The sequence below is a fragment of the Siminovitchia fortis genome (assembly GCF_003605365.2).
GTDB classification, from domain to species: domain Bacteria; phylum Bacillota; class Bacilli; order Bacillales; family Bacillaceae_C; genus Siminovitchia; species Siminovitchia fortis.
This window is the reverse complement of the sequence record NZ_QYTU02000001.1, coordinates 228,124-319,379: the sequence shown is the minus strand read 5'-3', so window position 1 is coordinate 319,379 and position 91,256 is coordinate 228,124. Positions and strand designations below refer to the sequence as shown.

Sequence of the window (91,256 nt, the reverse complement as noted above, 5' to 3'; positions counted from 1 at the left end):
GTCTTTTTTTCTTCAAATAGAATCAGCCATAATCTGGAAATTCAGTCACTTACCCTAAGTATAGAAAATCAATGCTTGACTATGCTTTTTATTCTTTATGCAACGCTAGTGCAAAAATTTCAAATCAAGAAGTTGTTGATATTCTGGAGGAAAGTTATACGAAACGGCTTTATTAAATAAGTTGGCAAAGTGCTGTATGATGCATTAAAATGGATTTTTTCCGTGAAAGATAGAAGGAGGAATGAACAATGGGAAAAAAGGACCTAAGGTATCTTTGCTATCCTTACATGCGTGAATCTGCTTCAACCGTCGATTTTGAAATCAGGACTGATTCTTTAACGACACGCATTGGGCTGGCAGCCTCGCTCACTAAAGATATTCCGGTCGTTCATGAAGATTTAATGTACTTGCTTCCAATGGTCTATCATTTAAATGGGTCCGTCCGCGGCAACATGGCGATTACTCAGGAAGATTTAAGCCGTTTAAGCGAGATGTACGATGTTTATGTCGAAGAGGTGAAAGATCAGATTGACAGATTCCTGCTTCCGCAAGGGACAACAGCAGCCTGTGTCCTTCATACGTGTCGCAGCGAGGCGAAAAAGTCTGTTCGCGCTTTACATAAAGTGAGTTTGGAACAGGAGGTACCGAAACTTTTATTTGACTACACTCACCTGCTTGCAAATGTCCTGTTCGTCATGTCTGTCTATGTAAACAAATTGAATGGCATTGAGGAAATTCCGTTTGTCAGCAAATCCTATCCTGTTAGGAAAAGAAGCAAAGCGGGGAAATAGTTTAGTGCGTTTCCCCATCATCCTCATCCATCTCTGAATATTATTGAGGGTTAAAACTGATGATAATACACGAATAGGATAATAAAAGGAGAGATTTTTAATGAACCTTGGTCAGCAGAAATTCAAGTCATTCATAATGGAAAGAATAAGGGAAGGTGAGCAGGGGAATGCGGAAGCATTGCTTGCTGAAAGCTTCCAGAAGCTGGATGAAAGAAGTTTTGATGAAGAATATTTAAGGAGCTTTATGCCACGGATGCAAAGCCTGTTAAAACCGGAACATGCCGAAGAAGTTGAAGCGATAATGAAAGAGTTTGGAGCGAAATTTTCCAGATAAACTGAACTAAACATTGTTACCATTCTTATTAGGAATAAATCGGCCGACAACCTGTTTCGATGAAAAAGCGCCTGCGCGGTCATCGGCGGGCCGATCCGATTAAATGATTATGTAATAAATTTCAAATTCATTTTATACTTATAAACTTACATTAAACGCACGGCCACGGGCACTATGAGCAGTCAAGCCCTAATTTATGTGTAAAAGTACATTAGTGTTTTCGACTTTTGTTAAGGTTTAATAGATATTCAGTCATTTCGGAGAGCCTTGTCCAGTGACCGTAATCAACGATAAGCCTCTTGCGCAGTCACTGGAAACACTGCCCAGTGACCGTAATCAGCGATAAGCCTCTTGCGCGGTCACTGGAGATGCTGCCTGTGAGTCTTTCATGGTGATCGTGTTTGGGAATTCCTCGCTAACTCTGGCACTATGAGCTTGTTCCTTCCTCTCCTAACTTTATATTCGCCGAATAAATATATGAAAACTTAATTCAACTTATATAGATAACAAACATGGACAGGGAACCCCCTCTGTCTTTTTTTTGCTGTTAAAGTACAAAATTTGAAAAGTCTTCAATATAGACAATGATGTTATATGTCCAGCTCCGACGTACAGGAAGTCCTAGTGCCGACGACGTACAGGAAGTACTAGTGCAAGCGAAGCGACAGGATGTCGCGTACTGAGCCTGCCGACGCCACAGGACGTGGCGGTTCAAGTCGGCCAGGCGCCATTGGCGCAAGGATCAAGCCGCAAGGAAGCTTATTCATGAAGAATGTGCTCCTGCGCCATAACCTTTTCGAGGAAGCCTTGTTTAGCTCGTCGCAAAGCTGCACGAAGCCTCTCAGTAATGCTTTAACACGGTGTGATTTAAATTAGCTGCTTTGCTGTGGGGCTGAAGAACTGCCTCATCAAAATTCGCCTTGTGCTTGTCTCCTAAGGCTGCACGCCTTGCGCTTTTCTTAATTTGCCCTGGCGCCTTGGGATCGGATTAAATATACAGGCTCATTACATGTAATGGGTGAATAGGTTAACAAGGGAAAGAGCCCATAAGGGATAAATTTAGAAGCTTGGAGTGGAATGAATGAGTATCCCGCTGATCAGTTACAAAGAGTTTGAGGAAGATCCCTTTAAAGATTGGATACCTTCGGATGAAACAAAAGGCGCTGTAAAAGTTTTACAGTGGGCGTATGATTCCTACAAAGACTCTATTATTTATGCGTGCAGTTTTGGTGCAGAAGGCATTGTATTAATTGACCTCATTTCCAAAATCAAACCAAATGCACAAGTTGTCTTTTTGGATACCGGAGTACATTTTAAAGAAACGTATGAGCTGATTGATACAGTAAAGGAAAAATATCCTGATCTCCAGATTCAGTTGAAACAGCCTGCACTAACTTTAGAAGAGCAGAGCAAGCAATATGGTCCTGAACTATGGAAAAGCCAGCCGGATCTTTGTTGTTACATTCGAAAGGTGAAACCTTTGGAAGAAGTATTACACGGCGTTCCGGCCTGGATCTCCGGTCTGCGGAGGGAACAGTCCTTGAGTCGGAAGGATATAGATTTTGTAAACAAGGATGACCGGTTTCAGTCAATTAAGGTATGCCCTTTAATTTATTGGACTTGGGAAGATGTTTGGGCGTATATACGGCAAAATCATTTGCCTTATAATCCTTTACACGAAAAGGGATACCCGAGTATTGGCTGCGAACCGTGCACTTCACTTGTAACAGATGACCGGGATTTTAGAGCAGGAAGGTGGGCCGGATTTCATAAAACAGAGTGCGGTCTCCATACTTCCGATAATAGGCAAAATTAACTTTTTCATGGTATAGGAAATTATAAAGCACTTAGGTTGTTGATAATTCATTATCTTTTTGTGCTACGTCCGGCTCCAGCGCCTATCGACTAGCAGACTTCACGCTTAATGTGCTCCTGCGGCGCAGGTTATTCGGAGAAGTATAGGCTCACCTCGTCGCAAAGCTGCACGACGCTAACTCGAGGAAGCATCACACGGGGCAATCTCAAGTAGTAGCTTTCCTACGATAAGTCAACATCGCTCCGCTCCGCTGCGCGTGTTTCCTTTATCTCATCAGAAGCGCTCCAGTCTGTACGTCGATAAGCAGGCGCTTGCGCCTTTGTTTTCAGGGAACCAAATATAAAACTCTGTTTATGCCCTCAAGTGTTGGAATAAGTGAAAAAGATGGAGGTTGAGCCAATGTCTGTAACGATACAAAAAGAAGAAAGCTCCATTTTGCCCCATGGAGGCGATTTAATTCAGAGAGAATTAGTTGGTTTGCAAAGAGAAGCTTATTTAAAAAAAGCTGATTCGTTAAAATCATTAAAGCTTGATGCTTGGGGGTTATCGGATTTAGAGCTTATTGGCATTGGAGGATTCAGCCCTTTAAATGGATTCATGGGACAAAAGGATTACATCCGTGTCATAGAAGAAATGCGTCTTGCCGATGGGACGCTTTGGAGTATTCCGATTACTCTCCACGTTTCCGGGGAAGAAGCAGATGAATATGAAATTGGCACCGACATTGCCCTTACCGGAGAGGACGATATTGTTTATGGTGTACTTCATTTACAGGAAAAATACAGCTATGACAAAGAAAAGGAAGCGAGACTTGTATTCGGGACTGTGGACACCGCACATCCGGGTGTCAACAAGATATATGAAAAAGGTGAAGTGTATCTGGCAGGGCCAATCTATCTATTAAACCGTCCGAACCATACCCCTTTTGAAGAATTTTATTTAACACCGAGGGAAACACGGAACATGTTTGCCCATTTAGGATGGAAGACCATTGTTGGATTTCAAACAAGGAATCCTGTTCATCGTTCCCATGAATATATTCAAAAATGTGCCTTGGAATCTGTCGATGGGCTATTGTTAAATCCACTGGTTGGTGAAACGAAGGCAGATGATATTCCAGCAGAGATCCGCATGGAAAGTTATCAAGTGGTTCTTCAACATTATTTTCCAACCGACCGTGCCAAACTGGTTATTTATCCGGCTGCAATGCGTTACGGCGGCCCCAGGGAAGCTATTTTACACGCCATAGTCCGTAAAAATTATGGATGCACGCATTTTATCGTTGGGCGTGATCACGCAGGTGTCGGTGATTATTATGGCACCTATGAAGCCCAAGAGTTAATTTCACAGTTTGAAGAAGAACTGGGAATCCAAATATTTAAATTTGAAAATGCCTTTTATTGCACGAAGTGTGAAAACATGGCCACCGCAAAAACGTGTCCGCATGATGAAGAGTTTCGCGTCCTTTTAAGTGGAACAAAGGTAAGAGAAAAACTTCGGAATGGAGAAGATCTCCCAAAAGAGTTTTCCCGTCCCGAGGTTGCAGCCGTGCTTGTCAAAGGCTTAAAGCAAAAAGAATTAATATGATCCGGGTGCAATTGATGAAAAAGTTTTAGGAGGAAGCAAATGAGTACATCCCCCAATATCGTGGTGTGGCATGAATCGGCAGTGTCAAAGGAAGAAAGGCAAAAGCGAAATGGCCACCAAAGCGCTGTACTGTGGTTCACAGGCCTGTCGGGATCAGGAAAATCCACATTATCCGCCTTGCTGGAGAAAGAGCTTTTCCAGTCGGGTGCACACACTTATCGATTAGATGGAGATAATATTCGCCACGGTTTAAATAAAAACCTGGGCTTCAGTCCCGAGGACCGCACGGAAAACATCCGTCGCATAGGGGAAGTTTCAAAACTTATGGTTGACGCAGGAATCATCACACTATCGGCATTTATTTCGCCATACCGTAAGGACCGCGACCAAGTGCGGTCCATATTGGAAGAGAACGAATTTATTGAAGTCTATGTAAAATGCAGCTTGGAAGAATGTGAAAAGCGCGATCCGAAAGGTCTTTATAAAAAAGCGCGTGCAGGCAAAATCAAAGGATTTACAGGGATTGATGCTCCTTATGAAGAGCCTGAGGATCCGGAAATAACGATAAATACTGAACTGCTGTCATTAGAAGAGTCGGTTCAGCTCATTATTAAATATTTGAAGGATAAGAACTATATAGTTTAGCAGCAAAGATTTCAAACCCAATTTTTTATGAGGGAAGAGAAATATGAAAAAACTGATTGTTTTAGCTATTGTCGGTTTCCTTGCACAGCTTATAGACGGTGCGTTGGGAATGGCATATGGAATATCCTCAACGACTCTTTTATTAGCGTTTGGCATTGCCCCTGCGGTTGCCTCTGCCACCATACATCTGTCTGAAGTAGCTACGACTGCCGCTTCAGGAATAGCCCACTTTAAATTTGGAAATGTGGATAAAAGAATGTTGTATCGTCTTATTATCCCCGGTTCTATAGGGGCGTTTGCGGGCGCTTGCTGTTTAAGCCATTTGCCGGGCGAAATTGTGAGACCGTATATTTCAGCTTTTCTATTACTGTTAGGCTTCTACGTGGTTTTTCGATTCTTGTTTAAATTTAAGAACAGCGAGACAAAGGAAGCCAGAACAATATCTGTCAAACAGTCGATTCCATTGGGGTTAGTTGCAGGTTTTGCCGATGCAACCGGCGGCGGGGGCTGGGGTCCGATTGCCACACCCGTTCTTCTTTCAAAAAAAGGGATGACGGCCCGGAAAGTAGTTGGAACGGTTGACACAAGTGAATTTGCAATCGCTGTTTCGGCCACTCTCGGATTTCTGATTTCATTGGGATGGGGAAAGATCAACTTTCTTTGGGTTGGCGCTCTTGTTATGGGAGGCATTATTGCAGCACCTATCGCGGCATGGTTAGTTCGAAAAGTGCCTGCTCAATTAATGGGTATTTTGGTTGGGGGATTTATTATCCTCATCAATGCACGAACGATGTTAAATTTCTGGGTAATAAATGAATCGTATACGGCTCCCATTTATGGAACCATTTTGCTCGGTTGGGCAATCGCTGTTTTTGCCGGTGTACGCAAAATGAAGGCAGACAAAATAAATAAGAAGGAAAGAAGAGCATTGATCAGTAATATAGGGAGAAATTGATAAGAATTCTTTCCGATGACAAATCTCAAAAGTATTCACCTATACTTTGGCCTCCAGATTCAGATAGGGGGCATTTTTTATGTCCGTATTATGGAGAAAAGGGGATGGTCTTACTGCTTTATTAGATTTGATATTTTCAAATTGAATGGTGTATACCGCAGCTGATAAGGTGTACGGGAATGATAGCGAAAAATCTCAAATAAAAAATCACCTAACTGTTGACAATTATTTGAAAAGGATGATAATATTCAAGAACACTAAATACTTTTTCAGTAAAATATTGGTTACCCCAAGATTTTCCAGGGAGGCACAGATAATGTTTTTTCGTACATTGAACGCCCAATCCAATTTTATATATAATCCAAGCCTGGTTCATTGCATCAATTGATTGTCAACCTGATAAAAAGGGATGGATGAAACTTCTATACCCAATTTAAGCTGCATACTCTTTTAGGGTATGCGTTTTTTGTTACTAAATATATTGAAAAAGTTCCAAAAAGGAGTAGATGGTCATGTCCAAAATTCAAAAAAGAATGTTATGCGAAGAAAAGTTGCTTGATAGCGGGTAGCCACTTTTACAACCTATGAAAGAAGGTTTGATCCATGTTTGATGTTTTGGGGAAGTTGGGATGGTTTTTTGGCCGGTATTGGCAGCAATATACGGTAGCCGTTGGCTTATTGATCATTGCCAATGCGCTTGAAGTTGTTCCGCCGTATTTGCTAGGCAATATCATAGATATTATAACCGCCGGTGAAATGACAAAGGCCGTATTAGGCCAATATATGCTCATTTTTGCCGTCATCATTGTCGGAGGATATATTTTAAATTTTATTTGGGAATATCGCTTATTTGAAGGGGCCATCAATCTCGAAAAGTTGATGCGGCGTAAGTTAATGCTTCATTTTTTAAAAATGACGCCGACCTTTTACGAAAAAAATCGTACGGGCGATTTAATGGCACGTGCGACGAATGATTTGAATGCTGTTTCATTGACGGCAGGCTTTGGCATTATGATACTCATCGACTCCACTTTATACATGGGCGCCATCATTTTTGCCATGGGCTTTATGATCTCATGGAAACTGACATTATTCGCTATGCTGCCTGTGCCGATTATGGCAGTGCTGATCCAATATTTTGGCAGGCTTGTGCATGAACGTTATATGAAAGCGCAGGATGCGTTTGGCGAGATGAACGACAGTGTTTTGGAATCAGTGGCAGGAGTGCGCGTCATTCGGGCATATGTACAAGAGAAGGAAGATGAAGCAAGGTTTGCCGACATGAGTGAAACCGTCTACGAAAAAAACATGGAAACAGCCAAAATAAACGCTTTATTCGGGCCGATAACGAAATTCGGAACAGGAATCAGCTATGTCATCTCGCTTGGATACGGCGCATTTTTAGTATCAAATGGGGAAATGACAGTGGGACAGCTTATCACATTCAACGTATATTTAGGGCTTGCTGTCTGGCCTATTTTCGCTATTGGCGAATTGATTAATGTCATGCAGCAGGGAAATGCATCACTGGACCGGGTACTGCAAACCCTTGGCTATAATGCGGATGTTCAAAATAGTAAAAAAACGGTAGAGCTTAAAAAGCCGAATGCGCTCGATTTTAAAAATCTGGAGTTTCAATATCCAACGAGCCAGGTGAAAAATTTACAGGAAATTTCTTTGTCTTTGAGAAAAGGAGAAACACTGGGGATTGTCGGAAAAACAGGGGCAGGAAAAACGACATTTCTAAGGCAATTATTGCGCGAATATCCGCTTGAAAAAGGGCAATTAACGATTGATGGGGTTGAAATAACTTCGCAACCAAAGGAACAGATCCTTGATTGGATCGGATATGTACCACAGGATCATGTGTTATTTTCCCGTACCATTCGGGAAAATATTTTATTCGGTAAGGAAGATGCAACGGAGGCTGAATTGAGGAAAGCCATCCGCCTTGCCTCCTTTGAAAAGGATTTGAAAAATCTCCCAATGGGACTCGAAACACTTGTGGGTGAAAAAGGGGTTTCCTTATCAGGGGGACAAAAGCAGCGAGTGTCCATTGCACGTGCGCTCATTAAAGATCCTGAAATACTCATTCTCGATGATTCCCTGTCAGCCGTTGATGCCAATACAGAAGCCAGTATTATCAAAAACATTCAAAATGAAAGAAGGGGCAAGACAACCATCATTACGACACATCGTTTATCGAGTGTACAGCACGCAAACCAAATTATCGTTCTCGACGAAGGACGGATCATCGAGCAGGGAACACATGAGGAGCTCATTCAACAAAACGGCTGGTATAAAGAACAATTTGACCGCCAGCAGCTGGAGGTGGACGGCGGCTCATGAGCACGGGTAAACGATTGACGGAATATGCCATGTATTTTAAACGGCCCATTTTTCTCGGATTATTTTTCTTAACCGGGGCAGTTTTTACAGAACTTTCGGGCCCGTTTATTGCCAAACATATCATAGATGAGCATATGGAATTGGGAAAAATTGAAGCAGGGCCGATTGCCTGGCTGCTTTGTTTGTTTTTAATGTTAGCGATAGCCACAGCCATCTTGCGTTATTTCATGTTTATCTATTTGCAAATAGGAGCGAACCGGGTTGTACAAAAGCTGCGCCAAGACATATTTGGCCATATTCAAACTTTGCCTATCCAGCATTTTGATCATCTTCCGGCTGGAAAAATTGTCGCGCGCGTGACAAATGATACGGAGGCGGTGAGAAATTTATATGTCCAGGTACTTTCCAATATTGCGACAGGTCTTATAACGGTAGCCGGTGTGTACGTGGCGCTGTTCATTTTAAACTGGAAAATGGCGATGATTGCACTCGGCTTGCTTCCACTCGTCTATATTTGGATGATTTTGTATAGAAAATATGCTGCGGAATACAACGCTGTGATTCGCACCAAAATCGCTGATCTCAATGCCCTGATTAATGAATCTATTCAGGGCATGCCCATCATTCAAGCCTTTCGGCGCGAAAAGCAAATGACGAAAGAATTCGATGAGATGAATGAAGAGCATTATACGTATCAGCGAAAATTGTTGTTCCTGGATTCGGCTACTTCCTTTAATTTGGTGAGTACGATTCGCTTGATGATGTTTGCCATTTTCATCCTTTACTTTGGAACCAAATCGATTTCGGGATCGGCAATCGTAACTGCGGGTACTTTATACGCGTTTGTCGATTATTTGACGAAATTATTCAACCCGATAACGACGATCGTCAATCAGTTTTCCCAGCTTGAGCGCTCGCTTGCCGCCGGGAGCCGGGTGTTTGAAGTGTTGGATATAAGTGGGGAAAAGGTGTCGGAGGATACAATGCCAAGATACGAAGGGCATGTTTTTTTCGACGATGTCTCTTTTGCATACAAGGACAACGAATATGTTTTGAAAAATATTACCTTCGAAGCGAAACAAAGCGAAACCGTGGCGTTGGTAGGGCATACGGGTTCCGGAAAAAGCTCGATTATGAATTTATTATTCCGCTTCTATGATCCAACGAAAGGAAAGATATTTATAGACGGGGTAGACATAACATCCGTGCCGAGACAGGCGATACGCCAGCATATGGGCATTGTTTTACAAGATCCATATTTATTTACCGGAACTGTTTTCTCCAATATCAGTTTAAACAACCCAAGAATTACACGGGAAAAAGCAGAAGAAGCATTGAAAGCGGTTGGGGGAGAACGCGTACTCAATCTCAAAAAAGGCATGGATGAGCCGGTTGTTGAAAAAGGCAGCACCCTTTCTTCCGGCCAGCGTCAGTTGATCTCATTTGCGCGGGCGCTTGCTTTTGATCCCGCGATATTAATATTGGATGAGGCAACATCCAATATTGATACAGAAACAGAGGAAATCATCCAGCATGCGATGGATGTCCTGAAGAAGGGGCGTACAACCTTCATCATTGCCCACCGCCTGTCTACCATAAAAAATGCCGACCGTATCCTCGTATTGGAACGGGGTGTGATCAAAGAGCAGGGAACCCATGATGAATTATTGGCGCAGAGCGGCATATACAGGCAAATGTATCAAATGCAGGCCGGGTCACTTAACAGAAAAATAATCGTATGAACAGACAAATTATTATGCTGTCCTTGCAATAAGTTGATGAAGGAGAACAGCCATTTTGAGCGAATATATACTAATACCATAATGCAAAGGGATGAGGAAAAACATACCGTACGTTTATAATTTTAGAAGTCAATTTTTTCTGAGGAGACAGCCCCATGAAAACTTCTGTGCCGTGCCCTCAATGTGAGGTTCCTATTACGCTTGATGACTTTGAAGCCTTTTCTACGCCGTTTACAATGAAATGCCCGCACTGCAGGGTAAAACTAAAAGAAACAAGGGTCACCCCTTTCTTGCTGCTGATCTGTGCACTGATGATACCTCTGTTCATTTATTTAACAGAGCTAGTACAAAATTTTTTGTCAGGCTTCATTCCAGTTGTTGAAAAGATACCTCTGATCATTATTTTCTTTTGTGTCCTGTATCCTGTTGTTGCTCTATATGAACGTTTTAACGGACTGGTTATGTTTAATAAAGGAAATCTTCATTTGAAGCATTCGTACAACGAATTTTGGAAATGGTTTATCAAACATTCGGACGATTATTTTCACTTGAATGAAGAAAATCTGGATGCCGTGTTTCCGACCATCGAAAAACAGCTTTTAAAAATAAATCCTGCCCTGACTTTCGAGTTCAGCGCCGATCTAATTGATGGAAAACGGGAATTCATTATTAGTGCCGATGGAAATCTCGATGCATTTCCAGCTGTAGAAAAACTTGTACTGGCTGCACCAGTAATGGAAAATTTCAAAGTTGTTGCATTCCGTCAAAGAGAGGAAACTTCTGATATTCAGATTGGCGACGTCCATTTAAAACCTGAAAATATGTTTTTTACCTATACAAGGCTCGATGGATTATTGGATTTAGAGATATTTTTAAAAGACGCCGACCCTAACGATGATGACTGCCTGACTGCCGCTTTTATTTTGCTGGATTCAATAGTCGGTGAATATGACCTTGCTGTCAAAGTCGGCGACATAGAATTTCGACCATATGAAGAAAGCATATTTCTTAAGCCAATTTCCGAGCTCCCTGGTTTAATTGGTCAAATTAATGAAAAAAGTTCTCCTGTGTAGGGTAGTGACCCCTAAAAGTTAGAGTTTTATATTAAGCAGTCTGTTGGCTGGTATGGAGACGGCACTAAACCGGACTCATGCTAGCCAATTTCTGTTTGATGCGTTTAGTTAGTTGTAGTAAAAGACAAATTCGGTGTATATCTCCTTGCCATTGGTTTCATAGGTGTACCGACTTCACTTTGATCATTATTTGTTTTTGGCAATGTGGTGGGGTTAATGCGGGAGTTATGTATTTGATGAAACTAATTTTTTCTATTCATTACTTATTACAATACTAATTTTTCTTATCCAAGTAACTGGCGCACTTATGGAATAGGTAGTGTGCCTTTTCTTTAATCAGACCAGATTGTTGAATAGCGCAGGAGGTTTTTAAGAAAACCATGGAGGGATAAAAAGATGAAGCAAACAATAAGAGCAAGGATGTTGGGCATTTATGATTTGTTTTTGGCGACAGGCGCAATTTGGATAGGAGTTCAAATGGTGAAGTCAAATAGTGGGATCTTTGCCGAGGAATATCCTGATAGTTGGGCATCCAGGATGCTTACAGGCTCATAGGAAGCACCTAAGTTTGTTCCATAATAGGCATAATTCAACGTTATAAGCTCTTGAATGGCGCAGCAAACATTTTAAGATGTACCCACACATCCGCTTTGGCGGGCAAGGTAGCTAGGGGGCTTTTGGCAGTCCCGGTAAGAATTAAGCTGGTTTAAGGGCCGGCTTAAACTTACAGAATCTCGTTACTCTAGTGACGAGTAGTTCAAACATATACATCCTGAATTTATTTAAAGGAGAATAAAAATGGTCAATATAAGAGAAACAAAAACAGAAATTCAATATATTGTAAATGAAAATACAAGAAAAACAGATTCAGAGAAAGCATCCGCATCGTTTATGAATAGGGAAGTAGTTGAAAAGGTAAGAAACTTTCATAAAAGCTTTCCAGAATATAAAGTAACTCCTCTTCACAGCTTGGATAAGTTATCTAAACAATTTGGAGTTAGTAATATTTGGGTTAAAGATGAATCTTATCGATTTGGACTTAATGCGTTTAAAGTATTAGGTGGTTCCTACGCTATAGGTAAATATCTAGCAGCACGGTTAGAAGTTGATATATCTGAGCTTTCTTTTAAAAAATTAAGAAGTAAAGAAGTTAAAGAGAAATTAGGCGATATTACTTTTGTAACAGCAACGGATGGAAACCATGGAAGGGGCATCGCTTGGGCTGCAAACCAGTTAGGTCAAAAATCTGTCGTATATATGCCAAAAGGTTCATCGGAAATAAGATTAAACAATATCCGTAAAGAAGGAGCAGAAGCTTCCATAACAGATTTAAAATATGATGATACCGTTCGGTTGGCAAGCCAAAAGGCTAAAGAAAATGGCTGGGTCTTGGTGCAGGATACGGCCTGGGATGGATATGAAGAGATTCCAGCTTGGATTATGCAGGGTTATCTAACGATCTTAGATGAAGTAATGGAGCAGATTGCTGAGGCTGGTAATGATCGACCAACACATGTATTTTTACAAGCCGGAGTTGGTTCTTTTGCAGGTAGTATGCTCGGATATCAAGTAGAGAAATTTGGAGAGGAACGTCCTATTACAGTAATAGTTGAACCAGATAAAGCTGATTGTCTATACAAATCTATAAAGATTGGCGATGGAAAACCCCATGCAGTAACGGGCTCTTTGAATACGATTATGGCAGGTTTAGCATGTGGGAAACCAAGTAAAACTTCTTGGGATATTTTAAAAGATTATGCCGAGGTCTTTGTTTCTTGCCCAGACTACGTGGCCTCACGAGGTATGCGAATTCTAGCAAATCCACTAGGCAGTGACCCGCATATTGTCTCAGGCGAATCTGGTGCAGCAATAGGTATAGGAATAGTTAGTCTATTGGCTGAAAATAGAATGCTTAATGATTTGAAAAAATCATTGAAACTGAATCAAGATTCAAGAATTCTTATTGTCAGCACTGAAGGTGACACTGATCCGGATCATTATAGAAAAGTTGTATGGGATGGAGCTTACCCATCTGTATAATAAACTTTTTAAATAGGAGTATTACTATGAATAATGAAGATTTTGAAAAACAGCTTATTGAGTGGAGGCAGTATCTTCATTCGCATCCCGAAAGTGCCTTTGAAGAAAGAAATACTTCTGAATTTCTTGCTAAAGTCTTAACAGATATGGGGTTAGAGGTTCACAGAAATATTGGTGGTACTGGAATCGTTGCCAATCTTACAGTGGGCGATGGTAAAGGGATAATAGGTATTAGATCAGATATAGATGCCATTAATCTAACAGAGGAGGGACAACATCCGTACACCTCCCGGAATCCAGGTAAAATGCATGCGTGTGGTCATGATGGACATATGGCTACAGTATTGGGTGCAGCCAAGTTATTAACGGAGCGCAAAAATTTTAATGGGACAGTTAGATTTATTTTTCAACCTGCAGAGGAAACGGGTAAAGGCGCTTTTGCCATGATGAAGGATGGACTTTTCGAACGTTTCCCCGTAGATGAGATTTATGGAATGCATAATATGCCAGGAATGCCTGCGGGATCAATTTCAACCCGTGCGGGAGGAATTATGGCAAGTGAGGATAACTTTGTGATCCGTATTAAGGGTCAAGGCTCGCATGCATCAAGTCCCCATATGGGAAAAGACCCAATCGTTATTGCGTCTGAAATTGTTCTTGCATTGCAAACTATTATATCCCGCAATATGAACCCAAATGTTCCTGCTGTTATTTCATGTACTGAATTTATCACGGATGGGATTCGCAATGCGATACCAACAAATGTAGTAATCAAAGGGGATACTAGAAGTTATACTCCAGAGGTGCAAAAGCTGCTAGAAGAACGGATGAGAACAATTAGTGAGGGAATTTGCAAAATAAATGGAGCGGAATGTCAATTTGAATACACTCATGAATTCGCACCAACAGTTAACTGGGCAGAATGTGTTGATAATGCGGTAAGAGCAGCCCACAATGTGGTTGGTGAAAATAAGGTGGATGGAAATTGTCAACCGTGGATGGCTTCTGAAGACTTTGGTGCGTTTTTACAAAAGGTTCCTGGTTGTTTTGTATTTATAGGAAATGGTGACGACTCTGATGGAGTCGGCAATGTTCCGCTTCATAACTCGCGCTATGACTTTAATGATAAGATCCTAAAAATTGGAGCAGAGTACTTCGCAGAGTTAATTAAGGTCAGACTTCCAAAGTAATCCACTGATATTTTAGATGCTATTATAGCTTAGATATTATTATCTGCTGGTTAGATTTCTCCCACGATCGGGCACTATTTTTGAAGTGTCCCATTGGCACCATCAGGCTCACTTTTCAGAAGGAATACGGGAAATTCAGGGATGTATGATGCAGCGGTGCAGCCGTTTGGAAAGAGCTTCAAGCATCAGCTTTTATCCATAATGTTCTCCAAAGTACCGAATCTGTCAAAGAGGCATCGGGAACTATCGAAAAATGCATGAGATTGGCAAGGAATGTGGAAGATTCCTTGCGCTTATGAATATTTTTCACATGAGGCGGAAAAATACCATCCATAAACATTGTTGGAGGTTTTTACCGATGGGGCAAATTGTTTCATGGATTATATTTTTGGCTCCCTGGCTTTTATTGCTTCCCTTGGATTCACAGCGTGTAAAGCGGTTTATGCCAGTATGTCTATTTATGGCTGTTTTATATACAGTTATTTTCCAAATGGCTGAAGTGTGGAATTGGTGGGAGGTTCACGAAGCAAACAACATATTTTTTCTTACCAACATTTCGTCTTTTGTATATGGCTTTCTGATCGTTACAACCCTCTATATGTTTTATTTTACCTATCCAAATCTATGGCTGTTCCTACTCTGCAACTGGATTATCGATTTGATTCAGGCGTTGATTATAAGTCCTTTTATCTTTCAAAAGGTTGGCCTGTATTCAATGAAGAATATGTCTAATTTTGGACTCTTTGTTATGATTGCCGTTACTGTACCGATTGTTTATTTATATCAAAGATGGCAAGAAGGCGCTTTTGAAGAAAAAAATGAGGTGTCCTTGGCGGAACTTCTGTTTAAACGGGTTTTTCAACCGAAGAATCCGGTTCCAAGTCGCCAAAGGTAACCTATAATCTAGTTGAAGGCGGTTGTTCAAATGAACAATTCAAAGAAATTCCCTGTAACATTTGACAATTTATAAAATACGATATAAAGTGGCAATAAATACATGAACGAAAAGGGTGAACCAACTAAATGAAGTACTAATCCTATTTACGAAAACCATTAATTGAAGGCATTTTTGAACAGAAGATTTCTGTCTTTTTTTGTTGCCTTCATTGGGAGTTTTCAGAATAGGATTGGTTTCTGAGTTGAGCGTAAAAGGGAGGGGTCTCTCTTTTTACTGTTCACCTTTATTTATGCCTCCTATTCTGAATGAAAGATAGGGGGCATTTTCTGTCCCCGGATTAAAGAGAATGGGGATGATAGGATGGCTTTATTGGAAGCAGCTAACATCAAGCATTATATCAAGGATCGTTTATTATTTGATATTGACCAACTGGAAATTCATAAAAATGACCGGATTGGTTTAGTTGGCCGTAACGGAAGCGGGAAGACAACGCTTTTGAATATTTTGTCGGGAAAATTGAAACCGGAACAAGGAATAGTCATCCAGCATGTGACAAATGAGCTTTTGCCGCAGTTGAAAAGGACGGATACAACCAAAAGTGGCGGTGAAGTGACGCAGGAATATATTAATGAGGCGCTTATCAAGAACCCTGAAATCCTGTTTGCAGACGAACCCACGACCAATCTGGATACAGAGCATATTGAATGGGTGGAAAAGAAACTGGCTGAGTGGCAAGGCGCATTTGTGATTGTGTCCCATGATCGCGCATTTTTGGACGCCCTTTGTACGACAATTTGGGAAATCAATGAAGGGAAAATAAAGGAGTATAAAGGCAATTACAGCGATTATGCAGAACAAAAAGAGCTGGAGCATCGTCAAAAGCAGCTGGCATATGAAAAATATGAGCAAAAGAAAAGACAGTTGGAAGACGCGTTGAAAACAAAAGAAAGAAAAGCTGAAAAAGCAACAAAAGCACCAAAGAAAGTGAGTAAATCAGAGGCGAAAATAACTGGTGCAAAGCCGTACTTTGCCAAAAAACAAAAGAAGCTGCAAAAGACGGCGAAGGCGATTGAAACAAGATTAGAGAAGCTGGAAAAAGTAGAGAAAGTGAAAGAGACCCCTCCACTGAAAATGAATTTGCCTAATGAAGATACATTTAAAGACCGAATAATCCTTCGTGCAGAGAATGTAACAGGTATTATAGGTAACCGTGTTCTTTGGAACAAAACAAGCTTTCATATCCGCGGCGGGGAAAAACTGGCAATCATCGGTCCAAATGGCAGCGGAAAAACCACCCTTGTGAAAAAGATGATCAACCAAGAGGAAGGGATCACGATTTCCCCATCCATGAAAATGGGCTATTTTAGTCAGAATTTAAATATACTGGATGTTGAAAAATCAATATTGGAAAATGTCAGTTCCACCTCAAAACAGGATGAAACATTTATCCGGACTGTACTGGCAAGATTGCAATTCTTTAGAGACGATGTTTATAAAGCGGTAGGGGTGCTGAGCGGCGGGGAACGTGTAAAAGCAGCCCTTGCTAAAATATTCTTGAGTGATGTTAATACTTTGATATTAGATGAACCGACGAATTTTCTTGATATAGAAGCTGTCGGTGCATTGGAGTCACTTTTAAAAGAGTATGAAGGGACAGTCATCTTCGTTTCCCATGACCGCCGGCTGATTGAAAATGTCGCAACTCGGATTCTCGCTATTCAAAATGGAAAGATTGACCTGTTTGAAGGAACCTTTAAACAATATAATGAGGATAAACGTAAAAAAACCAAGGATATCCACGAAGATCAGCTGCTCGTACTTGAAACGAAAATAACGGAAGTACTAAGCCGTCTAAGCATCGAGCCAAGTGATGAACTAGAAAGGGAATTCCAAAGACTTTTAATGGAAAAAAAGAAATTGGAGCGCTAAATCATCATTTTGGTCACATAAATGTTATCACATAAAATTTTTAACCCCCTCCAAGAGGGGGGTTCTTATTAACTGAAGTGTTTTTTTTATGTTTTATCTCTAGAAAAAATAATTTAGTAAATATAGAATGGAATTAACGATTTTAGCTATTTTAGCTAAAGGACAGGGGTGTTATAATGAAAGTTAACTCAACAGAATTGCAAAATAATTTTGGAAAGTACTTAATGCTGGCAGGACAAGAGGAGATTATCATTACCCGGAATGGTACAGAAATCGCTAAATTAACAGCGATGAAAGAAGCAACGGTAACTAATATAGATGGAACGAATACGGTTCATGAAAATGCATCGGATTACGGATATGGAGGAAAAAAAGCAACTTACGAAGAGTTTTTGCAATTACAGCAAAAATCTGAAGAGAGGTACGAATATATCGATGGGGAAATCTATTGGCTTGCTTCTCCACGAACTGCTCACCAAATTGCGATAACTGAATTACTAGTCATTTTTTATAACACTTTCCAAGGGAAAGATTGTACACCCATGGTTGCACCTTATGATATTGAACTAAGGAGAACTCCGGAAAACATTAATATTGTTCAGCCGGATCTCATGATTATTTGTGACCTTGAGGATCATTTAAATGAAAATGATTATTATAAAGGTGTCCCAAAACTTGTTGTAGAAGTACTTTCGAAAAGCACACAAAGAAAAGATTTAATTAAAAAACTTGATTTATATATGTCTTGCGGCGTGAACGAGTATTGGACCGTCAACCCTGACAATCAGGAAGTAACCATTTATCATTTTGAAGACAAAAACATTAGCCATTACACCACATTTAAAAAGAGCGAAACGGCACAATCTTTTATTTTTGAGGAACTTCGTGCTGAAATCGATAGGGTTTTTCGTTTATAAAAGACTTTGTTTTACTTTCATCTTTATGAAAGCTGTTTCTTGGAAAGCTGCCGTATGAAACATCGTTCTTCCATTTAGGAAGTAAAAGTGTCCAAAAATAATGCATAAAGTGTTCATTTTTACTTTGACGGTTACAGCAACCCATGTCATTCAACAAACGGGCCAGTTCGTGGAACAAGGATATTCTTTTAATTATCAGAATAGCCATATTTAAAAAGGGGGTAGATTACTTATGATGTTATCAGGACCATTGCTAATATCTCTAATACCAGGGTTTGTTATATTATTGGTTACGTGGTGGTTTCGGAAAATGAATTTTCCTTTGTCTGCACAGGTAATCCCCGGAATTTTAACGGTAATAGCCGCAATTGTTCTTTTCTATATTAGTTTCGTAAATATTAGGGGGTTTGAAGGGGCGGCTTACGGATTTCTTGCTTTTTTTTTGGTTATTTTCGCCATAATTTCTTTTGTAATAGCTAAAAAACCAATAAAATAAAGATTAATGAACTTTAAATCTGTAAAACAATTGGGCTAGATTGTGGAGTGTTTCCGCGTAAGGGAGGGTCTAACAATTGCTTTTTATGGTACTTTCTTATATACCAATTATCATTGGTTTAGTTTTGGTTGGTTTTGCTATAAATTTTTTGATTAAGGTTATGAATTTTTTAGAAATGAATTGCTAAATGAATTCATCAAGGTCATTAAAGACATAAAGAAAGAATAGAGAAGGGTTATCTATATGTAGTTGTTCAGCTAAAGGGCCCGATTGTTGAGTAACAAAGGTAGAAAATGATCAAACTTTATTATGAAAATTGTGATAGTGTTTCACAAATAAGGAATCCATTTTGAGCAATCTTTTTTTCAAAATGGATTCTTCTGTTTGCGGTAATATACGGGATTTGCGGAGTGTTTTTATCGAACTCTATATCAAAGCTACCACCCCCTTTCGGGGATGGTGCCGTTACGCTTTAGTTGATCGTTATGCTATTGACCCCTCAATTTCGGCGAGAGCCGAAGTGGGTCTGTTTTTATTTCCCGCTAATTGTTTGGAAGCTCGCCAGCTTCTTTTTCAGGTACTGCCCGGTAAACAACAAACGCCATGATGACTGCCGCCAGGGACATGGCAAAAGCAATAAAGTAGACGAGTTCAACACCGGCCACCATCGCTAATTTGATTGTAGCGGGGTTCTGCGGGCTACTTGCATTTTGTAAAAAATGAAGCTGTCTTGCGTTCATGATGCTGATAAAAACAGAAACGCCAATTGCACCGGCAACTGGTTGCAATGTTGTCATCACTGCCGTTCCATGAGGGTATAATCGTTTTGGAAGCTGATTTAATCCATTCGTCTCTGCAGGCATCATGATGGCCGAAACAGTCAACATTAACAGGATATACCCGACAATCACGACCCATGGGGACGTGTCAACGTTTAATCGGCTCATCATAAACATCGTTCCGCTTAAAATAATTGTGGCGGGAATCATTAAAATGCGTGGGCCGAATTTATCGAAAAGATGCCCCATGAATGGTGACATGATGCCGTTTAAAATACTTCCGGGCAATAGAATTAACCCTGCTGTTGCGGCAGTTAAAGCCAATGGTCCCTGCATATAAATCGGCAAAATGATCTCCGAAGCAAACATCGCCATCATGATGATTAAAAACATCAAAACCGCATGCGTATACATCGGGTATTTAAATACCCTTAAATCCATCACTGGTTCTTCAAGTTTTAGCTGCCTGATGGAAAATAAAACGACACCTATGACTCCAACAGCAATCGCGATATAAACATTTGGGCTAAGAAAGCCCGCTTCACTCTCCCCGACAGCACTAAAGCCGTATACAACAGAACCAAACCCGATCGTTGAAAAGAAAATGGATAAGATATCAATCTTTGGTTTTGTCACTTCTGAGACATTGATCAGGTATTTATATGCAAACGCAATTGAGAAGACAGCGAACGGAATGACGGTAATAAATAAATAGCGCCATCCCAAATATTCAACGATAATACCGGAAAGAGTTGGGCCGATGGCTGGAGCGAACATAATGACCAGGCCTATGATTCCCATGATTTTTCCCCGTCTTTCCGGCGGGTAGATTAATAAAAATACATTAAAGATAATGGGCATAAGCAGCCCGGTTCCAATCGCCTGGATCAACCTTCCGATTAATAATACGGGAAAGTTTGGAGCAACGGCACTTATTGTTGTTCCGATGGTAAAAATGATCATCGTACTTAAAAACAATTGTCTTGTAGTGAACCATTGCAATAACAAGGCAGAAACCGGTATGACAACACCCATGACCAGCATGAAACCCGTCGCCATCCATTGTACGGTCGTTAACGAAATATTAAATTCATCCATTAATGTAGTAAGCGCGATATTCAATAAAGTCTCATTTAATATGGCAAAAAAAGCGCCAATGATTAAAGAAAGCATAATCGGCATTACTTTTACATTGGGGTCGTCAGCCAGGTACTCGTATTTCTTTGTTTGATTGTTGTTATCTTTCATGAATAAACTCCTTATATATCAAGATTAACATTGAATGTCGACCAGTTAGCAGCAGGCTTTGTTAAAATAACCATTCAATCATCCCCTTTGTCCCTATGTAATGGAGACAAAAAATGCCTCCTATCCAGACTCAGAATAGGAGGCATAAGGGTACAATGAAAGGGACGCATCCCTTTAAATCCCAGACCATCAAAGCCAATCCTATTCTGAAAACACCGCTTGAAGGCACAACAATTCAGTGCGGAATGTCTGCAATTCTGCACATCGCCTTCAATTGGTTTGCTTTCGAAAAATAGGATTAGTTCTTCATGGAATTGGGTCACCCTTTTCGCGTTATTATACAATGCTATCATAAGGTATGCATTCCGTTTTGTCAAAACATCGTGTTTTAATCTTTATGATTTTTCGGGTTGAGGCAAGTTTGAAAAAGTAAAATAAGTATTGACTTCCAATTTGCACCATGTTAGATTATTTATAGACCGACGGTCGGTCTATAATAATGGAGGTATATTGATGAGAGTTTCAAAAAATCCAGAAGATCGAAAAACTGAAATATTAAACGCGGCTGAGATGCTTTTTACTGCGAAAGGATATTCAGAAACAACCGTGAATGATATTCTGCGTGAAGTCGGCATCGCAAAAGGTACGTTTTATTATTATTTTCAATCAAAAGAGGAAGTGATGGACGCTATCGTCCAGCGCTTCATTGACAAAGGTGTCGAAGCTGCCAAAGCTATCGCAGCCGATCCGAGCCTGAAAGCAACTGAGAAATTATTTCAAATCATCATGGGCCAAAGGCCGGACGCCGATGGCCAAAAGGAGCAGATGATTGAAGAGCTCCATCAGGTGAACAACCCGGAGATGCATCAGAAAAGCCTTGTGGAAACGATTCTTCAACTGACTCCCGTCTTGACGGAAGTAATTGAACAGGGGATTCGGGAGGGGGTTTTTCAAACACCTTATCCAAAAGAAACAGTTGAATTTTTATTGGTATCTTCCCAATTTCTGCTTGATGAAGGGATCTTTCAATGGGAACCCCAGGAACAAATCCAAAAGGTCTTGGCGTTAACTCACATAATTGAAACAACCTTGGGCGCTGAAAGGGGCAGCTTTGCCTACATCCTTGGCATGTACAACAACGAAAAGGAGGGAAAATCGGATGAATAATTCAGAAGTGATTGCAAAAGTTTCAGAGAAATCGGGTGTAAATGCTGATGACTGCCAAAAGGTTTTGGAGGCTTTCGAAGATGTTTTAAGCGAAGAATTATCGAATTCAAAAGATATAAGCGGTGCATTCGATAAGTTTTTTAACGTATTAAGCTTTTTAAAAAACAAAAAAAGGTGATCATCATGGAAAATATGATCGTTGTCAAAGATTTTGTGAAAAAGTATGGCGATTATACGGCGGTTGACCATGTTTCCTTTGAAGTCGAAAGGGGCAGCATCTTTGCTTTTCTAGGTCCTAACGGAGCCGGAAAGAGCACAACAATCAATACGCTATGCACGATTTTTGAAAAAACCTCAGGAACGCTCCTTGTTGATGGAAAAGATGTAAGCACTCAAAAAGATGATGTAAGGCATCTTATTGGAGTGGTCTTTCAGGAATCCACCCTCGATCAAAAAATGACAGTTGAAGAAAATCTGAGGATGCACTGCCATTTTTATGGATTGCCAAGGTCAGTGATAGCCGAGCGCATTCATTTTGTACTGGAAATCGTTGATCTGATGGATTGGAAAAAAGCGATGGCCAGCAGCTTATCGGGAGGAATGAAAAGACGGGTGGAAATAGCGAGAAGTCTTTTGCATTTTCCGAAAGTGTTGTTTTTAGATGAGCCGACTACCGGCCTTGATCCCAAGACTAGAGCAAAAATCTGGGAATATATCACCAAGCTTCAAAAAGAAAAAAAGATAACGGTTTTTTTAACAACCCATTATATGGATGAGGCTGAAATTTGCAATAAGGTCGCCGTAATGGACCACGGCAAAATCATTGCGATTGACAGTCCATACGCATTGAAGCGGCGGTACACGAAGGACAAAGCCCATATAAAAAGCGCTGATGCGCCAAGCTTGGAGACTTTATTGAAACGGCATCGCCTGACATTTAAAAGAGAAGAAGACCACTTTTTCATTGAATTTGATGAACTTGAGAATTTTTTAAAGACACTGACAGAACATCAGCCGTACATCACAGATTTGGAGATTAAAAAAGGGACATTGAATGACGTATTTCTTGAAATAACAGGAAGGGATATAAGGGGGGATTGACGGTGCGCATCGTTTTGGCATTATGGTTGAGGAATATAAAATTGTTTGTCAGAAACCGCGTACAGTTGGTATTGATTCTGGTCATGCCGTTTTTCTATTTGTACTTGCTGAGCACCATATTTAAAAGCGCCTATATCAGCAATTCCGTCAATTATGTATTGGCTGGAATCGTCATCATCGTCGTTTTTCAAACATCTTTGAATATCGCGACTTCCACGATTGAAGATATTGTTTCCGGATATATGAAAGAAGTCCTTGTCAGTCCGGTGAAAAGAATTCAGATCGCAGCCGGCCAAATATTGTCTTCCACAACAGTAGCCACCATTCAAGGGATGCTGATTCTGATTGTCGGTTATTTTATCGGCTTGAAATACACCTCTATTCTAACTCCCATCGCAGTAATGGCTTCCATGATATTTGTAGGGCTTGTATTTTCTTCTTTCGGTTTATTTTTGGCAGCATCCGTCAAAAGTTCCCAGACATTTCAAATCATTTCCATGGCTGTGACGACGCCCATCACTTTTTTATGCGGGGTCTATGTGCCGCTCAGCCTGCTTCCCAATGGCCTTCAATATATCGCTCTCATCAATCCGATGACTTATGCCGCAGCATTTTTTAGAACATTGACATTGGAAAAAATGTCACTGCCGGCGGATGAATTGATTGCAGAACAGCTTGCATTTAAGGTCAGCGGCTTTGTGATCACCCCCCAAATCAGTTTCGTCATCATTTTGATTTTCGGAACACTGTTTTTGATTCTTTCAAGCGCAGCTTTTACGAAAGTTGATTTTTCAATGATGAACCGTTCGAGAGGCCATAAAGATATATTTCAGCAGTAGGTTCATGTTTAACGGAAGGAGGGGGAAAAGTGCTGATTAAAATGGTGAGGGCCGATTTTCGGAAAAACAAGGCCATCACAGCGGTGCTGTTCGTTTTTATCATGATGTCCGCACTGCTTACTGCCAGCGGGACTAATATGATGGCCGAAATGGCCAATTCTTTGAATGCCCTGTTTACAAAATCGGATGCCCCGCATTTTGTCCAAATGCATACAGGGGAAATCAATCACGGAGAGATTGACAAATTTGCTGAAAACAACAACCTTGTAAAAAGGAATCAGACCGTGGAAATGATTCTTATTGACGGCTTTAACATTGATATGGGCGGCGCTTCCGCCGGAGAAAAAAACAATGTGATGGATCATTATTTCATGAAACAAAACGAGTCATTTGATTTTTTGCTGAACTTGAAAAGCGAGATCATCAACGTTTCGCCAGGAGAAATTGCTGTCCCGATCTATTACATGCAGCGTGAAAACATAAAGATCGGCGACAAAGTAAAAATTTCATCTCAGAGCTTTCAGATGGAATTCACAGTTGTTGACTTCGTACGTGACGTTCAAATGAATCCGTCCATCATTCATTCCAAGCGTTTCGTCGTAAATGAATCCGACCTGGAAACGCTGAATGGGGATTTTGGTACAGTTGAATATTTGATAGAATTTCAGCTCCATGATTTAGGCTCATTAAGTGCATTCAGAAATGCGTATGAATCATCAAGCATGCCGAAGGAAGGGCCAACTATTGACATTCATTTGTTTAAGACATTGAATGCTGTCACAGATGGGATTGTGGCAGCCGTCATCATATTGATCAGCCTTCTTCTGGGTATCATAGCGATACTCTGTATCAGATTTATCCTGCTCGCTGCTGTTGAAGAAGACTATAGGGAAATCGGAGTCATGAAAGCGATCGGCATTGGACAGCTTGAGATAAAGAAACTGTATGTACTCAAATATGCTGCCTTGGGAGCTGCAGCTTCCATTATGGGATACGCCGGATCCTTGTTCCTTAATCATTTGTTTACATCCAATATTACATTGTACATGGGCACTGCAGAAAAGGGCGCCTTACTCAATTTGATTCCTGTGATTGCAGTCATCTTGGTTCTTTTGTTTGTTCTGTTCTTTTGCTTTTTTACTCTCCGAAGGTTTAATACAATTACACCAATAGAGGCATTGAGAGAAGGAAGTATTGGAGAAACGGGAAAGAGCAGGCTGAATATGTCCATCAATAAAAGGAAAAGGCTGAATATTCACGTAACTATCGGTTTAAAGGATGTATTGGGCAGGTTTAAAGTGTACCGGTTATTGTTTTTCGTATTTTTGATCAGTTCCTTTATGATCCTTGTTCCGGTCAACTTTCTTCATACGATCCAGTCTCCGGATTTTATTAACTACATGGGGGTGGAACGGAGCGATATCCGGATTGATTTGCCACAGTCGGAGCAGGCTGCAGAGGAGTTCAGGCAGATCGTTGCCCGGATTGGGAAGGACAGCGATGTCGAGAGGTTTTCTGCAACGGCGACCAGCCGTTTTAAGGTAATGAACAGTGAAGGTATCCAAGAAAATATGATGGTGGAAACGGGTGATTTTTCAACTTTTCCATTGGAGTATTTAAAAGGCAGGGCTCCTTTGCGTGAAAATGAGATTGCATTATCTTATTTGAACAGCAGGGAGTTCGAAAAGAATGTCGGTGATACGATGTCATTTGTGATGGACGGGAAGACGAAAAAAATGGTGGTCAGCGGCATTTACCAGGATGTTACCAATGGCGGGAGAACAGCAAAAGCCATATATCCGTACAATCCTGATACGGTTTTGTCTTATAAAATAAGTGCTGATATAAAGCCGCATGCGAGCATCGATGAGAAAATAGAAGCTTATGCCGGAGCCTTTCAGAAGGCGAAAGTGACAGGCCTGAAGGATTACTTGTTGCGGACCTTTGAAAATACGATCAATCAGCTTAAAGCTTTCACAGTCCTTGCCATAGTGGTTTCCATCTGTATTTCCATGCTGATTACGTCATTATTTTTAAAAATGCTGATGGCAAAAGACCGTTCCCAAATAGCCATTATGAGGAGTATCGGTTTTTGCTTGCGCGATATTCAAATCCAGTATGCAACGAGGTCTATGACAGTCCTTTTCGCCGGCATCATTGCGGGGACGGCTGTATCCAATACAATTGGGCAAAGCCTTGTCAGTTTTTTCATATCTTTTATGGGAGCTCCTGAAATCAAATTTGTGATAGATCCCATCAAGGCTTTTCTTTTATGCCCCCTTATGTTGATCATCGCTGTTGCCGCGGCTGCAATGATAAATCTGACATCAATCAAAAGAACGAATATCGCTGATATGAATGTGTAGGAAGGGAGGGTTTGAAATCAATGATAGAAGCGAGGAATTTATGCAGGACATATGCACTCGGGAAGGAAAATCAATTGAATATCTTGAAAAATGTGAGCTTGCACATCCGCAAAGGAGAATTTGTATCCGTGATGGGGCCTTCCGGTTCCGGCAAGTCGACATTGCTCTATCATTTAAGCGGAATGGATAGGGTGGACTCCGGAGACATCATGTTTAATGGGCAAAACTTGGCTGTACTTTCCGAAAAAGAATTGGCAAGATTGCGGCTAACCGTGATGGGGTTTATCTTTCAACAGTTCCATCTGCTGAAAAACCTTTCAATTCTTGATAATATCATTCTGCCGGGATATGCCGCTAAAAAATATGATCGAAAGACGGTTAATAATAGAGCGGTGAACTTAATGGAAAGGGCAGGAATAGCCGGACTTGCCAATCATGATATTACACAGGTTTCAGGCGGACAGCTTCAAAGAGCGGCTATTTGCCGGGCGCTGATCAACCGGCCCGCCATTATTTTTGGAGATGAACCGACAGGTGCATTAAACTCCAAGGCTGCCGGCGAGATAATGGAAATGCTGAGAGGCCTCAACGAATCCGGAACGACTATTTTATTGGTGACACATGACACAAAGGTCGCGGCAAAAACAGAGCGTATTCTGTATATGAAGGATGGGAAGATCATTGGTGAAAAGGGACTCGGGAAATATAAAATCGGCAGCAATATAGGTGACAGGGAAAAAGAGCTCTCCGCGTGGTTAATGCAGATGGAATTTTAACTTGTAGATAAGACGGCCGGCGATGTCATGTCACATTGCCGGCCATATTATTTTAAGGGGAAGCTCACCCTGATTTTTCTTTACTGAGTAAGAAAGTATAAGATGTTTAGCTTTAAAATTTTGAACAAAGGCTTTTGTTGTCTAGCTCCAGCGCCTATCGACTAGCAGACTTCGCACCTCCTCCTACGATAAGTCAACATCGGCTCGTTCCTCGCCGTGTTGTCCGGCTGCGAGTGCCATCGGCTCGAGGTCATAAGCCAATCGCTGCTGAAGGCAAACTACGCCTTCTTCAGCGCTTGTCTTATGCTTGTCGCCGATAAGCAGGCACTCTCGCACTTCCTTATCCTTTATCTCGTCGGAGGTACTCCAGTCTGTACGTCGATGGGCAAGGCGCTTGCGCTTTTCTTAAGCTATTTCAGATTGAGGATCTGTTGCAATATCGCGGCCGTTTCCTTTGCTGACACCGTTCAATATTAGGTTTAAGGCAACAGCAGCGAATCCGCCTGTGACAATCCCGTTTTCAAAAAGGATCCGTATACTTTGCGGGACATTGGCAAATACTTCGGGAGCAATTGATACTCCCAATCCGAGTCCGACTGATAATGCGACAACGAGTTGATTTTCTGTCCGGCGAAAGTCAACAACCGACAGTTGGCGGATACCTGATGCCATAACCATTCCAAACATGGCAATCATCGCTCCCCCAAGCACAGGATCCGGAATAATCAGAGTCATGGCTGCTACTTTCGGCAATAGGCCGAGTATCACCAGAATACAACCTGAAGCAACAATAACCCTTCTTTGCTTGACTCCCGTCAAAGCAATCAGCCCGACATTTTGTGAAAATGTCGTATAAGGGAAAGCTTGGAAAATTCCGCCGATAATTTGTGCAAGGCCTTCTGCACGCAATCCTTTCTTTATATCATTTCCGGTCAATTTTTTATCAATGACCTCTGCCAGGGCAAAATAAACACCTGTGGCTTCTATCATGCTGACAATGCCGACAAGGGTCATGCTGAGGATCGCACTTAAATGGAACTCCGGCATGCCGAATCGAAACGGTGTAACCATGTGGAACCAGGATGCTTCCCCTACGGTTGAAAAGTCTACAAGTCCCATAAAGGCAGCGATAATTGTACCAATCACCAAAGACGCCAAAACTGAAATCGCTCTCATAAAACCTTGAAAGAAACGATTTAACAGGACGATGATGATAAGGGTAAGCCCGGCGAGCAGCAAATTCGTCAGGCTTCCATAATCAGCTGAATCGGGTTGCCCGGTAATATTGCCCATTGCCGCACCTATGAGGGAGGTACCGATAATAATAACGACTGTGCCCGTAACGACCGGAGGAAAGAAAGGAATAATCCTGTTCATAAATTGAGCCAAAAATATGACTATGGCACCCGAAGCAATTATCGCTCCGAATATAGCCGGCACACCTTGCATCGTACCGATTGCAATCATGGGTCCGACAGCTTGAAAGGCAACTCCCATGATAATTGGCATTCGGATGCCGAAATACTTATTTCCGAGCACTTGTAAAAAGGTTGCAAGACCGCAAGTAAATAAATCAATAGAAATTAAATAGGCGACTTCTGCTTCGTTTAGACCAATGGCAGGACCGACAATCAATGGGACAACGACTGCCCCGCCGTACATGGCGAGCACATGCTGCAGGCCAAATGTTCCCAGTTTCCAAAACCCCAATTGTTTATCCATATGATCCCCTCCTAAATATTGTTGCCTGGGTCCGTTCAGGATGGAGGAGAACCGCGTATGTAGTGTATGGGCAGATAATTCTTGCAATGGCCCGGCAATAGATTTCTTTTGTATATAACCATGTCCACTCACCTCCTCAAATTCATCCATAGTTGTTTAAAGAACATAGGCGCTGGAGCCGGACGCAGCACTAAGTGACAAATAAGTTACTCACAACCTGAGCATTTTATAATTTCCTAAACAACAAAGAAAAAAGCCGCAATTAAAAGAGGCAATAATGCAACTTTTAATTTGCGGCTTCTTTAACCCCGGTCAACAGGGATAATGAAGGGCAATAACTGGTTCGGAACTTTCCTGGTTGAAAGCAAAAAGCTTCCGATTTTCAGTATTTCATTCTATTGTTTGTCTCCCATCCCAAGGAACGGGCTCTCCCTGCCAGGAAAGGTTGTGATCAAGGAAAAAAATGCATGTAAGCGCTTTTACCTAATGTTTATCGTACATGAAGAATTTTAAAAAATCAACACTTTTTGGTATTTTTGGCATTTTCCGATTTTCGTAGGCGCAGGGAAGGGGAAATCAGGACTCTATAATCATTCCCGGCATCATCCCATAGATGGATGCTGCCGGGTTGTTCCTTCTTGTCCACGGTGGGGACTATGTCATGATCTTCTTCATAAACACTTGTTTTAATGGAACTTTTTGATCCGTAAACTCTTCTTTAAATCCGGCTTTTTCCAAAACGTTTATGAGAAGCTTATTTTTTTCGGGAAGATTATAAGTTGAAACAGTGCGGGACTCCGTTTGAAGCAAATGGTTGATCATATACTGAAAGAGCTCCGGTTTGTTTGGCAGTCTTTCGTCTGCCGCACATTGCAAAAGAATGATCTTTCCATTCCTTTTTTGAAATAAGGCATATGCTGCAGCTATTCCGTTACGATCCTTTACAACGATTGATTCACCATTGCGGATAAAATTCCACTGTGTCTTCCACGGAGCATCATGCTGATAGAATGATAGATCGCGAATTTCGTGCGCGAGTCCATGGTGCAATGAATAGCCCGGGATTTCTGGTATATTGCCTAAACTCTTTTCTTCGCTTTCTGTTTTCTTCAGAAATAACAAGTTGTCGACCGTCCTGTATCCGAAGCTTTCATAGAGACGGATTGCACGGTCATTGACAGTAAAAGCTTCAAGGCTTGCAACATCGACTTTCTCTTGCTTGTATAGTTCCATTGTTGACTCCATCAGCTTTCTTGCAATCCCTTTGTCCCGGAAAGAAACGGCCACAGCCGTACCTCCGTTCCAGGCCAGTCTTTTTCCGTTCGTTGTGATGATGCCGTTTAAAATAATGCCGGCGGGAAGGCCGTCATAATAAGCGATAAAAGAATAATCGGGTGATAGCTCGTCCCAGCCGAATCTGAAAGTGAATTGGCCGGCGGTCATCTGCATGTTTACATAATAATCAGCAAATCCTTTATTCCAGGCTTCGCAGGCATCCCTGATGGGAACGTCAATCAATTTTTTGATTTTGAGCATCATTCATACCTCTGATTGAGTATTTTTCTTATTTCTATGTCCGGTCTTCCGTCAGATACGTTTTTACATTTGGAGGCTCGTACGAATCAAATTGGTCCAATAAACCGCCGATCTCCCCGTCGACCAGCGCCATATCCCGAAACTTTTCATCCAAAAACTTTTCTTTCAGCATGTGCTTGTACAGGGTAATGAGAGGGTCATAATATTGGTTGATATTTAAAAGACCGCATGGTTTTTGATGGAGCCCCAGCTGTGCCCATGTATAGATTTCAAAAAATTCCTCGAGTGTTCCGGGCCCTCCAGGAAGAGCGATGAATCCATCCGCGAGGTCGGCCATCTTCGCTTTTCTTTCATGCATGGTATCCACAATAATAAGTTCAGACAAACGGGGGTGGACAATTTCTTTCTTCTTTAAAAATTCAGGCATGACGCCGATGGCATGTCCTCCATTTTCGAGCACGGAGTCCGCTACAGCTCCCATGACACCGACACTTGCTGCCCCATATACAAGTGTTATTTTTCGCTTGGCCAGCTCTTTGCCGACGGCTTTGGCGCCTTCTATATAAACATCGGAACTGCCGGGTCTTGATCCGCAAAAGACAGCAACTGATTTTATCAATATATAAAGCCTCCTTTTAATTATTATATTAAATAACCCATATTTTGTTAAACTTAAGTTATTCTTATATATGATCATTTATTCGAAAGCCTGGCCTTATCGCCGAGTTTTTATAGGAGATTTTTGCCGATCAAACATAGGGAGTGGAATCATGCAGCAGGAGAGCAAGAAAACCTTCGGTATTTATTTGTTATTATTATTGGTCCCTTTATTTTGGGGCGGAGCTTTTGGTGCGGCCAAGCATATCATTACAGAAGTTCCGCCAATTACAACTGCCGCATTGCGCTTCGGGTTGGCAGGCCTGATTTTATTTGCGGCAGCCCGGTTCAGCTCCGAATGGGACAGCAAAAAAATAAAAGAACAATGGGCGGGCCTGCTGTTGATGGCTTTAACTGGCATATTTGGATATAATGTGTTTTTCTTTATGGGGCTTGAATACACATCGGCTGTCAACGGCTCATTGATCGTTGCAACGACCCCTGTTTTTGTTACGCTTGGTGCTGTCCTATTCCTGGGAGAAACCTGGAATGCCCGTTTGGCGCTGGGGCTTATTTTGTCTTTGACAGGGGTCTTGCTTGTTATTATTAATGGGTCTTTTCAAATGTTAATGGCCTTACAGTTCAATGCGGGAGACCTGCTTTTTATTGCTGCCCTTATTTGCTGGGTAGCCCACGGTTTGATTGGCAAAGTTGTCTTGGCGAAAGTTTCACCTTTTTTGACGACAACCGTTACAACGATTGCCGGCTCTATTTTCTTGATATTGCTTTCGTTGTCAGAAAGAGGGTGGGGCAGGGTTTTGAGTATGTCGAACCAGGCATGGATGGAGATGGCATTCATGGTTTTTTGTGCGTCCATCATTGGTTTTTTCCTGTGGAATAAAGGAATTCAGAAAATCGGTGCCAGTAAAGCAAGCATGTATATGAACCTTGTTCCCATCAATGCTGCGTGGATTGCTTTTTTCCTCTACGATGCATCGATCAGCTGGCAGCAAATCGCAGGAATGCTTATGGTCATATTCGGTGTCTATGTGTCTACAACGGACCATAAAAGGTTCGGTTCAAAGCTTGAAAAAGCAGTTGAAAAAGCCAATTAATAAGAGAAACTCTTGTGCATTGGATCCGGCCGGGAGAAGTTTTATTAAGCCATTGAAAGGATTTTGTTACGCAGATGAAGATTCCAATTTTGTATGAAGACAATCACCTCCTCGTGGTGGAAAAGCCCGTGAATGTGCCTGTACAGGGGGATAACAGCGGTGACAAGGATTTGCTTACAGTTTTAAAAGAAGACATTAAGGTTCGCTATCAAAAGCCGGGCAACGTATATCTGGGGCTTGTCCACCGCCTGGACCGCCCGGTTGGAGGCGTGATGGTTTTTGCGAAAACGTCCAAAGCCGCGTCCAGATTGTCTGATGCTATCAGAAGGCAACAGTTCGAAAGGACATATCTTGCCGTTGTCAGGGGTGTTCCGCAGGAAGAAGCGCGGCTCGAGCATTACTTATTTAAAGATCAGCGAAACAATATGGTGAAGACGGTCCCCTCCAATCATAAGCAGGGAAAAAAGTCGATTTTGGAATATAAAGTGGCCGCCAGGGCAGAGAACCTCAGTCTGTTAACTGTCAGGCTTCTTACAGGCCGTTCCCATCAAATCCGGGTCCAGCTTTCGTCCATCGGCCACCCTTTGTATGGAGATCAAAAATACGGACGCAAAGTTAACCGGCCGGGGCAGCAGATTGCATTATGGGCCCATACTCTCGAATTTGAGCATCCAACGAAAAGGGAAATGATCAGATTCGAATCAAGGCCGCCAAAAGAGTATCCATGGAATCTGTGGCGATTTTTTTGATCATGTAATAATATTATGGATGTTGGAAAAGGTATATGTTAGAAAAAGAGGAGATTATATGGAAGAGACAGTTTCATCAAATGTTTCAAGAACGATTCAGACAAAGCTTGTATTGCCGCCGGATACGAATCATTTAGGCACTATTTTTGGAGGCACCGTTTTATCCTACATAGATGAAATTGCTGCTATTGCTGCGATGAAGCATTCGAAGAGAACCGTTGTTACTGCGGCAATAGATACGGTTAATTTTGTATCCTCGGCGAAAAGCGGCGATATTTTAACTTTGGAGGCGTTTGTTCTGTCTACGGGCAATACCTCCATGAAAGTGTATGTCAAAGTGGAAAGCCACGACCTGGCAATCGATGAGAAAAAACTTACAACCACCTCAACGGTTACATTGGTTGCGCTTGATGAAAATGAGAAGCCAACTCCCGTACCGAAGGTGAAATTGGAATCAGACTGGGAAAAAGCATTATTAATGAACAATTGAAGCTCTGCCGCTTAGGCAGAGCTTTTATCTTAGACAAATAAATGAAAAAATGTATAGTCATTGCCCACGAATCCGAAAAACCATCTGGCGCGGTCACTGGATCGAGAGTCGAACGCCCGCAGATCCGAAAAATCCCCTAACGTGGTCACTGGAGGCGGAGTCGAACGCCCGCGGATCCAAAAAATCCCCTGACGCGGTCACTGGAAGTAGAGTCCAACGCCCGCAAATCTGGAAAACCGTATGCTTTTGCGAGAACTTGTCGCGTATTCCGAATTAAGCTTAGTCTGCACGTCGGTGAACAGGCGGTTCCACTTTAGTTCTTATAGAACTTCGTTGAGCATCATACGGTCATTTTCCAAATCAATCACTTTTAGGCGGTTGTCATGTTTAATGAAGATGCTTTTAAACTTTTTATTATGATGTTCATCTTCAAATAGAATCACTCTTTTATTCGGATTGTCAGTTTTTATAACCTGCTCGAACTGATCATTGCCAATTGTATCAAGCACGGTTGGCAATTCTGTATAGCTTGATTGATCTTCATTCACGGCTGAAGAGCCTTCGGATTTTTCCTCTTGCACTTCCGTCTCTTGCACCTCCGTGTTGTCCCGCTGGCCATTTTCCGGCTCTGCTGTTTGCGTCGCCTTACTCTCATCATTGTTAGTTGTATCCTTTGCTTGCTCATCCTTCCCGCTGCATGCTCCCAGTAAAATGGCAGCTAAACATACGATGAATAATTTCTTCAAAGTACAACACCCCACTCTCGTTAAAAAATTTTATGACCGGGTTCATTATAATTTTGCTTTTGTGACAATGCAAAAATAGGAACTTATATCGAAAGAATAAAAAATATTGGAAATTTAGTAATAGGGGTTGAAAAATTCCCTTAAAACCGTACAATATTTATTGTTATTTATTCAATGTTCGTTTTCTGTATATTAAGTGAAAGAATGGAGTGTATTATGGATATCATCAAAGATATATTGGCTGCATTAAGCGTAGTGCTTAACGGACTTCCACAGGGGCTTCTTGCGTTAACGTTCGGATTTGCTTCAGTTCCGACAGCCCTCGCATTTATCGTTGGAGCAGGAGGAAATGCAATTATGGGCTCCGTTCCGGTGATTTCCTATCAGGCGGAAACAATTACGTTGGCAGGAACAATGGGCAAGAATATGCGGGAACGGCTTTCCATGATCTTTTTCGGTGCGATGATCATGGTGCCGATTGGTTTATTCGGCCTATTGGAGAAAATCGTAAACTGGATCGGACCTGTCATCACAAGCGGAATGATGGCCGGTGTTGGTATTATGTTAACCAAAGTGGCTTGGGATATGGCTAAAAACGATAAATTAGTCGGCATTGCTTCCTTTGCCAGCGGACTTATAGTATATATGGCAACTAAGGATCTTGTTTATACGATCACGATTTCAGTTATTCTATCAAGTATCGTTTATTATTTTCTTACAAGAAACAACAAAGCTGAATTGAAAACGGCAGAAAAGGAAAAGATTGTCCGCCAAAAGCTGATCATCAATCCGATGGTTATCCGCGGTGCTTTGGCAATGGTTTGTTTGAACATAGGGGCAAATATCGCCTTTGGTAAAATTAATGGAGAAATTGCGCAAACGAATGTCAATGTCGATGTTCTGACCGTGATCAGCAGCTTGGCGGACATGGTATCGTCATTTTTTGGAGGTGCACCGGTAGAGGTCGTTATTTCAGCAACTTCCAGTGCCCCGCATCCGGTCTGGTCAGGTGTCCTGATGATGGTGATTATGGCTGCCATTTTATTTGCGGGCCTTCTTCCTAAGATTGGACGTTATGTCCCGAGTGCTTCAATTGCAGGTTTTTTATTTGTGTTGGGTGCAATTGTCACATTGCCGGGAAATGCCGCCGCTTCATTTTCTACCGGAGAACCGGCGTCGGGATTGGTCGGCGGGATGACAATGGTTGTTACGGCCATTACCGATCCGTTCCTTGGCATGCTGGCGGGATTGATTATACAATTTTTAATAGGATTATTCGGTTTTTAAGGAGAGGGTTAAATGGAGACTTACACATTGACGATAGGAGATATAAAAAGGGAGCTGCCGATTGTTGCTGTATCGGATGAGCTCAGCATTGCAAGCTTTGTCATCTTGGGAGATACAGAACTTGTGTTATACACTGCACCCATTCTTGCAAGTAAATTGCCGGAAGTGGATGTACTTGTTACGGCAGAAGCGAAGGGGATCCCGCTTGTATATGAACTGTCAAGGCAGCTTGGCATGAAGCAGTATGTGGTTGCACGAAAAAGCATTAAACCGTATATGGAGTCCCCTTTGGTCAACGAAGTGGTATCCATCACCACCCAGAAAAAACAGATATTATGTTTGGACAGTAATGATGTCAAGCAGATTAAAGGAAAAAGAGTTGCCATTATCGACGATGTAATCAGTACAGGGCAATCCGTACGCGGATTGGAGGAGCTTGTCGTCCGGGCGGGCGGAATAGTTGCTGCCAAAGCTGCCATCCTGGCCGAGGGAAACGCGGCAGGAAGAGATGATATCATCTACTTGGAGAAATTGCCGCTTTTTCGAAACAGGCTTTCAAATTAATATGAGGGAAAGGCACCATCCGGTAAAGATCAGATGGTGCCATTTCTATCAATCTTCCTTATAAAACCGCTCGCCGGTTTCAGGATTATAGTAAACCGTCAGTTTTTTGTTTGTCGTCGGGTCGATGGATATTTCATTCGTCCGCTCAAAACCGGCAGGGACTTCCCGGCCATGTTTCTTTTTAAAGCGTTTGTCCCAAATGAACCAGGAGATGATGATTAAAAAAATCAATATCAGTATTTGGAGCCCATAAAAGCCAATGAACCACTTCAACTAACTAGGCCTCTTCCACAACTACTGCTGTTCCATAAGCAATGATTTCACTCATATTCTGCCCGATTTCCCCTGAGTCGAATCTCATCATGGTCACTGCATTGGCTCCCATCAATCTTGCATTTTCCACCATGCGGTCAATTGCCTGTTTTCTGGCATCCTCCAGCATTTCCGTATACTGGCTGATTTCTCCGCCCAATAATCCTTTGAAAGACGCCACAATATCTTTTCCGACCCCTCTTGCTCTTACTGTGATTCCGAACACCGGCCCTTTTGTTTCTATGATTTTGTGGTTGGCGATATTTTCAGATGTTACGATCAGCATGTTTTCTCTTCCTTTCGAAAAGATATGTTATCCCTTTTTTACGTACGGAGATCAGGAAAGTTTCAAAAAATTTATAAGGATTATGAGCAGCAATGTAGGGGTATATTAACATGTATTAACAGCAGAAAAAGGGATGTCTCATGAACCATATTTTACATATCTTTAAAAAAGACCTAAAAAATATCAGTACAAATTGGGCTGCCGCCATTATTGCCGGCGGCCTTGTACTGCTTCCATCCTTATACGCATGGTTGAATATCGCGGCTATGTGGGATCCCTATTCCCATACCGATCAAATTCCGGTGGGCCTTGTCAATGAAGACAAGGGAGCCGTCGTAAGGGATAAACACATTGATGCCGGAAAGGAACTGGTGGATGAACTGAAAGGGAACAAAGACTTGGACTGGCATTTCACCGACCGCAAACAAGCGATGAAGAGCTTGCGAGACGGGGACTATTTTGCAGTTATCATTGTTCCTGAAAATTTTTCGAAACAGTTAGGGACTGTCATTTCAGATCATCCAAAAAAGGCGAAAATCGAATACTACGTGAATGAAAAAATCAACTCAATTTCTCCGAAGATTACACAAAAGGGAGCGTCCATGATTGTTGAGCAAGTCAGCAGCAAGTTTATTGCTACTGTGAATGGAGTTATTTTTGAACTGTTCAATGAAATAGGGATTGAATTGCAGAAAGACTTGCCGGATATCAAACGTTTTGAGCAATATGTGTTCACTTTGGAAGAAGATTTGCCGGAAATTAACAAATTAATCAATGATTCGCTGATAGATGCTTCTTCGGCAGAAGATATGATTGATAAAGCGCAGGGCATGATACCTGAAGCAAGACAATTAACGGGCAATGGCCTGGAAACGATCAATAAGACATCCGCTTTTTTGTCAGATGCGCAAAACAGGCTTAAGCAAATGGCCCCAAAAATCAATGCAGATTTACAAAAAGTCCAAAAGGTCGCATCAGATGTCAATGAATTTCTTGGAAAGGTACAGGGGAAAGAGATTGATTTGAGTAAAGGCGACCAAATCAACAACCAGCTTCAATCCCAGCTAAACGAGGTAATGGGGGCGCTCGATACCATTCAGGCAGTATTGGCGGAGGCCAAAAGCATGAACGGTTCCCAACAAAACGAGGACGCGGATCAAAATGAAGAGGGGAGTGGCAATCAAGGTCAGACCCAGAATAATACGGCCCAAATTGAGCAGGCCATTGAAAAAACGAATCAATTAAAAAGTGATCTTCAGCAAGTACAGGGCAAAGCTTCTGAAATAAACGGACTGCTCAAGGATAAGAAGAAGGAGTTCAATGATACCCTTGCCAGCCTTCAACAGATGGCCGGAAATACTTCTGTCAAAATTGATGCATTTGCAAAGGAATATAAAGAAAATATTGAGCCGGAAGTTATGAATGAAATTTCCAAAGCCCAAAAGACGTTGTCCGGTGCAAGAAATATGCTGACTGAAATACAGGCTTCACTGCCTGAAGTGGAAAAAATATTGGACCGAACAGACAAAAACTTAAAAAAAGGAAAAGATGCCCTCGAGTATGCGCATGGGGAATTTCCTTATGTGAATGAAAAGGTTCGCGAGCTTGCGGATAAAATCAGGAAATTGCAAGGTGAAACGAATCTGAATGAAATTATACAGCTGCTTTTGAATGATCCGAATGCAGAAAGAAGCTTCTTTGAGGAACCTGTTCTGTTAAATGAAAATAAGATTTTTCCGATTAAAAACTATGGAACAGGGATGACCCCGTTTTATACCGTTTTATCGATTTGGGTCGGAGCACTCCTTTTAATATCGCTGCTGTCAACAGATTTAAGAAACCATGAAGACTTTACAGGAAAACAAATTTACTTTGGCAGGCTCTTCACTTTTTTGAGCATAGGATTTTTACAGACGTTGATTGTGGTCTGTGGAGATTTGCTCATCCTTGGAGTCCCTGTCCGGCATCCTTTCTGGATGATTCTATTTGGTCTTTTTATAAGCCTCGTATTTATGCTGATTGTGTACACGCTTGTTTCAGTATTCGGCAACATCGGGAAAGCGTTGGCGATTGTCATGCTTGTTTTGCAGATTGCCGGGTCGGGCGGAACGTATCCTGTCGTTTTGCTGCCGGAATTCTTTCAAATCATCAGTCCGTTTTTGCCTTTTACCTATGCGGTCGACCTGATGAGGGAAGCTGTCGGGGGCATAGTCTGGCAATCGGTCATGCGCGACTTATCTGTTCTGGCTCTATTCGGATTGGCTGCCCTGTTGTTCGGCACCTTCCTGAAAGAACCGGTTAACAGAAAGACGAAAGCATTTCTTGAAAAATCAAGGGAGGCCGACATTTTTCATTAAGCCGTGATGCCGATAATGGAATTTTACATGGACTCGTTGAGGGAGCTATGAATATTTCACTTCTACAATAACAATCCTAATTAAAAGTACGCATTACAAAGTTATGTACAGGAGGAAGTAGGATGCCGCAGAATATTACAGAAAAACTGATCAAGTCCCACCTTGTTTCAGGTGAAATGGTTCCAGGTAAGGAAATCGGGCTAAAAATCGACCAAACGCTGACGCAGGATGCAACCGGAACGATGGTCATGCTGGAATTGGAAGCTATGGGAGTGGAACGGGCCCAAACAGAAGCGTCGGCACAATATGTGGACCATAATATTATCCAAGTCGACAATAAGAATGCAGATGACCATCTGTTTCTACAAAGTGCTACGCGAAGATTTGGTTTATACTACAGCCGGCCTGGAAACGGAGTAAGCCATCCGGTACATATGCAGCGTTTGGCAAAGCCGGGTAAAACCCTGCTCGGGTCAGACAGCCATACTTGTGCAAACGGATGCATGGGGATGCTTGCCATGGGTGCTGGAGGCATGGACGTAGCACTCGCTATTGCCGGCGAACCCATCTATATTAAAATGCCGAAGGTTTGGGGAATCAAGCTCACAGGAGAACTGCCCGACTGGGTAAGTGCCAAGGATATTATTCTTGAGCTTCTTCGCAGATATGACGTCAAAGGCGGCGTCGGGAAAGTGATTGAATACTATGGGCCGGGGCTGAAGCACTTAAGTGCGATGGATCGCCATGTTATTGCAAACATGGGTGCTGAGCTTGGTGCAACTGGAACTGTATTTCCTTCGGATGAAGAAGTCAGGAAATTTTTAAAGGAACAAGGGCGGGAAGACGACTGGATTGAACTCACTGCGGACCGGGGGGCTTCATACGACCTTGAAGAAGAAATCAACCTTTCCGAGTTGGAACCGCTGATTGCCAAACCGTCCAGCCCCGGAAATGTTGTGCCTGTTTCCGAAGTGGCGGGCACCCCCATCTATCAATCCTATATCGGTTCATCGGCAAACCCGGGATACAGGGATTTTGCTGTGGCCGCAGAAATCGTCAAAGGAAAAACGGTAGCCGGCGGCGTTTCATTCGATATCAATCCGACATCCAGACAGATGTTGACTGACCTTGTCAAGGATGGACATATCGCAAGTCTTCTTCAGGCAGGAGCGAGGCTTCATCAGGCAGGCTGCAACGGCTGTATCGGAATGGGACAGGCACCGGCTACAGGAAGGAACAGCTTAAGGACTACCCCACGGAATTTTCCCGGACGCTCGGGAACACAGGAAGACAGTGTGTTTCTATGCAGTCCGGAAATAGCGGCAGCTTCGGCTTTAAAAGGGGAAATCACCGATCCGCGAACGCTTGATATGCCGTATCCAAAGATAAAAGAACCGGAAAATCCGACAGTTGATACGTCTTTGCTGGATGAACCGCTGCCGTATGAAGAAGCAAGGAATGTCGAATTGTACAAAGGGCCAAATATCGCTTCCATCCCGCCTATGGATGCATTGCCTGACGAGATGGAACTGCCGATATTATTGAAAATGGGCGATAACATTTCAACCGATGAAATCTTGGCCGGAGGAGCGCGGGTGCTTCCATACCGAAGCAATCTCCCGGAAATAAGCAAATTCGCTTTTGAGATCATTGATAAGACGTATTACGCAAGAGGCATGGAGAGTGTTGTGGAGGGAGGACACGCTATTGTTGGAGGATTTAACTACGGACAGGGATCCAGCCGGGAACATGCGGCATTGGCTCCGAGATTTCTTGGGCTTCGCGTTGCATTGGTAAAAGACTTTGCACGCATCCACTGGCAAAACCTTGTGAATTTCGGCGTTCTGCCGTTAACGTTTGTAAACGAAGAAGATTATGATCAAATAGAGCAGGGAGACATCCTTCAACTGGGTGATCTTCGGAATAAAGTGCAGCAGGGCAACGAGTTTACAATTAATGTAAAAGGGAAAAATATATCTATACAAGTTTCCCATGCATTGTCTGAAAGACAGGTCGAAGTGATGCTTAAAGGCGGATTGATCAACCTGGTGAAAGAGCGTCTGAATAGGGGACAGACCCTGCTTTAACACTTTAATGCGGCGGGGGACAGACCCCGCAAGTAAAGGAGGAGACTGTAATGGATATTCGGGATAATCATTGCAAAGCCTGCCATGGAACCGGAATGCTGGCTGATGATGAAGGATGGCAGTATAAATGCAGCGTTTGCAGAGGTTCAGGATTTGTAAGCGAAGAAAATTATGAAGCGAGAATCGTGGAAGTGGATGAAAACAACCGGCTGCTGGATTAAAATAGAATTAATATGATAAATAAAAAGGACGGGCTTTTGCCGTCCTTTTAAATGTATGAAATCCGGAACAGATGAGTTTAAGGTAAAATGTCAAAACCGTTTCTAGATAGTGTTGAAAGAATTGCCTCATGCTGCAGTTTCGTTTCACTGTATGAAATTTTCACTTCGCCATCATCTGGATCGACCAAAGCTCTTTCCACCCCATTTAACTGAAGCAGAATCTGCTCAAGCTTTTCGATTGCCTGTTTGTTGTTTGCTACATCCACATATATCGTCATGTCAACCAATCAGGACACCTCCCGTTTCCGACACTATTCACCTTTTTAAAAAATCCATACAAGTGAAGGAATGGACGGGAGCCGTTTACAGGCTTCCCGGCTTTTGCTAATTTAAATATTTTCCGTAATCAGGTATGGCGATTTTATCGAAATCCCTCGCCAGTTTTTCAAGGTTTTGGGACAGTTCTTCCCCTTGCATTGGAATGCCGTGACCTGTAACAGCCGCGGCCGGTTTTAATGCTTCAAGCTTTTTCACGGATTCCCAGGCAGCATGCCAGTCCGGCGTCAAGTACCTGGGAGGTCCGCTGATCTCTTTTTCCTGTGTAAAAACCCTGTACAAATATTCTTGTTTTACCGTTACAAAAGCATCTCCTGCAATCAATACGCCATCACTGTCCCGGAAAAAGGAAACATGTCCGCTGCTGTGGCCGGGCGTGTGAATCCAGCGAAAGCCGGGCAAATGGGGGACCGTTCCGTCCGATGGAAGCCTGTCAACCCGGTCACCCAAATTGATGGGTTCAATTGGAAAGATTGGGGACATTTTGGCCACCATCCCGCCTTCGACGGTCATGTCGGGTTCGGGATAACTTTTTTTGCCTGTCAAGTATGGCAGTTCAAGCTCATGTGCATATACAGGAACATCCCAATGTTCAACAAGCTCGATCAAAGCGCCGACATGATCGAAATGGCCGTGTGTAAGGATAATGGCATCGGGCCTGGTATCAGGACCGTATCGATTCTCGGTTAACGAAATGATCGTATCCGCTGAATGCGGCATTCCCGCATCGATCAGAACAAAACTGGAACCCGGACGGCCAATGAGGGCGATATTGACAATTTGGATTGTATGGTAATAAACATCCGGACGAATTTCATCCCCGGTCCCGCTTTTTAACGACGTAGCAGGAATGTATTTATAGTCACTTCCGTATGACATGCCTTTTTCCATTGCGAATGCCCCCTTGCAATTAAGTGTATAGTGGGTACGCTGAACTACCAATAGCTTTTCCGTGATTGGCCCTTTCATCCATAGAAAATCGGCCATTCTTTTTTTCAGTACGTATATACCCGAAAGATCAATCGTTTAACATTTGGGAAGAAGTGCTTGTTTTTTTATAAAACGAATCGGTAAACCTATAGATGCTCATGTGAGCAATAAAATAAAGCGGGTGACCTGATGAGAAACAATAAAATTCAAATTTTGCCTATTATTGCTTCTGTAGGAATTGGCGCTGCTGCATACAGTATGATGACAGGACGGGGCGGACAGCTTTCAAACATGATTCCGCAAATATCGAACATGGGACAAGGAAAAAGCGGCAATCAAACCCAATCAATGGGATAAAATCGAAAGCCAAGAAACGACTTAAATGTCGTCTCTTGGCTTTTTAAAAATTGCCAGGACAAATGCTGTCCGTTTTTTAGTAAGCGCCGCCGTAGAAAGCTCCAACAATGATTAAGAGGATAAACAATACGACAATCAAGGCAAAGCCCATGCCGTAGCCGCCTCCTGCATAGCTCATAAAAGCACCTCCCTGTCTTTTGGCTTCACTATAGAATATGGGAAATTCCGACACAGGTTAAGACAAGTATCCCAGTATGATAAAAATATACGAATAAACCATGGATCATAGAAAATGACCAGTTTTTGTTCTTTGAATAGTAAAGGATGTTATCCAGCTTGCGATGTGGGAAGGCTGCTTAATAATGATTTGAACATTAAATGAATAAATCAATGAAGTTTCCTCTTTTTATCTGCATAAAATAGCGGGTAGAAGGGGGCTTTTTTATGGATAAAAGAAAGGAAATCTTCCTTATTTTAGCAACAAGCATCTTGGTAGTTTTTACTTTATATATTTTTAGATGCTTCATACCAACGGTAAACAGCAGCAAAGACACAGGACAACTTTTGGAGTGCGGACAAAATTTCGTCTGTCCGATGAAAACAGCAAAGTCAATTTGAAGGGCCGCTCCCGTATTTGGAAAATTTCCCATGCCAGTAATAATTTCGGTTGAATTGCATTCATTATTATGAAGAGCAAGTAACAGGAGATGGAATGCATGAAGCAGCGGCTTTTAAAATGTCTGCACATTGATTTCGTTGATGCACCCGTACATCGTTTTCAAAGCAATACGGACATGCTTGTCATGATTGCCTTATTGTCTGCCATTGCTGCGATATTACAATCCATGGGCGGCTTCCTTCCGGGAATCGGATATGCCATCAGCCCCTTTTCAACTGCTGCGATTTTTTTGGCGAACTGGCTTTTTCCGAAAAGGGGCATACTGGCTTATTTATTAACAATCGTTCTATTATGGATCATTCAACCCAGCGAGTTGGTTGTATTTCCTTTCACGACAGGAATTTTGGGTGTGGTCCTTGGTTTGTCGATGCACTTTTTAAAAAATCGGCTGATAATCGTGTTTCTTTCGGGGGCCGGATTAACGATGGGCATTCAATTTGTGTTATCCGTTCTGCGATTTCCCCTTTTGGGGCCTGTGGCCGAGACCTCGTTCAGTTTACATGTGTTTGTTTATATATTCATTTTTTCCATTGTTTATAGTTGGGTATGGCTCGAAGCCAGTTTTTTCTTCATGAAGAAATACATCCGGCGGAAAAAATAATATTCATTTACACCTTCCCGAAACTCTGCTACTGTAAAATAAACTCTTTATTCTGTAAAAACGGGGATGACATGTATGGACACAATTATATCTCTTGAAGGCGTTTCATGGAAAAGGGACGGAAGGGAAATTCTAAGCGGAATCGATTGGGAAATGAAGAAGGGGGAGCATTGGGGCATTTTAGGGTTGAATGGCTCAGGTAAAACCTCCATCCTGAATATCATATCAGGCTACCATTTTCCATCGGAAGGAAATGTAACGGTGCTCGATTACCCATTCGGGAAATCGTATCTGCCGGATCTTCGCAAGGAGATCGGTTTTGTCAGCAGTTCTTTAAGCCGTTTTTCCCATATTATTGAATATGAATCAATTGAGGAAATCATCGTAAGCGGAAAATTCGCTTCCTTCGGGATCTATGAGGAGGTGGCAAAAGCTGACTGGGAAAAGGCGGATGGCCTGATTGAAAGATTCCGGCTGAACAAGTTGAAGGGGAAGCCGTATCATCTGCTTTCACAAGGGGAGAGAAGAAGGGTCCTGATTGCACGCTCTTTGATGAACGATCCAAAATTATTAATATTGGACGAGCCTTGTTCAGGCCTTGATATTTTATCCCGCGAGCAGGTTCTGGCATTGACGAAAGAAATTGACAGAAGCAACTGCAGCATCATTTATGTCACTCACCATATTGAGGAGCTGGTCGAGGGTATTACACATGTATTGCTGCTGAGTGAGGGGAAAATTGTGGCAGCCGGCCCGAAAGAAGAGGTGTTGAAGGATAAATTATTATCTGAAACGTTTCACCTTCCGGTCAATGTGCGCTGGGAAGAAAACAGGCCGTGGATTTCAGTGGGCCATAATGCAAATGTCAATATTTTATAGGGAAAAGCCGGCTGGATTGCCGGCCTTTTGTGAAAGTGAAAGAAAGTATAGGCTGTTATGAAAATTTTTTTCAAAAGAAGCCTTTCTTTGTCCAGCTCCAGCGCCCAGCGACTAGCAGACTTCACGCTTCTTCCTACGATAAGTCAACATCGCTCCGCTCCGCTGCGCGTGTTTCCTTTATCTCGTCAGAAGCGCTCCAGTCTGTACGTCGCTAAACGGGCGCTTGCGCTTTTCTTATGGTTACTCATAACCAAGCTTATAAACAGGCACGAGTGTTTTAAATGTATCCCTTGCCAATGAGATGAATTTGTCACCGTCTTTGACAATCGGGTCATCGGCCGCAATATGCCTTCCGATGAGAAATTCCGCTTTTTTGACATCGCGGAAGCGTTCAAGCGCTTTTTTTAAATCGATTTCGTCAAGCGTGACAGCGTCCTTTTTCATATGGTCCATGGAGATGACAAAGTCGCCGGGTACTTTCTCTTTGATTTCATCCATATGATTCAGGAATTTCTTGGCAATCTCATTCTTTTCCGGCAGCTCGTATATATAGGCGAGCCAAAGAAAGGCATGATCGTCAAAAAGCCCGACTTGAAAATGAGGATGCTTCTTGTAGCCCCGCTTATTATTTGCGATGGCGAGCCACGTATCTTTGGGCGGGTTCACCGTTCTTCTGGCATGCTTGGCAATATGTAAAAACATTTCAGTTCCGATCATTGAGCTTAAATCGGAAGTCAAAGCTTCTCCAATGATTTTAAACTTCGGCTGAATTCTATTTTGGATGGCGGCCATTCTTTCGTCCAGGCCGTCAATATGAAAAGTTTGAAAATCACTTTCTGTAAAACCGTCAAACTGCATCAAGATAACTCCTCTCTCAGTTAGATATTTTATAGTTTACCAAATATTTCACTATGTATAATACATTTGCTTTCAAAATAAGAAAAGCGCAAGGCGCCCGCCTATCGGCGACAAGCATAAGACAAGCGCTGAAGAAGGCGTAGTTTGCCTTCATCAGCGATTGACTTATGACCTCGAGCCGATGGCGCCTGAAGCTGGACATATCACATCAGCATTCCGTATAGAAAACTAAGACAAACTCTAAACTTTCTTAAACAGTAAAAAATCCGGGCGTTACCCGGATTTCTACGAAGGGTTATGACCGTAATCTTGCTGATCGTTGCTGTCATGGCTCATTGAGCTTGTGTAGCTGCTCTGGTGCCTGTTTTCAAAAGGGTTGACTTCTTCCTCAAATTCCCTTTTTCTTCCTCGTAATTCCATGCCTGCAGTACGCTCTTTCGGTCTTCCGGCCTGTCTGACGGCTTCCACGCGAGACTGTCCGCCTATTTTTGCTTGCGGACCATGTTCCTCCCTGTCAAACCTATCTCCTGTTGTAAAGTTGTCCACTTTTTCACCGTGAACTTTTACATCAACTGTATTGTTCAGAGGCATGTTTTCAGTAGAGAGTAAACCAGTTCTGCCTTGATCGGCATCACTGTCCACCAGCACTAAAATATGTCCATTTTCCACTTCATTCGCATACCTGTCAACATCCGCTTCCGTCATCCCAAGATCCAAAAGCTGATCTGAGTATTTCTTGGTTTCCGCATCTTCATTATTGAAAAATGATTTAAGTTCTTCCCAAAGGTTGTCCTGTCCTGCTGTATGTTGAATGTTATCTTTTACAGGGACACCGGTCTTTTCTTCAATTGTATTGGACTTCAATTCATCATCGGCAACCACAAAGATATGGTCGTTATCTATTCCGTCGTCTCTTAGCGAATCAATAGCCTTTATGGCTTCAAAACTTGTGGCGAAAATTCCGACAACATTTTTCTTCATTGTGAAGCCCTCCTTTATTCATAATGGGAAAAGAAGTGTTGCATTGTGTTTACCCTGTTGAAATAACAATAAACTTTTGCTTCATATCCTTGCCGGTTAGAACATATGTTGTTTTTTGTGTAATAGTGAATGAATTATATGATACAATGATGGTTAGTATGAAAGAGGAGAGAAACCATTGTACGAATACATCAAAGGGACTGTAGAGCATATCGGACCCGAATATATTGTGATAGAGAATAACGGAATCGGCTATCAGATTTTAACGCCGAATCCTTTCGTTTTTTCAGCCAAAAAAGGCACGGAGGCCGTTATCTATACATACCAGCATGTCCGGGAGGACATCCTTGCACTTTATGGCTTTGGAACCAATACTGAAAGGGAAATGTTCAAGAAGCTGATCAGTGTTTCGGGAATCGGCCCTAAAGGCGCTCTGGCCATCCTGGCGTTCGGGGAGCCTGAACAAGTCATCCATGCAATTGAAATGGAAGATGAAAAGTTTTTGACCAAATTTCCTGGAGTCGGCAAGAAAACGGCCAGACAAATGATCCTGGATTTGAAAGGAAAACTGCACGATGTGCTGCCGGAAGGAATGGCGGAAGCCGCGGCGGATATCGATTATGAAGTAGCAGGAGAAGCATCTGATGGTTCGGTTGAACTGGATGAAGCGATGCTTGCTCTTGCAGCGTTGGGGTACTCCGAGCGGGAGTTGAAAAAGGTCCGCCCCAAACTTGCAAAAGAGAATCTGACGACAGACCAGTTTATAAAAAGCGCGCTTCAATTGCTTATGAAACAATAACATGGAAGGAGTGATCATGGATGGAGGAAAGGGTGCTTTCCGGAGAAGCGTCTATGAATGATGTGTCTTTTGAACAAAGTCTCCGTCCGCAGTCGCTTTCCCAGTATATCGGCCAAGACAAAGTGAAGGATAATTTGTCCATTTTTATTGAAGCGGCGAAAATGAGAAAGGAAGCTCTTGACCATGTTTTGCTGTATGGTCCGCCAGGTCTTGGAAAAACAACGCTGGCTGTCGTGATTGCCAACGAAATGGGTGTGAACGTAAGGACAACGTCAGGTCCGGCCATAGAGCGGCCGGGGGATCTTGCGGCCATCCTTACTTCTCTTGAACCTGGAGAAGTATTATTTATAGATGAGATTCACCGTTTGCCGCGTGCGATAGAAGAGGTTTTGTACCCCGCAATGGAAGATTATTGCCTCGATATTGTCATTGGAAAAGGACCTGAGGCCCGGTCTGTCAGATTGGATTTGCCTCCGTTTACGCTTGTCGGCGCCACGACACGCGCCGGAGCTGTTTCCGCCCCTTTGCGCGATCGTTTTGGAGTGCTCTGCCGCTTGGAATATTATAATGAAAGCCAACTGACTGATATTGTCGTCAGGACTTCCGACATACTCGAAACGGAAATTGAATGGGACGGAGCAGTTGAAATTGCCAGGCGTTCCAGGGGAACACCCAGAATTGCCAACCGGCTTCTCAGAAGGGTCCGTGACTTTGCGCAGGTTCGAGGGGATGGCGTCATTACACTTCCGTTGGCTGATGAAGCCCTTGAATTGCTGCAGGTTGACAAACTTGGGCTTGATCATATTGATCATAAGCTGCTGCGGGGAATCATTGAGAAGTTCAGGGGCGGTCCAGTCGGTATCGGTACAATTGCTGCAAGCATCGGGGAGGAATCAACTACGATTGAAGATGTATATGAACCTTATCTCCTCCAAATCGGTTTCCTGCAGCGGACTCCGAGGGGAAGGATGGTAACGCAGCAAGTATATGAACATTTCAAATTGGAGGTGCCGCACCGTTGAACGGGATGGCGAAGCTTTTAATGGTTGCCGGTGCTGTGATTTTTATCGCAGGGTTTCTGATCCATTTTCTTAAGCTTGGAAGGCTTCCCGGCGATATTGTCATCAAAAAAGGAAATGCCACTTTCTTTTTCCCTGTCATGACATCCATCATTATAAGCGTCATTTTATCGGCAATCTTTTTTCTAGTTGGGAGGCTTAAATGAATTTTGAAAGTAGATATGTTTGATTTCGACCTGCCTGAGGAGCTGATTGCGCAAACACCGCTGAAAAACCGGTCTTCAAGCAGGTTGATGGTATTGAATAAGCTTACAGGTGAAATAAAACATGAAACGTTCAGCAAACTGATCGATTATTTGAATCCCGGCGACTGTCTTGTTTTAAATGATACAAAGGTTCTGCCTGCCCGTCTGTTCGGGATAAAAACGGACACTGGGGCAAAAGTTGAAGTGCTTTTGCTTAAGCAAGTGCACGGAGATTGCTGGGAGACGCTCGTTAAGCCTGCAAAGCGCGTAAAAACCGGAACTGTCATTTCTTTTGGTGACGGCCAACTGAAAGCGGTCTGCACGGGAACGGAGGAGCACGGTGGCAGGCTGTTCGAGTTTCAATATGAAGGTATCTTTTATGAAATTTTGGATGCTCTCGGGAAGATGCCCCTCCCTCCTTACATAAAGGAACAGTTGGAAGACCAGGACAGATACCAGACGGTATATGCGCGTGAAAGGGGATCAGCCGCCGCTCCGACGGCAGGCCTCCATTTTACAAATGAATTGCTTGAAAATATAAAAGAAAAAGGTGTCCATGTGACCTTCATTACCCTTCATGTGGGACTTGGAACATTCAGGCCCGTTAGTGTGGATAGTGTTGAAGATCATGATATGCATGCTGAGTTTTACCGCATGTCAGAGGAGACGGCAGACCTTCTGAACAAGGTGAAAAAGGATGGAGGCAGAATCATTTCAGTAGGAACCACTTCTACGAGGACACTTGAAACGATCGCTGGGGCAAATGACGGTTTATTTATAGCCGGAAGCGGCTGGACTGACATTTTCATTTACCCGGGTTACACATTCCAGGCCGTTGACGGGCTGGTGACGAATTTTCATCTGCCAATGTCCACATTGATCATGCTTGTCAGTGCATTGGCCGGACGTGAACATATTCTCCATGCATACGAAACGGCTGTTCAAGAGAAATACAGGTTTTTCAGCTTTGGAGATGCAATGCTGATTATTTAATCTGATACAGGAAAGGGGGGTGCTCATTGCCTGCCATTACATATGAATTGATCAAAACTTGCAAACAGACAGGTGCCAGGCTGGGAATGGTCCATACTCCGCATGGATCATATGAGACGCCCATGTTTATGCCGGTAGGAACGCTGGCAACTGTCAAAACGATGAGCCCAGAAGAATTGAAAGAAATGGGCGCGGGCATCATTCTCAGCAATACATATCATTTATGGCTGCGGCCTGGAGAGGATATTGTTGAAGAGGCCGGAGGGCTTCACAAGTTTATGAACTGGGATCAAGGAATTTTAACCGATTCAGGCGGTTTCCAGGTATTCAGCCTAAGCGAATTCAGGCAGATCGAAGAAGAAGGGGTCCATTTCCGGAACCACCTGAATGGGGATAAATTATTTCTATCACCCGAAAAGGCGATGTCCATCCAAAATTCATTAGGGTCCGATATTATGATGGCGTTTGATGAATGTCCGCCATACCCGGCTTCTCACGAATATATGAAAAACTCGGTGGAACGGACATCGCGCTGGGCTGAAAGATGCCTAAATGCCCACAAGCGCCCGAAAGACCAGGGGCTTTTCGGGATTGTGCAGGGCGGTGAATATGAAGATTTGCGCAAGCAGAGTGCAAAAGATCTTGTTTCCCTTGACTTTCCCGGCTATGCGATTGGCGGCTTGTCTGTGGGTGAACCGAAAGATGTAATGAACCGCATGCTTGAATTTACAACCCCGCTTTTACCGTCCGACAAACCTCGTTATTTGATGGGAGTGGGTTCACCGGATTCTCTTGTTGACGGCGCGATAAGAGGGGTGGACATGTTTGACTGTGTCCTTCCGACGCGCATTGCAAGAAATGGCACTCTGATGACAAGCCAAGGGCGCCTGGTTGTGAAAAATGCGGCCTATGCGAGAGATTTTGGGCCATTGGATGAAGATTGCGATTGTTACGCCTGCCGGAATTATTCACGTGCCTATGTCCGCCATTTAATTAAATGCAACGAAACATTCGGAATTAGGCTTACGACTTACCATAATTTATATTTTCTGTTAAAATTGATGAAGCAAGTCAGAGATGCGATTAAAGAAGATCGTCTCGGTGACTTCAGGGAAGAATTTTTTGAGCGCTATGGATTTAATCGTCCTGACGCAAAAAATTTCTAATAATACATCATCTAAGAAAGGGGGAAGGAGCTTGCAGACACTTGCTAATCTAACACCGTTTATATTGATGTTCGTTCTATTTTACTTTTTGTTAATCAGGCCGAACCAAAAACGGCAAAAGGCTGTCCAAACGATGCAGAACAATTTGCAAAAAGGGGACAAGGTGATTACTATCGGAGGTCTCCATGGGACGATCGACGCAATTGATGAAGGGAAAGTAGTCATTCTTTGCGGTGATGGCAGCAGACTTACATATGATCGAAATGCGATTCGCGAAGTAGTGCAATCTTAGGAAAGATCAATGCAAAAAAGAAGCGTGACAATGTGACGCTTCTTTTTTATTTTTATGAGTGATGCTGCGGTGGACCGCCTGCGATGTTTACCCCAAGAACACCTCCCATCATGGCGGTCAATGTATAGCAAATGTAGTAAACAAGCTGTTCCAATGTGAAAAGGGAACCGTGGCCCAAATATTGATATAAGAGAATGATCAAGCTGTATAAAAGGCCCGTTGCTCCGCCCAGTACCCATCCTTTTTGCTTGCCTTTGCCGCCGCAGATGAATCCTCCGGCAAATACACTGAAAAAGGAGATGATCGTAATGAGTAAGCTGATGGATTTTTCCTGGGTATTTGTGAAAGACAGTATGAATGAAAAAATGAAACTCGTAATGGCAGCGAGCAAAAATATCGTGATTACCCCATATAAAACCGATACTCCGAAATTCTTCGCCTCGATCATCTTTCACTCCTTTCCTTGAATCATTTGGGCAAAATACGCCTGTCCTTCTACAAACATATTCACAAATTCAGTTATTAGAAGCCTTTTTCCTCATGTTTATCAATTTGTTGTCTATACTAAGTCATGAGTTTGAGGACAGGAGGAAACAAAGGTGAACGATTATCTGATTATAATCTTGCGGACAATACTCCTGTACGGAGTGATCCTTATTATTTTCCGCCTGGCGGGAAAAAGGGAAATTGGAGAGCTTAGCGTTCTGGACCTTGTGGTTTTCATCATGATCGGGGAAATGGCTGTTGTTGCAATTGAGCAGCATAAAGATCCGATCATGCATACGATTGTGCCTATGTCAGTTTTGCTTATCATTCAGGTGGGAATGGCCTTTTTTTCATTAAAAAGCCGTAAATTCAGGCATATCATTGATGGAAAAGCAACAGTCCTCATTGAAAGAGGAAATATTAATGAGAGAGAAATGAAAAAGCACCGTTATAATTTTGACGATTTGCTCATGCAGCTGCGGCAGAAGGATATAAGCAATATCGCAGATGTTGAGTTTGCCATCCTGGAAACGTCAGGGGAATTATCTGTGTTTAAAAAAGGAAACAAAAAGAAGGCCGGTTCTGTGACCATTCCCCTTATCGTAGACGGAAAAATCCAGCAGGAGGGTTTAAAAGAATCGAATAAAAGCGAGCAATGGCTTAGGCGGGAACTAAAAACAAGAGGGCATAAAGATATCGAGAATATTTCCTTTTGCAGTTTTCAGGACGGAAACTTTTTTGTTGATTACATTGATGAAAAGAAGAAATGACGAGGGGCCTGGATCCTGCCGCATTAATGCATTGCCACTTTAACGTGATGGGGGACAGTCCCCCATCGAATTAAAGTGTTAATGCTTTAAAGTGATGAGGCCCCGGCTTTATTTTATTATATTGCCGATGACCGGGATTTTTGTCATGTCGTTTTTATTCACCAGTTTAAAGCCAAACAGCAAAGCTAAATAGATCAGTGTTGTGATGATGATTCCTATGGCCAGTTTTATAAAATTCGAATCAAAAAAGAGAGAGTCGAATATTATTTTTCCGCTCCAGCCTGCCAGTATGGCAGCGGCGAAAAATTTTACATAATCAAAAATATATACGGTAAATTGGACCTTCTTTAAAACGGTGGCATAGTGCAGTGCGGTGATCAGCAAGGTTCCCGCTGCAATTCCAAGCGCCGCCCCTGTAATCCCGATGTGCGGCTGGGATGCCAGCATAAAAATGACGGCAAGCTTGACGGCGTTCCCGATCAGGCTGTTGATCATGGCAGCCCTGGCCAGGTCAAGGGCCTGCAAAATGGCCTGAAGCGGTCCCTGATAGTAATGAAAGATAAAAAATGGGGCCATCAGCCTGATAAAATAAGCGCCATTTTCCGAGCCGTATATGAGTTTCATTAATGGCTCGGAAAATGTGAACAAAACGATCACTGACAGTCCGCCGGAAAGCAGGGCGAAGCGCAGCGCCTGCTGAAGCCTGTATTCCACCAGCCTATGGTTGCGGACTGCGTTGGCCTCACTTATGGCCGGAACGAGCGATGTTGCAAGAGAGAACGTAATAAAGGAAGGCAGGGTCAGCAAAGGCAGGGCATATCCGGTCAAAAGCCCGTACTGTTTTGTGGCAATGCCGGCGGCAACACCTGCCAACAGCAGGCTCTGAGATACGATGATCGGCTCGAAAAACCAGGACAAAGACCCGATCATCCTGCTGCCTGTCGTAGGCAGTGCCACTTGCATCAGTTCTTTGAACGTTTCCTTTCCGCCTTTTAATGCATTTAAAAAATGTCTTCTGACCGGAAATCTTTTTTTTACTTTAAACATGGCAAACAAGTATAAAAGAGAAACGAGCTCTCCTATAACTGTGGCAACCATCGCTGCAGCCGCCGCATATTCGATCCCCATTGGAAGAAAGGCTTTTGTAAGCACTGCAATCAGCGTGATGCGGACTGCCTGTTCCAAAATTTGGGATACAGCAGACGGCTTCATATTCTGCTTACCCTGGAAATAGCCCCTGATGACAGAGGAAACGGCAACGATCGGTATGATCGGCGCAATAGCTGTAAGCGGGTAATAGGTTCTGGGATCGGTAAAGAGTGTTTTTGAAAGCAGCGGCCCCAGCATGATTAACGCAGGGGTAAAGATCAGCGAGAGCGTTCCTGTTACAGTCAAAGAAACAACGAGAATCTTTTTTACTTTCCGTTGATCCCCTTTTATGTCCGCTTCAGCGACTGCTTTGGAAATGGCTACGGGCAGACCGAGTTGTGTAATGGTCACAACAAGGAGTAAAGTCGGATAGGCCATCATGTACAAACCTACCCCTTCTTCCCCGATCAGCCGGGCAATGACGATTCTGTTTATGAAACCAAGCAGCCTTGTGACGAGGCCAGCAGCCATCAATATCATTGTTCCTTTTAAAAACTTTGACATCTATTTCCCTGCCTTCTCAAATTTGCTCAATTCGATTACAATTATGTATATGCATGGAGTTGGACAAAGCATGACAAGTTCAGTCTTTGTCTTGCGCAAAATGGAAGGGTGGATAACCGGATGGCGGAACAGAATCATGAATACGATGACTATTTCCATAGGCTCAAACCTGCTTTAATGAGCAAGGCGGAGGAGTTTGCGGTACTTGGCTATGAGGATATTTCCATCGAGGATTTATGGAGATTTTTAACCGAAAAAACATGGAGAAAGCCTAAGGAAGGGGTAAGGGTCCACGAATTGGTTTCCGATGTCCTCTCATTGAAAGCCGGTGACTTTATGAACTTTGCAACTGTGGAAGCGTATCGTTCCCAGGGAGATCCATTTGAGGGCCTCGGGAATGACGACCTTCAACAACTATTGAAAACAGATGAAGATTGACACCCCATTTTATCTGTTTCATAATCTAAACAGACATAAGAAGATGCATGAATCGCAAGGAGGACTTATATTTAATGGTAAAAAGAAGCAGGATCGTGGCCTTTTTTCTCATATTAATTTTTCTCGCAGGAATCATGGGCTCGACCACAAACAGTATCATCAACCACATAAAGCTGGGTCTTGACCTCCAAGGCGGTTTTGAAGTTTTATATGATGTAAAACCGGCAAAAGAAGGGCAAAAAATAACAAGGGACACTTTGGTACATACAACGGATGCGCTCAGTCGAAGGGTTGACGTACTTGGTGTAAGCGAACCGAATATCCAGGTTGAAGGCACGAACAGGATCAGGGTCCAGCTCGCGGGAGTCGAAGATCAGACACAGGCGAGGGAGATTCTTGGAACCCAGGCGACGCTCACATTCAGGGATGTCAATGACAATGTGATGCTGGACGGGACCGACCTTGTTGAAGGAGCTGCCAAACAAAGCTTTTCTCCGGATACGAACCAGCCCATTGTCCTCGTCAAATTGAAGGATAAAAAGAAATTCAAAGAAGTGACCGAAAAGATTCTCAGCATGAAGCCGAACAATCAACTGGCCATTTGGATGGATTTTGAAGAAGGCGTTGACTCATACGAAAAGGCGGTCTCAAGCGGCAGCCAAAAATTGCTTTCCGCTCCAAATGTCAATCAGGTGTTTAATCAAACCGATGTTTCGATTGAGGGGAATTTTACAACTGAGGAGGCAGAGAACCTTGCCAACCTGCTAAATGCCGGTGCCCTCCCTGTTAAGCTGACAGAAGTGTATTCAACGTCAGTGGGCGCCCAATTCGGTGAGCAGGCAATGGATAAAACTGTAACAGCCGGAATGATCGGGATAGCGATCATATTCTTGTTCATGATCTTTTATTACCGCTTCCCGGGATTCATTGCGTCGATTACCCTATCCGTCTATATTTATTTGATTTTGCTCATATTTACACTGATGCAGGGAGTGCTTACGTTACCGGGTATCGCTGCACTGATTCTGGGGGTTGGGATGGCGGTTGACGCCAACATACTGACATATGAAAGGCTGAAGGAAGAGATCAGGCTTGGACGGTCGCTGCGCTCTGCTTTCCAGGCAGGAAACAAGTCTTCGTTCGTAGCCATTCTTGACGCCAATATAACTACCTTATTGGCCGGAGCGGTTCTTTTTTACTTCGGTACAAGCTCTGTCAAAGGGTTTGCAACGATGCTCATATTAAGTATACTGATGAGCTTCGTCACGGCCGTTTACGGGTCGAGATTCCTTCTGGGACTATGGATCAACAGCCGTTTCTTTAAAGAAAAGCCGGGCTGGTTCGGGGTGAAGAAATCCGAGGTTCATGACCTGTCGGAAAATATTTCGGCGCATGAGCTGAAAACGCCATTCGACCGATTTGATTTCGTGAAAAACAGGAAGAAGTTTTATATCTTTTCTATTGCTCTGTTCGTTGCGGGGGCTATCGTCCTTGGCATGTTCAAGTTAAATCTCGGAATTGACTTTTCAAGCGGAACCCGTGTGGAAATCAATGCCGGCAAGCCTTTGACAACCGAAGAGGTGAAAACGGAACTGGATGCAATCGGAATGCCTTCTGATGATATTGTCCTTTCCGGAAACGATCAGGACATCGGCGTTGCCCGTTATAAAGGCGTTATGTCCAAAAATGAGATTGCAAAGCTGAAAAACCATTTTGAAGAAAAATATGGTACGGATCCGAATGTCAGTACTGTGTCTTCTACAGTAGGAAAAGAGCTTGCCAGAAACGCTTTATATGCTCTTGCTATAGCAATGTTGGGCATTGTCATATATGTTTCGTTCCGATTTGAATCAAGGATGGGGCTCTCGGCTATTCTCGGCCTTGTCCATGATGCCTTTTTCATTGTTGCGTTTTTCAGCCTGACGCGGCTTGAGGTGGACCTGACATTTATTGCTGCTGTTTTGACAATTGTCGGGTACTCCATCAATGATACGATTGTCACATTTGACCGGATCCGCGAAAATATGAGAGCGAAAAAACGCCTGAAAACTGAGCAGGATATTGCAGAGATTGTGAACAAGGGGCTTCGCCAGACCCTGACGCGATCCATTAATACGGTGTTGACAGTCATCGTCACTGTTGTTGCTCTGTTGATCTTCGGCAGTGAGTCCATTCGGAGCTTCTCTCTCGCCTTGCTCGTCGGGCTGTTGGCGGGAACTTATTCGTCCATCTTCATTTCTGCACAGCTTTGGTACGATTTGAAAGTAAAAGAATTGAAGAAAAAAGGCCCCATCAAAACGGTGAAAGAAAAGAAGAAATGGTCGGACGAGCCCCAAGTATAGGGCATTCTATAGTACGCTAAACAAAAAAAGCCGCTGATTGCGGCTTTTTTGCTTGGAAAGGGCAGTATAAGTAATACAGCTTTTAAAAAGGGGACTGTCTATATGGAACAGAAGGACCGTTTTAAACAAGCAGAGGTTGCAGCATGGGCAGGCATTATCGTCAATATATTGCTCACTCTTATAAAGGGCATTTTTGGCTTGAAAGGGCACAGTAAAGCTTTGCTTGCGGATGCTGTTCATTCCGCGTCGGACATTGTCGGCTCTTTGGCTGTGTGGGTGGGCCTGCGGGCTGCAAAGCAGCCTCCGGACGAGGAGCATCCTTATGGGCATGGGAAAGCCGAATCCATAGCGGCCATTATCGTTGCAGTCATCCTGTTTATTGCCGGCGTACAAATCGGAAAATCATCTTTCGAATCATTCTTCAAACCTTTGGAAGCGCCCGGTTCGATAGCGATTTATGCTGTGGCATTTTCCATTATCGTCAAGGAGGCATTATTCCGGTACAAATACCGCCTGGGGAAAAAGCTCAATAGCGAAGCCCTGATCGTCAATGCTTATGAACACCGTTCCGATGTCTATTCGTCCATCGCCGCGTTGATTGGAATCGCTGCGTCCATCATAGGGAAAAAACTGAACATCGGCTGGCTTGTTTTTGGCGACCCTGTCGCCGGTTTGGTCGTCTCGGTCATGGTCATACGGATGGCGTGGAAACTGGGAGCCGAATCCATCTATAATACATTGGACCATGTGCTGGATGATGATAAAACGGCCGGTTACAAAAATATCGTTTTATCCGTCCCAGAAGTCAGGAGAGTGGATGAACTTTATGCCCGCCAGCATGGTTATTACGTGATCATCGACTTGAAAATCGCCGTCGATCCGGAAATGACAGTGGCAGAAGGGCACCGGGCAGGTAAAAAAGTAAAGGAATTGCTGATGGATGAGCCTGATGTCCACAATGTTCTTGTCCATATTAATCCAGATTACAACGGATCCGGCGACGTAAAAAACAATGAATAATTGGCTGTCCAGCACGTTGCGGAATCAGCTCCATCCTCATGGAGAATTGAAAGGACTTCTCCCATTCTGTATAATAGGAAGCCTGGGAGAGTGAGTAAATGTTACAGCCAAATACCCGCTGGATCGTTCGGAAAACCGATGAGAAAGCGGTTCAAATACTAACTGATGAACTTGATATATCTCCGCTGACAGCCACATTGCTTGTGAACAGGGGGATTAGCGATCCTGCTGAAGCTTATCGATTTTTACATATTGAAAAAGAAGACTTTCATGATCCGTTTTTGCTGCAAGACATGAAAAAAGCGGTTGAGCGGATCCGTCAGGCAATCAAGGAACAGGAGAAAATTCTTGTATACGGCGATTATGATGCCGACGGTGTAACGAGCACCGCCGTCTTAATGACAGCATTAAGGGAATTGGGGGCTCCAGCCGAGTTTTACATACCGAATCGTTTTACAGAAGGATATGGCCCGAATGAAAATGCTTTTCGCCGGGCCGCCGATAATGGCGTCAAGCTGATTATAACCGTTGATACCGGTATAGCATCTGTCCATGAGGCAGAAGTCGCAAAACAGCTTGGATTGGATTTGATTATAACGGATCACCATGAGATCAGGCCTGAAATACCGCCGGCATATGCCATCATACATCCAAGGTTTGGCGGCACACATTATCCGTTTCCCGATCTTGCGGGAGTCGGTGTCACTTTCAAGCTTGCCCATGCCCTATACGGGACTGCGCCGGAACAGCTGCTCGACCTCGTCGCTGTCGGAACGATTGCCGACCTGGTACCGCTGCATGGGGAGAACCGGCTCATTGTCAAAAAAGGCCTTCGGGTCCTCAGCCGTTCGGAGCGCCCCGGACTTGTTGCATTGAGCAAGCTGGCCGGGGTAAATCTTGCTGAAGCCAATGAAGAAACCGTCGGTTTCACAATCGGCCCCCGCCTGAATGCGGCGGGCAGGCTGTATTCTGCAGACCCTGCCGCCGAACTCTTGCTGTCAAAAGATGATCGGACGGCAGAAATGCTGGCCCGCGATATTGAACAATTAAACAGCGAGAGAAAAGACATCGTTGCGGAAATAACAAAAGAAGCCGTAGAAATGGTGGAAACACTTTACCCCCCTTCCGAAAATCACGTGCTTGTCATCGGAAAAGAAGGATGGAATCCAGGGGTGATCGGCATCGTGGCTTCAAGGCTTACTGAAAAGTTCTACAGGCCGGCCATCGTCTTGGGCTATGACAAGGAGACGGGAAAGGCCAAGGGCTCTGCACGAAGCATCAAAGGCTTTGATTTGTTTGCCAATCTGCTGTCCTGCTCTGATTTGCTTGAGCATTTCGGCGGGCATCCGATGGCGGCGGGAATGACTCTCTCAATCTCCAATGTGGAAGAGCTTCGAAGCAGATTGAATGTTGCGGCAAGAGATCAGCTGAGTGAGAAGGATTTGGTTCCATTCACGGATCTTGATGCGGAAGCTTCATTATCTGAAGTGGATATACACTCAATAAAAGAACTGGACATGCTTGCACCATACGGGGTGGGCAATCCGAAACCGAAATTTATGATCAGCGGCGCAGACCCGCAGGATATTAGAAAAATCGGGACTGATCAAAATCACCTGAAGCTGACTTTAAAGCAGGCCGGCGGCTTGCTGGATGGAATCGGCTTTAATCTCGGATATCTTGCAGACAGCATCTCACCTGACGCACAGCTGTCAGTCATCGGAGAACTGGCAATCAATGAATGGAATAATATGAGGAAACCGCAAATATTTATAAGAGATGCCAGTATCAGCAACTGGCAGCTGTTTGACATGCGCGGCAAAAGGCGCCCTGATAGCTGGCTTCCCCTTTTACCGAAAAAGAACGTGTATTTCATCGTTTTTAGACGGCAAACGTTGGATGAGTTTTCGCTGGATGCCTCACAAGTTAAATTCATTTCTGATTACGAAGCGGCCAAAGAACTGGCCATTGATGGAAAAAGTGTTGTGTTTCTTGATATCCCTCCTAATCTAAGTCTTCTTGAAAATTTGATAGAAGGGAAGGCGCCAGATCGGATATATGCTCATTTTTCCCATGATCAGGGGCAATTTTTTAGAACGATCCCGACTAGGGAGCATTTTAAATGGTACTATGCTTTCCTTGCGAAAAGGCGGACCTTTGATGTAAGAAAGTACGGAAAAGAGCTTGAAACCTATCGCGGTTGGTCAGAAGAAACCGTCCGGTTTATGACCAAAGTGTTTTTTGAGCTGGAATTTGTTACAATAAAAGATGGAATGATCGTACTTAACCAGGTGAAAATGAAGAAAGATTTGTCGGATTCCCCTGCCTATCAACAGAAGCAGGCGGACATTGAACTTGAAAATGCTCTGATCTATTCATCATATCAGGAATTGAGGCAATGGTTTGAGAAGCGGGTTGCACACTCTGGTTATCATGAGGAGGAAGTGGATGCATGGACTTAAAACAATATATTACAATCGTTCCGGATTGGCCCCAAAAAGGGATTTTATTTAAAGATATTACGACACTGATGGATAATGGCGAGGCTTTCCGGTATGCAACGGATCAAATTGTTGAATATGCGAAAGAAAAGGAAATCGATCTCGTTGTCGGTCCCGAAGCACGCGGATTCATCATCGGCTGCCCTGTTGCCTATGCCCTCGGGGTCGGCTTTGCACCGGTCAGAAAAGAGGGAAAGCTCCCAAGGGAAACGATCAAGGCGAGTTATGGCAAAGAATACGGCAAAGATGCCTTGACCATTCACAAGGATGCGATCAAAAAGGGCCAGCGAGTATTGATTACGGATGATTTATTGGCAACCGGCGGAACGATTGAAGCGACAATCGAGCTTGTCGAAAAGCTTGGCGGCATCGTTGCAGGTATCGCTTTCCTTATTGAGCTTTCCTATTTGAACGGGAGGAAAAACCTTGAGGATTATGATCTTTATACTCTGATGAAGTTTTAATGACTGAAAAGCACTCTCCAATGAGTGCTTTTTATTATGCCCTCCAGAAAAATGATGGAAAATGACAGCTCGTTCTTTACAACCAGCGTATAAAAAACGATAATAGTAATTATATATTCTTTTTTTATTCGACATTTTTCATAATCTTTATTTAATAAAAAAGGTGATCCTTGTGGCAAAAGATAACATTTTAACAGCTGAAGATGTTTTTGAACAGGTAAGTGAATATTTAAATGAGGAACACGTAGAACTGGTAAAAAGGGCTTATGAATTTGCCAGTGAGGCCCATAAGGATCAGTTTCGCAAATCCGGAGAACCGTATATTATCCATCCGGTCCAGGTGGCCGGTATTCTCGCTGACCTCCAATTGGATCCCGCTGCGGTTGCCGCCGGCTTTCTTCACGATGTAGTGGAAGATACACAGGTGACCATCAAGCAGATTTCCGAGGAATTTAATAGTGAAGTGGCAATGCTTGTTGACGGCGTCACTAAACTTGGAAAAATAAAATATAAATCGCATGAGGAGCAGCAGGCCGAAAACCATAGAAAGATGTTTGTCGCCATGGCAAAAGATATCCGGGTCATTTTGATCAAGCTTGCTGACCGTCTTCATAATATGCGGACATTAAAGCATCTCGCACCCGAGAAACAAAGAAGGATTGCCAATGAGACGCTGGAAATTTTTGCTCCGCTTGCCCACCGGCTCGGAATTTCGAAAATCAAATGGGAGTTGGAGGATACATCGCTTCGGTACATGAACCCGCAGCAATACTATCGGATTGTCAATCTGATGAAACGGAAGCGGGCCGAAAGGGAGCAGTACTTGGACAACGTCATTGAAGAAGTGAAGAAACGGCTGGAGGAAGTTGACATTAAGGCTGAGCTGTATGGCCGGCCCAAACATATTTATTCCATCTACCGGAAAATGACACTCCAGCATAAACAATTCAACGAAATATATGATCTTCTTGCTGTGAGGATCATCGTAAACAGCATCAAGGATTGCTATGCCGTTCTTGGTATCATCCATACATGCTGGAAGCCGATGCCCGGAAGGTTCAAAGATTATATTGCGATGCCTAAACCAAATATGTATCAGTCACTCCATACAACAGTCATAGGGCCTAAAGGGGAACCGCTGGAAGTACAGATCCGGACGATAGAAATGCACAGGATTGCCGAGTACGGGGTTGCGGCCCACTGGGCTTATAAAGAAGGAAAGACAATTGACCAGAAATCTTCGTTCGACAAGAAACTTTCCTGGTTCAGGGAAATATTAGAATTCCAAAATGAATCGGCCAATGCCGAGGAATTCATGGAATCATTAAAAGTCGATTTATTTTCCGATATGGTGTTTGTATTTACTCCGAAGGGTGACGTCATCGAACTTCCGGCCGGATCGGTCCCGATTGATTTTGCCTACCGCATCCATTCGGAAATCGGCAACAAGACGATCGGAGCAAAGGTCAACGGGAAAATGGTCACGCTGGACTATAAACTGAGTACAGGCGATATTATAGAAATCATGACTTCCAAACATTCATACGGGCCAAGCCAGGACTGGCTCAAGCTGGCGCAGACCTCCCAAGCCAAAAATAAAATAAAGCAATTTTTCAAAAGGCAGAGAAAAGAAGAGAATATTATCAAAGGCAGGGATTTGGTTGAAAGAGAGATCAAAGAACTTGGTTTTGACGTCAAAGATATCCTTGTTCCTGAAAATATTGAAAGAACGGCGGAGAAATTTAATTTTCCGACTGAAGACGATATGTATGCGGCTGTCGGCTATAATGGCATTTCGGCACAGCAGGTCGCCAACAGGCTGACAGATAAGTGGAGAAAGAAACGCGATGAGGAAGAGGCTGTCAAAGACATTGTATCAGAAGGAAAACAAACCCAGCGTCCGGGGAGACACGAAGCAGGAGTAAGAGTCAAGGGAGCGGATAATTTGCTTATCCGGCTTTCGCGCTGCTGCAATCCGGTTCCGGGTGATGAAATTATCGGTTTTATCACTAAGGGGAGAGGTGTCTCTGTCCATAGATGCGATTGCCCGAACGTTGCCAGTTCCGACCAAGAGAATCGTCTTATCCATGTTGAATGGGTGCCGGGCGGGAATACCCGGAAAGAGTATAATGTTGATATCGAAGTATTGGGATACGACCGCCACGGACTTCTGAACGAAGTGCTGCAGACAGTAAGCGGTACAAGAACGAATATCACAGCTGTATCAGGCAGGACAGACCGAAATAAAATGGCTACGATCATGGTGACCATCGCTATCCATAACATCAGCCATCTTCATAAAGTCGTGGATAAAATCAAACAGATTCCGGACATCTATGCGGTACATCGAATCATGAACTAAAGGAGCATAAGAAAGTGAAAATCGTGCTTCAAAGATGCAAGCAGGCTAGTGTGACAGCAGAGGGAAGATTGACAGGATCCATCGGCAGAGGATTTGTACTGTTAGTTGGCATTACTCATGATGATACTGAAAAAGAAGCCGAATGGCTGGCCGATAAAATTATAAATCTCCGTATTTTCGAAGATGCGGATGGGAAAATGAACCGTTCATTAAAAGATGTGAATGGTGAAATCCTGTCAGTCTCCCAATTTACACTTTACGCCGACTGCAATAAAGGAAGGCGCCCCAGTTTTGTCGATGCAGCAGCTCCTGACATGGCGAATTCTATGTATGAACACTTTAATGAACTGCTTCGGAGCAGGGGAGTAAAGGTGGAGACAGGCGTTTTCGGCGCCATGATGGAAGTCGACCTCGTCAATGATGGCCCTGTCACCCTTGTTTTGGAACGAAAAAATGAAAAATAGCTGTGGGGCTGGGCACTGTTATAAAAAGCAGTGCCCTATTTTTTATTTAAAAAAATCCTGAAGTCCTTTGACAATCGAATCGGTAACTTGTTCACGGTATTTCTTCGTTTTAATGATTTTTTCCTCATCTTCATTGCTCACATACCCTAGCTCCAGCAAGACGGCCGGCTGGGTATTTTCCCTCATTACATAATAATCCCCAAATTGTGTTCCCCGGTCTTTCAATTTGATTGACTCGGACAAATGGCTGTGGATTGTATCAGCAAGCCGCTTTTCATATGAATGATAATAATAAGTCGTGTGGCCTGAGGCGGAAGCGTCGTCGATGCTGTCAAAATGCAGGCTGATGAAAGCATCTGCTCTGTTTTCGGAGGCTATGTTTGTCCTGTTATACAGGGGGACATATTTGTCCCCGGTTCTAGTCAACACGACCTGGGCACCGGCTTTATCCAGTTTTTTTTCAAGGAGCTTTGCAGTTTTCATTGTCAAGTATTTTTCAAGCGTTCCGTTTTTTCCGGCAGCGCCCTGATCGTTGCCTCCATGTCCTGCATCAATGACGATAAGCTTTCCGGATACCCCTTTTCCTGGCCTTCTTTGGCTGGGAGGCCTGTCAGTTGATGAAACGACCCAGCCGGCTATGTATCCTTTTTTCCCTTTGGATGTCTTCACTTCCATCCAGCCGTTTTTTTGATCAATGACTTCGTATACTTCGCCTGCGTAAGCTTGTCCGACAATGTTTGATTTGATATCAGGCTTCTTCCTTATATTTGAATGATCGTGAAGAACCATTATATTCGCCGGTTCATGTTTTGCTTTTTTGCCTCCGGCATCCTTTTTATCAACATATTCGCTGCTGACCCATGCAGTCCCGGATTCAAAATGGATCTTGCTCCACCCGTTGCTCTCTTCAATAATCTTTACTTTGTCTCCTTCTTTCAATTTACCGAGAATATCACTTTCTATGCCGGGCTCTGACCGGACATTCAAGTTTTGAACAGCGATGCTGCCTTCTGTTGACGGTAATTTTGCCGTATCTTTGGATGCCAGCCAGCCGGCAATCCAGCCGGTCTCACCCGAAGGCAGTTTGATTTCATACCAGTCGTCTTTTTCATTGATTACAGGGTATGTTTCCTCTTTTTTTATTTGGGTAATGATTGGATAGGATGTGCCGGGTTTTTCGCGGACATTGACCACTTCACCTGTAATTGTGGCGGTTTCGGTGTCTTCGGCGATGGATGACGAATCCTTGCCGCATCCGGCGATTATAAAAATGAGTGCAAGAATCATCAATAAATCTTTTTTTCCCACGGATATACCGCCTTTCTCTCTTGGTAATCATTATCGCATGAGGAGTAAAAATAAAAAAGTGCAAAAAAAAGCCGCTGTTCATCATTAAATTGTTCTGCAATGGGAATAATAAATGAATATCAATTTCAGGAGGAATTCTATGAGGATCAGTGAAAAAGGCCGATGCGCAGGATTAGCTTTGCCAAATATAGACGGACTGGATTTACAAAACTTGCTTGAAAATGGGTCCGGCGAAATGCCGGAGTTGTTGATGCATGAATCCGGATGGGACAACTCCGGGATCCAATTATTAAAAAGAGAGCTCGAACGCAGTTAAACGTTGACAAAAACGGTTTGCCTTCGTATGATTATATAGATAAATTACAGATAGTTCATCCGGTGAGGGAGAGAGTAGTCGGGAACCGTTTGGGCAGAGAGGAAATATCCAGGCTGAAAATATTTCCGCAAATAGCCCCGATGAAAGACACTCCTTAGGATTCCGCTTCGAACAGCTTTACTGCCCAGTAGGAGAAGGACGCAAACAGCGTTATGTGAAAAAGTGAAAGTGGGAAGACCGCTTTTAAAAAGGGTGGCACCGCGGGAATACTCTCGTCCCTTGTTTTACGAAACAAGAGACCGGGGGTATTTTTATTTTTATCTGTTGTGTAGAAAGGAGATATGAGCTTGTCTATTCAAATACCAAGAGGTACGCAGGATTTGCTTCCAGGCGAAGTGGAAAAGTGGCAGTTTATTGAAAAAAAGGCCAAGGACATATGCAGAAGGTATTTATACAAAGAAATCAGGACACCGATTTTTGAACATACGGAACTATTTCAGCGGAGTGTCGGCGATACGACAGATATTGTCCAGAAAGAGATGTACACGTTCGAAGACAGGGGCGGCCGCAGTCTGACGCTGCGCCCGGAAGGGACGGCTGCTGTTGTGCGGTCTTACGCCGAAAATAAAATGTACGGACAAACGGTCCAGCCTGTCAAGCTTTATTATTTGGGGCCGATGTTCCGTTATGAGCGTCCGCAGGCCGGCCGCTACCGGCAGTTTGTACAATTTGGAGTGGAGGCGATCGGAAGCGATGATCCGACCATTGACGCGGAGGTCATTTCACTCGCGATGGAGCTGTACAGGGAGCTCGGTTTGAAAAAGCTGCGCCTTGTCCTTAACAGCCTGGGTGACAGCTCCAGCAGGAAAGCGCACAGGGACGCGCTGGTCGCTCATTTTCAGCCGAGGATCGGGGAGTTTTGCGATGATTGCCAGCAGCGTCTTGAAACGAATCCGTTAAGGGTTTTGGACTGCAAACGGGACCGGGATCACGAGCTGATGAAATCTGCCCCTTCCATACTTGATTATTTAAATGAAGAATCAAGTCAATATTTTGAAAAAGTAAAGAAACATCTGACTGACATGAAAATCGAGTTTGTCGTGGATCCGACACTTGTAAGAGGATTGGATTATTATAACCATACAGCTTTTGAAATCATGAGTGAGGCGGAAGGGTTCGGCGCTATCACCACTTTATGCGGCGGAGGAAGGTACAATGGCCTTGTACAGGATGTGGGCGGTCCGGACCAGCCAGGAATCGGCTTTGCGCTAAGCATTGAACGACTTTTAAGCGCGCTTGAGGCAGAAGGAGCCGCTCTTCCTCACGAGGAGGCTGTTGACTGCTATATTATTGCAATTGGGGACAAAGCGATGGATTATACTGTTCCGCTTTTGCAAAAGCTTCGCCGGGAAGGCCTTTCCGCTGAGAAAGATTATATGGGACGCAAGATGAAAGCCCAATTCAAGGCTGCCGAAAGAATAAATGCCAAGTTTGCCCTTATCATCGGGGAAGATGAGCTGGAAAATGGTACAGCGGTTATAAAAGATCTGCAAACGGGTGAACAGGAAAATGTTCCACTTGAAAACATTGTTGAATTTTTAAATAGAGGTTGATAAGGAGAGTCTGCTCATGTATGGAAGAACATATTATTGTGGAGAAATGACAGAAAATGCAATCGGGGAATCTGTTAATTTAAAAGGCTGGGTCCAGAGGCGCCGCGATTTGGGCGGGCTGATCTTCATCGATCTTCGTGACCGTACGGGTGTCGTTCAAATTGTCTTTAATCCGGAGGTATCGAAAGAAGCGCTGGAAACTGCCGAAACAATCAGAAACGAGTTTGTTATTGACGTAAAAGGTGAAGTGGTCAAGCGGGATGAATCTACTTTTAATCCCAAAATAAAGACCGGGACAATTGAAGTGATCGCGAGCGAAGTGGCCATTATCAATAAAGCGAAAACACCTCCGTTCATGATAGAGGACAGGACGGATGCAGCGGAAGACATCCGGCTGAAATATCGCTATCTGGACCTGCGCCGGCCTGAAATGTTTGAAGTGTTCAAGATGCGGCATGATGTCACAAAAACGATCCGGAATTACTTGGATGAAAATGGTTTTCTTGATATCGAAACACCGATGCTGACAAAAAGCACTCCAGAAGGAGCAAGGGACTACTTAGTTCCGAGCCGTGTCCATCCGGGCGAGTTTTATGCATTGCCGCAGTCGCCTCAGCTGTTCAAACAGCTTTTGATGGTCAGTGGATTTGACAAGTATTATCAGATCGCCCGCTGTTTCAGGGACGAAGATCTAAGGGCGGACCGCCAGCCTGAATTCACACAAGTGGATATCGAAACCAGCTTCATGGACCAGAAGGAAATTATGGACATGACAGAAAAAATGATGGTTAAAGTCATGAAAGATGTGAAAGGCCTTGATGTTTCTGAGCCTTTCCCTGTCATGACATATGATGAGGCGATGGCGCGTTTCGGTTCCGACAAGCCTGACACCCGTTTTGAAATGGAGCTTCAGGATGTTTCTGAAATCGTAAAGGACTCGAATTTCAAGGTGTTTTCCGGAGCGGTTGAATCTGGAGGCCAGGTTAAAGCCATTGTTGTAAAACAGGCTGCGGAAAAGTATTCCAGAAAAGATATTGATGCGCTTGGGGAATTTGCTGCTATTTATGGGGCAAAAGGGCTTGCCTGGATGAAAGTCGAAGAGGACGGCATCAAAGGCCCAATCGCCAAATTTTTTGATGAGGAGGAAGTTAAGCAGCTTACAACTGTACTCCAGGCTGAAGCCGGCGATTTGATTTTATATGTGGCAGACAAAAAGAATGTGGTGGCTGATTCGCTGAACGCCTTAAGATTGAAGCTCGGCAAAGAGCTTGGGCTCATCGATGAAAGCAAATTCAATTTCCTTTGGGTCGTCGACTGGCCGTTGCTGGAATATGATGAGGAAGAAGGGCGCTTTACAGCAGCACACCATCCATTCACAATGCCGGTCAGGGAAGACGTCAAGTACCTTGAAACAAATCCTGGGCGTGTGCGTGCGCAAGCATACGATCTTGTCCTGAATGGGTATGAACTCGGCGGGGGATCATTAAGGATTTTTGAAAGGGATGTCCAGGAAAAAATGTTCAAGGCCCTTGGTTTCTCGGAAGAAGAAGCCCGGGAGAAATTCGGATTTTTGCTTGAAGCTTTTGATTATGGCACTCCTCCGCATGGGGGGATTGCGCTTGGCCTTGACAGAATGGTCATGGTCCTTGCCGGACGGTCCAGCCTCAGAGATACGATTGCTTTTCCAAAAACAGCAAGTGCCAGCGATCTCCTGATGAAAGCACCGGACGAAGTGGACAGCAAGCAATTAAAAGAGCTCCATCTGAAAATCGGAAAATAAAAAACAAGGCTTGTCCGCCCCGAAAGGCATTGTTGCAAAGCGGAAAGGAGGCTTGCATGTAAAGCAGGCCTCCTTTCCGTCATTTAATGGGAATGTCTGTAAAATAGCCGTCATCATCATCAGCTTTTTGGTCATTATTGGACTTTTCTCCGGATTCCATGCTGGAATCCCAGCTGGAGTCTTCACTCGATTCTTCTCCGGCTTCCCCACCGGATTCCTCCTCTATATTCTCTGTCTCATCCATTTCGCTATCTTGCTTAAAGCTTTCGAAGTCAGCTTTTATATCTTCGGCAATTTCCGCCGGCAGAGTGCTTGTTCCATATGTTGCCCCGATATTAAGCTGTCCGCCTAAATCCTTGATTCCCAAGTTGGCGAAATTATTGTTTTGTTCGTATTTATCCAATAAAATTTTATCGACTTTTATTTCTCGTATGACAACAGGCTGTTCTTCCTTTTTTTTCGGAATGGAAGCGGTTTTCATTTTTTCTAATTCGCTCTTTAGTTCCATCGTCTGCTGCCTGTTTTCTTCTATGCTCTCCTTCATCATGGCAAAATCATTTTCCAAACCGGTTATTTGATCTTCCATACGGTTTATTTTCTCCTGAATCGGAGCTAATGATTGTGAAATATACGTATATATTTGTAAATAAAAGCGCTTTTCCATTGCAGTAAAAGCTTCCCGTTGATTGCTTTCTTCCTTTTTATCTTTTTGAGGCAGTTCTTGATGTTCACTTTTTCCATATTTGGAGGAAAAGCTCTCTTTTTGCCATTTGCTCTCCAGTTTGAGCAGCCTTTTCATATGAACATCCAATGTATTTATTTTATTCACTCGCTGCTCTAATGCGTGAACTCTTTTTTTGAGAATCTGTATTTCATCTTCATTATTTTCATTTCGATTGAATAAACCTTTTATAGGCATCATCATTTCACACCTTTATTGTTTAAAAGAGTTTGTCCAAAAAATGAAAGGGGATGTTCAAAATGAAAGCAAAAACTACCATTGGGTTACATGGTTTGCACATTCGGACAATGGACAGGAATTCTTCCGTTACTTTAGGCAGTACACATTCACAAGGCAACCATGTCTTCAATCATCGTGCTGAGGGGTTTGGTGAACAAAGCGGCGATGGAGTCATACAAGATTACCCCGTTTCAATCGTGGAGGATTCCGATTTCATCGATTACAATGTCGTAAAAAGGAGACCATTATAGGATAGGAATATTCTCATGCCGGGTATATCTTCTCTTATATGTAACAAACAGAAGCCCGCCCTCAAATTTAGCTTGAATGTCTTTATGGTCAGCAGGTTCCGGCAGCTCAATGAGTCTTTCAAATTCCCCATACTGCCGTTCAGTCAAATAGGGAGACCCTGATACGAATGGTTGTTTGCTTACGCCTTTGACAAGCAATTTATTTCCTGAGATTGATAGTTGCACCTCTTCTTTTTGGAGACCCGGCAGTTCAACGATGACCATAATTTGCGTATCTGTTAAATAAATATCCACTAAAGGAAATCGCTTCGAAGCTTTACTTGGCTGTGATGGCATTTTATTGCCTGGATGAGTTTGTTCCGTTGTATTGTTATATTGGTCAAAAATGGACTCCCAGAAATTCCCGTTTTGGTATTTTTGCGCCATTTCCATCCACTGTTTTAGTTTTTCCAGGTCCATTATTCCTACCTCCAAACGTCAATCTTTTCAATCAGACAGGAAGGATGATAGCTCAAGTATGTTCGAAAAGCAGGACTTGGCCGAACCGGAAGTTCACGCAAGCCGGCACTAGTTCCGCAGTGCAGATTTAACGTTATTGTTTTAATCCTTTTATATATGTATTAGTGCAATAATCCATTCATTACACTGATTCTTTAAATGGATTGCATTGACTTTTGTTTTTTACCACATAAATGGCAGGGCTTCGTAATATATTCACTAAAAGGAGGAGGGAGGGGCATGAGAGGGACATCAATCAATATTAATATATTCATGTTAAAGATCAATTCCTTTGAAAACGCTTCTGCTGTTAATATAGGCCAAAGCTTATTAGCTGATTGGAATAATCACGATAAGAAAACGCAAGGGTTCGGACAGAATTTAGGAGACGACGTTGCCTTTTTAAGTCCGCAAAGTTTTGTTGATGACCGCTATCTAGTGGATTCCCCATCCACCTTTAACGCGCTGCCTATGAAGAGGGGGAAAGGGTGAGATACTGGTGTTTGGACCTGTAGTCATAAACTTGTTGGCGTTTAAAGTGAATACAATAGATCGAAATGCATCTATAAACATGGCGGCCTCTGCGCGTTTTGATATTTTTCTGAGCAATAAGCAAAACTATGGCTTAGGGGAAGAAAACGGGGACTTTGCAATCACGAATGTCCCGCTTAATCTTGTCAATGACCAAGATGTCAATGATACGAATGCCCAGAAAACAAGTGTAATTTAACATGGCAATTATACAAACGTTCAAGGGCGGACCTTTTCACGGTTCGCCTTTTTAACCTTTGGAGATCAAGAGTATCCCTCTGTTTGAAATTGCCAAGCCGTTTTCAATTGATATATTTTTGTGCCTGTGATAATATTTAATCAACAGAAAAGTCCTGATGTGTTCGTTTAAATACCTTATCGTTTTGACCGACAAGTTTTAACTACGGGAGCTTGGAGTTTCCATTTTGATAGCAAGCCTTTGGCAAAAGGACGCTTGAGATTTGGAGCAGAGCACCCACCTGCCGAGAGCGGGTTCAAAACAAAGGAACATAAAAACGGCACAATCGGGACTTTTCATCTTTAAAAAAGCAATCTGTCCAGGCAGATTGCTTTTTTTTTTACTTGGAAAGTATATGTTTTCAAGAATGACTGTCCAGCTTCAGCGCCTAGCCCCTCGAGGTCACAAGCCGCTTCCCTGTGGTGGCTGAGGAACTGCCTCCTCGGGAATCGTCTTGTTTGCCTGCGCTAATCAAGGCGCTTGCGCTTTTTTACTTGCAAACTGATTTTTTTTAAATTAATCTTAGTCCAGTATTCATTTAAATCTGGAGTTGATTATCATGCTGCATCAGTTTTCACGCAATGAATTGGCGATAGGAAAAGAAGGATTGGATATATTGAGAAACAGTACAGTTGCTGTTCTCGGAATCGGCGGAGTCGGTTCATTTGCCGCCGAGGCCCTGGCAAGGTCAGGCGTCGGCAAATTAATTCTCGTTGATAAAGACAATGTGGATATTACGAACGTCAACAGGCAGATCATAGCCTTGTTGTCCACCATTGGACAACCGAAAGCGGATTTGATGAAAGAAAGGATTAAAGACATTAATCCGGAATGCGAAGTCATCGCTTTGAAGATGTTTTACACGGAAGAGACATATGAGGAGTTTTTTTCGCATGATCTTGATTTTGTCGTGGACGCTTCCGATACGATTTCTTATAAAATTCATCTGATCAAAGAATGCCTGAAAAGGGATATACCGATGATTTCAAGCATGGGTGCGGCAAACAAGATGGACCCGACCAGGTTCATGATCAAGGATATTTTTAAAACACATACTGATCCGATTGCAAAAGTGATCAGGACAAGGCTCAGAAAAGAGGGTATCAAAAAAGGGGTTCCTGTCGTCTTCTCCGATGAAAGCCCGATTGTAGCCAGAGAAGACGTGGTTCAAGAAGTCGGAAAACAGGATTCGGATATTAGGAAAGCGAAAATGCCTCCTTCATCGAATGCTTTTGTGCCTTCGGCCGCCGGGCTGATTATGGCGAGCCATGTTGTAAGGGAATTGTTGAAGGATATTCATATTGAAAGGGTAAATAACGGTTAAAAATATGGACGGGACCTCGCGGTCCCGTAATTTATTAGTTGTTTTTAATTTTTTCATAGACAGCTGCCAAGGCCTGCTCGAATTTCCCCGTCTTTATCGGCTTGTAATACTCTTTTCCTTTTAATGTGTCAGGAAGATACTGCTGTTTGACCCATCCTGATTCATAGTTATGCGGATATTTGTAGTCAATGCCCCTGCCTAATGCTTTCGCACCTTTATAATGGGAGTCTTTCAAATGGAGAGGAACTTCTCCGCTTTTTCCTGATCTGATATCGCTTAATGCTTCATCCATCGCTTTATAGGCGGAGTTGGATTTGGGAGATAGGCATAATTCCACTACGGCGTTCGCCAACGGAATGCGGGCCTCTGGAAAGCCGATTTTTTCCGCCGTCTGTACAGCTGCCAGTGCCCTGGGACCGGCTTGCGGATTGGCCAGGCCGATATCTTCATAGGCGGTGACAAGCAGCCGCCTTGATATGCTTGGCAAATCGCCCGCTTCAATCATTCTTCCCAAATAATGTAATGCAGCGTTGACATCACTCCCGCGGATTGACTTTTGAAAAGCACTCAAAACATCATAGTGGGCGTCTCCGTCTTTATCATGGGAGAAAGCTTTTTTCTGGAGGCATTCTTCTGCAACTTCCACCGTAATGTGAATGACGCCATCTTTGTCCGGCTCCGTTGAAAGAACAGCCAGTTCAAGGGCGTTCAACGCGCTCCTTACATCTCCGCTGCTTGCGGAAGCAAAATGATGAAGCGCATTCTCATCCAAATCTATTTTATATTTGCCAATGCCGCGCTCCTCATCTTGGAGTGCCCTTTTTATGGCCTTGACCATATCGGACTCTTCCAAAGGAAAAAGTTCAAAAATCTGGCACCGGCTTCTGATGGCAGGGTTGATTGCATGGTAAGGATTGCTCGTTGTGGCACCGATCAGAATGATCATGCCATTTTCCAAATACGGAAGCAGAAAATCCTGCTTCGCCTTGTCAAGTCGGTGTACCTCATCCAACAGGAGTATGACTTTCCCGCTCATTTTTGCTTCAGCAGCTACAATTTCCATATCTTTTTTATTGTTTGTCACTGCATTCAATGAACGGAATGCATACTTTGTACTTCCGGCGATGGCACTTGCTATCGATGTTTTTCCAATGCCGGGAGGTCCGTATAAAATCATGGAAGAAAGCTGTTTCGCTTTTACCATCCTTGAGATGATCTTTCCTTCACCGACAAGATGTTCCTGTCCGACTACTTCATCAATCGTTCTTGGGCGCATCCGAAAAGCCAAAGGTTGTGCGTTCATGACATCCTCTCCAAACTGCTGTTCTATTTATCCATTGCTTATATCATACCAAACTTGCGCGCCATATGCATTTTAACTTGCTGGTATGCTATAATGAAGAAATGCAAAAGGAGTAGGGGAATTGAAGAGAAGACAGCAATTACAAAAAAGATTTGCCATTTTCACAGTTGGATTGCTAATCATGACTCTTGGAATCACGCTGACGATCGTTGCCAATTTGGGTGTCGCTCCTTGGGACGTTCTTCACGTCGGACTCTATTACCAATTCGGCTTGACAATCGGTACATGGAGTATTATTGTCGGTTTTATCGTCCTGGGTATAGCCGGGATCATAATGAAAGAGTGGCCGAAGTTCGGAGCTTATTTAAATATGATTTTAGTCGGCGTTTTTATTGATATGTATATGCTTTTGCCGTTTATGGCAGAGCCGCAATCGTGGCAGGGAAAAGCCGTCATGTTCTTAGTTGGAATGGTCGTTTATGCGTACGGCATGGGAATTTATTTATCAGCAGAGCTTGGAGCCGGTCCAAGGGACAGCTTTATGCTTGCTTTGACTGCCAAGACGAAATGGAAAGTCGCAAACGCAAGGCGGCTGATGGAAGTGGGTGTTCTTGCCATCGGCTGGCTGCTTGGAGGCCCTGTTTTCATAGGAACGGTCGTTTTCAGTCTCGCAGCAGGCACTTTCATCGGTATCGCGTTGCCGCAGTGCAGGACCATTACACATAAATGGCTTAAAGACGAAAAAGTGAATGAAATTGAACGGGGTGCAAGTGTATGAAAATTTCTACCAAAGGCCGTTATGGTCTGACTATCATGATTGAACTTGGAAAAAGATATGGAGAGGGTCCCATATCCTTAAAATCGATCGCACAGTCTCATAATCTGTCTGAGCATTACCTGGAGCAGCTTGCCGGACCTCTTCGCAATGCGGGATTGGTCAAAAGCGTCAGGGGGGCGTACGGCGGATACATTTTGGCAAAGGAGCCTTCGGAGATTACTGCAGGCGACATCATCCGTGTTTTGGAAGGCCCCATCAGCCCGGTGGAAGGCATTGAGGATGAAGAACCTGCCAAAAGGGCATTATGGATACGAATACGCGACGCTGTAAAAGATGTTTTGGACAGTACGACTGTCGAAGACCTGGCCAACCATGAAGATGAAGGCCAGGTACAGCCATATATGTTTTATATCTAATCTTGAAAATTGGTGGGAACAATGAATAAAATTTATTTGGATCATGCTGCTACAACACCGCTCCATCCACAGGCTGTTGAGCAAATGACAACCGTCATGAAAGAAATATACGGCAACCCGTCCAGCATTCATGCTTTCGGCCGCCAGGCCCGTCATTTGCTGGACCGGGCGAGAACGAAGATTGCCCGGACGATTCATGCAAAAGATAATGAAATTGTCTTTACGAGCGGTGGGACGGAAGCAGATAATCTCGCAGTCATAGGGACAGCCATCGCAAACCGTGATAAAGGGAAGCATGTCATCACTTCGTCCATTGAACATCACGCCGTACTTTACGCCTGTAACTTCCTTGAGAAGGAAGGGTTTGAAGTGACATATGTACAGCCGGATGAAAATGGATTGATCCATGTGGGAGAGATTGAAAAAGCTCTTCGAGATGATACGATCCTTGTAACGATCATGTTTGCTAACAACGAAGTGGGGACCATTCAGCCAATCAGCAAAATCGGTTCATTATTAAAGGACCATCAGGCTTATTTTCACACGGATGCCGTTCAGGCGTATGGGACGGAAGAAATAGATGTAAATGATCTTCACGTTGATCTTTTGTCCGCTTCTGCCCATAAAATAAATGGGCCAAAAGGCGTCGGGTTTCTCTATATCAAGAATGGAACAAGAATGGATTCTTTGTTCTATGGAGGAGAACAGGAGCTGAAGAGGCGGCCGGGTACAGAAAATCTTGTATCTATTGCAGGATTTGCGGAAGTCGCTTCGATTACTTCCAGCAGGCTGGAAGAAAAAAGACAGTCATATAAACAGCTTAAGGATAAATTTCTCCAGGCGCTTGAAGACGAAAAAATCAATTTTACAGTCAACGGTTCAATGGAGGAATCGGTTCCCCATATTTTGAATATCAGCTTTCCCGGCACGGAAGTGGAATCCCTTCTTGTGAATTTTGACTTGTCCGGAATTGCGGCATCAAGCGGTTCAGCATGTACAGCCGGTTCTATTGAGCCATCCCATGTATTGACAGCTATGTTTGGCAGCGGATCGGAACGGACCCGCAATTCAATCCGTTTCAGTTTCGGGCTCGGCAATACAGGGGAACAAGCCGTGGAGGCAGCTGAGAAAATAGCTGAAATTGTCCGAAGGCTTACGACATGAAAGGAAGATTACCGTGAATAAAGCACCGAAGGATACACGTGTGATCGTCGGTATGTCCGGTGGAGTCGACTCATCTGTAGCCGCCCTCCTGTTAAAAGAGCAAGGCTATGATGTAATCGGAATTTTTATGAAAAATTGGGATGACACGGATGAATTCGGCGTATGCACGGCTACAGAAGATTACAATGACGTTATAAGGGTATGCAATCAAATCGGCATACCGTATTATGCCGTCAACTTTGAACAGCAATATTGGGATAAGGTATTCACTTATTTCCTTGATGAATATAAAGCGGGAAGAACGCCCAATCCTGATGTGGTGTGCAACAAAGAAATCAAATTTAAAGCGTTTTTGGATCACGCACTAAAGCTTGGCGCTGATTATTTGGCGACAGGCCACTATGCGCGGGTCGAACGTGGCAATGGGGAAGTTAAAATGCTGCGGGGCATTGATCAAAACAAGGATCAGACGTACTTTTTAAACCAGCTGACCCAGGACCAGCTTCAAAAAGTCATGTTTCCGCTTGGGGGCATCGACAAGAAAAGGGTAAGGGAAATTGCCAAAGAAGCAGGCCTGGCTACGGCAGAGAAAAAGGACAGTACGGGAATCTGTTTTATCGGAGAACGGAATTTCAAGGAGTTCTTAAGCGGCTATCTTCCGGCCCAGAAAGGGAACATGGAGACCTTGGACGGAAGAAGAGTCGGCAGTCATGACGGATTGATGTATTATACAATCGGACAACGCCATGGTCTTGGCATCGGGGGAGCAGGCGATCCGTGGTTTGTCGTCGGAAAAAATCTTGAGCAAAATGTTTTATATGTGGAACAGGGGTTCCATCATCCGGCTTTATATTCCGACAGCATCCAGGCCATCAAGGTGAACTGGATTTCCGATCAGGAGAAAGAATCAGAGTTTACCTGTACGGCAAAATTCCGTTACCGGCAGCCGGATGAGGAAGTCACGGTCAAGCTGCTGCCGGGAAATGAAGCCGAAGTCAGGTTTGCAAGGCCGGTAAGAGCTGTGACGCCCGGGCAGGCAGTCGTGTTTTATGACGGTGATGTCTGCCTTGGCGGAGGAACGATTGACCGGATTTTCCGGGATGGACAAAGATTAATGTATGTTGGATAATTGGAAGGCTGCTTATTTTCATAAGCGGCTTTTTCCGCTGTTTAAGGAAGTATAAGATTTTTTAGCTTTAAAATTTTGAACAAATCCTTTTATTGTCTAGCTCCAGCGCCTATCGACTAGCAGACTTCGCGCCTCCTCCTACGATAAGTCAACATCGGCTCGTTCCTCGCCGTGTTTCCTTTATCTCGTCGGAGGCACTCCAGTCTGTACGTCGATGGGCAAGGCGCTTGCGCTTTTCTTATGTTATAATTTCACTAAAAGAACTAATGTACGGAGTGTAGCAAATGGATAAAAACAGGCAGGGCATTGAATATTTACAGCAGGGAGAAATGGAAAAAGCCATACAAATGTTTACGGCTGCTATCGAAGAAAATCCGAAAGATCCGGTAGGTTATGTAAACTTCGCAAACGTTCTTCTGTCGGTAAGAGAGCCGCAGCGTGCAGAAGAATTTTTAAAACGCGCCATTGAACTGGATGATCAGGCGTCAGCAGCCTATTACAGCTACGGGAATTTATACTTTAATCAGGAAAAATATCCGGAAGCTGCCGGCATGTTTGAAAAAGCTTTGGCAATCGGGCCGGAGACGAATGATTTACATTACATGCTCGGCATGTGCTTTGTGAACCTTGGCAAAAATGAGCTGTCACTCCCTTACCTTCAAAGGAGTGTGGAGTTGGATGATGCGGATACTGAAGCAAAATTCCAGTACGGCCTGGCACTGGCGAGGGCAGGAGTCATGGATGAAGCGATTAAGAAATTGACAGAAGTGACTGAAGCGGACCCCAAGCATGCAGACGCTTTTTATAATCTTGGGGTTGCTTATGCAGGCAAAGAAAACCAGCTTGAAAAAGCCTTGGATCAATTCAATAAAGCATTGGCCGTCCAGCCTGATCACCTTCTTGCCGGCAATGGCAAAAAATTGGTGGAGCAGGCATTAAAAGAGCAAGACTAAGCAATAGGGGAGGTTCCGGCAATGGAATCGCTTGATTTGTTTTCCGAAAATGAAAAGTTCATGAAGGGCCGGCACCTCGCCACGATTTTCCATAATGAACAAAACCTGTACTCTGTCGTCAGGATCAGAGTGGAAGAGACAAACGAGGAGTATAAGGAAAAAGAAGCGGTCATCACCGGTTATTTTCCAAAAATACACGAACAGGAAACGTATATTTTTTACGGCGGTTTAAAGGAACATCCGAAATTTGGCCTCCAATTTCATGCGAACCATTTCAAAAAGGAAATTCCGCAGACAAAACAAGGGCTTGTCATGTACCTATCCAGTGATTTATTCAAAGGCATCGGTGAAAAAACGGCCGAAAGAATCGTAGAAGCTCTCGGAGAGAATGCCATCAGCATCATTTTGAGCAAGCCGTCGGTCCTGGATGAAATTCCGCGGGTTTCTCCGGAAGCAGCCAAAAATCTGTATGAAGCACTGCTTGAACACCAAGGACTGGAACAGGTCATGATCGGCCTGAATCAATACGGATTCGGGCCGCAACTATCCATGAAGATTTACCAGGTGTACAAAGAAGATACATTAGCCATAATTGAAAAGAATCCGTACCAGCTTATAGAAGATGTAGAAGGTGTCGGTTTCGGCAGGGCTGATGAGCTGGGAGTCCAGCTTGGCATCGTCGGGAATCATCCGGACAGAATCAAGGCCGGATGCCTGTATGTTCTTGACCAGCAATGCATGCAAAACGGACATGTCTATTTAGAGGCGGAGCAGCTGCTTGAACAGGTGAAACAGCTGCTTGAAAGCAGCCAGGCGGTTGAAATTCCTTTCCAAATTATTGCTGATGCCCTTGTCCAGTTAAAAGAAGAAGGAAAAATAATTGGTGAGGAACAGCGTATTTACATGCCATCTCTTTATTTTTCAGAGAAAGGCCTTGTTGCGAACATCCGGCGGATTATGGAACAAAAACAGTATGCTGATCAATTTCCGGAATCCGAGTTTTTATTGGCGCTTGGGAATCTGGAAGAGCGGTTGGGCGTCCAGTATGCACCATCCCAGAAAGAAGCGATTCAAACAGCCTTGACGAGTCCTTTAATGATACTGACAGGCGGACCCGGAACCGGAAAAACAACGGTCATTAAGGGAATTGTCGAACTGTATGCCGAGCTTCACGGCTGTTCGCTCGATCCTCACGCATATAAAAAAGAAGATATATTTCCGTTTATTTTGGCTGCACCGACAGGACGTGCCGCAAAAAGAATGGCGGAATCGACCGGGCTTCCTGCCATGACCATTCACAGGCTGTTGGGCATGACAGGTCAGGAGAGCCTGGATACAGAAGGCGAACGTGAAATCGAAGGAAAGATCATCATTATCGACGAAATGTCGATGGTGGATACATGGCTTGCCCATCAGCTTTTCAAGTCACTCCCCGATTCGATCCAGGTCATTTTGGTGGGAGATGAAGACCAGCTTCCTTCAGTTGGTCCCGGGCAAGTGCTGAAAGATCTTTTGGCCTCTAATACTCTTCCGGTTGTCCAATTAACAGACATTTATCGGCAGGCGGACGGTTCGTCGATTGTGGAACTGGCACACAAAATAAAGAACGGAAAGATCCCTTCCGATGTTACGGCTCAGCGGAAAGACCGGTCTTTTATCAAATGCCAGGCACCGCAAATAGGGGGTGCTGTTGAGCAGGTTGTAAAAAATGCTCTAACAAAAGGATACACGGCCAAGGATATTCAGGTATTAGCCCCCATGTACCGCGGGCCCGCCGGAATCGACAACCTGAATAAAATATTGCAGGAAGTTTTTAATCCCAAAAAAGAAAAATGGAATAAGGAAATCACATTGGGAGAGACAAAATTCAGGATTGGGGACAAAGTGCTGCAGCTCGTCAACCAGCCGGAAAAAAATGTCTTCAATGGGGATATCGGTGAAATCATTTCCATATTGTATGCAAAAGAAAACGTCGAAAAGCAGGACATGATCATTGTCTCTTTTGAAGGTACGGAAGTCACATACATGCGCCAGGATTTTAACCAGATTACCCATGCTTTTTGCTGTTCCATCCATAAGGCGCAAGGAAGCGAATTTCCGATCGTCATCCTTCCGGTTGTGAGGAATTATTATCGGATGCTGCGCCGCAATTTATTATATACAGCCATCACAAGGAGCAAGCAGTTTCTCATTTTGTGCGGAGAAGAAAGTGCTTTCCGGGTCGGGATAGAACGTGAAGATGATCAAAAAAGGCAAACTACACTGCGTGAGAAACTGGCTGGTGAAAAGCAACAGCCGGTCATAGAAGAAAAAATGAATGAGGAGCAAGAGGAATTGTCATATGAAGATAAACTTTTCTTGGCAGACCCCATGATTGGCATGGAAAATGTTTCACCTTATGATTTCCTCGATTGAGCGGAAAATAAAAATGTTCGAAAAAGGTGGTGTGCATCTTTGCGGACATTTTCTTTATTGAAAGGGATGCCGGTTTACGACCGGAATGGCGAAATGCTTGGTGAAGTTTGTGACATTTGCATAGGCGATGAGGGAATGGTGACAGATCTTTTGCTGCAGATGAAAGGTTTCATCGGGAAAAAGCTGCGCGTCCCCGTGCAGTCCGTTTCATCCTTTGGCGAAGATGGAATCATGGTTGACAGCAACGGGCAATTCTCCATATACCAGGAGCTTGATGATGAATACACAATGCATCATGGCCGCCCTTTAGCCAAAAAAAATACGATGACGCCGCAAGGCGAACAGCTCGGATTGCTGGATGATGTATATTTTTTGGAAAAAGAGGGTACAATCGTTGGATACGAGCTGACTGATGGATTCTTTTCGGATATAACGGAGGGAAAGCGGATCATCCGTACCCTCGATCCCCCTAGTATTGGAAAGGATGCCATCATTGTGTCAGCAATCAATCAACGAGGTGGCAGTACCCATGATGAAATGTCCGAATTGTCAAAGCAAGGACCTTGGTAAAATTGGAGTCAATCAGTATTATTGCTGGAATTGCTTCATTGAACTTTCCATCGGAAAGGAAATCATCTATACCCACCAGGTGGAAGAAGATGGTACTTTAAGTTCCTTGGATGATCTGTTTGACGAGCGGGAACGCAAGTTGAGCTAGGGGCTGCCCTCAGAAGGCAGCCTCTTGAACTATTTCTTTTCTTACCTGCGATTAAAATGTGATAAAAAACGGCACACTAATCGCAGGAGGGAACAAGTTGAAGCAAAAGCGGCTCCGCTTAATATACAATTTGGCGATTGTGTTATTGTTATTTATCATTCTATATTGTTTTCTGCTCTTAAAACCGCTGTGGAAACCGGTTTTTACGATTGTGTGCATCGGGCTGCTGCCATTTATGATAGGCGGCTTTATTGCTTATCTGCTTCATCCGATTGTTAAAAAAATAGAATTGCTTGGCATTAACCGGATTGTGGCGATCCTTGCCATTTATGTGCTGTTTTTCGGCGGAATGGGATATGCTCTTTATGTGGGAATTCCCGTTCTGATTGATCAAGTCAGCCATTTCTCGGAGCATATACCCGAATTGGCGGGACATTATAAAGGCCTGGTGAAAGACCTGCATGAATCGACTTCGAGATGGCCAGATGGTATACAGACTCAAATTGAAGAACGTGTTGATGATTTTGAACAATGGTTAAACCGGTTTTTGGAAAAAACCATGTCTGCCTTTAAAGGACTGATCAACTTTATTTTTGTTTTGGCTGTCATTCCTTTCATTTCTTTTTACATATTGAAGGATCTGGACCTGATCAAAAAAGCTGCCTGGTATATGACACCGAAAAAATGGCGGAAACAGGGAAAGGAATTTCTTTCAGCCGTCAATACTTCCCTTGGAGGCTACATCCGCGGCCAGTTGCTTGTTTGCGTTTTGATAGGAACGATTTCCACCCTTTTATTTTGGCTGATTGGACTGGATTATCCTGTCATCATGGGCTTGATTGTAGCTTTTACAAACATCATTCCCTATTTCGGCCCGGTTATCGGGGCCGTTCCTGTCACTGCCTTCGCCTTGCTAAGCTCAGTCAAGCTGGCACTGATGTCTGCCGGCATCATCGTTTTGCTCCAATTGCTGGAGGGGAATGTCCTTTCACCTTACATCGTCGGGAGATCGATCAATATTCATCCCCTTTTTATCATTGCCGCTTTAATTATAGGCGGAGAAGCGGGAGGAGTAATCGGCATGCTTGTCGCCGTTCCTCTTTTGGCTATATTAAAAGTGGCTGTTGTCCATTCACGCGATTACTTTATTAAAGCAAAACAGACGTAGATGGGATAGGCCCCTAAAGGATTTGACAAAGATTTTTCTATTACCTATAATTTCTAGTAGCTAATATACTTAAAAACGAAGAAGGATCCATTCTTATTACTGCCCATCTGAGCGACAGCTTTCCTGTGTCGCAGAAGAGAGGAATTTCCGAGGCTGAAAGAAATTCCAGATGAAGAGTAATAATGAGCTAATCCGGAGTGCAGTTAAAAGCCTGCCGTTCACCGCGTTAAGGTCCTGAGAGATGACAAAGAATAGTTCTTTGTTAAATCAGGGTGGTACCGCGTGCAAGCTTCGCCCCTGGCTGGGGAGGAGCTTTTTTTATTTACATTAATAAATAGGAGGAAAAAAGGATGAAAAAACTGACTGGCTCACAAATCAGACAGATGTTTTTGGATTTTTTTCAGGAAAAAGGACATAAAGTGGAGCCCAGTGCTTCCCTTATCCCGCATGATGATCCGTCCTTGCTGTGGATTAACAGCGGTGTTGCAACACTGAAGAAATATTTCGACGGCAGGGAGATTCCCGAGAATCCGAGAATCGTCAATGCGCAAAAGTCCATCCGGACAAACGACATTGAAAATGTCGGAAAAACAGCAAGGCATCATACATTTTTTGAAATGCTCGGGAATTTTTCCATCGGGGATTATTTCAAGAAAGAAGCGATCGAATGGGCATGGGAGTTTCTGACAAGTGAAAAATGGATCGGATTTGATCCGGAAAAATTGTCTGTAACGATCCATCCTGAAGACGATGAGGCATTTGAACTGTGGAATCAAATGATCGGAATGCCGAAAGAAAGAATCATCCGCCTTAAGGAGAATTTCTGGGATATCGGTGAAGGGCCGAGCGGCCCCAACTCGGAGATCTTTTTTGACAGGGGCCCGGAATATGGTGATGATCCGAATGATCCGGAGCTGTTTCCGGGCGGTGAAAATGAAAGATACCTTGAAATCTGGAACCTTGTCTTTTCGCAGTTCAATCATAATCCGGACGGGACTTACACGCCTTTGCCAAAGAAAAACATCGATACCGGAATGGGACTGGAACGTATGGCTTCCGTTGTACAGGATGTCCCGACCAACTTTGAGACAGATTTATTCATGCCGATCATCAAAGAGACAGAAAAGCTTTCCGGTAAGGCTTACGGCGAAAGTACCGAACAGGATACCGCATTTAAGGTTATTGCGGACCATGTACGGACAGTCGTATTTGCTGTAAGTGACGGGGCTCTGCCTTCAAATGAAGGCCGCGGATATGTATTAAGGAGACTTCTCCGCAGGGCTGTCCGCTATGGAAAGAACTTAAAGATTGAAAAACCATTCATGTACCGTCTTGTTCCTGTTGTGGGTGAAATCATGAAAGATTTCTATCCGAAAGTTTTGGAGAACACAGACTTCATTGAACGGGTCATTAAAAATGAAGAGGAACGCTTCCATGAAACATTGAATGATGGATTGGAAATTTTGTCTTCACTTATAGAGAGAGCGAAAGCCGAAGGAAAAGATATGATTTCCGGCAAGGATGTTTTCAGGCTCTACGACACGTACGGTTTTCCTGTTGAACTGACTGAAGAATATGCGGAAGAAGAGCAAATGAAAGTTGATCATGACGGCTTTGCAAAGGAAATGGAAAAGCAGAGGGAAAGAGCCCGCTCCGCCAGAAGCGAAACGGATTCCATGCAGGTTCAAAGCGGCACCCTTTCCGAATTGACAGTCAGCAGTGAATTTGTCGGCTATGAGCACCTTGAAACGGATTCGGTTGTTCTTGCTATTTTAAAAGAGGGAGACATCACGGAAACAGTGGAAAAAGGGGATGAGATCCAATTCATATTGGACGTCACGCCTTTTTATGCCGAAAGCGGCGGCCAGGTTGCAGATCATGGAATCGTCAGCGGGCCTTCCCAGAAAATTGAAGTGACCAAAGTGATCAAAGCACCAAACGGCCAAAATCTTCATACGGGAGTCGTAAAAGAAGGCACTATAAAAACCGGCAATAAAGTGAAAGCCAAGGTTGATGAGAAAATGCGCGGCCAAATCATCAAAAATCATACGGCGACACATTTGCTGCATAAGGCATTGAAGGATGTTCTCGGAACCCATGTCAATCAGGCAGGCTCATATGTCGGACCGGAAAGACTCCGTTTTGACTTCTCCCATTTCGGTTCAGTAACGGATGAAGAATTGAAAAAAGTTGAAGAGAAGGTAAACCGTGATATTTGGGCCAATCATCCGGTCGATACGAAGCTGACAAGCCTGGCTGAAGCGAAGGAAATGGGAGCCATGGCTCTATTCGGTGAAAAATACGGAGAAACCGTGCGTGTTGTATCCGCAGGAGACAGTCTGGAATTATGCGGCGGCTGCCATGTATCCAATACCGCAGAAATCGGCCTGTTTAAAATTGTTGCGGAAAGCGGAATTGGGGCAGGAGTGCGCAGGATCGAAGCGGTCACTGGTGAGCATGCATTCCGCTTCATGAATGGCCAGGTGAACGAGTTGCATGCCGTGGCAGAGAAATTAAAGACAAAACCGGCCCAAGCAGTGGAAAGGACGGAGGCCCTTCTCCTGGAATTAAAGGAACTGCAAAGGGAAAATGAATCTCTCACAGCAAAGCTCGCCCATGTGGAAGCCGGGAGCCTTATCCAAAAAGCCAAGGAGATCGAAGGAATCAAAGTGATTGTAAGCCAAGTCCAAGACGCGGATATGAATACACTCAGAAATATGGGGGATGATTTAAAACAGCAGCTTGGATCAGGGATTGTCGTGCTTGGATCCGTACAAAACGGAAAAGTGAACATTATCGCCGGCGTAACAAAAGATTTGATGGAAAAAGGGTATCATGCCGGAAAATTGGTCAAAGAGGTTGCTTCACGGTGCGGCGGCGGAGGAGGAGGCCGTCCGGATATGGCACAGGCAGGCGGGAAAAATCCGGATCAATTGGAATCGGCTCTTTCCTTTGTGGGTGAATGGATAAAATCCGTTTGATTCCCGCTTCAAATCATGTACAATGAAGGTAATGTTTAAAAGCCGGGCCAGTCAGGCAAGTTCTGAAAGAAGGTGTTGTTGTAAATGGGCTCTTTTGATAAAACAATGCGGTTCGAGTTCCATGAAGATCCAATGGAACATGACGTCAAAGAGGTTCTAATGCATGTATACGGGGCTCTTCAAGAAAAGGGATACAATCCCATCAACCAGATAGTCGGTTATTTGCTTTCCGGCGACCCCGCCTATATTCCAAGGCATCAAGATGCACGCAATATTATGAGGAAGCTGGAAAGGGATGAAATCATCGAAGAGCTGGTGAAGTCCTATTTAAAGCAGCATCGTGAGGGGACATGAGTTTGAGGATGATGGGCCTTGATGTTGGCTCCAAGACAGTGGGCGTCGCAGTCAGCGATGAAATGGGCTGGACTGCCCAAGGTATTGAGACAGTATCAATCAACGAAGAAAAGAATATGTTTGGATTTGACCGGATTGGTGAAATTATTAAAGAATACGGTATTGAACAAATCATTGTTGGCCTGCCGAAAAATATGAACAATACGATTGGCCCTCGCGGAGAAGCATCGATGGCTTATGCTGAAAACTTGAGAAGGAGATTTCAGCTGCCTGTTCAGTTATGGGATGAACGACTGAGCACAATGGCGGCTGAAAGGGTCCTTCTTGCAGCGGATGTCAGCAGAAAAAAGAGAAAAAAGGTCATTGATAAAATGGCAGCCGCAATGATATTGCAAAGTTTCTTGGACAGCCAACAAAAATGAGGTGATTTCTGATGGAAAATGGAGAAAATTATATTACAATCGTAGATGAAGAAGGCAATGAGGAATTGTTTGAAGTTCTCTTTACGTTTGATTCCGATGAATTCAACAAATCATATGTTTTATACTATCCTGCAGGCGCAGATAATGAAGAGAACGAAGAAATTGAGATCCATGCCTCTTCTTATATACCAAGCGAAGATGGAGAAGACGGGAATATGCAGCCGATCGAAACCGAAGAAGAATGGGATATGATAGAAGAGATGCTCAACACTTTCCTTGCCGAAGAGGAAGAAGAATAAAAAATTCGCCGATCCGGGTATTCCAGGGTCGGCGAATTTTTTTACATATTTCGGTTAAATCAATGGATTTTCACTGACGTTCCGTAAAATTATTGTATAATAGGTGTGGTGCGCAAGCAAAATAAACAGCAATTTCGGGAGGGGGACCCCTGCTTAATGAAAAACAAAGAAAAAGATAAAATAGATAAGCAGGCAAGAGCAGCTTTGATTAGAGAGAATTTGCTCGAAAAAAGGAGTGAGGCGGTCATCATAAGAAAAATCGTTGCCATCATAACGCTTAGTTGCGGTGCCCTTCTTTTAATAGCGGCACTTGGCAGCTATTTATATATAAAATCTGCTCTTAAACCGGTGGATTCTGATAGTAAAAAAGAGATCCAGGTGGAAGTGCCGATCGGTTCGTCAACAACTTCCATTGGAAAGCTTCTTGAAGATAAAGGAGTGATAAAAAATGCTTCCGTCTTCAAGTACTATGTCAAATTTAATAATATTTCAGGTTTTCAGGCAGGCACATATACATTTACGCCGTCCATGTCATTGAAAGAGATTTCGCAGAACCTGCAAACCGGGATTCTGGCCCAAAAGCCGGTATTTAATATTACGGTTCCGGAAGGCTATTCTTTGGATCAAATAGCAGGATTGATCTCCAAGCAGACTGGACAGCCCAAAGAAGAGATTCTGAAGGAACTTGATAAAAAGGAGACTGTGAAGCTGTTTGGAGAAAAATATCCGGAGCTTTTCACGGATGACGCATTGAGCAGCAAGGTGAAGCATCCGTTGGAAGGATATTTATATCCGGCTACCTATCCATATTACGAGGAAAAGCCTTCAATTGAGGCAATTATCGATCCGATGATTAAAAAAACACAGGAAGTCATAGCGAAATATACGGATAAGATAGAGGAAAAGGACATCAATATCCATGAACTGTTAACAATGGCTTCCCTGATTGAAAAAGAGGCAACCGAAAAAGCGGACAGGCATTTGATTTCAAGTGTGTTCTATAACCGACTGGATGAGGATATGCCGCTTCAGACCGATCCCACCGTTTTATATGCATTGGGCAAACACAAAAAGCGGACCATGTATAAAGACCTTGAGGTTGAGTCACCATATAATACGTATAAAGTGAAAGGCCTGCCGCCGGGACCGATTTCCAATGCAGGCGAAACGTCCATTGAGGCAGCCCTTAACCCGGCTGACAGCCAATATTTGTACTTTTTGGCAGAGCATGGCACAGGGGAAGTCCATTATGCAAAAACATTGAAAGAGCATAATGAATTAAAGGCAAAATATATCACGGATAAAAGGAAGTAGGTGTCTGGAATGGATCATCTGATTGATCATTATATCGAGTCCCTGCTTCCGCGAAGAAGTGAGCTGTTCCGGCAGATGGAAAAATTTGCTGAAAAAGAGCACGTTCCGATTATGGAACAAACGGCCATCGAAGTGATGCTTCAGTTCCTGAGGATCCAAAATCCGGCTAAAATATTGGAAGTTGGAACAGCGATCGGCTATTCTGCTTTAAGGATGGCAGATGCTCTGCCTGAAGCGGAAATCATAACGATAGAAAAAGATCCCGCAAGAGCGGAACAGGCAAGGAATTATATCGAGGCTGCCGGTAAAGATGATCGAATAACCGTCTTGGAAGGCGATGCTTTGGAGCTTGGTGAAAGAGTGACGGAGCTGGGACCATACGATGCCATTTTTATTGATGCGGCAAAAGGCCAGTACATGAAGTTTTTCAATATGTATAGTCCATTGCTTAGGGAGCGGGGATGCATTTACTCTGATAATGTCCTATTCAGGGGATATGTTGCGGAAGAGGAAGTCAACCAGCGCCGCTTTCGGAGTCTTGCAAGAAAAATGAAGGAATTCAACCGTTTTCTTATGGGGCATGATGGGTATATTACAACTATTATTCCTGTAGGGGACGGGCTTGCGGTGAGCAAAAAACGGTGATTATCTCCAAAACTGTACTCATACTCTTGAACTAATGTCATTTTTGTAATATGATGGCATAGATAATAATATAAAGAACAAATATGAACAGATAGCGCGCCCTGCATGTGGCGCGCTGTCATGTATTTCATGACCGAATAATCCAATGATCTTTGGATGAGGGAATTCATAAGGAGTGAAGGGAAATGGCTGCAGAAAAAGAATTTCACATGACAGAAGCCGGAAAAGAAAAATTAGAACAGGAACTTGAATACTTAAAGACCGTCCGAAGAAAAGAAGTTGTCGAACGGATTAAAGTGGCCCGCAGTTTCGGGGATCTATCGGAGAACTCGGAATACGACTCCGCGAAAGAAGAACAGGCATTTGTCGAAGGAAGAATCACCACTTTGGAAAATATGATCCGCAATGCAAAAATCATTGAGGAAGATGAGCTTAATTCTGATAAAGTGACTTTAGGGAAAACGGTTACTTTCAAAGAACTTCCTGATGGCGACGAGGAAACATATACGATAGTTGGAAGTGCCGAAGCCGATCCGTTCGAAGGGAAAATTTCCAACGATTCACCTATCGCCAAAAGTTTAATGGGACAAAAAGTCAATGAAGAAGTGACAGTCCAGACGCCTGGCGGTGAAATGAGAGTCAAAATCGTTTCAATCAGCTAAAACAAAAGCGCAAGCGCCTGTTTATCGACGTACAGACTGGAGTGCTTTTGACGAGATAAAGGAAACACGGCGACGAAGGCAGGCTCAAGCAGCGACGTCCTGTCGCTTCGCCTGCACTAGCACGTCCTGTGCGTCGGAGCCGATGTTGACTTATCGTAGGAAAGCTACTACTTGAAATGGCCTCGTGTGATGCTTCCTCGAGTTGGCGTCGTGCAGCTTTGCTATGATGTTCGCCAAACATCCTCGAATAAGCTACGCCGCAGGAGCACACCAGGTACGAAGTCTGCTAGTCGATAGGCGCTGGAGCTAGACGAAACGAAAGCGCGACAAAAACACGGAAGCCCTCATAGGGTTACCGTGTTTTTTAAATGGGGCTGTGCCGGTGATTTTTTGCTGACAGTTATATCTCTTTCCCTTGGCGGCAACAATGGGAAAGAGGTGCTTGAAATGCTGCAAAAACGTATATTATTTATAACTGTTCTTATATTTATGATGATGGCCGGCCTCCTCGGAAGACTGATGCAAATACAATTATTTCAGGCTGAAAATTTTTCTGAAAACAACGTGAATCTGATCAAAGAAAGTGTCCGGCAAAGGACACATGAGCTGATTTTGGATGACGGAAGGGGACAGTTCCTTGACAGGGACGGGAACCCGCTTTCCTTCGAAGAAAAATCCGTACTTGTCATCTTTCCATTTATTAAAAACATGGACTGGAACAGCTCGGAGGTTGCAAAAATCTTAAACATATCCCATCGGGACCTTATCAATCAGGTAGAGGCATCCAGGGAGCCTGTCTTAGCAGGGGGGAAGGACCCGCTATTATTGACAGAACAGCAAGCAGAGAACATCAATCAGCTTCAAATTCCCGGAGTGTTCGCCGTTAAAAAGAAAATATTACCCGAGCATCCCCCCGCTGGACAATTCATCGGCATTTATGGGGAAAATGAGGAGATTTTTAAGACCCGCTACCCTGATAAAGATTGGAGAAATAAAGCCGTCGGCCTTTCCGGTTTGGAAAAAACCTTTGATGAGTTTTTGCAGGCTGAAAGTGAAACAAAATTTGTCTATCATGTTGATGGGGTTGGAAATCCTTTATTTGGGATTGATGTAAAATATGCAGGGCAGGCAAACCCATTTTTTCCATTAGAGGCCAAAACAACGATTGACCAATCTTTGCAAAAAGAAATCGAAGCCTTGTTGGATGAACATCACATTCAAAAGGGCGGCGCAATCCTGCTTGATGTAAAAACAAATGATATACTGGCAGTGGCCTCAAGGCCCCATATCAACAGTAAAGATCCCTTCTTGGATGAAGGATCAAAAAATATGATGTTCAAGCAGCTCATCCCGGGATCGGTATTTAAAACAGTCGTTGCCGCAGCGGCGATAGAAGAAGGGATTGTGGAAGAAAAGGATCAGTTTCGCTGTGATTTGGATATAAGGGGAAACCCTGCAGAGCGGAATCTTGGCCGGCTTAATTTTGAAGAAAGCTTTGCCAGGAGCTGCAATCGCACCTTTGCGGAACTGGCCGGATCTTTAATGGAAAAAGACCCAATGATTCTTGAAAATTATGCACGTAAGCTCGGATTGCTTGAAGCTGTCTCATGGCAGGGGGATGTGTTTCAACTGAGCGGATTCAAACAGTTTGAACACGATCCCGGAAGAATTTTTGCCGACAATGACAGCAGAAAAGACCGAAACTTCATAGCACAGACCGGGATCGGCCAACAGGAGGTCCGCCTTTCCCCGATATCAGTGGCAAACATGATGGCTGCCATTGCCAGAGGGGGAGAAAAAATGACGGTAAGGGCCGTATCCGAAATCCAATATGGTGATGGGACGACAATGGCTTCGTTTGACCGGCAACAGCCCGACGGCGAGCGGATATCACCATTTGCAGCGATTAAATTGCAGCAGCTGCTTAGAAAAGTAGTGACTGATCCTGAAGGGACAGGACACATGATGAATGA

The 91,256-nt window shown here is 43.5% G+C and carries 92 protein-coding genes, 1 other RNA gene and 1 other annotated feature (1 of these 94 running past the window's edge); of the genes, 74 read left to right on the top strand and 19 right to left on the bottom strand.

Annotated elements, in window-relative coordinates; translation table 11 throughout:
* Positions 1-248 precede the first annotated feature (248 nt).
* The 16 genes from D4N35_RS01680 to D4N35_RS01610 all read left to right on the top strand — a co-directional run bounded on the left by D4N35_RS01680 (position 249) and on the right by D4N35_RS01610 (position 18,762).
* Entirely contained in the window at positions 249-791 is a 543-nt protein-coding gene (locus D4N35_RS01680; RefSeq protein ID WP_120068938.1) for a cobalamin adenosyltransferase family protein, read from the top strand.
* Between the two features lie 100 nt (positions 792-891).
* Complete coding sequence (locus tag D4N35_RS01675; RefSeq protein ID WP_120068935.1) at positions 892-1,125, top strand: hypothetical protein; 234 nt, start codon at positions 892-894, stop codon at positions 1,123-1,125.
* A 1,081-nt stretch (positions 1,126-2,206) separates the two neighbouring features.
* On the top strand, positions 2,207-2,941 hold the full coding sequence (locus D4N35_RS01670) for a phosphoadenylyl-sulfate reductase (protein ID WP_120068933.1): 735 nt from the start codon (positions 2,207-2,209) through the stop codon (positions 2,939-2,941).
* Between the two features lie 399 nt (positions 2,942-3,340).
* Positions 3,341-4,528 carry a sulfate adenylyltransferase gene (gene sat, locus D4N35_RS01665; protein WP_120068930.1) on the top strand — a complete coding sequence of 396 codons (1,188 nt, stop codon included), beginning with the start codon at positions 3,341-3,343 and terminating at the stop codon, positions 4,526-4,528.
* Between the two features lie 39 nt (positions 4,529-4,567).
* A complete protein-coding gene (gene cysC, locus D4N35_RS01660) occupies positions 4,568-5,173 on the top strand; it encodes an adenylyl-sulfate kinase (protein ID WP_120068928.1) in 606 nt (201 codons plus the stop codon).
* 43 nt (positions 5,174-5,216) lie between these two features.
* Complete coding sequence (locus D4N35_RS01655; protein WP_120068925.1) at positions 5,217-6,128, top strand: sulfite exporter TauE/SafE family protein; 912 nt, start codon at positions 5,217-5,219, stop codon at positions 6,126-6,128.
* A gap of 603 nt (positions 6,129-6,731) precedes the next feature.
* Positions 6,732-8,477, top strand: coding sequence for an ABC transporter ATP-binding protein (locus D4N35_RS01650; protein WP_120068922.1), 1,746 nt, complete (start codon positions 6,732-6,734; stop codon positions 8,475-8,477).
* A complete protein-coding gene (locus D4N35_RS01645) occupies positions 8,474-10,219 on the top strand; it encodes an ABC transporter ATP-binding protein (RefSeq protein ID WP_120068919.1) in 1,746 nt (581 codons plus the stop codon). The genes D4N35_RS01650 and D4N35_RS01645 overlap by 4 nt, the downstream gene beginning before the upstream one ends.
* Before the next feature lie 155 nt (positions 10,220-10,374).
* Positions 10,375-11,292, top strand: coding sequence for a YcnL family membrane protein (locus D4N35_RS01640; RefSeq protein WP_235870249.1), 918 nt, complete (start codon positions 10,375-10,377; stop codon positions 11,290-11,292).
* Positions 11,293-11,688: 396 nt separating this feature from the next.
* Entirely contained in the window at positions 11,689-11,847 is a 159-nt protein-coding gene (locus D4N35_RS18005; RefSeq protein WP_164876235.1) for a hypothetical protein, read from the top strand.
* A 243-nt stretch (positions 11,848-12,090) separates the two neighbouring features.
* Entirely contained in the window at positions 12,091-13,332 is a 1,242-nt protein-coding gene (dpaL, locus tag D4N35_RS01635; RefSeq protein WP_120068917.1) for a diaminopropionate ammonia-lyase, read from the top strand.
* Between the two features lie 26 nt (positions 13,333-13,358).
* Positions 13,359-14,522 (top strand): M20 aminoacylase family protein, encoded by a 1,164-nt coding sequence (locus D4N35_RS01630; protein WP_120068914.1) that lies wholly within the window; start codon positions 13,359-13,361, stop codon positions 14,520-14,522.
* 358 nt (positions 14,523-14,880) lie between these two features.
* Positions 14,881-15,417, top strand: a complete 537-nt coding sequence (locus D4N35_RS01625) for a hypothetical protein (RefSeq protein ID WP_120068911.1) — start codon at positions 14,881-14,883, stop codon at positions 15,415-15,417.
* Between the two features lie 363 nt (positions 15,418-15,780).
* Complete coding sequence (locus D4N35_RS01620; protein WP_120068908.1) at positions 15,781-17,349, top strand: Vga family ABC-F type ribosomal protection protein; 1,569 nt, start codon at positions 15,781-15,783, stop codon at positions 17,347-17,349.
* 176 nt (positions 17,350-17,525) lie between these two features.
* On the top strand, positions 17,526-18,266 hold the full coding sequence (locus D4N35_RS01615) for a type II toxin-antitoxin system Phd/YefM family antitoxin (RefSeq protein ID WP_120068906.1): 741 nt from the start codon (positions 17,526-17,528) through the stop codon (positions 18,264-18,266).
* A gap of 232 nt (positions 18,267-18,498) precedes the next feature.
* Positions 18,499-18,762, top strand: a complete 264-nt coding sequence (locus tag D4N35_RS01610; RefSeq protein WP_120068903.1) for a YesK family protein — start codon at positions 18,499-18,501, stop codon at positions 18,760-18,762.
* Between the two features lie 542 nt (positions 18,763-19,304).
* Here the strand turns inward: D4N35_RS01610 and D4N35_RS01605 are convergent.
* Positions 19,305-20,789 (bottom strand): MDR family MFS transporter, encoded by a 1,485-nt coding sequence (locus tag D4N35_RS01605; protein ID WP_120068900.1) that lies wholly within the window; start codon positions 20,787-20,789, stop codon positions 19,305-19,307.
* 155 nt (positions 20,790-20,944) lie between these two features.
* Between D4N35_RS01605 and D4N35_RS18000 the strand changes: the two genes are divergently transcribed.
* The 7 genes from D4N35_RS18000 (at position 20,945) to D4N35_RS01575 (ending at position 27,038) form a co-directional block, all read left to right on the top strand.
* Positions 20,945-21,085 carry a hypothetical protein gene (locus D4N35_RS18000; protein ID WP_164876255.1) on the top strand — a complete coding sequence of 47 codons (141 nt, stop codon included), beginning with the start codon at positions 20,945-20,947 and terminating at the stop codon, positions 21,083-21,085.
* 217 nt (positions 21,086-21,302) lie between these two features.
* A complete protein-coding gene (locus tag D4N35_RS01600; RefSeq protein WP_120068898.1) occupies positions 21,303-21,956 on the top strand; it encodes a TetR/AcrR family transcriptional regulator in 654 nt (217 codons plus the stop codon).
* Positions 21,949-22,134 carry an HU family DNA-binding protein gene (locus D4N35_RS01595; protein WP_120068895.1) on the top strand — a complete coding sequence of 62 codons (186 nt, stop codon included), beginning with the start codon at positions 21,949-21,951 and terminating at the stop codon, positions 22,132-22,134. Before D4N35_RS01600 ends, D4N35_RS01595 begins: the two co-directional genes overlap by 8 nt.
* A 5-nt stretch (positions 22,135-22,139) precedes the next feature.
* Complete coding sequence (locus tag D4N35_RS01590; RefSeq protein WP_120068892.1) at positions 22,140-23,057, top strand: ABC transporter ATP-binding protein; 918 nt, start codon at positions 22,140-22,142, stop codon at positions 23,055-23,057.
* Between the two features lie 2 nt (positions 23,058-23,059).
* On the top strand, positions 23,060-23,896 hold the full coding sequence (locus D4N35_RS01585; RefSeq protein WP_120068889.1) for an ABC transporter permease: 837 nt from the start codon (positions 23,060-23,062) through the stop codon (positions 23,894-23,896).
* Between the two features lie 29 nt (positions 23,897-23,925).
* On the top strand, positions 23,926-26,262 hold the full coding sequence (locus tag D4N35_RS01580) for an FtsX-like permease family protein (RefSeq protein ID WP_120068887.1): 2,337 nt from the start codon (positions 23,926-23,928) through the stop codon (positions 26,260-26,262).
* Between the two features lie 11 nt (positions 26,263-26,273).
* Positions 26,274-27,038, top strand: coding sequence for an ABC transporter ATP-binding protein (locus D4N35_RS01575; RefSeq protein WP_120068884.1), 765 nt, complete (start codon positions 26,274-26,276; stop codon positions 27,036-27,038).
* Between the two features lie 183 nt (positions 27,039-27,221).
* On the opposite strand, the gene D4N35_RS17995 is transcribed toward D4N35_RS01575, so the two are convergent.
* The 4 genes from D4N35_RS17995 to D4N35_RS01560 form a co-directional block, all read right to left on the bottom strand.
* Positions 27,222-27,374 (bottom strand): hypothetical protein, encoded by a 153-nt coding sequence (locus D4N35_RS17995; protein ID WP_164876254.1) that lies wholly within the window; start codon positions 27,372-27,374, stop codon positions 27,222-27,224.
* Between the two features lie 69 nt (positions 27,375-27,443).
* Positions 27,444-28,760 (bottom strand): nucleobase:cation symporter-2 family protein, encoded by a 1,317-nt coding sequence (locus D4N35_RS01570; RefSeq protein WP_120068880.1) that lies wholly within the window; start codon positions 28,758-28,760, stop codon positions 27,444-27,446.
* A gap of 654 nt (positions 28,761-29,414) precedes the next feature.
* A complete protein-coding gene (locus tag D4N35_RS01565; RefSeq protein WP_120068874.1) occupies positions 29,415-30,299 on the bottom strand; it encodes a GNAT family N-acetyltransferase in 885 nt (294 codons plus the stop codon).
* Between the two features lie 31 nt (positions 30,300-30,330).
* Complete coding sequence (locus D4N35_RS01560) at positions 30,331-30,912, bottom strand: LOG family protein (RefSeq protein WP_120069012.1); 582 nt, start codon at positions 30,910-30,912, stop codon at positions 30,331-30,333.
* A 154-nt stretch (positions 30,913-31,066) separates the two neighbouring features.
* Between D4N35_RS01560 and D4N35_RS01555 the strand changes: the two genes are divergently transcribed.
* The 3 genes from D4N35_RS01555 (at position 31,067) to D4N35_RS01545 (ending at position 33,247) form a co-directional block, all read left to right on the top strand.
* A complete protein-coding gene (locus tag D4N35_RS01555; RefSeq protein ID WP_164876253.1) occupies positions 31,067-32,008 on the top strand; it encodes a DMT family transporter in 942 nt (313 codons plus the stop codon).
* A gap of 74 nt (positions 32,009-32,082) precedes the next feature.
* Positions 32,083-32,757, top strand: a complete 675-nt coding sequence (locus D4N35_RS01550; RefSeq protein ID WP_120068871.1) for an RluA family pseudouridine synthase — start codon at positions 32,083-32,085, stop codon at positions 32,755-32,757.
* Between the two features lie 58 nt (positions 32,758-32,815).
* Positions 32,816-33,247, top strand: a complete 432-nt coding sequence (locus D4N35_RS01545; protein WP_120068867.1) for an acyl-CoA thioesterase — start codon at positions 32,816-32,818, stop codon at positions 33,245-33,247.
* A 320-nt stretch (positions 33,248-33,567) separates the two neighbouring features.
* Here D4N35_RS01545 and D4N35_RS01540 read toward each other — a convergent pair whose 3' ends face one another.
* Positions 33,568-33,993, bottom strand: a complete 426-nt coding sequence (locus D4N35_RS01540; RefSeq protein ID WP_120068864.1) for a putative periplasmic lipoprotein — start codon at positions 33,991-33,993, stop codon at positions 33,568-33,570.
* Positions 33,994-34,209: 216 nt separating this feature from the next.
* Here D4N35_RS01540 and D4N35_RS01535 point away from each other — a divergent pair, with 216 nt between their 5' ends.
* Together D4N35_RS01535 and D4N35_RS01530 are read left to right on the top strand one after the other, a co-directional pair.
* Positions 34,210-35,280, top strand: coding sequence for an NCS2 family permease (locus D4N35_RS01535; protein ID WP_120068860.1), 1,071 nt, complete (start codon positions 34,210-34,212; stop codon positions 35,278-35,280).
* 12 nt (positions 35,281-35,292) lie between these two features.
* Positions 35,293-35,844: a phosphoribosyltransferase family protein gene (locus D4N35_RS01530; RefSeq protein WP_120068857.1), complete on the top strand. Its 552-nt coding sequence runs from the start codon at positions 35,293-35,295 to the stop codon at positions 35,842-35,844.
* Between the two features lie 48 nt (positions 35,845-35,892).
* Here D4N35_RS01530 and D4N35_RS01525 read toward each other — a convergent pair whose 3' ends face one another.
* Together D4N35_RS01525 and D4N35_RS01520 are read right to left on the bottom strand one after the other, a co-directional pair.
* Positions 35,893-36,117 (bottom strand): hypothetical protein, encoded by a 225-nt coding sequence (locus D4N35_RS01525; RefSeq protein WP_120068853.1) that lies wholly within the window; start codon positions 36,115-36,117, stop codon positions 35,893-35,895.
* Between the two features lie 4 nt (positions 36,118-36,121).
* The gene (locus D4N35_RS01520; protein ID WP_120068850.1) at positions 36,122-36,442 is read right to left on the bottom strand and encodes a YbjQ family protein; all 321 of its coding nucleotides are present in this window, start codon (positions 36,440-36,442) and stop codon (positions 36,122-36,124) included.
* A 140-nt stretch (positions 36,443-36,582) separates the two neighbouring features.
* On the opposite strand from D4N35_RS01520, the gene D4N35_RS01515 reads away from it, so the two are divergent.
* The 3 genes from D4N35_RS01515 to D4N35_RS17990 all read left to right on the top strand — a co-directional run bounded on the left by D4N35_RS01515 (position 36,583) and on the right by D4N35_RS17990 (position 41,107).
* The gene (locus D4N35_RS01515) at positions 36,583-38,799 is read left to right on the top strand and encodes a YhgE/Pip domain-containing protein (RefSeq protein ID WP_208646253.1); all 2,217 of its coding nucleotides are present in this window, start codon (positions 36,583-36,585) and stop codon (positions 38,797-38,799) included.
* Positions 38,800-38,921: 122 nt separating this feature from the next.
* Positions 38,922-40,886, top strand: a complete 1,965-nt coding sequence (locus tag D4N35_RS01510) for an aconitate hydratase (RefSeq protein WP_120068847.1) — start codon at positions 38,922-38,924, stop codon at positions 40,884-40,886.
* A 50-nt stretch (positions 40,887-40,936) separates the two neighbouring features.
* Complete coding sequence (locus D4N35_RS17990; RefSeq protein WP_164876252.1) at positions 40,937-41,107, top strand: hypothetical protein; 171 nt, start codon at positions 40,937-40,939, stop codon at positions 41,105-41,107.
* 77 nt (positions 41,108-41,184) lie between these two features.
* Here D4N35_RS17990 and D4N35_RS01505 read toward each other — a convergent pair whose 3' ends face one another.
* Positions 41,185-41,385 (bottom strand): heavy-metal-associated domain-containing protein, encoded by a 201-nt coding sequence (locus D4N35_RS01505; RefSeq protein ID WP_235870255.1) that lies wholly within the window; start codon positions 41,383-41,385, stop codon positions 41,185-41,187.
* Positions 41,386-41,491: 106 nt separating this feature from the next.
* Positions 41,492-42,334, bottom strand: a complete 843-nt coding sequence (locus tag D4N35_RS01500) for an MBL fold metallo-hydrolase (RefSeq protein WP_120068842.1) — start codon at positions 42,332-42,334, stop codon at positions 41,492-41,494.
* 228 nt (positions 42,335-42,562) lie between these two features.
* On the opposite strand from D4N35_RS01500, the gene D4N35_RS17985 reads away from it, so the two are divergent.
* Positions 42,563-42,730: a hypothetical protein gene (locus D4N35_RS17985; protein ID WP_164876251.1), complete on the top strand. Its 168-nt coding sequence runs from the start codon at positions 42,563-42,565 to the stop codon at positions 42,728-42,730.
* Between the two features lie 76 nt (positions 42,731-42,806).
* Here D4N35_RS17985 and D4N35_RS01495 read toward each other — a convergent pair whose 3' ends face one another.
* Positions 42,807-42,908 (bottom strand): YjcZ family sporulation protein, encoded by a 102-nt coding sequence (locus tag D4N35_RS01495; protein WP_120068839.1) that lies wholly within the window; start codon positions 42,906-42,908, stop codon positions 42,807-42,809.
* Between the two features lie 266 nt (positions 42,909-43,174).
* Here D4N35_RS01495 and D4N35_RS17980 point away from each other — a divergent pair, with 266 nt between their 5' ends.
* The 3 genes from D4N35_RS17980 (at position 43,175) to D4N35_RS01485 (ending at position 44,889) form a co-directional block, all read left to right on the top strand.
* A complete protein-coding gene (locus D4N35_RS17980; protein WP_164876250.1) occupies positions 43,175-43,348 on the top strand; it encodes a hypothetical protein in 174 nt (57 codons plus the stop codon).
* 98 nt (positions 43,349-43,446) lie between these two features.
* Positions 43,447-44,010: a hypothetical protein gene (locus D4N35_RS01490; protein WP_235870248.1), complete on the top strand. Its 564-nt coding sequence runs from the start codon at positions 43,447-43,449 to the stop codon at positions 44,008-44,010.
* A 75-nt stretch (positions 44,011-44,085) separates the two neighbouring features.
* The gene (locus tag D4N35_RS01485; protein WP_120068836.1) at positions 44,086-44,889 is read left to right on the top strand and encodes an ABC transporter ATP-binding protein; all 804 of its coding nucleotides are present in this window, start codon (positions 44,086-44,088) and stop codon (positions 44,887-44,889) included.
* 240 nt (positions 44,890-45,129) lie between these two features.
* Here the strand turns inward: D4N35_RS01485 and D4N35_RS01480 are convergent, their stop codons facing one another.
* Positions 45,130-45,747, bottom strand: a complete 618-nt coding sequence (locus tag D4N35_RS01480; RefSeq protein WP_120068834.1) for a YktB family protein — start codon at positions 45,745-45,747, stop codon at positions 45,130-45,132.
* Positions 45,748-46,032: 285 nt separating this feature from the next.
* Positions 46,033-46,728, bottom strand: coding sequence for a YflT domain-containing protein (locus D4N35_RS01475; protein ID WP_120068831.1), 696 nt, complete (start codon positions 46,726-46,728; stop codon positions 46,033-46,035).
* Positions 46,729-46,906: 178 nt separating this feature from the next.
* On the opposite strand from D4N35_RS01475, the gene ruvA reads away from it, so the two are divergent.
* From ruvA to yajC, 6 genes are read left to right on the top strand one after another with little or no spacing between them, the layout of a single operon-like run.
* Complete coding sequence (gene ruvA / locus D4N35_RS01470) at positions 46,907-47,527, top strand: Holliday junction branch migration protein RuvA (RefSeq protein ID WP_120068829.1); 621 nt, start codon at positions 46,907-46,909, stop codon at positions 47,525-47,527.
* Positions 47,528-47,547: 20 nt separating this feature from the next.
* Positions 47,548-48,549 carry a Holliday junction branch migration DNA helicase RuvB gene (ruvB, locus tag D4N35_RS01465; protein ID WP_120068826.1) on the top strand — a complete coding sequence of 334 codons (1,002 nt, stop codon included), beginning with the start codon at positions 47,548-47,550 and terminating at the stop codon, positions 48,547-48,549.
* On the top strand, positions 48,546-48,752 hold the full coding sequence (locus D4N35_RS01460; RefSeq protein WP_120068823.1) for a DUF2905 domain-containing protein: 207 nt from the start codon (positions 48,546-48,548) through the stop codon (positions 48,750-48,752). Before ruvB ends, D4N35_RS01460 begins: the two co-directional genes overlap by 4 nt.
* A gap of 3 nt (positions 48,753-48,755) precedes the next feature.
* On the top strand, positions 48,756-49,784 hold the full coding sequence (queA, locus tag D4N35_RS01455; RefSeq protein WP_120068820.1) for a tRNA preQ1(34) S-adenosylmethionine ribosyltransferase-isomerase QueA: 1,029 nt from the start codon (positions 48,756-48,758) through the stop codon (positions 49,782-49,784).
* Positions 49,785-49,810: 26 nt separating this feature from the next.
* Positions 49,811-50,950: a tRNA guanosine(34) transglycosylase Tgt gene (gene tgt, locus D4N35_RS01450; protein WP_120068817.1), complete on the top strand. Its 1,140-nt coding sequence runs from the start codon at positions 49,811-49,813 to the stop codon at positions 50,948-50,950.
* A gap of 31 nt (positions 50,951-50,981) precedes the next feature.
* On the top strand, positions 50,982-51,242 hold the full coding sequence (gene yajC, locus D4N35_RS01445) for a preprotein translocase subunit YajC (protein ID WP_120068814.1): 261 nt from the start codon (positions 50,982-50,984) through the stop codon (positions 51,240-51,242).
* Positions 51,243-51,294: 52 nt separating this feature from the next.
* Here yajC and D4N35_RS01440 read toward each other — a convergent pair whose 3' ends face one another.
* Positions 51,295-51,690, bottom strand: coding sequence for a TIGR04086 family membrane protein (locus D4N35_RS01440; protein ID WP_120068812.1), 396 nt, complete (start codon positions 51,688-51,690; stop codon positions 51,295-51,297).
* A gap of 151 nt (positions 51,691-51,841) precedes the next feature.
* Here D4N35_RS01440 and D4N35_RS01435 point away from each other — a divergent pair, with 151 nt between their 5' ends.
* On the top strand, positions 51,842-52,498 hold the full coding sequence (locus D4N35_RS01435) for a DUF421 domain-containing protein (RefSeq protein WP_120068809.1): 657 nt from the start codon (positions 51,842-51,844) through the stop codon (positions 52,496-52,498).
* A gap of 108 nt (positions 52,499-52,606) precedes the next feature.
* Here D4N35_RS01435 and spoVB read toward each other — a convergent pair whose 3' ends face one another.
* Entirely contained in the window at positions 52,607-54,151 is a 1,545-nt protein-coding gene (spoVB, locus tag D4N35_RS01430; RefSeq protein WP_120068806.1) for a stage V sporulation protein B, read from the bottom strand.
* Positions 54,152-54,271: 120 nt separating this feature from the next.
* On the opposite strand from spoVB, the gene D4N35_RS01425 reads away from it, so the two are divergent.
* The 7 genes from D4N35_RS01425 to dtd all read left to right on the top strand — a co-directional run bounded on the left by D4N35_RS01425 (position 54,272) and on the right by dtd (position 63,742).
* Complete coding sequence (locus tag D4N35_RS01425) at positions 54,272-54,589, top strand: post-transcriptional regulator (protein WP_120068803.1); 318 nt, start codon at positions 54,272-54,274, stop codon at positions 54,587-54,589.
* 74 nt (positions 54,590-54,663) lie between these two features.
* Positions 54,664-56,931 carry a protein translocase subunit SecDF gene (secDF, locus tag D4N35_RS01420; protein WP_120068800.1) on the top strand — a complete coding sequence of 756 codons (2,268 nt, stop codon included), beginning with the start codon at positions 54,664-54,666 and terminating at the stop codon, positions 56,929-56,931.
* A 102-nt stretch (positions 56,932-57,033) separates the two neighbouring features.
* The gene (locus D4N35_RS01415) at positions 57,034-57,951 is read left to right on the top strand and encodes a cation diffusion facilitator family transporter (RefSeq protein ID WP_120068796.1); all 918 of its coding nucleotides are present in this window, start codon (positions 57,034-57,036) and stop codon (positions 57,949-57,951) included.
* 98 nt (positions 57,952-58,049) lie between these two features.
* The gene (gene recJ / locus D4N35_RS01410) at positions 58,050-60,413 is read left to right on the top strand and encodes a single-stranded-DNA-specific exonuclease RecJ (RefSeq protein WP_120068793.1); all 2,364 of its coding nucleotides are present in this window, start codon (positions 58,050-58,052) and stop codon (positions 60,411-60,413) included.
* Positions 60,404-60,916 carry an adenine phosphoribosyltransferase gene (locus D4N35_RS01405; RefSeq protein WP_120068790.1) on the top strand — a complete coding sequence of 171 codons (513 nt, stop codon included), beginning with the start codon at positions 60,404-60,406 and terminating at the stop codon, positions 60,914-60,916. Before recJ ends, D4N35_RS01405 begins: the two co-directional genes overlap by 10 nt.
* 172 nt (positions 60,917-61,088) lie before the next feature.
* The gene (locus tag D4N35_RS01400; RefSeq protein ID WP_120068787.1) at positions 61,089-63,278 is read left to right on the top strand and encodes a RelA/SpoT family protein; all 2,190 of its coding nucleotides are present in this window, start codon (positions 61,089-61,091) and stop codon (positions 63,276-63,278) included.
* A 14-nt stretch (positions 63,279-63,292) separates the two neighbouring features.
* Positions 63,293-63,742, top strand: coding sequence for a D-aminoacyl-tRNA deacylase (dtd, locus tag D4N35_RS01395; protein ID WP_120068784.1), 450 nt, complete (start codon positions 63,293-63,295; stop codon positions 63,740-63,742).
* Between the two features lie 42 nt (positions 63,743-63,784).
* On the opposite strand, the gene D4N35_RS01390 is transcribed toward dtd, so the two are convergent.
* Complete coding sequence (locus D4N35_RS01390; RefSeq protein ID WP_120068781.1) at positions 63,785-65,050, bottom strand: N-acetylmuramoyl-L-alanine amidase family protein; 1,266 nt, start codon at positions 65,048-65,050, stop codon at positions 63,785-63,787.
* A 139-nt stretch (positions 65,051-65,189) separates the two neighbouring features.
* Between D4N35_RS01390 and D4N35_RS17975 the strand changes: the two genes are divergently transcribed.
* From D4N35_RS17975 to aspS, 3 genes are all read left to right on the top strand, one after another.
* Complete coding sequence (locus tag D4N35_RS17975; protein WP_164876249.1) at positions 65,190-65,366, top strand: hypothetical protein; 177 nt, start codon at positions 65,190-65,192, stop codon at positions 65,364-65,366.
* A 53-nt stretch (positions 65,367-65,419) separates the two neighbouring features.
* Positions 65,420-65,649, top strand: a binding site (T-box leader).
* A 64-nt stretch (positions 65,650-65,713) separates the two neighbouring features.
* Positions 65,714-66,979 (top strand): histidine--tRNA ligase, encoded by a 1,266-nt coding sequence (hisS, locus tag D4N35_RS01385; protein WP_120068778.1) that lies wholly within the window; start codon positions 65,714-65,716, stop codon positions 66,977-66,979.
* Positions 66,980-66,995: 16 nt separating this feature from the next.
* On the top strand, positions 66,996-68,759 hold the full coding sequence (gene aspS / locus D4N35_RS01380; protein WP_120068774.1) for an aspartate--tRNA ligase: 1,764 nt from the start codon (positions 66,996-66,998) through the stop codon (positions 68,757-68,759).
* A gap of 79 nt (positions 68,760-68,838) precedes the next feature.
* Here aspS and D4N35_RS01375 read toward each other — a convergent pair whose 3' ends face one another.
* Positions 68,839-69,681: an AAA family ATPase gene (locus tag D4N35_RS01375; protein ID WP_120068771.1), complete on the bottom strand. Its 843-nt coding sequence runs from the start codon at positions 69,679-69,681 to the stop codon at positions 68,839-68,841.
* A 59-nt stretch (positions 69,682-69,740) separates the two neighbouring features.
* Here D4N35_RS01375 and D4N35_RS01370 point away from each other — a divergent pair, with 59 nt between their 5' ends.
* A complete protein-coding gene (locus tag D4N35_RS01370; protein ID WP_120068767.1) occupies positions 69,741-69,971 on the top strand; it encodes a hypothetical protein in 231 nt (76 codons plus the stop codon).
* Here D4N35_RS01370 and D4N35_RS01365 read toward each other — a convergent pair.
* Entirely contained in the window at positions 69,966-70,430 is a 465-nt protein-coding gene (locus D4N35_RS01365; protein ID WP_120068763.1) for an Hsp20/alpha crystallin family protein, read from the bottom strand. The two genes, D4N35_RS01370 and D4N35_RS01365, sit on opposite strands and share 6 nt — an antisense overlap.
* 279 nt (positions 70,431-70,709) lie before the next feature.
* Between D4N35_RS01365 and D4N35_RS01360 the strand changes: the two genes are divergently transcribed.
* The 4 genes from D4N35_RS01360 (at position 70,710) to D4N35_RS01345 (ending at position 72,562) form a co-directional block, all read left to right on the top strand.
* Positions 70,710-70,961 (top strand): hypothetical protein, encoded by a 252-nt coding sequence (locus tag D4N35_RS01360; protein ID WP_120068760.1) that lies wholly within the window; start codon positions 70,710-70,712, stop codon positions 70,959-70,961.
* A 7-nt stretch (positions 70,962-70,968) separates the two neighbouring features.
* Positions 70,969-71,199, top strand: coding sequence for a hypothetical protein (locus tag D4N35_RS01355; RefSeq protein WP_120068756.1), 231 nt, complete (start codon positions 70,969-70,971; stop codon positions 71,197-71,199).
* A 148-nt stretch (positions 71,200-71,347) separates the two neighbouring features.
* A non-coding RNA gene (gene ssrS / locus D4N35_RS01350) (6S RNA) lies at positions 71,348-71,535 on the top strand.
* 262 nt (positions 71,536-71,797) lie between these two features.
* Positions 71,798-72,562, top strand: a complete 765-nt coding sequence (locus tag D4N35_RS01345; protein WP_120068753.1) for a tRNA threonylcarbamoyladenosine dehydratase — start codon at positions 71,798-71,800, stop codon at positions 72,560-72,562.
* 34 nt (positions 72,563-72,596) lie between these two features.
* Here the strand turns inward: D4N35_RS01345 and D4N35_RS01340 are convergent, their stop codons facing one another.
* Positions 72,597-73,865 carry a replication-associated recombination protein A gene (locus tag D4N35_RS01340; RefSeq protein WP_120068751.1) on the bottom strand — a complete coding sequence of 423 codons (1,269 nt, stop codon included), beginning with the start codon at positions 73,863-73,865 and terminating at the stop codon, positions 72,597-72,599.
* 121 nt (positions 73,866-73,986) lie between these two features.
* Between D4N35_RS01340 and D4N35_RS01335 the strand changes: the two genes are divergently transcribed.
* The 17 genes from D4N35_RS01335 to D4N35_RS01255 form a co-directional block, all read left to right on the top strand.
* A complete protein-coding gene (locus D4N35_RS01335; RefSeq protein WP_120068748.1) occupies positions 73,987-74,643 on the top strand; it encodes a YczE/YyaS/YitT family protein in 657 nt (218 codons plus the stop codon).
* A complete protein-coding gene (gene cymR, locus D4N35_RS01330; protein ID WP_018705754.1) occupies positions 74,640-75,059 on the top strand; it encodes a cysteine metabolism transcriptional regulator CymR in 420 nt (139 codons plus the stop codon). The genes D4N35_RS01335 and cymR overlap by 4 nt, the downstream gene beginning before the upstream one ends.
* Positions 75,060-75,080: 21 nt before the next feature.
* Positions 75,081-76,223, top strand: a complete 1,143-nt coding sequence (locus tag D4N35_RS01325; RefSeq protein ID WP_120068745.1) for a cysteine desulfurase family protein — start codon at positions 75,081-75,083, stop codon at positions 76,221-76,223.
* Positions 76,224-76,236: 13 nt separating this feature from the next.
* Entirely contained in the window at positions 76,237-77,352 is a 1,116-nt protein-coding gene (gene mnmA / locus D4N35_RS01320) for a tRNA 2-thiouridine(34) synthase MnmA (RefSeq protein ID WP_120068741.1), read from the top strand.
* A gap of 284 nt (positions 77,353-77,636) precedes the next feature.
* Positions 77,637-78,305 (top strand): tetratricopeptide repeat protein, encoded by a 669-nt coding sequence (locus tag D4N35_RS01315; protein WP_120068738.1) that lies wholly within the window; start codon positions 77,637-77,639, stop codon positions 78,303-78,305.
* Between the two features lie 21 nt (positions 78,306-78,326).
* Complete coding sequence (gene recD2, locus D4N35_RS01310; protein ID WP_120068735.1) at positions 78,327-80,720, top strand: SF1B family DNA helicase RecD2; 2,394 nt, start codon at positions 78,327-78,329, stop codon at positions 80,718-80,720.
* Positions 80,721-80,759: 39 nt separating this feature from the next.
* Positions 80,760-81,290, top strand: coding sequence for a PRC-barrel domain-containing protein (locus D4N35_RS01305; RefSeq protein WP_120068731.1), 531 nt, complete (start codon positions 80,760-80,762; stop codon positions 81,288-81,290).
* Positions 81,250-81,438 (top strand): YrzR-like zinc ribbon domain, encoded by a 189-nt coding sequence (locus D4N35_RS01300; protein ID WP_120068728.1) that lies wholly within the window; start codon positions 81,250-81,252, stop codon positions 81,436-81,438. The genes D4N35_RS01305 and D4N35_RS01300 overlap by 41 nt, the downstream gene beginning before the upstream one ends.
* 97 nt (positions 81,439-81,535) lie before the next feature.
* Positions 81,536-82,606 carry an AI-2E family transporter gene (locus tag D4N35_RS01295; protein WP_120068724.1) on the top strand — a complete coding sequence of 357 codons (1,071 nt, stop codon included), beginning with the start codon at positions 81,536-81,538 and terminating at the stop codon, positions 82,604-82,606.
* A gap of 350 nt (positions 82,607-82,956) precedes the next feature.
* On the top strand, positions 82,957-85,587 hold the full coding sequence (alaS, locus tag D4N35_RS01290) for an alanine--tRNA ligase (RefSeq protein ID WP_120068721.1): 2,631 nt from the start codon (positions 82,957-82,959) through the stop codon (positions 85,585-85,587).
* Positions 85,588-85,671: 84 nt separating this feature from the next.
* Positions 85,672-85,941, top strand: a complete 270-nt coding sequence (locus D4N35_RS01285) for an IreB family regulatory phosphoprotein (protein WP_120068718.1) — start codon at positions 85,672-85,674, stop codon at positions 85,939-85,941.
* 2 nt (positions 85,942-85,943) lie between these two features.
* Positions 85,944-86,363 (top strand): Holliday junction resolvase RuvX, encoded by a 420-nt coding sequence (gene ruvX, locus D4N35_RS01280; RefSeq protein ID WP_120068715.1) that lies wholly within the window; start codon positions 85,944-85,946, stop codon positions 86,361-86,363.
* A gap of 11 nt (positions 86,364-86,374) precedes the next feature.
* Positions 86,375-86,662: a DUF1292 domain-containing protein gene (locus D4N35_RS01275; RefSeq protein ID WP_120068713.1), complete on the top strand. Its 288-nt coding sequence runs from the start codon at positions 86,375-86,377 to the stop codon at positions 86,660-86,662.
* A gap of 156 nt (positions 86,663-86,818) precedes the next feature.
* Positions 86,819-87,976: an endolytic transglycosylase MltG gene (gene mltG / locus D4N35_RS01270; RefSeq protein ID WP_120068710.1), complete on the top strand. Its 1,158-nt coding sequence runs from the start codon at positions 86,819-86,821 to the stop codon at positions 87,974-87,976.
* A gap of 9 nt (positions 87,977-87,985) precedes the next feature.
* Positions 87,986-88,621 (top strand): O-methyltransferase, encoded by a 636-nt coding sequence (locus D4N35_RS01265; RefSeq protein ID WP_120068706.1) that lies wholly within the window; start codon positions 87,986-87,988, stop codon positions 88,619-88,621.
* Positions 88,622-88,806: 185 nt separating this feature from the next.
* Complete coding sequence (gene greA, locus D4N35_RS01260) at positions 88,807-89,283, top strand: transcription elongation factor GreA (protein ID WP_120068703.1); 477 nt, start codon at positions 88,807-88,809, stop codon at positions 89,281-89,283.
* A 357-nt stretch (positions 89,284-89,640) separates the two neighbouring features.
* Positions 89,641-91,256, top strand: the 5' portion of a protein-coding gene (locus D4N35_RS01255) for a peptidoglycan D,D-transpeptidase FtsI family protein (protein ID WP_328591052.1). 247 nt of this gene lie beyond the right edge of the window; 1,616 of the gene's 1,863 nt are visible here — the first part of the coding sequence; it begins with the start codon at positions 89,641-89,643; its stop codon lies off the right edge, out of view.

What these genes read in the sequence shown, in the direction of transcription:
- D4N35_RS01515 (WP_208646253.1), top strand. Translation starts at nt 36,583, where the DNA reads ATGAACCATATTTTACATATCTTTAAAAAAGACCTAAAAAATATCAGT.
- D4N35_RS01650 (WP_120068922.1), top strand. Translation starts at nt 6,732, where the DNA reads ATGTTTGATGTTTTGGGGAAGTTGGGATGGTTTTTTGGCCGGTATTGG.
- D4N35_RS01625 (WP_120068911.1), top strand. Translation starts at nt 14,881, where the DNA reads ATGGGGCAAATTGTTTCATGGATTATATTTTTGGCTCCCTGGCTTTTA.
- D4N35_RS01495 (WP_120068839.1), bottom strand. Translation starts at nt 42,908, where the DNA reads ATGAGCTATGCAGGAGGCGGCTACGGCATGGGCTTTGCCTTGATTGTC.
- ruvB (WP_120068826.1), top strand. Translation starts at nt 47,548, where the DNA reads ATGGAGGAAAGGGTGCTTTCCGGAGAAGCGTCTATGAATGATGTGTCT.
- D4N35_RS01510 (WP_120068847.1), top strand. Translation starts at nt 38,922, where the DNA reads ATGCCGCAGAATATTACAGAAAAACTGATCAAGTCCCACCTTGTTTCA.
- D4N35_RS01675 (WP_120068935.1), top strand. Translation starts at nt 892, where the DNA reads ATGAACCTTGGTCAGCAGAAATTCAAGTCATTCATAATGGAAAGAATA.
- D4N35_RS01595 (WP_120068895.1), top strand. Translation starts at nt 21,949, where the DNA reads ATGAATAATTCAGAAGTGATTGCAAAAGTTTCAGAGAAATCGGGTGTA.
- D4N35_RS01375 (WP_120068771.1), bottom strand. Translation starts at nt 69,681, where the DNA reads ATGATGCCTATAAAAGGTTTATTCAATCGAAATGAAAATAATGAAGAT.
- D4N35_RS01630 (WP_120068914.1), top strand. Translation starts at nt 13,359, where the DNA reads ATGAATAATGAAGATTTTGAAAAACAGCTTATTGAGTGGAGGCAGTAT.
- D4N35_RS01615 (WP_120068906.1), top strand. Translation starts at nt 17,526, where the DNA reads ATGAAAGTTAACTCAACAGAATTGCAAAATAATTTTGGAAAGTACTTA.
- D4N35_RS01370 (WP_120068767.1), top strand. Translation starts at nt 69,741, where the DNA reads ATGAAAGCAAAAACTACCATTGGGTTACATGGTTTGCACATTCGGACA.
- D4N35_RS01670 (WP_120068933.1), top strand. Translation starts at nt 2,207, where the DNA reads ATGAGTATCCCGCTGATCAGTTACAAAGAGTTTGAGGAAGATCCCTTT.
- D4N35_RS17985 (WP_164876251.1), top strand. Translation starts at nt 42,563, where the DNA reads ATGAGAAACAATAAAATTCAAATTTTGCCTATTATTGCTTCTGTAGGA.
- secDF (WP_120068800.1), top strand. Translation starts at nt 54,664, where the DNA reads ATGGTAAAAAGAAGCAGGATCGTGGCCTTTTTTCTCATATTAATTTTT.
- D4N35_RS01520 (WP_120068850.1), bottom strand. Translation starts at nt 36,442, where the DNA reads ATGCTGATCGTAACATCTGAAAATATCGCCAACCACAAAATCATAGAA.
- cysC (WP_120068928.1), top strand. Translation starts at nt 4,568, where the DNA reads ATGAGTACATCCCCCAATATCGTGGTGTGGCATGAATCGGCAGTGTCA.
- D4N35_RS01550 (WP_120068871.1), top strand. Translation starts at nt 32,083, where the DNA reads ATGAAGATTCCAATTTTGTATGAAGACAATCACCTCCTCGTGGTGGAA.
- D4N35_RS01485 (WP_120068836.1), top strand. Translation starts at nt 44,086, where the DNA reads ATGGACACAATTATATCTCTTGAAGGCGTTTCATGGAAAAGGGACGGA.
- sat (WP_120068930.1), top strand. Translation starts at nt 3,341, where the DNA reads ATGTCTGTAACGATACAAAAAGAAGAAAGCTCCATTTTGCCCCATGGA.
- D4N35_RS01415 (WP_120068796.1), top strand. Translation starts at nt 57,034, where the DNA reads ATGGAACAGAAGGACCGTTTTAAACAAGCAGAGGTTGCAGCATGGGCA.
- D4N35_RS01315 (WP_120068738.1), top strand. Translation starts at nt 77,637, where the DNA reads ATGGATAAAAACAGGCAGGGCATTGAATATTTACAGCAGGGAGAAATG.
- D4N35_RS01475 (WP_120068831.1), bottom strand. Translation starts at nt 46,728, where the DNA reads ATGAAGAAAAATGTTGTCGGAATTTTCGCCACAAGTTTTGAAGCCATA.
- dpaL (WP_120068917.1), top strand. Translation starts at nt 12,091, where the DNA reads ATGGTCAATATAAGAGAAACAAAAACAGAAATTCAATATATTGTAAAT.
- D4N35_RS01365 (WP_120068763.1), bottom strand. Translation starts at nt 70,430, where the DNA reads ATGGACCTGGAAAAACTAAAACAGTGGATGGAAATGGCGCAAAAATAC.
- D4N35_RS01345 (WP_120068753.1), top strand. Translation starts at nt 71,798, where the DNA reads ATGCTGCATCAGTTTTCACGCAATGAATTGGCGATAGGAAAAGAAGGA.
- D4N35_RS01405 (WP_120068790.1), top strand. Translation starts at nt 60,404, where the DNA reads ATGGACTTAAAACAATATATTACAATCGTTCCGGATTGGCCCCAAAAA.
- D4N35_RS01680 (WP_120068938.1), top strand. Translation starts at nt 249, where the DNA reads ATGGGAAAAAAGGACCTAAGGTATCTTTGCTATCCTTACATGCGTGAA.
- D4N35_RS01490 (WP_235870248.1), top strand. Translation starts at nt 43,447, where the DNA reads ATGAAGCAGCGGCTTTTAAAATGTCTGCACATTGATTTCGTTGATGCA.
- D4N35_RS01440 (WP_120068812.1), bottom strand. Translation starts at nt 51,690, where the DNA reads ATGATCGAGGCGAAGAATTTCGGAGTATCGGTTTTATATGGGGTAATC.
- D4N35_RS01610 (WP_120068903.1), top strand. Translation starts at nt 18,499, where the DNA reads ATGATGTTATCAGGACCATTGCTAATATCTCTAATACCAGGGTTTGTT.
- D4N35_RS01640 (WP_235870249.1), top strand. Translation starts at nt 10,375, where the DNA reads ATGAAAACTTCTGTGCCGTGCCCTCAATGTGAGGTTCCTATTACGCTT.
- D4N35_RS01555 (WP_164876253.1), top strand. Translation starts at nt 31,067, where the DNA reads ATGCAGCAGGAGAGCAAGAAAACCTTCGGTATTTATTTGTTATTATTA.
- D4N35_RS01590 (WP_120068892.1), top strand. Translation starts at nt 22,140, where the DNA reads ATGGAAAATATGATCGTTGTCAAAGATTTTGTGAAAAAGTATGGCGAT.
- D4N35_RS17975 (WP_164876249.1), top strand. Translation starts at nt 65,190, where the DNA reads ATGAGGATCAGTGAAAAAGGCCGATGCGCAGGATTAGCTTTGCCAAAT.
- D4N35_RS01655 (WP_120068925.1), top strand. Translation starts at nt 5,217, where the DNA reads ATGAAAAAACTGATTGTTTTAGCTATTGTCGGTTTCCTTGCACAGCTT.
- recJ (WP_120068793.1), top strand. Translation starts at nt 58,050, where the DNA reads ATGTTACAGCCAAATACCCGCTGGATCGTTCGGAAAACCGATGAGAAA.
- D4N35_RS01500 (WP_120068842.1), bottom strand. Translation starts at nt 42,334, where the DNA reads ATGGAAAAAGGCATGTCATACGGAAGTGACTATAAATACATTCCTGCT.
- D4N35_RS01545 (WP_120068867.1), top strand. Translation starts at nt 32,816, where the DNA reads ATGGAAGAGACAGTTTCATCAAATGTTTCAAGAACGATTCAGACAAAG.
- alaS (WP_120068721.1), top strand. Translation starts at nt 82,957, where the DNA reads ATGAAAAAACTGACTGGCTCACAAATCAGACAGATGTTTTTGGATTTT.
- D4N35_RS01340 (WP_120068751.1), bottom strand. Translation starts at nt 73,865, where the DNA reads ATGAACGCACAACCTTTGGCTTTTCGGATGCGCCCAAGAACGATTGAT.
- D4N35_RS18005 (WP_164876235.1), top strand. Translation starts at nt 11,689, where the DNA reads ATGAAGCAAACAATAAGAGCAAGGATGTTGGGCATTTATGATTTGTTT.
- D4N35_RS01605 (WP_120068900.1), bottom strand. Translation starts at nt 20,789, where the DNA reads ATGAAAGATAACAACAATCAAACAAAGAAATACGAGTACCTGGCTGAC.
- D4N35_RS01425 (WP_120068803.1), top strand. Translation starts at nt 54,272, where the DNA reads ATGGCGGAACAGAATCATGAATACGATGACTATTTCCATAGGCTCAAA.
- D4N35_RS01275 (WP_120068713.1), top strand. Translation starts at nt 86,375, where the DNA reads ATGGAAAATGGAGAAAATTATATTACAATCGTAGATGAAGAAGGCAAT.
- D4N35_RS01325 (WP_120068745.1), top strand. Translation starts at nt 75,081, where the DNA reads ATGAATAAAATTTATTTGGATCATGCTGCTACAACACCGCTCCATCCA.
- D4N35_RS01530 (WP_120068857.1), top strand. Translation starts at nt 35,293, where the DNA reads ATGGAGACTTACACATTGACGATAGGAGATATAAAAAGGGAGCTGCCG.
- D4N35_RS01645 (WP_120068919.1), top strand. Translation starts at nt 8,474, where the DNA reads ATGAGCACGGGTAAACGATTGACGGAATATGCCATGTATTTTAAACGG.
- aspS (WP_120068774.1), top strand. Translation starts at nt 66,996, where the DNA reads ATGTATGGAAGAACATATTATTGTGGAGAAATGACAGAAAATGCAATC.
- D4N35_RS17990 (WP_164876252.1), top strand. Translation starts at nt 40,937, where the DNA reads ATGGATATTCGGGATAATCATTGCAAAGCCTGCCATGGAACCGGAATG.
- greA (WP_120068703.1), top strand. Translation starts at nt 88,807, where the DNA reads ATGGCTGCAGAAAAAGAATTTCACATGACAGAAGCCGGAAAAGAAAAA.
- D4N35_RS01570 (WP_120068880.1), bottom strand. Translation starts at nt 28,760, where the DNA reads ATGGATAAACAATTGGGGTTTTGGAAACTGGGAACATTTGGCCTGCAG.
- D4N35_RS18000 (WP_164876255.1), top strand. Translation starts at nt 20,945, where the DNA reads ATGAAAGGGACGCATCCCTTTAAATCCCAGACCATCAAAGCCAATCCT.
- cymR (WP_018705754.1), top strand. Translation starts at nt 74,640, where the DNA reads ATGAAAATTTCTACCAAAGGCCGTTATGGTCTGACTATCATGATTGAA.
- D4N35_RS17980 (WP_164876250.1), top strand. Translation starts at nt 43,175, where the DNA reads ATGGATAAAAGAAAGGAAATCTTCCTTATTTTAGCAACAAGCATCTTG.
- recD2 (WP_120068735.1), top strand. Translation starts at nt 78,327, where the DNA reads ATGGAATCGCTTGATTTGTTTTCCGAAAATGAAAAGTTCATGAAGGGC.
- D4N35_RS01265 (WP_120068706.1), top strand. Translation starts at nt 87,986, where the DNA reads ATGGATCATCTGATTGATCATTATATCGAGTCCCTGCTTCCGCGAAGA.
- D4N35_RS01300 (WP_120068728.1), top strand. Translation starts at nt 81,250, where the DNA reads ATGATGAAATGTCCGAATTGTCAAAGCAAGGACCTTGGTAAAATTGGA.
- D4N35_RS01620 (WP_120068908.1), top strand. Translation starts at nt 15,781, where the DNA reads ATGGCTTTATTGGAAGCAGCTAACATCAAGCATTATATCAAGGATCGT.
- D4N35_RS01360 (WP_120068760.1), top strand. Translation starts at nt 70,710, where the DNA reads ATGAGAGGGACATCAATCAATATTAATATATTCATGTTAAAGATCAAT.
- mltG (WP_120068710.1), top strand. Translation starts at nt 86,819, where the DNA reads ATGAAAAACAAAGAAAAAGATAAAATAGATAAGCAGGCAAGAGCAGCT.
- spoVB (WP_120068806.1), bottom strand. Translation starts at nt 54,151, where the DNA reads ATGTCAAAGTTTTTAAAAGGAACAATGATATTGATGGCTGCTGGCCTC.
- D4N35_RS01480 (WP_120068834.1), bottom strand. Translation starts at nt 45,747, where the DNA reads ATGCAGTTTGACGGTTTTACAGAAAGTGATTTTCAAACTTTTCATATT.
- D4N35_RS01505 (WP_235870255.1), bottom strand. Translation starts at nt 41,385, where the DNA reads ATGACGATATATGTGGATGTAGCAAACAACAAACAGGCAATCGAAAAG.
- D4N35_RS01535 (WP_120068860.1), top strand. Translation starts at nt 34,210, where the DNA reads ATGGATATCATCAAAGATATATTGGCTGCATTAAGCGTAGTGCTTAAC.
- D4N35_RS01600 (WP_120068898.1), top strand. Translation starts at nt 21,303, where the DNA reads ATGAGAGTTTCAAAAAATCCAGAAGATCGAAAAACTGAAATATTAAAC.
- D4N35_RS01285 (WP_120068718.1), top strand. Translation starts at nt 85,672, where the DNA reads ATGGGCTCTTTTGATAAAACAATGCGGTTCGAGTTCCATGAAGATCCA.
- D4N35_RS01565 (WP_120068874.1), bottom strand. Translation starts at nt 30,299, where the DNA reads ATGATGCTCAAAATCAAAAAATTGATTGACGTTCCCATCAGGGATGCC.